Source organism: Aurantimonas sp. Leaf443 (assembly GCF_001425575.1).
Classification (GTDB): Bacteria; Pseudomonadota; Alphaproteobacteria; order Rhizobiales; family Rhizobiaceae; genus Leaf443.
Genome location: NZ_LMRD01000001.1, coordinates 228922 through 339980, shown reverse-complemented (window position 1 = coordinate 339980; position 111059 = coordinate 228922). Strand labels below are relative to the sequence as shown.

Genomic DNA, 111059 nt, shown 5'->3' with positions numbered 1-111059 from the left:
AGGCCCCGGCGACCGAGGCCTCCTCCGGCGCCAGCGTGGCGAGAACGGCCGGCGGCATGCGCATCGGCTTGCCCGCCGGCGAGATCACCGCCACCTTGACGCGGGCCTCCACCAGGACGTCCGCCTCGCCGCGCAGGATGCGCTGGTCGAGAACGACGCGGGCGCCGCCGAGAAGGGCCGTGCGCGTCTCGACCCGCAGGATGTCGTCGATCCGGGCGGGACGCAGGAACTCGATCTCCATGCGCCGCACGGCGAAGGCCATCGGCGCGCCGAAGGCGCCGTCCAGAAGCTCCCGGTGACCGATCCCCTTCAGCCGCAGGAAATCGGACCGTCCCCGCTCCAGAAACTGCAGATAGCGCGCGTGGTAGACGACGCCGGAAAAGTCCGTGTCCTCGAAATAGACGCGCACGAGAAGCTCGTGCCCTGTCTGCGTGAGCCGGCCGGCGATCGAATGATCCATGCCGGTCGCCTACAGCATCGCGCCGACCGACGGAATCGGTTTTCGCTCCGTGCCGCGAAACCAAGGGCTTGGCGCCGGACCTTGAGACGCCTGTCGGGCGCCGACCGTCCGCGGAGCGCGCACGGGCGCGGCAGAGCCTGCGGCGATTGTCACGCACGCGTCACGTCCGGTTCATCGCCCCGTCACCTGCCGCTGTTTGATGCCGGTCCATCCCGTCCGCATCAGGAGCCCCAGGACATGCGCTTGACCCCGATACTTCCCTTGGCCGCGGTTCTTCTGGCCTCCTCGACGCTCGTGAGCTTCGCCGAGCCGGTGTTCAACCGCATCGCGTCCTTCCCCGTCGCCTCGAACCTGCCCGAGGGCACCGACCCTGCCTCCGAGACATCCGCCGAGATCATCACGGCCTCGAAGGACGGCCGGACGCTGGTCTATTCCGACAGCCCGAACGGCGGCATCGGCTTCATCGACATTTCCGACGCGAGGGCGCCGAAGGCCGGCGGCTATCTCGCCATCGACGGCGAGCCGACCTCCGTGGCGGTGGCGGGCGACACCGTCCTCGTCGGCTTCCGCACGTCCGACTCCAAGACCGAGCCGGCCGGACAGCTCGGCGCCGTCAGCCTCGCCACGAAGACGATGGGAGCGACCTGCGACCTCGGCGGCCAGCCCGACTCCGTCGCCGTCTCGCCGGACGGCACCCTGGCGGCCGTCGCGATCGAGAACGAGCGCGACGAGGATCTGAACGACGGAGCGCTGCCGCAGATGCCGGCCGGCTTCGTGGTGATCCTGCCCTTGCAGGATGGAACGCCCGACTGCGCCGGCGCCAGGCGCGTCGAGATGACCGGCCTCGCGACCATCGCGCCGGAGGATCCGGAGCCCGAATTCGTCGCCTTCAACGCCCGCAACGAGCTCGCGGTGACGCTGCAGGAGAACAATCACATCGTCCTGATCGACGGCGCCAGCGCTGCGGTCACCGGCCATTTCAGCGCCGGCACGGTCGCGCTGGAGGGCGTCGACGCAAAGGACGACGGCAGGCTCGCCTTCGTCGATTCGATCGAGGCCCGCCCGCGCGAGCCCGATGCGATCAAGTGGCTCGGAACGGACCGCCTCGTGATCGCCAACGAAGGCGACTGGAAGGGCGGGACGCGCGGCTTCACCGTCTTCAACCGCGACGGCAGCGTCGCGTCCGAGTCGGGCCCGTCGCTGGAGATGCAGGCCGCCCTGGCCGGGCACTATCCCGACAAGCGCTCCGACGCCAAGGGCATCGAGCCGGAGGGGCTGGAGGTCGCCGCATTCGGCGGCGAGACGCTGATCTTCGTCCTCGCCGAGCGGGCCTCGCTGGTCGGCGTCTACAGGGACACGGGCGCGGAGCCGCAACTCCTGCAGATCCTGCCCTCGGGCATCTCGCCGGAGGGCGCGGTCGCGATTCCCGCGCGAAACCTCCTGGCCACCGCCAACGAGGCGGATCTGGTGGAGGACGGCGCGGCGCGCAGTCACGTCATGCTCTACGAACGGGCCGAAGGCGTCCCAGCCTATCCGCAGATCGTCTCGACGATGAAGGACGGCATGCCGATCGGCTTCGGCGCCCTGTCCGGCCTCGCCGCCGATCCGCAGACGCCCGGCCTGCTCTACGCCGTCAGCGACAGCGTCTACGGCGCGGCGCCCACCCTCTTCACCATCGACGCCACCACCAAGCCCGCGCGCATCGTCGCGGCGCGCCCCGTGACGGACAAGGGCGAAGCCGCCGCCCATCTCGATCTCGAGGGTCTGACGCCCGACGGCGCCGGCGGCGCCTGGCTGGCCAGCGAGGGCCGGACGGACAAGGACGTGCCGCACCAGCTCGTTCACGTCGACGCGACGGGCGCGGTGACCGAGACGGTCGCCTTCCCGCCCGCACTCCTGGAGGGCGAGACGCGGTTCGGGGCTGAAGGCATCGCGATGATCGGCGACCGGCTCTGGGTCGCGATCCAGCGCCCGTGGAAGAACGATCCCGCGAACCAGACCAAGCTCGTCTCCTACGATCCGAAGACGAAGGAGTGGGGCGCCGTGCTCTATCCCCTCGACGCGGCCGAGGGCGAGGGCGCCTGGACCGGACTGTCGGAAATCACGGTTCACGGCGACCACGCCTATTTCATCGAGCGCGACAACCAGATCGGCGCGGCGGCGCGGCTGAAGGCGATCACCCGAGTCGCCCTCGCCGAGCTGACGCCGGCGCCGCTCGGCGGCCCGCTCCCCGTCGTCGCCAAGGAAACGGTGCGCGATCTCCTGCCCGACCTGAAGGCCCAGACGCAGGGCTACGTCGTCGACAAGGTCGAGGGCTTCGCCATCGACGGGACCGGCACCGGCTATGTCGTCACCGACAATGACGGCGTCGACGATTCCTCGGGAGAGACGCTGTTCTTCTCGATCGGCCGCGTGGACGGGGCCGCCGCGTCTCTGACGAAGTGACCGCCTGACGCTGGGAACGCCGTGCGTCCGTCCGGGGCGCACGGCGTTCTCCTGCATCGGTCCCGACGATCGCGCTCGATGTTCGGACGGCTTGATGCGTAGACTCAATGGCTTGGAGCGTCCTTTGTGCGTCCGAAGGGACGCACGACGCTCTAATCCGCCTCGCCCGGCTCCTCGAAGAGGCCCGCCTGCACGCCCGACAGCGAGGACGGAACGGCGAGGCCGATATGGCGGAAGGCATGGGCCGTCAGAAGCCGGCCGCGCGGGGTGCGCTGCAGGAAGCCCTGCTGCAGCAGATAGGGCTCGACGATGTCCTCGATCGCGTCGCGCGGCTCGGAAAGCGCGGCCGCGATCGTCTCGATGCCCACCGGGCCGCCGCCGAAATTGACGGCGATGAGATCGAGATAGCGCCGGTCGAGCTGGTCGAGGCCGAGACTGTCGACCTCGAGCCGCGTCAGCGCCTCGTCGGCGATGCGCCGGTCCACGATCGCGGCATCGGCCATGGTGGCGAAGTCGCGCACGCGGCGCAGGAGGCGCCCGGCGATGCGCGGCGTGCCGCGCGCGCGCCGTGCGATCTCGCGCGCCCCGTCCTCGCCCATGGGCAGCGCCATCAGCCGGGCGCCGCGCTTCACGATGTGTTCCAGCTCGGGCACGGTGTAGAAGTTCAGCCGCACCGGAATGCCGAAACGGTCGCGCAGCGGCGTCGTCAGGAGGCCGAGCCGCGTGGTGGCGGCCACGAGGGTGAATCTCGACAGGTCGATCTTCACCGAGCGCGCCGCCGGCCCCTCGCCGATGATGAGGTCGAGCTGGAAGTCCTCCATGGCGGGATAGAGGATTTCCTCCACCGCCGGGCTGAGGCGGTGGATCTCGTCGATGAAGAGGACGTCGCGCTCCTCCAGATTGGTGAGAAGGGCCGCGAGGTCCCCCGCCTTGGCGATGACGGGACCGGAGGTGGAGCGGAAGTTGACGCCGAGCTCCTTGGCCATGATCTGCGCCAGCGTCGTCTTGCCGAGACCCGGCGGCCCGACAAAGAGGACGTGGTCCAGCGCCTCGCCGCGCGTCTTGGCCGCCTCGATGAAGATCTTGAGATTGGCGCGCGCCGCCGCTTGGCCGACGAACTCGTCGAGCCGCTGCGGCCGCAGGCTGGTGTCGGCGTCCTCGCCGCGTTTCTCCGGGGCGATGAGGCGGGTCGTGTTCATGGGAATGCTATGCCCCGCTCCTGGCCGTCGTCGCGTCCGTCGTGTTCGCGCGCATCGTCGCCGCGCCCCTCGTCGCCGCGACCGTCATCTCTCCGTCGCCGGCTCGCCGGGTGGCGGCAGGGGAGCCGCCGCYCCTGSCCGTCCGCGTCAGGCGCGGCTGAGCGCCTTCAGCCCGAGCCGGATCAGCGTCGTCGAGGGCGCGCCCTCCCCGCCCTCGCGCAGGGCGGTGGCGACCGCGCCGGCGGCCTGATCGCGCGAATAGCCCAGATTGACGAGCGCCGAAACCGCGTCCGCGACGGGCGCGGCCGCGACGCCCTCGCCGATCTCGCGCTTCAGGCCGAAACTCTCGCCGGAGGCCGGGCCGGAATAGGCGGGCGCGCGGTCCTTCAGCTCGGCGACGATGCGCGCGGCGACCTTCGGGCCGACGCCCGGCGCGCGCGCCACCATCGCCTTGTCCTGGAGGGCGACGGCGTCGGCGAGCTCGGCGACCGAGAGCGTGCCCACCACGGCGAGCGCCACCTTGGCGCCCACGCCCTGCACGCTCTGCAGGAGCCCGAACCACTCGCGCTCGGCGCGCGTGGCGAAGCCGTAGAGGCGGATCATGTCCTCGCGCACATAGGTCTCGACGAAGAGTGCCGCCGCCTCCCCCGGCGCCGGCAGCCCGGCCAGGGTGCGGGCCCCGCAATGGGCGACGTAGCCGACGCCGTGCACGTCGATCACGACGCTGTCCTCGTCGATCTCGTCGATCGTGCCCTTCAGCTTTCCGATCACGGATGGGTCTCCGGGCAGATGATCCGAAGATCGGGGAAGTAGTTGCGATAGCGGGCGCCGTCGCGCGTCAGAAGGCGGTGCCCGGCGACGAGCGCATGGGCGCCGATGAGGAAGTCGGGCAGGGTGCGCTCGCGCTGCCCGCCGCGCTCGCGATAGAGGCGATGGGCCTGCCCCGCCGGAAAGGCGGCTTCGAAGGGCAGCGGTTCCTCCTGCAAATCAAAAGGAGCGAACAGAGCGCGCAGGCGCCGCTCGCCCGCCTCCTTCTGCGTGATCTCCGCCCAGACGATCACGCTCGTCGCCACCGTCCCCTCGTCCAGGGCCGCCAGGAACTGCGCGCGAGACCAAGCGCGCTGAGCGGGATCGGCCTGCAGCGCGACGAGATCGATCAGGACGTCGGTGTCAACGAGCGTCGAAATCGTCACGCCCGCCTCGAAGCTCGGCCATGTAATCGTCGACCGAATTCGCCCCGATATCGACCTGATCCGCCAACTCGTCGATCCGAGCCGTCAGACGGCGACGGCGATCGGCGGGCGTCTCGTTGCCGAACTTGCGCACCAGGCGCACGATGTCGCCGTCGTCCACGAACTCCACCTCGCTGCCCGGACCGATGCCGAGCCGGTCGCGGATGAACTTCGGGATCGTCACCTGGCTCTTTTCCGTCAGACGCATGCGTCGCCCTCGCGTAATACCTTGCGGTATTACTTATCCGCCGAACCGGAACAAGTCAAGAACACAGCCCTCAGGCCGGCAGCGCGAAGGCGGCTCGGGCCTGGGCCGACTGGCGGTGATGGGTGTGGCAGATGGCGATGGCGATGGCGTCGGCCGCATCGTCCGTGTCGAAAGTGGCGCGTGGCAGAAGCACCTTCACCATCATGTGGATCTGCTTCTTCTCGCCATGCCCGACGCCGATGACCGCCTTCTTCACCGCGTTCGGCGCGTATTCGGCGACGGGCAGGCCGGCGAGCGCAGGCACCAGCATGGCGATGCCGCGGGCCTGCCCGAGCTTCAGCGTCGCCACCGCGTCCTTGTTGACGAAGGTCTGCTCCACCGCCGCCTCGTCGGGCCGATGGACATGCAGGACCTCCGTCAGACCGTCGTGCAGCTGACGCAGCCGGCTGGCGAGATCGAGCTTGTTGTCGGACGTGACCGTCCCGCTGCCGACGAAGCGCAGAGAATTGCCGAGCGTCTCCACGACGCCCCAGCCGGTGCGCCGCAGGCCCGGATCGATGCCGATGATGCGGATGACCGCCCCCTGCCCCATGATGCCGTTCCTTCCAGCCTATCGCGACGCTCGCTCGAATTAAAGACAAAACATGAACGGAAACGAAACGGAGCGCGGACGACGGCTTGCTCAGGGTCGGACCATGTCCGGTGCGGTGGGTCCGGCCGCGTTCACCTTGCGGTGACGGCCCTGTCGCCGCGGCCGGCGCGCTGCCATCTTGCGCCCATGTCGCACCGCACGAACGCCCTCCGCCTCGCCCTCTGCGCCCTTCTCCTGGCACCCGTCCTCCCGGCGGCCGCCCAGACCGCCGCCGGTCCCGCAGCCGTGACGTCAGGCGCAGGATCGTTGCAGACCGTCCTCGAGCGCGCCCGCGCCCTTCCCGCGCTGGAGACGATCCTCGTCTCCGTCGACGGGGCGACGGTGATCGACGAGGGGTTCGGCGGGCAGCGCACGGACCGGGCCGCCAACATCAAGTCGGCCTCCAAGTCCGTCGTCTCCGCTCTCGTCGGCATCGCCATCGACAAGGGTCTGATCGAAGGCCCGGACCAGACGATCGCCTCCTTCCTGCGGGCGGACTTTCCGGCCGATCCCGACCCGCGCCTGTTCGAGGTCACGATCGGCCATCTCCTCTCGATGCAGGCCGGGCTCGAGCGCACCTCGGGCGCCAATTACGGCGCCTGGATCTCCAGCCGAAACTGGGTGCGCGCGGCGCTCGCCAAGCCGTTCGTGGACGAGCCGGGCGGCTCGATGCTCTATTCCACGGGCTCGACCCATCTCCTCTCGGCCATCCTCACAAAGGCGAGCGGCCGCTCGACGCTGCAGCTCGCGCGCGACTGGCTGGGACCTGCGGGCGTGCGCATCGCCGACTGGGAGCGCGATCCGCAAGGCCTCTATCTCGGCGGCAACCAGATGGCGATGACGCCGCGCTCGCTCCTGGCCTTCGGCGAGCTCTATCGGCGCGGCGGGCTCACGGCATCGGGCGAGCGCGTCCTGTCGCAGGCCTGGATCGAGGCGTCCTTCACGCCGCGCACGACGTCCCGCTTCCATGCCGGGCGCTACGGCTACGGTTGGTTCGTCGAGAGCTTCGCCGGGCATCCCGGCTATTACGGCTGGGGCTATGGCGGACAGATGATCTATGTCGTGCCGGACCTCGCGCTCACCGTCGCCATCACCTCCGACGAGACGCAGCCCTCCGGGCGCAGCGGCTACGTGCAGGACCTCCACCGCCTCGTCTCGGAAACGATCGTGCCGGCCGCGATCGCCGGACGCACCGCCGCCGAAGCGCGGGGCCCCTCGTAGGGAGTTGCGGGCCGGCGGCACCGCCGTAGAATGCGGCGTCAGGCGGGAGACGACGATGAGCGAAGCGCGGACGCCGAAGCGCATGACGCCGGACGAGTTCTTCGTCTGGCAGGCCGAGCAGGACCGCAACTACGAACTGGTGGACGGGGTCCCGGTCGCGACGCCGAAGGCGATGACGGGCGCGTCGCGCCGGCACGATACCGTGACGGTGAACGTGCTGACGACCTTGCGCGAGAAACTGCGGGGCAAGCCTTGCCGCCCGCATACCGACGATATCGCCGTCCGCAATCCGAACGCGAACATCCGGCGGCCCGATCTCGTCGTCGATTGCCGCTCGCAGCCGGATCAGAGCATGGAGGCGGCGGTGCCGCGGGTTCTGATCGAGGTTCTGTCGCCCTCCACCATGCGGTTCGACCGATTCCAGAAGGTCGAGGAATACAAGCGGCACGAAGCGGTCGACGTCGTCCTGCTGATCGACACCCAGTCTCCGAACGTCATCGTCTGGCGGCGGGGGTCCGCCGGCTGGGCCTCCGAGACTTTCAAGGGTCTCGCCGCCGCGATCCCGCTCGGCGAGATCGAGGCGGACCTGGCGATGGCCGAGATCTACGAGGATCTCGGCTTCGATGGCCCCGCCGCGGAGACGGGCCCGGCTTAGGCCGCCGAGAGCTTCGCCATCACCTCTTCGTCGACCTCGAAATTGGCGTAGACGTTCTGCACGTCGTCGTCCTCGTCGAGATTGCCGATGAGCTTGAGCACGCTCTGCGCCTTCTCCTCGTCCACCGGGGTGCCGGTCTGCGGGCGCCAGATGGTCTTCACGCTCTCGGCTTCGCCCAGGCTCTTCTCGAGCGCGGCCGAAACCTCGCCGAGATCCTCGAAGGCGGTGATGATCGTGTGGCCGTTCTCGTCGGAGACGACGTCGTCGGCCCCCGCCTCGATGGCCGCTTCCATCACCTTGTCGGCGCTGCCGGCCTTGGCGGCATAGACGATCTCGCCGACATGGTCGAACATGAAGGAGACCGACCCCGTCTCGCCGAGCGCGCCGCCCGACTTGGTGAAGTAGGAGCGCACGTTGGAGGCGGTGCGGTTGCGGTTGTCGGTCAGCGCCTCGACGATGACGGCGACGCCGCCCGGCCCGTAGCCCTCGTAGCGCACTTCGTCGTAGTTCTCGCCGTCGGCGCCCGAGGCCTTCTTGATCGCGCGCTCGATATTGTCGCGCGGCATGGACTGGGCCTTGGCGTTGTTGATGGCCAGGCGCAGGCGCGCGTTCATGTCCGGGTCCGGCAGGCCGCCCTTGGCGGCCACCGTGATCTCGCGGGCAAGCTTGGAGAAGAGCTTGGAGCGGACCGCATCCTGGCGGCCCTTGCGATGCATGATGTTCTTGAACTGTGAATGGCCGGCCATGTGGCACCTGCTTGGACGAATTCGCGAAAGGGGTGTCTCTTAGTCAAAATCGCGGCGAGCGTCCAGAACGGCCGGGCCGGCGGGGCCGCTCACGCGATGATGAACGCGCGGGCGCGATCCGTTGGTCTAGTCTCCGGCCAGCGTCCCGAAACGCCAGGAGCCGCCCGTGCGCCAGCGCATCCTCGCAGCCGCCCTCTCGATCGGCCTCGGCACCCTTGCCGCGCCCGGCGCCGCCCTCGCCCAGCCGGTTCCGAGCCTGTGCCACGCCATCGCGCAAGGGCTTCCGAAGGCGCGTTTCGCGAGCTTCGACGGGCGGATGCCGGCGGCGATCCCGGCCGCCGCCCGCAGCGGCGAGGTGACGATCACCTATATCCACCACTCGACCTATCTCATCGAGACGCCGGAGGGCGTCCGGGCGGCGACGGACTATTCGGGTTACGCGGGCGAGGCGATGCCGACGATCGCGACCATGAACAAGGCCCATTCCTCCCACAACACGCCCTTCCCGGACCCCGGCATCCAGCATGTCCTGAAGGGCTGGAACCCGGAGGGCGGCGCGGCGCGCCACGACGTGACGGTGAAGGACCTGCACGTGCGCAACGTGCCGACCGACATCCGCGGCCAGGGCGGCATGGAGCCGGACGGCAACTCGATCTTCGTCTTCGAGACGCAGGGCCTGTGCATCGGCCATCTCGGCCATCTGCATCACGAACTCACCGACCAGGACTTCGCCGCGATCGGCCGGCTCGACATCGTCATGGTGCCGGTGGACGGGGGCATGACGATGAGCCAGGCCGGCATGGGCACGATCGTCGAGCGGCTGCAGTCGCGCCTCGTCCTGCCGATGCACCGCTTCGCCGGCCCGATCGAGCGCTTCCTGGAGAAACTGCCGGGCTTCGAGGTGGAGCGCCGGGCCGAGCGCAGCCTCACGGTCTCGGCGCGCACGCTGCCGCGGCGGCCGACCGTGGTGCTCCTCTCCGGCGTCTGAGCCGCTACCAGAAGTCCGGCATCGCCCCGTCGAGGCGCGGGCCGATCCGCACGGGCGCGATTCTCTCGGCAAGCCCCGTGCGGTCGGAGATCTCCACCGCCAGACCGCAGATCGTCGCCGGACCCTGCGCGGCCTCGAAGCGCCCGCGTGGCACCTTGGTGACGAAGCGGTTCAGCGGCTCCTCCTTCTCCATGCCGAGCGAGGAATCGTAGTCGCCGCACATGCCCGCATCCGACTGGTAGCCCGTGCCGCCGACGAGAATCTGGTGGTCGGCCGTCGGCACATGCGTGTGCGTGCCCACCACGAGGCTCACGCGCCCGTCGAGGAAATGGCCCATGCACTGCTTCTCGCTCGTCGCCTCGGCGTGGAAGTCGATGACGATCGCGTCGGCCTGTTCGCCGAGCGGACAGGCGGCGACCAGGGCGTCGGCGCAGGCGAACGGGTCGTCGAGATCGGGCGACATGAACACCCGGCCCATCACGTTGGCGACGAGGACGCGCGCCCCGTTGCGCGCCTCGAACAGGCCGCTGCCGACGCCCGGCGCGCCTTTCGGATAGTTCGCCGGCCGCAGGAAGCGCGGCTGGCGCGTGGCGAAGTCCAGCGCCTCGCGCTGGTCGAAGACGTGGTTGCCCGTCGTCATCACGTCGGCGCCGGCGGCGAGCGTCGCCTCCAGGATCTCCTCGGTCACGCCGAAGCCGCCGGCCGCGTTCTCCCCGTTCACCACCACGAAATCCAGCCGCCAGTCGGCGACGAGGCCCGGCAGGCGCTGGAATACGGCGCTGCGGCCGGAGCGGCCGACCATGTCGCCGAGAAAGAGGAAACGCATCAGGCCTTGTCCGACAGCGCGGCCTTGGCGGCCGACAACTTGGAGAGGCCCGCGACGATGGCGGGGCGGCTGCCGACCCGCTCCAGCCAGGCCCGAAGCGCCGGGAACTGGCCCTCCTCGGCCAGTTCGTCCACGCCCGCCTTGGCCCAGGAATAGTTGATGATGTCGGCGATCGAATAGGCGCCGGCGAGATGGTCGCGCGTCGAAAGCCGACCGTCGAGGACGCCCAGGAGCCGACGGCCCTCGGCGGCGTAGCGCTCGATCGCGTAGGGGATCGTCTCCTTCGCGTAGGTCGCGAAGTGGTGGTACTGGCCGATCATCGGCCCGGTGCCGCCCACCTGGAAGAAGGTCCAGGCGAAGGTCTCGGCGCGCTCGGCCGGCGCGGTGGGCAGAAATCGGCCCGATTGTTCGGCCAGATGCACGAGGATCGCGCCCGATTCGAAGACGCGCAGGTCCGCGCCGGAACGCCGGTCGACCAGGGCGGGGATACGGCCGTTCGGATTGAGGGCGAGGAAGTCGGGCTTCTTCTGCGCGCCGGTGGAGATGTCGACGAGATGCAGCGCGTAGTCGAGGCCGAGTTCCTCCAGCATCAGAACGGGCTTCTCGCCGTTGGGCGTCGTCCAGGTGTAGAGATCGATCATCGTGCTTTCCGCGCAAGGTTTTGCGGGCAAGCTAGTGCGCGTGGTCCGCGAGGGGAAGCGGCGGTTTGCCCGGCGGGCGGGACGAGGAACAGGAGTCAGGGCCGATGATGGTTGGACAGGACGCGCCCGCGGGCGCGGGTCGTTTCGTGCGCACGGGTCGCACCCTGCGCAGGCTGGCGCTGGCCGCGGGAGGGGCGGCCGCGCTCCTCGTCTCGGGCTGCACCGGCGGCGGGCTGAACAGCGTCGACGTCTCCTCGGCCAGCAGCTTCGCGGTCGATCGCGGGACGGCGCTCGGCTCGATCAACGCCTTCCGCGCCAGCAACGGCCTCTCCCCCGTCGCCTTCGACGCGGTGCTCGACAAGGCCGCCGAACGGCAGGCGCGCGCCATGGCGGCGCGGGGCAAGATGAGCCATTCGTTGGACGGCTCCCTGCCCGGCCGCGTCTCCGCCTACGGCTACAACTGGGCTGCGATCTCGGAGAATCTCGGCTGGAACTACGGGTCCGTGCCGGCCGTCATCCGTGGCTGGGAGGCCTCGCCGGGGCACCGGCGCAATCTCCTGAACCCGAACGTCACCGAGATCGGCCTCGCGGCCGCGCGCGGGCGCAGCGGCGAGCCCTACTGGGCGCTGATCCTCGGCCGCGAGAAGCGCCGCTGAGCTGAGGAGAAAGCCGCGGCGCGCCTAGAGGCCGAGCCGGCGGAGGCCCGTTTCGGTCGCGATCTCCGGCAGGCGCACGTCGTGGGCCTGCAGCGGGATCGCCTCCACCTCCTGCACCGAAAACCCCGCGCCGACGAGCCGGGGGTCTCGCCCGCGCTCGCGCAGCGCGGCGATGGCGCCGTCGTAATAGCCGCGGCCGTAGCCGATGCGTCCGCCCGCGCGGTCGAAGGCGGCGAGCGGCACCAGCATCAGGTCCGGTTCCAGGACCGCCGCGGCCTCGCCCGGCGCATAGGTGCCGAAGCCCTGCGGCTCCAGCGGCGCGCCGCGCAGGAGTTCGCGGAACACGAGCCGCCCCTCCACGATGGCGGGCACGCAGAGCCGCGCGCGCCGGTCGGCGAGCCGCATCATCAGAGGCCGCAGGTCGAGTTCGGAACGGATCGGCAGATAGCCCGAGACGATCGTGCCGGGCGCCACGTCGAGCGCCTCGCCTACGCGGTCGGCGAGTTCGAACGAGGCCTCGATGCGGCGTCCCATGTCCATGGCATCGCGCCGCGCGAGGGCCTCGCGGCGCAGATGCGCCTGCACGGCGCGCGCGTCGGTCTCGATAGAGTCCATCGGGTCCCCGGAACTTGGCCGGACACGGCCTCGGCGCCCTTGGTCGGGCGCGCCGCGAGGGCCATGGAAGGCGTTGGCGAGCCACCCGGCCGATGAGATAGTCGATCCCGGGAACCTACAGAGTAGGTGGGCGCCGTGTGCCCCAGCCCACGGGCCGAGGCAGGGACAGCTCCCTAGGGGATGCGTAAGGCCCCGGGGAATAAGTCATCCCTGTCGAACCGGCCAGCCCGCCAAACATCGATATAGGACAGGGCGCGATGCGCCGCCAGCACCGGCGGCAACGATTTCCGACCGCGGCGCCCGGACCGCGGGCGGCCTCAGCGGAAGTGCTTGGAGAGCTTGAGCCCCTGCGCCTGATAGTTGGAGGCGAGCTCGGTGCCGTAGAGCCGGTCGGGCCTTGCGCTCATGCGCTCGTAGATCAGGCGGCCGACGATCTGCCCGTCCTCCAGGATGAAGGGCACCTCGTGGCTGCGCACCTCCAGCACCGCGCGGCTGCCGGTGCCGCCCGCCGGCGAATGGCCGAAGCCCGGATCGAAGAAGCCGGCGTAATGAACGCGGAACTCGCCGACCAGCGGGTCGAAGGGCGTCATCTCCGCCGCGTGCGAGGGGGGCACGTGGACGCTCTCCTTGGAGACGAGGATGTAGAACTCGTCCGGGTCGAGGATGAGTTCGCCCTGTCCCTGCCGGTGGATCGGCTCCCAGAACTCCGCGGTCGCGTGGCCGGAGCGCCTGTCGACGTCGACGACCGCGCTGTGGCGCTTGCCGCGATAGCCGACGAGGCCCGACGCGTCGCCCGTGAGGTCGATCGAGAGCGCGATGCCGTTGCCCGAAATGTCGGCGCAGGCCGCGTCCGTCAGGCGCTCGCGCGCGTGGAGGGCGGCCAGTTCGTCGGCGTGGAGCGTCGGCGCGCCGCTGCGGAAGCGGATCTGCGACAGACGCGAGCCCTGCCGCACCAGGATCGGGAAGGTGCGCGGCGAGATCTCGATGTAGAGCGGGCCGTCGTAGCCCTCCGGCACCTTGTCGAACTCGCGCGTGCCGTCGACGATGACGCGCGTGAAGATGTCGAGCCGGCCGGTCGAGGATTTCGGGTTCGCCGTCGCGCGAAGGGCCTGCGGCAGCGTCAGGCGCTCCAGCAGCGGCACGACGTAGACGCAGCCGACCTCCAGCACCGCGCCGCGCGTCAGGTCCACCTCGTGCAGGCTGTAGCGGGCGAGCTTGTCCTCCACGGTGCGGCCCGGGCCCGGCAGGAAGCTCGCGCGCACGCGATAGGCGACGGCCCCCAGGCGCAGGTCGAGGCTCGCGGGCTGGATCTGGTCGGCGTCGCGCGGCAGATCGGCGCGGATCGCGCCGGCCTCGAACAGGGCGGCGATGCCGCGATCGGGCAGGATCCCCTCCTGTGCGTGCGGCGGGGCGATCTGGGCGTCTGGCATCTGGGGGGCTCGTGGCACGGGGCTGCGGCGGGAGTCGCGATTGACGCCTATCGCGTCCGCGCTGTAAAGCAAGTCCTCGCATCGTGGTGATTTGGCCGGCCGGCTTGCAGCCACGTTAAACAAGTCGCTAAAGGGCCGTCGACGACTTGACCGTTGGAGACCGGCTTTCGTGCGAGCGACGGCCGGTTTTTTGTTGGAGACGCGCCATGTCGAACGAGCCCCGCCGCCCCGTCCGCCCCGCCACCGCCATGGTCCATGGCGGCACGATGCGCTCCGGCTTCGGCGAGACGTCCGAGGCGCTGTTCCTGACGCAGGGCTTCGTCTATCCGAGCGCGGAAGCGGCCGAGGCGCGCTTCAAGGGCGAAGCGCCGGGCTTCATCTATTCGCGCTACGGCAACCCGACGACCCGCATGTTCGAGGAGCGCATGATGGCGCTGGAGGGGGCCGAGGACGCGCGCGCCACCGCCTCCGGCATGGCCGCCATCACCGCCGCACTGCAGTGCCAAGTGAAGGCGGGCGACCATATCGTCTCCTCGCGCGCCCTCTTCGGCTCGTGTCGCTACGTGGTGGAGACCGTGCTGGGGCGCGCGGGCGTTGCCTCGACCTTCGTCGACGGGCGCGATCTCTCGGCCTGGGAGGCCGCGATCCGGCCGGAGACGCGCGTCTTCTTCATGGAGACGCCGACCAACCCGACGCTGGAAGTGATCGACATCGCGGCCGTCGCCAGGCTCGCAAAGGGCTGCGGCGCGACGCTCGTCGTCGACAACGTCTTCGCCACGCCCATGCAGCAGAAGCCGCTCGAGCTCGGCGCCGACGTCGTCGTCTATTCCGCCACCAAGCATATAGACGGCCAGGGCCGGTGCCTGGGCGGCGTCATCCTCTCCTCGTCCGAGTGGATCGAGAAGACCCTCCAGGACTTCTTCCGCCACACCGGCCCCTCGCTCTCGCCCTTCAACGCCTGGACGCTCCTGAAGGGCCTCGAGACGCTGCCGCTGCGCGTGGCGCACCAGACGGCGAGCGCCGCGCGCCTCGCCGACAGCCTGGCCGCCGACGCGCGCATCTCGCGCGTGCTCTATCCCGGCCGCTCCGACCATCCGGACGCGGCCGTCATCGCCAGGCAGATGAGCGGCGGCTCCACCCTCATCGCCTTCGAGCTCGCCGGCGGCAAGAAGGCGGCCTTCCGCCTCTCCAACGCGCTGCAGGTGGTGAAGATCTCCAACAATCTCGGCGACGCCAAGAGCCTCGTCACCCATCCCGCCACCACGACGCACAAGAACCTCACGCCCGAGGCCCGCGCCGAACTCGGCATTTCCGACGGCCTCCTGCGCCTCTCGGTCGGGCTCGAGGACGTGGACGACCTCATCGAGGACTTCGCCGAGGCGCTGACGGCGGTCTGACCTCAGGCCGGATCGCGGAAGGTGAGGACAGCCAGGCGCACCCGCGAGACGCAGGTGATCGCCGTCAGCGCCGCGAAGGCGTAGGCGATGGCGGGGAACCAGGCCGGCACGAGGCAGGCGAGGCAGAAGGCGGCGAGGGTCTCGCCGGCTTCCGCGAGCCCGGTCGTGAAGTAGAGCGACTTCGGCCCCCGAGCCTCGTCGGACAGACCGCGCTTCTGCGCCATCACCGAGAAGGCGAGGAAACTGGCTCCGTTGGCGTAGAAGGCGAAGAGGAGGACCGCGGCCGGCACGGCATTGGCCGCCGGGTCGGCCAGCGCGAAGCCGAGCGGCACGGCCCCGTAGAAGACGAAGTCGAAGACGATGTCGAGATAGCCGCCGAGGTCGCTCGCCGTCGTGCGCTGGGCCACCGCGCCGTCGAGACCGTCGGCAAGGCGCGAGAGAAGGACGAGGACGAGGCCCGCGAGGAAGGCGCCGCCGGCGATCGCGGCAGCGGCCAGAAGGCCCGTGGCGAGGCCGGCGACGGTGACCTGGTCGGCGCGAACGCCTGCGCGCGCCAGACGCGCCGCCATGCGCCCGAGCGGGCGCTCGATCAGGCGGCGCAAGGCTCCATCCAGCATGTCCCGGCCTTTCCCTGAAATGATCGTCTCGAACGGCGATGCGCTCCCGCCCCGGCGGAGCGGCGCTTGCGCGAAGCGATAGCAGGCCGGCGCCGGTGTCGGCGCACAACCCGGCGTGATCCATCCGTTGCGCCGTTGACGCGCGGTCCGCACGGCTTAAGTCTTGCCCTCGACGAAGGACGGGACCCCGAAGGGACGAAGACCGCGATGTACCGGGCGACGACGCGCCATATCACGGTCACCGTGGTACCGAGCTACCTGGAGGAGCAGTCGAATCCCGAGGAGGGGCGCTGGGTCTTCGCCTACCGCGTCGAGATCGAGAACGGCAGCCGCGACACGGTTCAGCTGCGCACGCGCCACTGGGTCATCACCGACGCCACCGGCCATGTCGAGGAGGTGCACGGACCCGGCGTCGTCGGCGAGGAACCGATCCTGACGCCCGGCGACAGTTTCACCTACACGTCCGGCTGCCCTCTGCCGACGCCGTCCGGCATCATGCACGGCCATTACGAGATGCATCTGGCGGACGGGCGCACGTTTCTGGTCGCAATCCCCCCCTTCTCGCTCGACGTGCCGACGAAGGGGCGCGTTCTGAACTGAGGCGGGGGTCGCCCGACCGTCTTCAGGCCTACCCCTCCTGCCCGTCGAACTCCTTCGGGTCGAACGTGTAGTGCTCGCCGCAGAACTCGCAGGTCACCTTGATCGCGCCGTCCTCGATGGAATCGGCGATCTCCTCGGCCGTGAAGCTGGAGAGGACGCCCTTGATGCGCTCGCGCGAGCAGGAGCAGTCGTCCTCGACGGCGGTGGAGGGGAAGACGCGCACGCCGCGCTCGTGGAAGAGGCGGAACAGGAGGCGCTCGACGCCGACTTCGGGATCCGCGAGCTCGGAAGGCTCGATCGTCTCGACGAGGGCGCGCACCTCCGTCCAGGCGTCGTCGGGCTCGAAGGCCGCTTCCTCCACGCCTTCCGGCAGGTCGCCGCCCGGCAGGTCCGGCATGCGCATGCGCTCGGGCGCGGCGGGCAGGAACTGGGCGATGAGGCCGCCGGCGCGCCAGCCCTCCACGAAGCCGCCCTCGCCGCGCCGCGAGATGCGGGCGACGGCGAGCTTGACGGTGGTCGGGATCTGCTCGGACTGGCGGAAATAGCTCTCGGCCGCCGCCTCCAGCGTGTCGCCGGAGAGTTCGACGATGCCCTGATAGCGCTGCATATGCGCGCCCTGATCGACGGTGAGCGCCATCACGCCCTGGCCGAGAAGGGCCTCGGGCGAGGTCGCGCCACGCGCGATCGCCTCGTCGACGCGCGCGGCGTCGAACTTGGCGTAGGCGCGCAGCGCCGAGGGCGTCGTGAGATCGACGACGAGGAGTTCCACCGGCCCGTCCGTCTGGGTCTGGACGATGAACTTGCCGTCGAATTTCAGCGAGGTGCCGAGAAGAACGGCGATCACCACCATCTCGGCCAGGAGCCGCGCGACGGGTTCGGGATAGGCGTGCCGCTCCAGGAGCGCGTCCAGCATGGGCCCGAGCTGCACGGCGCGGCCGCGCGCGTCGAGCGCCTCGACCGCGAAGGGCACCACGGCGTCGTCCCCGGCGAAGTCGAACTCGCCGAGGGCCTTCTGCAGATCCGCCATCCTTAAGCTCGCGCTCCGTGCCCGGCTTGCGCGGGCTGAACCTCGCCGAACACCCAGGCGAGGATCGATTTCTGGGCATGGAGGCGGTTTTCCGCCTCGTCGAAGACGACCGACTGCGGCCCGTCGATCACCCCGTCCGTCACCTCCTCGCCGCGATGGGCCGGCAGGCAGTGCATGAACAGGGCCTCAGGATTCGCATGGGCCATCAGGCGCTCGTTGACCTGGTAGGGCATGAACACGTTGTGCCCGCGCGCCTGCGCCTCGCGGCCCATGGAGACCCATGTGTCGGTGACGACGCAGTCGGCCCCCGTCACCGCCTCGACGGGATCGCGGGTGAGGAGGATGGAGGCGCCCTCCCCGCGGGCGGCCTCGACATAGCGCATGTCGGGCTCGGACCCTTCGGGCGTGGCGATGCGCAGGTTGAAGCCGAAGCGGGGCGCGGCCTCCACGAAGGAGGACAGGACGTTGTTGCCGTCGCCCGACCAGGCGAAGGTGCGCCCCTTCACCGGCCCGCGCTTCTCCTCGAAGGTCAGGAGATCGGCCATGATCTGGCAGGGATGCGTGTCGTCCGTCAGCCCGTTGATGACGGGCACGGTGGCGCTCTCGGCCAGCTCGATGAGGCGGGCGTGCTCGGTCGTGCGGATCATGATCGCGTCGACATAGCGCGACAGGACGCGCGCGGTGTCGGCGATCGTCTCGGCGCGGCCGAGCTGCATTTCCGAGCCCGACAGGAACAGCGTCTCGCCGCCGAGCTGGCGCATGGCGACGTCGAAGGAGACGCGCGTGCGGGTGGAGGGCTTGTCGAAGATCATGGCGAGGACGCGGCCGGCGAGCGGGCGCGGGCCGGCGCGCCCCTGCGCCTTGCGCGCCACGGCGTCGGTCATGATGGCGCGCAGCTCGCCCGGCTCGACGGCGGCGATGTCGAGGAAATGCCTCGGGAACAAGGTGGTCACGACGCTCCCCTCAGGCGCTCTTGCGGGTCTGGCCGAAGGACAGGGCCGCGGCGGCGGCCTCGATGCGGCGCACGCCCTCGCGGATCTCCTCGGCCGTGACGACGAGCGGCGGCAGAAGGCGCACGACATTGTCCCCAGCCGGAACGCCCAGGATGCCCTCGGCCCGCATGGCGGCGACGAAGTCGGTGTTGGCGACGCGCATCTTCAGGCCGACGAGAAGGCCCTCGCCGCGCACGTCCTCGACGATGTCGGGATAGCGGTCGAGAAGGCCGCCGAGCGCCTGCTTGAACTGGAGCGCGCGCTCGCGCACGCCCTCCAGGAAGCCCTCGGCGAGAACGACGTCGAGCACGGCGTTGCCGACCGCCATGGCGAGCGGATTGCCGCCATAGGTCGTGCCGTGCGTGCCCGCCGTCATGCCCTTGGCCGCCTCCTCCGTGGCGAGGCAGGCGCCGAGCGGGAAGCCGCCGCCGAGCCCCTTGGCCGAGGCCAGGAGATCGGGCGCGGCGCCCGACTGCTCGTAGGCGTAGAACGTGCCCGTGCGCCCGACGCCGGTCTGCACCTCGTCGTAGATGAGGAGGAGGCCGTTGGCGTCGCAGAGTTCGCGAAGGCCCCGCAGGCACTGCGCGGGAACGGAGCGGATGCCGCCCTCGCCCTGGATCGGCTCGACCAGGATGGCGGCGACGTCGGCCTGGGCGGCCGCCGCCTTCAGCGCCTCGTGGTCGCCGAAGGGCAGCTGGTCGAAGCCTTCCACCTTGGGGCCGAAGCCCTCCAGATACTTCTTCTGGCCGCCGGCCGCGATCGTGGCGAGCGTGCGGCCGTGGAAGGCGCCCTCGAAGGTCAGGATGCGGAAGCGCTCGGGCGCGCCGTTGACGTGGTGGTAGCGCCGCGCGGTCTTGATCGCGCATTCCAGCGCCTCGGCGCCCGAATTGGTGAAGAAGACCCGGTCGGCGAAGCTCGCCTCGCACAGGCGCGCCGAGAGCTTCTCCTGGCCCGGCACCTGGAAGAGGTTGGAGACGTGCCACAGCGTCTCGGCCTGGCGCTTCAGCGCCTCGACGAGATGGGGATGGGCGTGGCCGAGCGCGTTCACGGCGATGCCCGCGGAGAAGTCCAGGAAGCGTCGGCCGTCGCGCGCCACGAGCCAGACGCCCTCGCCGCGCTCGACCTCGATGTCGTTGCGGGCATAGGTCTGATAGAGGTGCGAAGTCTCGGTCGCGTTGGCCATGGCTTGCGCTTCGTGCTGCGCCGTCGTGACGGCAGGTTCCTGAAACGTCAAAGCCTGCCGTTGGGGCAGGCTTGGATGGGTCGGCTCGGCTTGTGTCCGCTTCCGCTATACCATGGCGGGCACCCGCGCTGTCAATGAAACGGCGGGGAAACGGCGGGGAAACGGCGGTCGAACGCCGCCGGTCGGGCGCATGGGCGGGGCCGTCCGTCAAGCCCGGCGCGCGCGGCGCCGCGCCCCGAAGCTGGGGAAAAGCCGCGAAACGAATCGCAAGACGGACTGCGACTCTTGTTTCGCGCGAACCCACGTTCTAAATTTGCAGTGAATACTAGATTTCGTGCGGCGGACCTAGTTGCTTAATACATATGGTGGCTTGACCCCGGCAGCGCCAGCTCCGGGGCTTTGGAGCGTCCGTCGCACCCGCCTGAAGGAGTAGACTATGGGCTGGACTGACGAACGCGTCGAGCTGCTGAAGCGGCTCTGGACCGAGGGTCTCAGTGCGAGCCAGATCGCCGAACGTCTCGGCGGCGGCGTCAGCCGCAACGCGGTTATCGGCAAGGTCCATCGCCTGAAGCTGGAGTCGCGCATCAAGACGCCCTCCACCGCCGAGACGGCGGCCGAGGAGGTGGTCGAGGTCGTGGCGCAGGAAGATGTCGAGGTCGAAGTCGAGGTGGTCGTCGCCCAGCGCCTGGTGCCCCCGCCGCAGCCGACCCTCGTCCAGTCCCGGCCGATGCCCCGCCTCGTCGGCGCGACCGCTCTGAAGATGGAGCCGGAGGAAGAGGACGTGATGGAGATGGAGCCCGTGGTCGAGCGCCGTCCCGGCGGCTCCGTCGTGCCCATCGCGCGCCGCCTCAGCCTCACCCAGCTCAACGAGCGGACCTGCAAATGGCCGGTCGGCGACCCGCTGCGCTCGGACTTCCACTTCTGCGGCCACCGCTCGAAGGACACCTCGCCCTATTGCGACTACCACGCGCGCATCGCCTTCCAGCCGGTCTCCGAGCGCCGCCGCGTGCGCTGAGGCCCTCGGCCGTCCGTCCCCGAAAACGAAGAAGGCCGGCAGCGATGCCGGCCTTCTTCGCGTCCATGGCACCCGGTGCGGCCGGGCGGTGCGAGGTCCGCCCTGCCCGCAAGCGGCCTACAGCGTGCCGCTCACCCGTTCGATCGCGCGGGGCGCGGGCTTCTGGGGCGCGGTGAAGGTCTCGTCGAAGGCATAGCCCGCGCCGCGCACGGTGCGGATCGGATCGCGCTGGCGGCCGCGGTTGATGGCCTTGCGCAGGCGCCCGACATGGACGTCCACCGTGCGCTCGTCGACATAGATGTCGCGGCCCCAGACGCCGTCGAGCAGCTGCTCGCGCGAGAAGACGCGGCCGGGCGACTGCATGAAGAACTCCATCAGCCGGAACTCCGTCGGCCCGAGCTTGATCTCGCGGCCGGCCCGGCGCACGCGATGGGTCTCGCGGTCGAGATCGATGTCGCCGGCCGAAAGCTGGGTGGAGACCTTTTCCGGCTTGGCCCGGCGCAGCATCGCCTTGACGCGGGCGACGAGCTCGGGCGTGGAGAAGGGCTTCACCACGTAGTCGTCGGCCCCGACCGAGAGGCCGCGCACGCGCTCGCTTTCCTCGCCGCGCGCCGTCAGCATGATGATGGGAAGGCGCTCGGTCTCGGGCCGCGTGCGCAGGCGGCGGCAGAGTTCGACGCCCGAGAGGCCCGGCAGCATCCAGTCGAGCACGAGGAGGTCGGGCACGACCTCCTTCAGGCGCAGGTCCGCCTCGTCGCCCCGCGCGATCACGTCGACGACGTAGCCCTCGGCCTCCAGATTGTAGCGCAGGAGGATGCCGAGCGCCTCCTCGTCCTCCACCACCGCGATCCGCATCGCCATGGACGCCTCCCTCAGCGCAGGGGCGCCGCAGCGCCCTCGTCCGGCTGCGACACGGAGGTCGTACGGTCGTCCTTGGGACGCTCCAGCCCGAGCTGCTCGCCGGTGTTGATGTAGTAGACCGTCTCGGCGATGTTCGTCGCGTGGTCGCCGATCCGCTCGATGTTCTTGGCCGAGAACAGGAGATGCGTGCAGGCGGTGATGTTGCGCGGGTCCTCCATCATGTAGGTGAGGAGCTCGCGGAAGATCGAGGTGTACATGGCGTCGATGTCGTCGTCGCCCTCGCGCACGGCGATGGCGCGGTCGTGATCGCGCGCGGCATAGGCGTCGAGCACTTCCTTCAGCTGCGTCAGGGCGAGCTCCGACAGGTGCTCGATGCCGCGCACGAGCTGCAGCGGATGGGGATGGTCCTGCACGGCGAGGACGCGCTTGGCGATGTTCTTGGCCAGATCCCCGATGCGCTCCAGATCGTTGGAGATGCGGATGGCGCCGACGATCTCTCGAAGGTCGACGGCCATGGGCTGGCGCTTGGCGATGGTGAGGATCGCCCGCTCGTCCAGCTCGCGCTGCGAGGCGTCGAGGAGCACGTCCTCCGAGACGACGGTCTGGGCGAGCCCGGCATCGCCGCGCGTCAGCGCGGCCACGGCCTGCTCGACCATGCGCTCGGCCTGGCCGCCCATTTCAGAGATGCGGCGCACGATGAACTTCAGTTCGTCCTCGTAGGACGTGACGATGTGCTCGGACATGATTGCCTCCCTGTCCCCGGTCAGCCGAAGCGGCCGGTGATGTAGTCCTGCGTGCGCTTGTCGTCGGGGTTGGAGAACATCTTCTCCGTCGGCCCGACCTCCACGAGATGGCCGAGATGGAACATCGCGGTGCGCTGCGAGACGCGCGCGGCCTGCTGCATCGAGTGGGTGACGATGACGATCGTGTAGTTCTGCTTCAGCTCGTCGATCAGTTCCTCGACGCGCGCCGTGGCGATCGGGTCGAGCGCCGAACAGGGCTCGTCCATGAGGATCACCTCGGGGCTGACGGCGATGGCGCGGGCGATGCACAGGCGCTGCTGCTGGCCGCCCGAGAGGCCGGTGCCCGGTTCGTCCAGCCGGTCCTTGACCTCCTCGAAGAGGCCCGCCTTCTGCAGGCTGGTGACGACGATCTCCTCCAGTTGCGCCTTGCCGCGGGCGAGCCCGTGGATCTTCGGGCCGTAGGCGACGTTCTCGAAGATCGACTTGGGGAACGGATTCGGCTTCTGGAACACCATGCCGACGCGGGCGCGCAGTTCGACGACGTCGATGTCCGGATCGTGGATGTCCTCGCCGTCGAGCGTGATCTTGCCGCCGACGCGGGCGGTGTCGATCGTGTCGTTCATCCGGTTGAGGCAGCGCAGGAAGGTGGACTTGCCGCAGCCTGACGGGCCGATCAGCGCCGTCACCTGCCGCTCGGGCACGTCGAGGTCGACCTCGAAGAGCGCCTTTTTCTGACCGTAATGCACGGTCACCTTCTCGCCCTTCATCTTGGTGGAATGCTGCGGCTGCAAGGCCGGTCCTTTCGCTATTGTCACCTGCATGTTCTGCATCATCGTCGAACCCTTGCCTACCAGCGACGCTCGAAGCGGCGGCGCAGAAGAATTGCGGAGACGTTCATGGTCACCAGGAAGAGGAGGAGCACCATGATGGCGCCCGACGTGCGCTCCACGAAGGCGCGCTCCACCTCGTTCGCCCACATGTAGATCTGCACCGGCAGCGCCGTCGCGGCGTCGAGGGGCGTCGCGGGAATGTCGGCGACGAAGGCGACCATGCCGATGAGGAGGAGCGGCGCGGTCTCGCCGAGCGCGTGGGCGAGGCCGATGATCGTGCCCGTCAGGATGCCCGGCATGGCCAGCGGCAGGACGTGGTGGAAGACCATCTGCGTCTTGGAGGCGCCGAGGCCGAGGGCCGCGGCGCGGATCGAGGGCGGCACCGCCTTCAGCGCCGCGCGCGTGGCGATGATGATGGTCGGCAGCGTCATCAGCGTCAGGACGAGGCCGCCAACGAGGGCCGCCGAGCGCGGCATGCCGAACCAGTTGACGAAGACCGCGAGGCCGAGAAGGCCGTAGACGATGGAGGGCACGGCCGCCAGGTTGTTGATGTTCACCTCGATGAGGTCGGTGAAGCGGTTCTTGGGCGCGAATTCCTCGAGATAGATCGAGGCCGCGACGCCGATCGGCAGCGACAGGACGAGCACGATGCCCATCATGTAGAGCGAGCCGACGATGGCGACGCCGAGCCCCGCAGTCTCCGCGCGGCTGGAGCCGCCATTGGTGAACAGGCCCCAGTTGAAGCGCTGCTGCAGGTCGCCCGCCTCTTCCAGCTGACGGATCCAGCCGAGCTGGCGGTCGTTGATCGGGCGGCGCGACTCCTCGATCGAGAGGTCGAACTGGCCCTTCACGGCGCTGTCCACCTTGGAGTCGGCGTAGAGCCAGACGCTCTCGGTCTTGCCGATGAGCGTCAGGTCGGCCGAGACCATGTCGCGCAGTTCGAGACGCACGCCCGGCGAGACGAGCGCGGCCGCGTCGCGCACGGCGGCGCGGTCGTTCGGGTCGATGCCCAGGCGCTGGACGATCGCGTCCTGCGCGAGCTTGGGATAGTTCGCCAGCATCAGCGTGCGCGGGTTCTGCGCCGCGTCGCCGCGCGGGTCCACCACGCTCTGCGAGAAGGTGATCGGCAGGTTCAGCTCGGTCTGCCAGAAGGCCGTGTAGCCCTTGCTGACGACCGACCAGAGCAGCGCCACGAGGAACAGGAGGCCGAGCGCGATGGCCACGATCCCGTAGGCCTTGAACCGGCGCTCGGCGGCGTAGCGCCGCTTGAGGCCGATGTCGCGACGCTGCGGCCTGGCCGGGACGGAGCGGATGCCGTTGGCGGTCGCGTCGGTCATTCGTACTGCTCCCGGTATTTGCGCACGATGTAGAGCGCGAAGATGTTCAGGCAGAGCGTGATGAAGAAGAGCGTGATGCCGAGGGCGAAGGCCACGAGGCTCTGCGGAGAGGTGAAGTCGAGGTCGCCGGTCAGCTGGCTGACGATCTTGATCGTCACCGTCGTCATGGCCTCGAAGGGGTTCAGCGTGATGTTGGGCGCGATGCCGGCGGCCAGCACCACGATCATCGTCTCGCCGATGGCCCGCGAGGCCGTCAGAAGCAGCGCCGAGACGATGCCCGGCAGCGCCGCCGGCAGCACCACGCGCTTGACCGTCTCGGACTTGGTGGCGCCGAGGCCCAGCGAGCCGTCGCGCAGGATGCGCGGCACGGCGGTGATGATGTCGTCGGAGAGCGAGGAGACGAAGGGGATGAGCATGATGCCCATCACCAGCCCCGCCGTCAGCACCGACTGGGCCTGGATGAAGGCCGAGTAGTCGCCGGTGACGAGCCCGTTCAGCTGCGCCGAGACGTCGCGCAGGAAGGGGCCGACGGTGATGAGGGCGAAGAAGCCGTAGACGATGGTGGGAATGCCGGCCAGCACCTCGAGCAGCGGCTTGACCACCGAGCGCGTGGCGTTGCTGGCATATTCGGCCATGTAGATCGCCGCGAAGAGGCCGATGGGCACGGCGAAGAGCATGGCGATGAAGGCGATGTAGATCGTGCCGAAGAGGAGCGGCACGAGGCCGAACTGGCCGGACGCTTCCGAGCCCGCCGCCGCGAAGCGCGGTTCCCAGACCGTGCCGAAGAAGAAGTCGAGCGGCGAGACGCGGGAGAAGAAGTCGAGGGACTCGAAGAGCATCGAGGAGACGATGCCGACCGTCGTCAGGACCGCGATGGAGGAGGCCGCGATGAGGAAGACCTTGACGACCTGCTCCACCTGGTTGCGCGCCTTCAGGCGCAGGCGCAGCCGCGACAGGGCGAAGACGGTGCCGGCGATGGCGAGGAGGATGCTCGCCGCGCTCATCAGCAGGCGGCTGAGATCCTCGTGGCGCGCCTGGCGGTCGGCGACCGGCACCATCCAGTCCTCGGCGCCCGAGACGGTGGAGACGCCCCGGCGCTCCAGCAGCGGCACGAGCTGGTCGATCGTCATGGAGGCGACGTCGCGCCGCTCGTCCTCGGGCAGGACGCGGACGGCGTTGGAGAGCGAGCCGACGATGTTCAGAGAGAGGCTTGGCGGGACGGTGGAATCGGCCGGGACGCCGCCGCGCGTCTCCATCGCGATCAGGACCGGAGAGACGATCAGCCAGGCGGCGAGAAGGAGAAGCGCGGGGAGCGCGGCGAAGGCGAAGACGTAGGAGCCGTGGTAGACGGCGCGCGAATGCAGCTTGCCGGTCTGGCTGCGCGCGATCGCCTCGCCGCGGCGCTTGCCGAGGACGAAGCCGATGAGCGCGATAAGAAGGACGACCAGCACGATCGTGGATGTGGACACCGTCAGCTCCCTCGAGCGTCGAACGAAGGGGACGGGCCCCCGGCACCGTGCCGGGGGCCCGTCCGTTTCACGGTCCGGCGCTCAGCGCCGGCGACGGTTCTCAGCCCTTGACGGTGGTGCCGGCCTCGAAGGCCGTGCGGGCCTCCTCGCGCTGCGCGTCGGGCGCGGGCACGAGGCCGTACTGGGCGAGCGGACCCTCGCCGCCGATCATCTCCTCGGAGAGGAAGAACTCGACGAACTCCTTGAGGCCGGCGACCGTGCCGACATGGGCCTTCTTCACGTAGAAGAAGAGCGGGCGCGACACCGGATATTCGCCGGAGGCGACGGTCTCGACCGAGGGCGTGACGCCGGAGACGGTCGCGACCTGCAGCTTGTCCTGGTTCTGCTCGAAGAAGGCGAGGCCGAAGACGCCGACGCCCTGCGGATTGGCCTGGATGCGGGCGAGCGTCTCGGTGTAGTCGCCGGCGATGTCGGTGGCCACGCCGTCGTTGCGCACCTGCAGGCACTGCTCCTTGGCCGCCTTCTCGTCCATGCCGGACTTGGTGAAGGCCTCGAGCGCGCCGGAGGCCTTGCAGCCTTCGGCCATCAGCTTCTCCTCGAAGACCTCGCGCGTGCCGTGGTTCTCGGCCGGGATGAAGGCGGCGATCGGCTGGGCGGGCAGCGAGGCGTCGATCTCCGACCAGGACTTGGCGGCGTTGTCGACGACATTGCCGTCCTTGGCCACCTTGGCGCCGAGGGCCATGAAGACCTTGGCGGGATCGAGCGCGAACTTGGCGCCGGAGGCGGCGGAGGCGAAGACGATGCCGTCGTAGCCGAAGCGCACTTCCTGGATGTCGGTGACGCCGGCCGTCTTGCAGGTCTCGATCTCCTTGGCGGAGATGGGACGCGAGGCGTTGGCGATGTCGATCGTCTCGGGCCCGACGCCCTGGCAGAACTGGCGGAAGCCGCCGCCCGTGCCGCCCGATTCCACGACCGGGGTCGCGAAGTCCGGATAGACCTCGCCGAAATTCTCCGCGACGATCTGCGCATAGGGCAGGACGGTGGAGGAGCCGGCGATCTGGATCGGGTCGCCGCTCTGGGCGAAGGCGGGGGCGGTCGCGACGAGAGTGGTCAGGGCAAGGCCGGCGAGAAGCTTGGCGGTCACGGAAGGGTCTCCTTTCGGGAGTTTCTCAACGATCCGGGCCGCCCGCCCGCGTCATGCGTTGCGGCGGCTCTGGTTCGGCGACACCTCTAGTGGCGCCTCGCGACCTGTATATGACAGTCCGATCTCACGATTGTGACAGACTATGCCTTTGTTTTCCCTTCTCTTTCACCGTTCGCCGCCATGTCGTCGCGAACGAGCGGAAAACGGGCGGAGAAAGTCGAGCCGATTCCCAGCGTCGAACGCACGACGAGACGGCTGCGATGGCGCAGGAGAATGTTGCGCACGATGGAGAGCCCGAGGCCGGTGCCGCGCATGGCGCGCGAGGAGCCGACGTCGACGCGGTAGAAGCGTTCGGTGAGGCGCGGCACGTGCTCGGGCGCGATTCCCGGCCCGAAATCCTGCACGCCCGCCTCCACGCTCGACACCTGCCGCCCGCCGACCGCCTCCAGCTTCAGGACGATCCGCTTGCCGTCCGCCCCGTATTTGCAGGCGTTCTCGACGAGATTGGCGAAGACCTGCAGGAGCTCGTCCTCGTCGCCGACGATCCGCAGCGGTCGCTCGGGCCGCTCGTATTCGAGGCTCACCCCGTGTTCCTCGGCCAGCGGACGCATCTGGTCGGCGACCTTGTCGAAGACGCGCACGAGATCGGCGCGCGCCGTGTCCGGCAGGTGGCGCTTCATCTCGATGCGCGACAGTGAGAGGAGGTCGTCGATGAGGCGCGACATGCGCGAGGCCTGTTCGCGCATGATGGCGAGAAAGCGCTCGCGGGCGACCTCGTCGTCGCGCGCCGGCCCCTGCAGCGTCTCGATGAAGCCGGAAAGCGAGGCGAGCGGCGTGCGCAGCTCGTGGCTGGCATTGGCCACGAAATCGGTGCGCATGCGCTCCACCCGCGTCTCGGCCGTGCGGTCGCGGAACTTCAGGAGGAAGAAGCGGGGCCTCTCTCCGCGCGGGGCCCGCACGGGCGCGATCGTGACGAGCCAGGTTCGGTCCGTCGGCCGGCGCTCGTCCAGCACCACCTCGCCCGCCTCGCCGCTGCGCTGGCACAGTTCCATGGCGGCGATGAGCTCGGGCGAGCGCAGGCGCAGCGATACGGGATCGCCGAGCGCCATGTTGCCGAAGGCCTCGAGCGCGGACGCGTTGCGATAGCGGAGCATGAAGTCGCGGTCGACGAGGAAGACAGGCTCGCCGAGCGCGTCGATCACGGTCTTCATGCCCTGGTCCGGCCACAGCCGCGGCGCTTCCGGGCCGGCGCCCCGGAGCGCCGTGCGCCGGCGCGCCCGCGGCCAGTGGACGACGACCATCAGCGCCGCGAAGGCGGCGAGGCTGGCCGCGCCCGCCTGCGGATAGGCCAGGGCGAGGCCCCCGAAAGCGGCGGCCGAGCCGAGCGTTGCGCGCAGGGCGACGGCGCGGGACCTCGCGGACGGGGAAGAGGCGGGCGCCTCCGCGCTGGCGGGCGCCGCAGATGATTCGGGATCGTGCATCCCGCCAGTGTCCGTCATTCGCACAACGCTTTCGCGACGCAGCGACGGTTTTCCCGTGCGCGCGTCAGAGCACCTTCACGCGCAGGCCGTAGATGTCGAGCGTCGAGGCGGTGCCGCCGATCGAGGGGTCGATCGCGATACTGCCCGAGCCGACGGCGCCGCGCGGCACGTCCATGTCGAAGACGAAGGATTCCTCGGCGGCGCCCGTGGAGAAGCGCTGGCGCCCGCAGGCGGTCTCGCCCGCGAAGACGCAGCGCACCGAGAATTCGCGCGGCTGCCCGTCCGGCGAGCCGACCGTCAGCTCGCCGCGCACGCGCCGGCCCGCGATGCCGCCGAGAACGCCCGGCTCCAGCCCGACCAGCGTCTCCGCCCCGCCGCCCGACGGCGACTCGACGCGGATCGCGACTTCGCCGCCGGCCTGGTCGATCGAGAAGACGCGCCCGCCGCTCGGCGCCGTCACCCGGTCGATATTGGTGCCGGAAAAGGCGTTGATCCAAGGGCCGCCGCCTTCGATCGAGCCGGTCGTCACGTTCGTGTCGGGCGCGCTCGCGCCGCCCGGCGCCAGGACATAGGCGAGGAGGAGGCCGACGAGGAGGGCAAGCGCCGCGGCCAGGGCGAGCCGGGCCTTGCGCGAGGCGAGAAGCGAGCCGGTCTCGCGCGTTCCGCCGGGCGTCCAGTCGGCGTCGACGGGCGCCGGGCCCGCCGGTGCGCCCTCGCGCGCGAACATGGCGCGCAGCCGCTCGGCCGGCGTGGCGGGCGCGTCCGGCGACGTGGGCTCGGCCTGCGCTTCGTCGACGGAATAGGCCTCCTGCGGCGCGGGCGCGGGCTCGGGGGCGCCGTCGTCCTCGCGCACGAGCCCTGTGTCGCCCTCGTGCTCCTGCTCGTCCTCGGCGAGCGGCGGATAGTCCCGCTCGATCGCCTCGATCGCCGCGATCAGCTGCTGGCGCTGCTGCAGTTCGGCGGCCGCCCCGAGCGCCTTTTCGCCGGCCAGCCGGTCCATCGCGCGCTCGGCGGCCTCGTAGACCGAGGTGCGGAAATAGGGATCGGACGCGTCTCCCTTCTCCAGCGCGCGCCGGAGGCTCAGTTCGATCGCGCTCGCCAAGGGGTGCAACTCCACGCTTCGGCCACCTGCGGCCACGATCCCTCTTATAGGTCACGGCGGCAAAGCCGTTCAATCCCGCGGGCGTAGCCAGGACCGCCCCTCCCCCTCTTGCGCCAGTTCAGGACAAGTTCCGGCGCCGCTGCATTCGGCCGCACAGGCTTGCCGACCGTTGGCCGCGACCAATCTTGCCGCTCACTCCAGTTGCAGAAAGCGTCGCGATGTCGCCGAACCACCCGCATGCCGTGCCGAATCTCATCTCCCAGCACGGCGTCATCGGCGACATGCGAACGCTCGCCCTCGTCGCGCAGGACGGGACGATCGACTTCTTCTGCCATCCCGACATCGATTCGCCGACGCTGTTCGGCGACCTCCTGCACCCGTCCGGCGGCGGCAGCTTCAAGCTGTGCGCCGACGAGAGCGCCGGGGCGCTGAAGCACCGGCAGATCTACCTGCCCGACACGAACATCCTCGTCACCCGCTTCCTCGGGCAGAACGGCATCGGCGAGGTCTGCGATTTCATGCCGCTCGACGGGTCGGGCCGCATCGTGCGGCGGGCCAAGGCCATCATGGGCACCGTCACCTTCCAGCTCGAGGTCTCGCCGCGCCCGGACTACGCGCGGCGCGAGGTGACGCTCGAACCGGTCGAGGACGGAGGCGTGCGGGTGGAATGGGAGAGCGACGACGGGCCGCAGAGCGTCTATTTCTACGCCTCGATGGAGCTGCGCCTCGAAGGGGACCGGATCCTGGCCACCGCCGCGCTGCCCGAAGGCGAGACGTGCCACGTCGTCCTGTGCCCCGGCCGCAAGGACAGCCCGTCGATCGACGACGCCTATGTCGCCGACGCCTTCTCGCGCACCCGCGACTACTGGCACAAATGGGTCAATGCCGGCCGCTATCCGGTGTTCTGGCGCGAGCTGGTGGTGCGCTCGGCGCTCACCCTCAAGCTCCTGACATCGGCCGAATTCGGCTCCATCGCGGCGGCCGCCACCTTCGGCCTGCCGGAAGTCGTGGGCGGCGAGCGCAACTGGGACTACCGCTTCTGCTGGGTGCGCGACGCGGCCTTCACGCTGCATTCGCTGACCCGTCTCGGCTACCACGACGAGGCGGAGGCCTTCGTGCATTTCCTGATGGAGCGCGCGGTGGAGACGGGCGAGTCCGGCCTCCAGATCATGTACGCGATGGACGGGGCGACGAGCCCCGAGGAGGTCACGCTCGACCATTTCGACGGCTATGGCGGCTCCAAGCCCGTGCGCATCGGCAACGCCGCGCACGAACAGCGCCAGATGGACATCTACGGCGAGTTCATGGACGCGGTCTACATCTCGTCCAAGGCGCGCGGGAAGCCGGCCTACTCGGTTTGGATCAAGATGGCGCGCATCCTCGACTGGCTGTGCGACAACTGGCGCCTGAAGGACAAGGGCATCTGGGAAAGCCGCGGCGAGCCGCGCGAATATCTCTCCTCGCGCCTCATGTCCTGGGTGGCGCTCGACCGGGGCTTGCGGCTCGCCTACGACGAATCCCTGCCCGCCGACGTCAACCGCTGGCGCTCCGAACGCGACCGCATCCAGATGTCGATCCTGGAGGAATTCTGGAACGCGGAGATCGGCGCCTTCACCCAGTACAAGGGCGGCACCAGCCTCGACGCGGTCGTGCTGCTCATGCCGATGGTGAAGTTCATCAATCCGCGCGACCAGATGTGGACCTCGACGCTGAAGGCGGTGCGCGAGACCCTCGTCCACGACTGCCTGGTCCGGCGCTACAACAACACCGACGCCAATTCCGACGGGCTGAACGGGGAGGAAGGGGCCTTCACCATCTGCTCCTTCTGGTACGTGGAGGCGCTGGCGCGCACCGGCTACGTGGCCGAGGCGCGGCTCCTCTTCGAGAAGCTGCATTCCTACGCCAACCATCTCGGCCTCTATTCGGAGGAGCTTTCCTCCGCCGGCGACCATCTCGGCAACTTCCCGCAGGGGCTCACGCACCTATCCTTGATCTCGGCCGCGATCTGGCTGGACCGGGCGCTGAACGGCGACCGGAAGGATCCGCACCATTTCGAGTTCCACATGCTGGAGGACCCCGATGGCATCTTCTGACCCCGCAAGCCTTTCCGGACAGGCGGCGATCGTCACCGGCGCCTCGACGGGCATCGGCGCGGCCTGCGCCGTGGAGCTCGCGCGGGCGGGCGCGGACGTCGTGGTGAACTATCGCGGCTCGCCGCAGGAGGCCGAGGAGACCGTGACGGCCATCGAGGCGCTCGGCCGGCGCGCCGTCGCGGTGAAGGCGGACGTCTCGATGGAGGACGACATTCTACGCCTCTTCGACGAGGCCGAAGCCCGGCTCGGGCCGATCGACATCGTCGTTTCCAATGCCGGCATCCAGAAGGACGCCCCGCTCGCCGAGATGAGCCTCGATGACTGGAACGCCGTGATCGCGGTGAACCTCACGGGCGGCTTCCTCGTCGCGCGCGAGGCCGTGCGTCGCTTCCGGCGCAAGGGCCTGCGCGAGAGCGTGAGCCCGGCGCTCGGCAAGATCGTCTTCGACAGTTCGGTGCACCAGGTGATCCCCTGGGCCTTCCGCGCCAACTACGCAGCCTCCAAGGGGGGGCTGAAGCTCCTGATGGAGACCGTGGCCCAGGAGGTCGCCTCCGAGAAGATCCGCGTCAACGCCGTCGGACCCGGGGCGATCGCGACCGCGATCAACGCCGCCGAGCGCGAGAACGGCCTCGACGAGATGCTCAAGCTCATCCCCTACGGACGCGTCGGCGAACCCGCCGATATCGGCCGCGCCGTCGCCTGGCTCGTCTCGGACGCCGCCGACTACATCACCGGCCAGACGCTGTTCATCGACGGCGGCATGACGCTGCATCCCTCGTTCAAGGGCAACGGATAGGCCCGGAGTCCGGGCGGGATCCGCGTCCGCCGCCAGAAAGGGCGCGCCTTCTCCCGCTCGCGGGAGAAGGCCGTGGCGGCGCGACGAGGGCGGCGCCGCGCAGGCGGCGCCCCGACGATCCGATCGCCGGCCTCAGTAGCGCGCTTCGTCCTCGTCCTCGGTCTCGCTCTCCTTGCGGCGCATGGAGGTGAGCTTGGCAAAGACGGCGGCGGCGTCGAGCTCGCCGTCCTCGGAGGGCTCCTTCTGGCGCCAGCTCTGGGTCTGCGAGGCGGAGAGGAGGCGTTCCTCCTCGGCGATCTCCTCGGGACGCGGCATGCCGCGCGAGGCCTTCTCGACCTCGAGGTCGAGATCGATCTGCGAGCAGAGGCCGAGCGTCACGGGGTCCATCGGCTGCAGGCTCGCCGAGTTCCAGTGGGTGCGCTCGCGGATCTGCTCGATCGTGTTCTTGGTCGTGCCGACGAGGCGCGAGATCGCCGCGTCCTTCAGTTCGGGGTGGTTGCGCACCAGCCAGAGAATGGCGTTCGGCCGGTCCTGGCGCTTGGAGACGGGCGTGTAGCGCGGCCCCTTGCGCTTGGCCTCGGGCACGCGGACTTTCGGGGGCGCGAGCTTCAGGCGGTAACCCTCGTCCTTCTCGGCGCGGGCGATCTCCTCGCGCGTCAGCTGGCCGGTGATCACCGGGTCGAGGCCCTTGATCCCCTGCGCCGACTCGCCGTCCGCGATCGCCTTCACCTCGAGCGGGTGCAGCGTGCACAGTTCGGCGATCTGCTCGAAGGAGAGCGAGGTGTTGTCGACGAGCCAGACGGCCGTCGCCTTTGGCATCAGAAGCTGCTGAGCCATGGATACAATCCTCCTTATGGCCCGCCCCGGAGAGGCAGGCTGTGGAATCTCACCACATGTCCGGAAATCACGACACTTATAGGTTCTGGACGCGCCCCGTGCAAGCAAGGCGGCGCGCCGCGGCCGTGCGTTCGGATTTTTTCCGGCGCCGCCAATCGCGGCTTAGCCGGCCTTGTCGGTCCGCAGCACGATCTTGCCGATATGGTCCTCGTCCATGTGCGCATGCGCGCGTGCCGCCTCCTCCAGCGGATAGACCGTGTCGATGAGCGGCTTCACGGCGCCCGACTGCAGAAGCGGGCGCACCGTCTCGTCGAGTTCGCGCGCGATCGAGGCCTTGAAGGCGACGGAGCGGGCGCGCAGTGTCGAGCCCGTGACATGGAGACGCTTGCGCATGATGTCGTTGAGGTCGATCTCGACCTTGTTGCCCTTCAGGAACGCGATCTGCACGAGGCGCCCGTCCTCGGCGGCGAGTTTCAGGTTGCGCGGCGTGTAGTCGCCGCCCACCATGTCGAGGATGAGGTCGATGCCGCGCCCGCCCGTCTCCGCCTTCAGGCGCTCGCAGAAGTCCTCCGTCCGGTAGTTCACGCAGAGCTCGGCCCCCAGCCGTTCCGCGGCGGCGCATTTGTCGGCGCTGCCGGCGGTGGCGAAGACGCGCGCGCCGAAGGCCTTGGCGAGCTGGATCGCCGTCGTGCCGATGCCGGACGTGCCGCCGTGGACGAGAAAGGTCTCGCCCGCCTTCAGCCCGCCGCGCTGGAAGACGTTGTGCCAGACGGTGAAGAAGGTCTCGGGGATCGCGGCGGCCTCCACCATCGACAGGCCCTCGGGCACGGCGATGGCGTTCTCGTCGGCGACCGCCGCGTATTGCGCGTAGCCGCCGCCCGGCAGGAGCGCGGCCACGGCATCGCCCAGCTTGTGGACCCGCGCCCCCTCGCCCAGCGCCACGACGCGCCCGGCGATCTCGAGGCCCGGCCAGTCCGGCGCGCCGGCGGGCGGCGGATAGGCGCCCATGCGCTGCAGGACGTCCGGCCGGTTCACGCCCGCCGCATGCACCTCCACCAGGATCTCGCCGGCCTTGACCTGCGGCACCGGGCGGCGGCCGGGCTTGAGCACGTCCGGCCCGCCGAACCCGTCGAGGAGAATGGCGGTCATGTCCGTCGGCAGCGTCATCGGGTCGGGCTCCTGTTTCGGCGGTCCGCACGGGGCGAACCTGTCTGAAGGCCGGGAGATAGGCGCGGCCGACGCGAAGCGAAGCCGTTAACCCCGCATTAGCCATTCCCGCGTTTAATCCCGGTCATTCCATTCATCATGGATGGGCGGCACGCGCCGCCCGACGCCTCCCTGTTGACTTCGGAGCCGCCTTCGCGCGGCTCCTTTTTTGTTGTCCGTCAGGGCGTTAACCATCTCTTCACCGCGTGCCTTGTCTTGACGGTCGGCCCGCCGCACTGTGGGGCACGGGCACGTCTCCTGCGGAACTTTCGCAGGCGGCGCGCCTTTCGCTTTCAAAGAGTTGGTGTGCATCGCGATGACAGGTCAGTCTTCAGACAGCAGTCGGGACGACGACGGGACGATCCGCATCGCGGATCATCTCGCCTATTCCCGCTCGTTCCAGGCCCTGTTCAACGAAGGCATGGCGCTGGTCGACGAGACCGCGTCCTATCTCGACGGCGAGGGGCGCGATGCTGCCAAGAGCCTGACGAGAACCGCCGCCACGCTCTACGCCGCCGAATCGATGCGCCTCACCACGCGCCTGATGCAGGTGGCCTCCTGGCTTTTGCTCCAGCGCGCCGCCAACCAGGGCGACATGTCGCGCTCGCAGGTCGAGGCCGAAAAGGTGAAGGTGCGGCTCGACGGCCATGGCACGGCCACGGGGTCGCCGAGCTACGGCGAATTGCCGCCGGCCTTCCGTTCCCTCACCGAACGCGCCCTGCAGCTCGAGCGGCGCATCGCCATCATCGACCGCGAGATCTACGGCACGCCGATGCAGCGCCTGCAGCCGGTCGCCAACCCCGTCGCCCAGCAGATCGACCTCCTGCGCACGGCCTTCCACAGCTGAGATCGGCGGGGCGAACCGTCCTGCGAACCCGCCGTTCAAGGCGCCGCTCGCCGGCGCCCGACGGAGCCGCCGGCTGACAACCCGCCGCCAGGGGCGCCCGATGGGCGCGATTCCTTCGCGCCCGAACGCCGTCCGGACCACGCGCGAACGCGCCGTTCCGGCCCGCGGCGCCGCTCTTCCCTGCCTTCGACGACCCTCGCGGGCGCCGCCGATGGCGGCCCAGGCCGACGCCCGCCCGCACCCTTCGCATCCACATCGCGAAACGAAAAGACCCGGCGCGCTCGTGGCGGCCGGGTCTTTCGTCATGCGGGACGCGAGCGTCCGAACGTCGAGTCGGCTCAGATGCCGAGGCCTTCGTAGCGCTTCTTGAAGCGCGAGACGCGGCCGCCGCGGTCGAGCATCTGCTGGTTGCCGCCGGTCCAGGCCGGGTGGCTCAGCGGGTCGATGTCGAGATTCAGCTTGTCGCCCTGCGAGCCCCAGGTCGAGCGGGTCTCGTATTCGGTGCCGTTCGTCATCACGACCGTGATCGTGTGGTAGGCCGGATGGATTTCTTTGCGCATCGTCTTCGATCCCAGGTGCCTTCGCGCCTCCGGAAGCGATGGGGAAAGGCTGCGGCCAAGGCGCGCGGCACCAACTCGATCGCTGGGTGGGAGAGACGCATTCGCTTTCAAATTCAGGGGCGAGCCTATACATGAGCCCCGGGTACCGGGCAAGAGCCGAGAGTGGTGGAGACGCGAGTGCGAAACGGACGGACGGACGCGCGCCGCGCGACGGGCGGCAAGCGCAACCTGCGGCCCCTCGCGCGCCTGATGCCCTACATGCGACGGCATGCCGGGCTCGTGGCGGGCGCGCTTCTCTTCCTGACGCTGGCCGCCGCCACGACGCTGTCTCTGCCGCTCGCGGTGCGGCGCGTCATCGACAAGGGATTCGAGTCGGCCGACACGGCCTTCGTCGACACCTATTTCGCCATGCTCGTCGTGCTCGCCGCCGTTCTCGCGCTCGCCAGCGCCGGGCGCTACTATTTCGTCATCACGCTCGGCGAGAAGGTGGTGGCGGAGCTGCGCAAGGACGTGTTCCGGCATGTCGTGCGCCTGTCGCCCGGCTTCTACGACCGCTCGCTCTCGGGCGAGATCGTCTCGCGCCTCACCGCCGACACGACGCAGGTGAAGTCCGCCGTCGGCTCCACCGCCTCGGTCGCGCTGCGCAACCTGATCCTCGGCATCGGCGCCGTCGCCATGATGGCCTTTACGAGCCCCGGCCTGTCGCTGATCGTCATCGGCGCGATCCCGCTCGTCGTCGTGCCGCTCGTCGCCTTCGGCCGCTCCGTGCGCCGGCGCTCGCGCCTCGCGCAGGACACGCTGGCCGAAGCCTCCGCCTATGCCGGCGAGGCGATCGGCGCCGTGCGCGCCGTGCAGGCCTTCACGGCCGAGCCGATCGTGGGGGCGCGGTTCGCGCGGGCCGTGGACGCCGCCTTCGAGGCCGCGCGCTCCTCGGTCGTGGCGCGCGCCTTCCTCACCGCCCTCGCCATCTTCCTCATCTTCGGCTCGATCGTCGCCGTGCTCTGGGTCGGGGCGCAGCGCGTCATCTCCGGCGAGATGACGCCGGGCACGCTCGGCCAGTTCCTGCTCTACTCCGTCTTCGCCGCCGGCGCCCTCGGGCAGCTGTCGGAGGTCTGGGGCGAACTCGCGCAGGCCGCGGGCGCCGCCGAGCGGCTGACCGAGCTCCTGGCCGAGGAGCCCGAGATCGCCGCTCCCACGGCGCCCCTGCCGCTGCCGCAGCGCGCGCTCGGCGCGCTCGCCTTCGAAGGCGTGAGCTTCGCCTATCCGACGCGCCCCGGCGTCTCGGCGCTGCGCGAGCTCAGCTTCAGCGTGCGGCCGGGCGAGACGGTGGCGATCGTCGGGCCGTCGGGCGCGGGCAAGTCCACCATCTTCGCCCTCGTCGAGCGCTATTACGATCCCGCGGCGGGGCGGGTCCTCATCGACGGCGTCGACATTTCCCGGGCCGATCCGCAGGCCGTGCGCGAGCGCCTCGCGCTCGTGCCGCAGGACGTGTCGATCTTCGCCGCCACGATCGCCGAGAACATCGCCTTCGGCGCGCCCGGCGCCTCGCGCGCGGCGGTGGAGGCGGCGGCGCGCTCGGCCAACGCGGCCGGCTTCGTGGAGAAGCTGGAAGCGGGCTACGACACGCCCGTGGGCGAGCGCGGCGTGACGCTGTCGGGCGGCCAGCGCCAGCGCATCGCCATCGCCCGCGCCATCCTGCGCGACGCGCCGATCCTCCTTCTCGACGAGGCGACCTCGGCGCTCGACGCCGAGAGCGAGGGCCTCGTCCAGACCGCGCTCGAAGGCCTGATGACGCAGCGCACGACGATCGTCATCGCGCACCGCCTCGCGACCGTCCTGAAGGCCGACCGCATCCTCGTCCTCGACGAGGGCCGTATCGTGGAGGAAGGCACCCATGCGACGCTCAGCGCCCGCGGCGGCCTCTATGCGAGGCTTGCCCGGATGCAGTTCGACGCCGCCGGCACGGACTGGCGCGGCGCCGCCGAATAGGCGAGCTCCGACGCGACGTCCAACTGCCGCGCGCCTCAGCGCTCGGTGCGCCTCAGCGCTCGGTCAGCTTGAACTCGATGCGGCGGTTGCGGGCGCGCGCCTCGGCGCCGTCGCCGGGCTCGATGGGCTGGAACTCGCCGAAGCCGGTCGCCGCCAGCCGGTCGGCGGGCACGCCCTGCTCCACGAGGAAGCGCACGACGGCGGCGGCGCGCTCGGAGGAGAGTTCCCAATTGTCGGTGAAGCGCCCGCCGGTGATGGGCACGTTGTCGGTGTGGCCGTCGACGCGGATGATCCAGTTGATGTCGGAGGGGATCTCGCGGGCGAGATCCTTGATGGCCTCGGCGAGCTTGGTCATCTCGTCGAGGCCGGCCGGCTGCAGCACGTCCGAGCCCGAGCCGAAGAGGACTTCGGACTGGAAGACGAAGCGGTCGCCGACGATGCGCACGTTCTCGCGGTCCGACAGGATCTCGCGCAGGCGGCCGAAGAAGTCCGACCGGTAGCGCGACAGTTCCTGCACGCGCTGGGCGAGCGCGACATTGAGGCGCTTGCCGAGGTCGGCGATCTGGGTGCGGCTCTCGGCGTCGCGCGTCTCGGAAGCGTCGAGCGCGTTTTCCAGGGCGGCGATCTGCTGGCGCAGCGCCTGGAGCTGCTGGTTGAGGAGTTCGATCTGGCTGCGGGCGCGGTTCGAGACCTCCTGCTCCTGCCGCAGCTCGCCCTCCAGCGACCCGGCGCGCGCGGCCGCGCCGGCCGCGCTCCCCTCGCCCGAGGCCAGCGCCCGCGAGAGGCGCGAGCGCTCGGTCTCGGCGGCCGAGAGCGAGGCGCGCAGGTCCGCGATCTGGTCGAGACTGTCCTGCGCGCTGGAACGCTCCAGCGCCAGGAGCTGCGTCAGCTCGTTGACCTGGCTGTTCAGCCGGTCGAGCACCGTGTCGCGTCCCGACAGTTCGCGCCCGAGCAGGAACTGCGCGATCACGAAGACCGAGAGCAGGAACATGATGGCGAGGAGGAGCGTCGACAGCGCGTCGACGAAGCCCGGCCAGTAGTCGACGGAGCGCTCGGACCGGCGGTTGCGCGAGAGGGCCACGGCCTAGCGCCCGTCGCGGCGCGCGTCGCCGATCTGGTGGGAGAGGCGGTCGAGCACGCCGCGCAGCTCGCGCTGCTCGCTGGCCTGCGCCTCCACGAAATCGCGCAGGATCTGCTGCTCCGAGCGCATATGCGTGACGAGGCCCTGGATGCTCTCGGCGAGGCTGGCCATGGCCGCGCTCGTGCGCGGGCTGGAGCCCTGGTCCTGCACCAGCCGGCCGAGACGCTCGGAGATCAGCCGCATCTCCTCGCCCGGCAGATTCGCGACGCCGCCATGCGAGCCGGCCGGCGGCATGACCATGTCGGAGCCGACGTCGGTGACCGAGGACAGCCAGTTCTCGAGCTCGGTGTAGAAACGGTTCTGCGCGCGGCCGAGCTGCAGGTCGAGGAAGCCGAGGATCAGGGAGCCGGACAGGCCGAAGAGCGAGGAGGAGAAGGCCGTGCCCATGCCCGAGAGCGGGGCGGAAAGGCCGGCCTTGAGCGAGTCGAGGACGCTCGCCGCGTCCCCCGTGCCCGGATCGAGCGTCTGGATCGTGGTGCTGATCGAGCCGATGGTGCCGAGCAGACCCCAGAACGTGCCGAGAAGCCCGAGGAAGACGAGAAGGCCGATGAGGTAGCGCGAGATGTCGCGCGTCTCGTCGAGGCGCGTGGCGATCGAATCGAGGATCGAGCGCATGGAGAGGGTGGAGAGCGAGATCGAGCGGCGGCGGCCGATGAGGGCGCGCATGGGCGCGAGCAGGATGGGCGGGCGCATGCGCTCGAAATCGGCCGAGCCGTCGCGATAGGCGTTCACCCAGCGCACCTCGCGCGACAGGCGCACGACCTGGATGACGGCAAGCAGGATGCCGATGCCGAGCACCCCGGCGATCAGCCCGTTCAGACCGGGATTGGTGGTGAAGGCGGCGCTGACCTGGCGCCCCAGAATGGCCGCCACGAAACCGGTGAGCGCCAGGAAGACCAGCATGGACCAGAGAAAGACCAGCGGGCTCGACAGGCGGTTCGGATCGAACGCCTCGGGACGCTGCATCTTGTCGTCGGGCGATGTGAAGACCTGCATCGCGTCCACTCACTCGTACTCGGGGAAGCCGACAGGCGAGAGGCGGGTTCCGGCTTCTCGTCGCCGGACGTCGAACGCCCCCGCGCGAAGAGCGTGCTCCCGGACCCCTCGCGCCGCCACGATAGAGAGGCGGCGCTGCGTAATCAAAGGCTTTCGGCCGAAGGCCCCGGGCGCATCCGTGACGAGGCGGGCGGCGCGGCGCGGCTCAACCGGCCCGCAGCGCCTCGCGAGAGCGGCGCGCGCCCTCGAGCTCGCCCACGAGCGCCTTGTGGATCGCCTCGTTGCCGCAGGCCAGATGTCCCGCCGCGTGGTCGAACTTCGAGCCGTCGACGCCCGACAGGAAGCCGCCGGCCTCGCGCACGAGGATGGCGCCGGCCGCGATGTCCCAGGGCTGGATGTGGCGCTCCCAGTAGCCGTCGAACCGACCGGCGGCGACATAGGCGAGGTCGAGCGAGGCCGCGCCCATGCGGCGCAGGCCCGCCACCTCGCCCATCATGCCGCGCAGCTCATGCAGGAACTGCGGATGGTCGCCATGGCCGAGGAAGGGCACGCCGCAGGCGATGACGGCCTCGGGCAGGGTCTTGCGCGCGGCGACGCGCAGGCGGCGGTCGTTGACGAAGGCGCCGCCGCCCTTCTCGGCGACGAAGAGCTCGTCCATCGCCGGGTTCAGGACCACGCCGGCCACGATCTGCCCCTCGCGCTCCAGCGCGATGGAGACCGAGAACATCGGGATGCCGTGAAGGAAGTTGGTGGTGCCGTCGAGCGGGTCGACGATCCAGCGGTGCTGCGGATCCTTGCCCTCGACGACGCCGCGCTCCTCCATCAGGAAGCCCCAGTCGGGCCGGGCGCGCGACAGTTCCTGGAAGACGATCTCCTCGGCGCGGCGGTCGGCATTGGAGACGAAGTCGGCCGGTCCCTTCATCGAGACCTGGAGGTTCTGCACCTCGCCGAAGTCGCGCACGAGGGAGCGGCCGGCCTTCATGGCGGCCTGCGTCATCACATGCAGCAGGGCGGAACGTGCCATGGTGTTGATCCCAGCTCTCTGGAGCGTGGCGCACCCGCTCGGGCGCGCGGCTCTCTAACGGACGGCGGACCGCCCGGCGTCGTCCGGAACGGTCCGCGTAAGATGAAGGCGTTGCCTCGCGCGGTCAGTCGGCGCGGCGCAGGTAGGTGATCTCGTTCGTATCGACGAGGATGCGCTCGCCCGACTCGATGAAGGGCGGCACCATCACGCGCACGCCGTTCTCCATCATCGCCGGCTTGTAGGAGGAGGCCGCCGTCTGGCCCTTCACCACCGGGTCGGCCTCGGTGATGGTGAGCACGACCTGGTCGGGCAGCTTGATGCCGATCGGGCGCTCCTCGTGGCTCTCCACCGTCACCATCATGCCGTCCTGCAGGAAGGCGGCGCGGTCGCCGACGAAGTCCTTCTGCAGCTCGAGCTGCTCGTAGGTCTCGGTGTCCATGAAGACCAGCTTCTCGCCCTCGATATAGAGGAACTGGTAGTCCTTCTGCTCGAGGCGGATGCGCTCGACGGTCTCGGAGGCGCGGAAGCGCTCGTTGAGCTTGGTGCCGTTGATGAGGTTCTTCAGCTCGACCTGCGCGAAGGCGCCGCCCTTGCCGGGCTTGACATGCGCGGTCTTGACCGCGACCCAGATGCCGCCGTCGTGCTCGATGACGTTGCCGGGACGGATTTCGTTGCCGTTGATCTTCATGCTCGTCTTCTCAAATCTGCGCCGGCACAGCGGACACGGTGGGGCAAAACCGCATCGCCCTCCCCTTGCGGGGTGGGGCTCCGGCGCGCACGGCCGTCGGCGGCATCTGTCGAATTCCTGGGCTTATCACCATAAAGACGCGCCCCGTTCAAGCCTGACGGGCGCCCGCCCCGCCTCACGTCTCGCCGCGAGACGCGCCAGTCAGCTCGATCGGAAGCGGTTGGCGGCCTCGAGCGCGGCCTTCTGGGCGGCCGGGTCGAGCCCGCGGAAGAAGTCGTCGAGCGTCGGGTCGGTGTTCTCCACGCGCTTGGCGAGGACCGCCCATTTGGCGGCGGCCACCGCGTCCGGCGCGGTGCCGATGCCGTCCTTGTAGAGATGGGCGATGCGGTTGATGGCGATCGGATTGCCGAGTTCGGCCGCCCGGCGCAGGAACAGGAACCCGTCCTTCGGGCGCGCCTCGCCGCCCTTGCCGTTGATGAGCCAGATCCCGTACTCGATCTGCGCGGTCTCGTGACCGTTGATGGAGGCCGCGCGCAGCCAGCCGCGCGCCTTGGCAAGGTCCGCCGCGCCCCCGCGCCCGTAGATGAAGAGCTGGGCCATGGCGTATTGCGCGTCCGAGACGCCCGCCTCGGCGGCGCGCTGGAAATAGGTCCGCGCCTCCTCGAAGCCGCTGGCCGGGGACGCCTGGATGAGCATCTGCGCGAAATTGTACTCGGCGAGCGGCAGGCCGGCATCGGCCGCCGCCTTCATCAGGTCGCGCGCCTTGGCCACGTCCTGGCCGACGGCCGTGCCGTCGAGGAGCATCATGGCGTAGCGGAACTGCCCCTCGGCGCTGCCCGAGGCGGCCGCCGCCTCGTACCAGTGCGCCGCCTTCGACAGGTCCTGCGGCATGCCGAGGCCGCGCGAATAGATCTCGCCCAGAAGCGTCTGCGCGGCGGGGTCGCCGAGATTGGCGAGCGGCTCGGCGAGGCGCTCGGCGGTGATGTAGAAGCCGCGCTGGAAGGCCCCGTAGGCGAGATCGCTCCCCGTCGGCGCCTTGGCGGGCGCCTTGGCCGCGTCTTCGGCGGCGGCCGAGGGCACCGGCAGGACCGGACCCTTGACGCCGTCCTTCAGGACCTCGGCGGGCAGATCGGCGCTTGGCCCTGCGGCGAGGGCCGGGAGGGCCGAGAGGAGACCGAGGGCGGCCGCAAGGGCGGCGCCCGCGCGGGCCGCCCGGCTCACGCCGCGGTCCTCGCCGCGTCCGCGTCGAAGGCGGCGTTGGCGGCGGCGACGCGCTCGGCCGGGTCGGCGCCCTCCTCGAAGACGGCGGCCGAGAGCGCGATGAACTCGGCGCCCGTCTCGATGGCCAGGGGCAGGCTCTCCAGAGAGCGCCCGCCGAGCACGATGCAGGGAATCTCCACGATGGTCGCCCACCATTGCGCCATGGCCAGATCCTTGCGGTGCGGCTCGTCGGCGACGTCGGCGGCGAGGCGGCCGAAGAGGATGTAGTCGGGCAGCTTCTCGCCCGCCTCCAGCGCGTCGTGGCGCGTCTCGAAGCCCGAACCGCCGACGATGAGCTTGGGCGCATAGCGCTCGACGCTCTCGGCGAGCGCCTCGATGTCGCCGCCCGTCAGATGCAGCCCGTCGGCCCGGACGCGGCCGGCGCAGCGGGAATCGTCGACGACGATCGCCGCCGCCCCCGCCTCCTGCACGATCGGCACGAGCGTCTCGGCCAGATCCTGGAAGGCGGCGTCCTCGCGGCCGGCGCGGTCGATGAGGACCGAGGCGACGTCGCCGCCCGACAGCGCCGCGCGCAGCCGCTCGGCGGCGTCCCCGTCGGCGAGCGGCGTCGTCACGAGCACGAGCCGGGGGCGGATGTAGTCTTCGGGAATGGGGGCCATTGCGGCGGGGGCCTTGATCGTTCGGGGCGGCGACGTGCCGGCGTTTCGAACCTGCATAGCCCATCGCGCGGGCGCTGTGGAACAGGCGTCGGCGCGCCGGGCGTCGGCGATGCGGGGTAGCGGTGCTTTGCGGCGGGTTTCGGACCGCTCGCCCCTTCCCCGTCCGCGCTCTGGCAGAGGCTTTCGCGATCGCTTATGGGACGAGCGGACGGCCGGCACCGGGGAGGGCAGCATGGGCATCTACGACGAGCATCTCGACCGCAACGCGGCGAACTACCAGCCGCTGACGCCGCTGACGCATCTGGAGCGCGCCGCCGCCGTCTTCCCCGACCATGTCGCGGTGATCCACGGCGCGCAGCGCCTGACCTATGCCGCCTTCTACCGCCGCTCGCGGGCGCTCGCCTCGGCGCTTTCGGCGCACGGCGTGGCGCGCGGCGAGACGGTGGCGGTCATGCTGTCCAACACGCCCGCCATGCTGGAGGCCCATCACGGCGTGCCGATGCTGGGCGCGGTGCTCCTCTCGATCAACACCCGGCTCGACGCGGAGATCATCGCCTTCCAGCTGCGCCACTCGGAGGCGAAGGTCGTCATCGTCGACCGCGAGTTCTCCGCCGTGATGGCACAGGCGCTGGACAAGCTCGGCGCGCGCCTCCTCGTCGTCGATTACGACGACCCGGAATTTCCGCTGGACGCGCCGGCCGCCAAGGGTGCGCGCATCGGCACGCTCGACTACGAGGCGCTCGTTTCCTCCGGCGATCCCGACTTCGCCTGGACCATGCCGCGGGACGAGTGGGACGCGATCTCGCTGAACTACACGTCGGGCACGACGGGCAACCCGAAGGGCGTCGTCTACCACCATCGCGGCGCCGCGCTGATGGGATACGCCAATGTCGTCGCCGCGCAGATGGGCCGCCACCCGGTCTATCTCTGGACGCTGCCGATGTTCCACTGCAACGGCTGGTGCTTCCCCTGGACGCTCTCGGTGCAGGCGGGCACGCATGTGTGCCTGCGCTGGGTGCGCGCCAAGGCCATGTACGACGCGATCGCCGACCACGGGGTGACGCATCTGTGCGGCGCGCCGATCGTGATGGCCACGCTCGTCAACGCGCCGGAGGCCGAGAAGCGCCCCTTCACGCAGACCGTCACCTTCAACACCGCCGCCGCCCCGCCGCCGCAGTCCGTGCTCGCCGGCATGCGCGAGGCCGGCTTCGAGGTGACCCATCTCTACGGGCTGACGGAGACCTACGGTCCGGCCGTCGTCAACGAGTGGAAGGCGGCGTGGAACGCGCTGGAGCCGGCCGCGCGCGCCGCCCAGACGGCGCGCCAGGGCGTGCGCTACACCGCGCTCGAGGCCCTTTCGGTGCGCGATCCCAAGACGATGGAGAGCGTGCCGGCCGACGGCGAGACGATCGGCGAGGTGATGTTCCGCGGCAATATCGTGATGCGCGGCTATCTGAAGAACCCGGAGGCGAGCGCGGAGGCCTTCGCCGGCGGCTGGTTCCACTCCGGCGATCTCGGCGTGCTGCACGAGGACGGCTATATCGAGCTGAAGGACCGCGCCAAGGACATCATCATCTCCGGCGGCGAGAACATCTCGTCCATCGAGGTGGAGAACGCGCTCTACGAGCACCCGGCCGTGGCCTCGGCCGCCGTCGTCGCCAAGCCGGACGAGAAATGGGGCGAGACGCCGCTCGCCTTCGTGGAGCTGAAGCCCGGCCGCACGGCGAGCGAGGCGGAGCTGATGGAGCATTGCCGCACGAAGCTGGCGCGCTTCAAATGCCCCAAGGAGATCCGCTTCTCGGAGATCCCGAAGACCTCGACGGGCAAGATCCAGAAATACGTCCTGCGCAAGATGGCGGGCTGAAGCGAAGCGGGGCCGGCCGTTCGCGGCCGGGCGGGGCGCTGCGGCGGGCGGGTCGGCGAGACGGCCATCCCGGCCCCCTCGGCTCGGCCCGGCGCGACGCGCGGGGCCTGCGGTCTCGAACCGGACGCGGCGGTACACCGCGCCCGGGCATGCCAGTCTACGCCACGATTAGTTACGCGATGTTCTCAGACGCTCGATCTCTTCCTTCAGATGCAGCTTCTTCAGCTTCATCTCCTTCAGCTCGATGTCGGACATGGCCGGCTTAGACGCCAGCGCAGCCGAAATCTCCTGATCCAGCACCGTGTGACGCTGCTCCAGGACGGCGAGATGGTTATCCAAGGACATGGCTTCTCCCTTCATGGTTTCGTCACGGAAGCCTCACGGAAACCGTGACATGGGCCCGTCGAGCGTGTCACAAAACCGTCGGACTGTCGAACGGCAAAAGCTTGGCGTATCGCCGGACGGGCGGCTTTGCTAAGCTTCGCGCGCGACGTGCGGCCGGCCCTGCGGCGGACGCGATTCGCCGATCCAGTCCGATGCGCGGGAGACAGTGCGACACGATGCGAATGGCGGATCAGGAACAGGCGGAGCTTCGCCTCCAGCTCGCGCGGCTCAGGCAGGAACATGCCGATTTCGACATGGCCGTGAACGCGATGGAGGCGACCGGCTGCGATCGGCTCGCGGTGCAGCGCATGAAGAAGAAGAAGCTCGCCATCAAGGACCGCCTCCAGGACGTGGAGGACAAGCTCATCCCGGACATCATCGCGTGAGCGCGGCGAAGACCCGCCCGCCCGTCGCCATCATCATGGGCAGCCAGTCGGACTGGCCGGTGATGCGCCATGCGGCCGAGACGCTCGACAGGCTCGCCATCGCCCACGAGGCGCGCATCGTCTCGGCCCATCGCACGCCCGAGCGCCTGTTCGACTTCGCCCGCGGCGCCAAGGCCGAAGGGTTCAAGATCGTGATCGCGGGCGCGGGCGGCGCGGCCCATCTGCCGGGCATGGCCGCCTCCCTCACCCCGCTTCCCGTCTTCGGCGTGCCGGTGGAATCGAAGGCCCTGTCGGGCAAGGACAGCCTCCTGTCCATCGTGCAGATGCCCGCCGGCATTCCCGTCGGCACGCTGGCGATCGGGCGCGCCGGCGCCGTCAACGCCGCGCTCCTGGCGGCGGCTGTGCTCGCGCTCGGCGACGAGGCGCTCGCCGAACGGCTCGACGCCTATCGCGCCGCGCAGACCGACAGCGTCGCCCTCACCCCGGTCGACGAGGCCTGAGCCGCCCCATGCTCGCATCCGATTCGACGATCGGCATCCTGGGCGGCGGCCAGCTCGCGCGCATGCTCGCCATGGCCGCCGCGCGCCTCGGCTATCGCACCATCGTGCTCGATCCCGACGCCGCCTGCCCGGCCGCGCAGGTCGCCAACGACTGCATCGTCGCCGCCTATGACGACGCGGCCGCGCTCGCCGCGCTCTTCGCCCGGGCCGATGTCGTGACCTACGAGTTCGAGAACGTGCCGGTCGAGCCCGTGCGCGCCGCGGCCAGGGCCGACGCCCCGCTCTACCCACCTGCCGAGGCGCTGGAGGTCGCGCAGGACCGCGTGGTGGAGAAGGCCTTCCTCAACGGGATCGGGGTCGAGACCGCGCTCTGGCGCGCGGTGGACCGCGTGGAGGAGATCGGCCACGCGCTCGTCGATCTCGACGGCGACTGCATCCTGAAGACGCGCCGTTTCGGCTACGACGGCAAGGGTCAGGCGACGATCCGGCGCGAGGGCCCGTTCGAGGGCGCCTTCGAGAGCCTCGGCTCCGTGCCCTCCATCCTCGAGAAGAAGGTGCCCTTCGCCTTCGAATGTTCGGTGGTGGCCGCGCGCGGCACCGACGGCACGGTGCGCTGCTTCGACCCGGCGGAGAACATGCACTCGCTCGGCATCCTGCGCCGCTCCTGCGTGCCCGGCCGGATCGACGCCGACACGCGCCGGCAGGTCTTTTCGGTGACGACGACCATCCTCGAACGCCTCGCCTATGTCGGCGTCGTCGGGGTCGAGTTCTTCGTGCTGGAGACGGGCGCCGTCATCGTCAACGAGATCGCGCCGCGCGTGCACAATTCCGGCCACTGGACCGAGGCGGCCTGCGCCGTCTCGCAGTTCGAGCAGCATGTGCGCGCCGTCGTCGGAGCCCCGCTCGGCGATCCGCGCCGCCACAGCGACGCCTCGATGGAGAACCTCATCGGCTCGGAGATCTCGCGGGTCCAGGCGCTCCTGTCCGAACCCGAGACCGTCCTCCACCTCTACGGCAAGGCCGAGGCCCGGCCGGGCCGCAAGATGGGCCATTTCACCCGCCTCTCCAGGCACGGCTGACATCGGCGCGCGCGAGACGTCAGCGCAGGAGCGACCGCCCGGCGGCGGCGATGACGGCGGCCGTCACCGACCGCAGCGCCGGCTCCACGATCCGCGACACGTGCCAGTGGAGCGCGACGTCGAGCGGGCGGCCGGGCACGAGCTCGACGAGGCGCCCGCGCGCCAGATCCTCCGCCACGAGGCAGTGCGGATTCATCCCCCAGCCGAGGCCGGCCCGCGCGCCATCCAGAAAGGCGCGGCTCGAGGGCAGGCGATGGCAGGGCACCGGCGGCGCGGCGCCGACGATCGTCTCCATCCAGCGCGCCTGCAATTCGTCCTTGGCATCGAAGCGCAGCGAGGGCGCGCGGCCGAGCGTCTGGGCGCTCACGCCATCGGCGAACCAGCGGGCGAGGAAGGCGGGGCTCGCGGTGGCGCGGTAGCGCAGGGCCCCGAGCGGCCGGCTGGAGCAGCCCTGCACGCCGCCGGCGAGCGCGGAGACGGCCGCGCAGACCTCGCCGCGCCGCAGCCTCTCGGCGCTGTGGTCCTGGTCGTCCAGCACGAGTTCGAACAGAAAGCCCTCGCAGCGCGCCATCGCGTCCACGAACCACGTCGCAAGACTGTCGGCGTTCACCGCGATGCGCAGCATCGCCGCGCTGTCGCCCGGACCGGACAGGCCGAGATCGGCGCCGAGGTCGCGCTCCAGAAGCCCCACGGCCTCGACATGGCGCGCCAGGCGCAGCCCCGCCTCGGTGGCCCGGCAGGGCACGCCGCGCACGATGAGGACGGTGCCGAGCCGCTCCTCCAGAAGCTTGACGCGCTGGGAGACCGCCGAGGGCGTGATGCCGAGGGCGGCCGCCGCCCTCTCGAAACTGCCGGCCGAGAGCACGGCGGCGACCGCCGCCAGATGGGCGTAGTCCAGCATGGATCAGTTTTTCTTAATCGAGCTCAAGATTATGAATTTCACTAAGGCCGCCTCCCTCCGCTAGTCAACGACGCCCGACGAACCGGAGATCGCCCCATGACCGACGCCGCCCTGTCCGGCTTTCTCCTCGGCCTCGGCCTTATCGTCGCCATCGGCGCGCAGAACGCCTTCGTCCTGCGGCAGGGTCTGGCGGGGCGGCACGTCTTCGCCGTCTGCCTCACCTGCGCGGTCTGCGACGCGGTGCTGATCGCCTTCGGCGTGGCCGGCCTCGGCGTGGCGACCGCCGCCCTGCCGGCGCTCGAACCCGTCTTGCGCTACGGCGGCGCGGCCTTTCTCGTCGCCTATGCGCTGCGCAGCGCGCGCGCGGCCTGGCGCGGCGGCGCCAGCCTCGCCGCGACGGGGGCGACGCCGCCAAGCCTTCGCGCCACGCTCCTGTCCTGTCTCGCCTTCACCCTTCTCAACCCGCATGTCTATCTCGACACGGTGCTCCTCGTCGGGTCCGTCGCGCGCCAGTATCCGGGGCGCGAGACGGCCTTCGCCCTCGGCGCGATGGCGGCGTCCTTCGCCTTCTTCTTCTCGCTCGGCTACGGCGCGCGCTTCCTGCGCCCGCTCTTCGGAAGGCCTGCCGCCTGGCGCGTGCTCGACGGCGCGATCGCGCTCGTGATGGCGGCGATCGCGCTGCGGCTCCTCACCGGCGGATGAAATTTGCTGCACTGCACAAGAAACCTCTGGCGGCGGGCGCGATCGGCGCTAGACTGATCGCATGCTCGACCTTGAGACGCCCTCCCCCGCCCCGGAAACGACCGCCGAACCGGGTGCTTCCGCGCCCGCCGACCGCCGCTACCGGACCCTGCGCCAGGCCTTCCGCTGGGACCTGCCGGAGCGCTACAACATCGCGGCGGCCTGCGCCGACGCCTATGCGGCGGTGCAGCCCGAACGCCTCTGCCTCATCGAGGACCGGGGCGCCGAGCCATCGCTCTCCATGACCTACGGCACGCTGGCGCAGCGCTCGCGCGATCTGGCGGCGGGTCTGGCGCGGCGCGGCGCGACGCGCGGCAGCCGCGTGGCGATCGTGCTTCCGCAGAGCTTCGAGGCGGCCATCGCCCATCTCGCGGTCTATCGTCTGGGCGCCGTCGCCGTGCCGCTCGCGCTGCGCTTCGGCCCCGACGCGCTCGGCTTCCGCCTCGCCCGCTCGGGCGCCGCCCTCGTCGTCACCGACGCGGAGGGCCTTGCCACTCTCTCGGCCGTCTCGACCCCGCTGCCGGCGCTGACGGGCATCGTCGCGGTGGACGGGGCGGGTGCGGGCATCGAGGCCTTCGAGGCGGTGGAGCGCGACGGCCGCGGCCGCGAGGCGCCCATGGCCGAGACCTCGCCCGACGATCCGGCCCTCCTCATCTTCACCTCCGGCACGACTGGCCCGCCGAAGGGCGCGCTGCACGGGCACCGGGTCCTCCTCGGCCACCTGCCGGGCCTGCGCTTCCACCACGAGGACTTTCCGCAGGCGCGCGACCGGCTGTGGACGCCGTCCGACTGGGCCTGGGCCGGCGGCCTCCTCAACGCGCTCCTGCCCTCGCTGGCGCTCGGCGTGCCCGTGGTCTTCACGCGGGCCCGCTTCGAGGCGGGCGCGGCCTTCGAGCTGATGGCGCGGCAGAAGGTGCGCAACGCCTTCCTGCCGGCGACGGCGCTGCGCATGCTGAAGGGCGCGGCGAATCCGGAGGCGCTCGCCGCGATCGACCTGCGCACCGTCGGCTCGGCCGGCGAGACGCTGCCGGCGGCCACGCAGACCTGGGCGAGCGAGGCGCTGCGCGCCAGCGTCAACGAGTTCTACGGCCAGACCGAATGCAACATGGTGCTCGGCTCCTCGGCCGCCTATGGCGTGTCGCGGCCCGGCTGGACGGGGCGGGCTGTGCCCGGCCACGAGGTCGCCATCGTCTCGCCGGACGGGGACGTGCTGCCCCCTGGCGAGACCGGCACGATCGCGATCCGGCGCCCCGACCCCGTGATGTTCCTCGGCTATCTCGACGATCCGCAGGCCAGCGCCGACAAGTTCCGCGGCGACTGGCTGATGACCGGCGACCAGGCCGTGATGAACGCCGAGGGCGACGTGCGGTTCGTCGGGCGCGATGACGATCTCATCACCTCCGCCGGCTACCGCATCGGCCCCGGCGAGGTGGAAGACTGCCTGATGGCCCACCCGGCCGTGCAGCTCGCCGCCGTCGTCGGCAAGCCCGACCCGGTGCGCACCGAGATCGTGAAGGCCTATGTCGTCCCCATGGAGGGCACGATTGCCGACGCGGCGCTGGCGGAAAACCTCAAGCGCTTCGTGCGCGAGCGGCTCTCGGCGCACGAATATCCGCGCGAGATCGCGTTCCTGGACGCCCTGCCCTTGACGACCTCGGGCAAGATCGTGCGGCGGACGTTGCGCGAAGAGGCCCGGCGCGAGGCCGAGGACGCGGCGCTCCGCTAGAGAGGAAGCAGCGCCCGAAGGCGCTTGCGGGCGAGGCGCCAGAGATTGGCGCGCCGCCGGCGGCGCACCAGCAGCCGGCCGATCGCCTCGACATCGGCCTCGCGGCCCGGCCGCAGGCCGACGACGACGGTGGCGATGCGCACCCGGTCCTTCCAGAAGCGGTTCATGACGAAATGGTCGGGCGCCGCGCAGGAATCCACCCGCTGGATCGAGGGATCGGCGAGGAAGACGCGCGTCGCCTCCGCCATGACCTGCTGTCCGGGCGAGGCGAAGGCGAAGTCCTCGTCGTAGGCCGTCTTCCAGGCGAAGGCCTCGCAGCCCTCGATGAAGGTGACGAGGCTGGCGGCGGGCCTCGTGCCGACGCGCAAGGTGAAGATGCGCACGCCGCCGCGCTCGGCGAGCCCGTGCACGGCCTCGCGCGCGAAGGCGGCGCGGTAGCGGTCGTCGGTCAGGGCCGAGCGCTGGCGCCCCTTCCAGCCGCTCGCCTCCAGCATCAGGAAGTCTTCCAGCGCGAGGCGCACGGCGGCGGGCTCGCGCGCCACCTCCACCGACACCGCGCCGAAGGCCGAGAGGCGGCGCCACTGACGCCGCAGCTCGCGGCGCCGGCGCGACGAGAGCGCGCCCTTCACGGCCTCCCCGCCGGCATCGGCGATGAGCGCGGCGCGGTCGAAGGCGTTGACGACCGCCACCGGCAGGCCGGCCTCGCGTGCGACCGTCAGCAGCGTCTGCGCCATCGGCCCGTCGATGCGAAGGTCCGGCAGGACGAGATGGGGGGCGAGCGAGAGGTCGGGGTCGGCGAGCGTCGCCAGGAAGTCCTTCAGCGTCCCCGCCGGATCGTCGCCGTCGATGGGCAGCGTGCCGAGGGGCCCGAACGGATGCGACCAGGCCCGCAGCATGGAGAGGCGGCCGAACGGGCCGGCGCCCTCCACCGAATAGGGCATGAGAAGGCGCAGCCGGCTGCGGCCCCGCGCCTCGTCGCGCAGGACGAGAAGGCGCACGCGCCGTTCGTCGAGCCGGGGCATGGCCGGCACCAGGAATTGCGGGGCGAAGAAGACGTTGCGGTCGATCGAGCGCGCGGAGAGATGCGTCAGCTCCTCGACGAGGTCGAAGGCCGCCATGGGCGCGTAGACGGAGAAGCGCCGCGCCTGCGCGCCATGCGTCGTGCTGACCTCCAGCTCGGCGCTGTCGACGGAGCGGCGCAGCGTTTCGGCGAGGATCGACGGCGCGACCAGCGCGCCCGCCTCGATCGTCTCGTCCCTGCTGCGCCAAGCCGTCATCGTCGCTCTTTCCGGAGCGGCTCCGCGAGTGCCGGACGGCAGCCCCGAAAGATCCGCGCTTCGGGACGAAGGATTAGCAAGGGACCCTTTAAGAAGCGGCGAAGGCAGGGGGGCGACGGACGCGCGAGGCGTTCACCTCGGCGCGAGCGCCCTCGACTTCCGTCGACAGCGTCAACGAAGCGTCATGGCGTGGCGGTGAATTGGCGCCGTCTCAGCCGGAAAAGCCGCCCTCGGCGAGGAAGGCGGCTTCCTCCGGCGTCGTCTCGCGCCCGAGCACCGCGTTGCGATGGGGAAAGCGGCCGAACCTTGCGACGATGTCGCGATGCTCCTCCGCGAAGGACAGGTTCTCCTCGCCGATCTCGCGCATCCAGGCGACGCAGGACTCCTGGTCGACCGCGTCCTCCGAATGCATGAGCGGCATGGCCAGGAACTGGTTCACGTCCTCGCCGACCGTCGTGGCATCCCCCCGCTCCAGCGCCGCCTTGGCGATGGACAGGGCCTTCCCGTCCGTCGCGAAGGCCTGCGGACTGCCGCGGAAGAGATTGCGCGGGAACTGGTCGAGCAGGAGGACGAGCGCCAGCGCGCCGGTCGGCTCCTCGGCCCAGTCGTCGAGGTCCCCGGCGGCGGCGCGCTCGTAGAGGTCCCCGAAGCGCTGGCGGATCGTCTCGTCGAACTCCGAGTCCTTCACGAACCAGCGCTCCGGCCCGGCTTCGCGCCAGAAGTCGACGATGGTCTGCGGGTCGATGGAGAAGGGGCTCATGGACGGTCCGATACGCTCTCGATGAAACCGGCCGCGATGTCGCGGGCCGCGTGCGTTGCAGCACAGGCAGGTCCCAAGATAGGAAGGACCGGCCCGGACCGGAAGCGTAGCCAGTGAACGAAATCGACCTTCGCGGGCTGAAATGCCCCCTGCCCGCCCTGAAGACGCGCAAGCGGCTCCTGGGGCTCGCGCCGGGCGAGCAGCTGGTCGTCCTCGCCGACGATCCGCTCGCCGGTCTCGACATCCCCCATCTGTGTGCGAGCGAGGGCCACCGCCTTCTCTCCAGCGAGAGGACGGGCGCGGCCTTTCGCTTCGCCATCGAGCGCGGCGATCAGCCGAAGGAGTAGCCGGGCACCGCGAGCGGGTTGTCGGAAAGCGCGCGCCGGTCCGGCGCGTCCGGCGCGATGCCGCCGGTGAAGGCGGCGAAGAGGTCGCGCACCACGCGCTCGTCGAGCCCCTCGCCGATGAGGACGAGGCGCGTTCGGCGGGCGCTGCCGGCCGGCCAGGCCGGCAGGCGCACGGGCGGATGCAGGTAGCCGCGCACGCCGTGCAGGGCGAGCGGGCGCTCGGGCGCCTCGCGGCAATGGACGATCGCCTTCATGCGCAGGATGCGCGCGCCGTGCAGGGCGCCCAGAAGATCGAGAAAGGCGGCGATGTCACCGGCCTCGACCGGCTCGTCGCGCACCAGCGCCATCGAGGCGACGTCGCCATGGGCGTGGGGGTGATGGTCGTGATCGTGATGGTCGTGGCCGGCCTCGGCGCAGGCGTCGCAGCCCTTCGCGGTATCCTCGCCCATCCAGCGGGCGATGTCGGCCGTCCGGCTGCGGCGGTCGACGAGGCCGCAATCGAGGATCTGCGGGGCGAGCGGCGCCGCGCCGGGCTCGAGAAGCGCGGCGGCCGGGTTCAGCGCCGCCACGGCCCGGCGCAGGGCCCGCGCGGCCTGCGGCGACGCGAGGTCCGTCTTGGTGAGGAGGATGCGATCGGCCACCGCCACCTGCCGGCGCGCCTCGACGCGCTGGTCGAGATTGTCGGCGCCCGCCAGCGCGTCCACCACCGTCAAGACCCCGTCGAGCGCATAGGCGTCGCGCAGCGCCGGATGGGCCATCAGCGCGGCGAGGATCGGGGCGGGATCGGCAAGGCCCGTCGTCTCGACCACGACGCGCGCCAGCGGCCGGCTCCCGGCGGCCTCGGCGAGCTCGAGCAGCGTGTCCACGAGTTCGCCGCGCACCGTGCAGCAGAGGCAGCCGTCGGAAAGCTCCACGACGCCCTCGCGGGCCTGCGCCTCCACCAGGAGATGGTCGATGCCGACCGCGCCGAACTCGTTGACGACGACGGCGGTGTCGGTGAGCCCCGGCTCGCGCAGGAGGCGGTTGAGGACCGTCGTCTTGCCGGCGCCGAGGAAGCCCGTCAGCAGCGTCAGCGCGATGGGGCCGCGAGCCGCGCCGCTCATCGCACCGCCTCGTCCGCGGCGCCCTCGCGCGCGGCGATGTCGGCCAGGGCGTCGCGCGCCGCCCCGTCTCCCGTCGCCTCCTCCGGCGTGAAGCCGAGCCGGGCGGACTTCTGCGCCGTGCGGGGCGAGCCGTCCCGGGCCGGGCGCGGGGGGACGTTCTGCGCGCCCTCGCCGAGCGCGCGCCGGGCGGCGGGCGTCGCCGGCGCGTCGACGGCCGGCGGAGCGGTCTCGGGCGATTCCCCGTTCGAAGCGCCCGGCGCGGTCGCCACCGGCCCGGTCGGCACCGGATCGCCTTCCAGCGGCGCGCCCTCGACGGCGGCCGTCTCGGGCACGGCCGGGGCCGGCAGGCCGAGATCGGCGGGGCGGGGCGTCGGGATCGGAATGCCGTAGGCGGCGATCACGGTCACGCCGGGCTCCACCAGCGCGTTGCCGGCCGCGCCCCCGAGCGCCACGGGCACGGCGACGGGCGGGCGCTTGAGATCGTGCAGGAAGGGCGAGCCGAAGGTCTCCTCGCGGGCCGTCTCCTCCTGCCGCTCGTTGGCGCGGGCCGTGCGCCCCTGCGAGGAGCAGATCGTCTCGGAAATGTCGATCGGCGCCCCGGCCGAGCGCGGCAGGGCGGTGACGAGCGTGGAGACGGTGGCGGGATCGGTCTTGAAACCGGCCTCCAGGATGGCGGCCGATTCGCGCTCGCGGGTGATCGGCCCGTCGGCGCCCAGCACCACGGCGACGATCGTGCGCCCGCCCCGCGTGGCCGAGGAGACGAGGTTGAAGCCGGAGGCGCAGATATAGCCGGTCTTCATGCCGTCCGCGCCGTCGTAGCGGCCGAGGAGCTTGTTGCCGTTCTCCATCGTGGCCGCGCCGGTGCGGATCGCCTCGGTGCCGAAATAGTCGGTGAAGGCGGGATGGTCGCGGCGGATGGCGAGGCCGAGGATGGCCAGATCCTTGGCGCTCGAATACTGGCCCTCGCCCGGCAGGCCGTTGGCGTTGACGAAATGCGTGTCGGCCATGCCGAGCGAGGCGGCGGTGGCGTTCATCTCGGCGACGAAGGCCTCGATCGAACCGTTGCCGAGCGTCTGGCCGATGGCGAAGGCGATGTCGTTGGCGCTCTTGACGAGCATCATGCGCAGCGCGACGTCGAGCCGCACGACCGAGCCCGGCTTGAAGCCCATCTTGCTCGGCGGCTCGGCGGCGGCCCTTCGCGTGACGATCACCGGCGTGTCGAGCGCGGCGCGGCCGTCCTTCAGCGCCTTCAGCGCGACATAGGCGGTCATCAGCTTGGTGGTGGAGGCGGGGTAGCGGCGCTCCGTCGCGTTGTCCTGCGCGAGCACCTTGCCGGTCGCGACATCCACCGCGATGGAGCTTTCCGCGCGGGCCGCACCGTTCAGGCACAGCACGAGGCCGAGCCCGAAGGCGGCAAGGCGCGGACAAGTGAAAACGGACGTCTTCACGCTGGATTCCTTCGTCGAATACGTTCAGGCTCGCGGCGCCCGGGCGGGCGCGGGACATTAAGGTCTGAGGCCGATATAGGGCGGCTGTGTCGTCAGGATGGCACGCCGCGGGCGCCAGGCAACCGTAGGCCCGCGTTTTGGCGATCAGCGTCACCAGAAGATGAGTCCGGAAGGATCAGCATGCCCCTGAACAACCGCATCGCCGACGCGCAGGACGAGATCGCCGGCTGGCGTCGCCATCTCCACGCCAACCCGGAGATCCTCTACGAGGTGCACGACACGGCCGCCTTCGTGGCGGCCAAGCTTCGGGACTTCGGCTGCGATGCGGTGACGACGGGGATCGGGCGCACCGGCGTCGTCGGCCTCGTGCACGGGCGCACGGGCGCGGGCGGACGGGTCGTCGGGTTCCGCGCCGACATGGACGCGCTGCCGATCGTGGAGGAGACGGGCGCGCCCCACGCCTCGACGCGGGCCGGCGCCATGCATGCCTGCGGCCATGACGGGCACACGGCCATGCTGCTGGGCGCCGCGCGCGCGCTCTGCGAGACGCGCGCCTTCGAGGGCACGGTGGCGCTGATCTTCCAGCCCGCCGAGGAAGGCGGGGCCGGGGCCAAGGCCATGCTCGACGACGGGCTCCTCTCCATCGCCCCGCTCTCGTCGGTCTACGGCATGCACAATCTGCCGGGCCTGCCGGTCGGCCGTTTCGCCATGAAACACGGGCCCATCATGGCCTCGACGGACGAGTTCGCGCTGACCATCGGCGGGCGCGGCGGCCATGCCGCCCTGCCCCACCAGACGGTGGACCCGATCGTGACGGGCGCCGCGCTGGTCTCCGCCCTGCAGGGCATCGTTTCCCGCAGCGCCGACCCGCTCCTCTCGCTGGTCGTCTCGGTGACGCAGTTCCATGCGGGCTTCGCCCACAACATCATTCCCGACACAGCCATCGTCTCGGGCACGGTCCGCTCGCTCTCGGCCGAGATGCGGGAACTTGCCGAGCGCCGCATCCGCGAGATCGCCGCGGGCATCGGCGCCGCGCACGGCGCGCGCATCGCGGTGGACTACGACCGCAACTATCCCGTCACCTTCAATCACGGGCGCGAGACGGACATCTGCGCGGATGTCGCCGCCGAGATCGTCGGCGAGGCCGCGGTCAACCGGGCGGCCGCGCCGCTGATGGCGGGCGAGGACTTCTCCTACATGCTGGAGGCGGTGCCCGGCGCCTACATCTTCGTCGGCAACGGGGCGACCGCGAACCTCCACTCGCCGACCTACGATTTCAGCGACGAGGCGATCGCCTACGGCTCGTCCTTCTGGCTGCGCCTCGCCGAGCGCGCGCTCGCGGCCTGACGGGCACGCCCTTCCCGTTCCCGCTAGGCACCCGCCGGCGCCAGCGCCTCGCCGCGTTCGACGGGCGCGCTGATGCGCCGGTGGGCGCCGGCCTCCGCGACATGCTCCAGGCCCGCGCCCGTCCAGCGCAGGAGTTCCAGCCGCCCGTCATGGCGTTCGACGACGGCGGTGGCGTTCTCGATCCAGTCGCCGCAATTGATGTAGTCGACGCCGTCCTCGTCCTGGATGCCGGCGACGTGGAGATGGCCGCAGACGACGCCGTCGCAGCCCTTCTCCCGCGCCGCGCGGGCGAGCGCCGCCGGAAAGCCCTCGTGCTGGCCGGCCAGGCGCCGCACGACCTGCGCGGCCGCCGCCGCCAGCGAGAAGCGCGGCGGCCTGTCGCCGCGCCGCCGCCGCGCCGCCCGGCCGAGATAGAGCGCCAGATCGTAGAGGCGGTCGCCGACATGGGCGAGCATCGGCGCGCGCGTCACGATCCAGTCGAAGGCGTCGCCGTGCAGCACGAGGAGGCGCCGGCCGTCCGCGGTCTCGTGCACCGCCTCGTTCCGCACCTCGACGGAACCGAGGCGATGGGGCAGCGGCAGCGCCCGCAGGAAACTGTCGTGATTGCCCGGCAAATAGACGACCCGGCGCCCGGACAAGGCGCGCGCGAGAAGCCGCTCGGTCACGCCGTGATGCTCGTCCGGCCAGTGCCAGCGGCGGCGCAGGCGCCATTCGTCCACCACGTCCCCGACGAGGTAGATCGTCTCCGCCTCGCAGGCGTCGAGAAAGGCGCATAAGCGGCCCGCCTGAGCGGCCCGCGATCCCAGATGCAGGTCCGAGAGGAAGAGCGTGCGCACGCGCAGCGTTGCGGTTTCGTCCGCGCGAGGCTGGGAGAGGGAGCGATTCACGGGGGCGACGATACACGCGGGGCGAGCCGCCAGCCAGAGCGGCGCCAAGATCCGCGGCCCCCGTCGGCCGCCCCGCCGCCCCCGGCACAGCTCTTGAACCGGCACGGATTAACCGCTAGGCAAACCCCGTCCGGCCGCGCGCCGGGCGCACGACATGGCATGTCCACGTAGCTCAGCAGGATAGAGCACAGGATTCCTAGGAAATTGGGCGCTGCGAGGGGAAACCGCGCAGCGGATTCGCTCAAAGTCGGGGAAAGCTTCGCCGGATCGACCGGCATGCCGATCCCGAGCCAAGCCGGCCCTTCGGCCGGAAGGTGTAGAGACTGGACGGGCGACGCCTAAGGGTCTTCGGACCGATGGCGAAGGGACAGTCCAGACCACGAACGCTCGAGGGCGGCGGCGAAAGCCGAAGTGGTATGAATCCTGGGGTCGGGGGTTCGAATCCCTCCGTGGACACCATTTCACTCGTAATTCAAACGGCTTATGGGCGGGCCGGCCGCGCGCTCGGGCGCCTCGCCGGCCTTGGCGCGAGGCGGGCCTTCGGCGATCGGCGGACGCCGCCGCTCAGGCGCTGCCTTCGGCCGGGGACCTGGCGAAGGAGAGGTCGTCGCGGATGCGGGTGAGGACGCCGACGAAGGCCCTGGCGAAGCCGTAGAAGCGCTCGCCGACCTCCTGGCGCTCGGGCACCCGGATCGTGACGCCCTCGGCGTCGAGAACGGCGAAGACGATACGCTCGCGCGCGCCGCCGGGGATGCGGATCGCGGCGATGCGCGAGGCGTCCTCGATGGAGCCGTCGGCCGGCATGTCGAAGAGGATCTCGCCGCCGATCACGCTCGCCGCCTGGCGCACGCAGTCCTCGAAACCCTGCTCCTGCGGGTCGTGCAGGTCGAGCGCGAGTTCGAACTCCACCGCTTCCAAGGCGCCGCCGGCATGGTGCGCCGCGCCGTTCCGTTCCTCGATCCGCATGCCCGTCCCCCGAAAATCCGTCGCAAAGGCCAGCATTCCCGGCTCAAGAGGCCGAACTGTGGCAAGTTCTACACAAGGTGTCGCGAAAACGCCCGGCGCGCCGCCCGCGCTCTTGCTGGACAAAGCGGTCGCAGACCCCGACATTGCGGCCGACGCGCAGGGAGACGCGGCAGGACAGGCAGACCATTCGGGAGGACGTGCATGCAAGGACTGATGCAGGACTGGCCGCTTCTGTGCTCGAAGGTCATCGACCATGCGAGCGCCTACCATCCCCGGCGCGAGGTCGTCTCGCGCTCGGTCGAGGGGCCGATCCACCGCACCAACTACCGGGAGGTCCGCGGGCGCGCGCTGCGCATCGCCAAGCGCCTGGAGGCGGAGGGCATCGTGCTCGGCGACCGCGTGGCGACCATGGCCTGGAACACCTGGCGACACCTGGAATGCTGGTACGGCATCACCGGCATCGGCGCGATCTACCACACGCTGAACCCGCGGCTCTTTCCCGAACAGATCGCCTGGATCATGAACGACGCGGAGGACCGCCTCCTCTTTGTCGATCTCACCTTCCTGCCGCTGGTCGAGAAGCTCGCGACGCAGGTGCCGAGCCTGAAGCGGATCGTCGTCCTGACCGATGCCGCCCACATGCCGCAGACCAGCCTTGCCGGCGCCGTGCCCTACGAGGAATGGCTGGCGGAGGCCGACGAGGACTTCGCCTGGAAGAGCTTCGAGGAAACGACGGCGGCGGGAATCTGCTACACGTCGGGCACGACGGGCAACCCGAAGGGCGTCCTCTACAGCCACCGTTCCAACCTCCTTCATTCGATGATGGCGCTGCAGGCCGACGCGATGGGCGTCTCCTCGCGCGACCGCATCCTGCCCATCGTGCCGCTCTTCCACGCCAATGGCTGGGGCCTCGCCTTCACCGCGCCGATGATCGGGGCCGGGCTCGTGATGCCGGGCGCGCGGATGGACGGGGCCTCGGTCTACGAGCTCCTGCGCAGCGAGAAGGTGACCTTCTCGGCCGCCGTCCCCACCGTCTGGCTGATGCTGCTGCAGCATCTGGAAAAGGAGGGCGGCGACCTGCCGGACCTCGAAAAGGTCGTGATCGGCGGGGCGGCCTGCCCGCGCGTCGTCACCCAGAAGTTCCAGGACAATTACGGCGTGAAGGTCATCCACGCCTGGGGCATGACCGAGATGAGCCCGCTCGGCACGCTCTGCACCATCAAGCCCGAATATGCCGACCTCACCGGCGAGGCGCTGCTCGACATCGAGGAGACGCAGGGCCACCCGCCCTTCGGCGTGGAGATGAAGGTGACGGACGACGAGGGCGTGGAGCGCCCGTGGGACGGGGCGACCTTCGGGCGCCTGAAGGTGCGCGGGCCGTCCGTGGCGAAATCCTACTACAAGGGCATCGGCGCGGAGATGTTCGACGCCGAGGGCTGGTTCGACACGGGCGACGTCGCCCATATCGACCCGCACGGCTACCTGCAGATCACCGACCGCTCCAAGGACGTCATCAAGTCGGGCGGCGAGTGGATCTCCTCCATCGATCTCGAGAACATCGCGGTCGGCCATCCCGACGTCGCGGAGGCGGCCGTGATCGGGCTCGCCCATCCCAAATGGGACGAGCGCCCGCTGCTCGTCGTGGTGCCCAAGGAGGGCCGCTCGCCGACCAAGGCGGAGATCCTCGCCTTCATGGAGGGCAAGGTCGCCAAATGGTGGATGCCCGACGACGTGGCCTTCGTGGAGGAAATCCCCCATACGGCGACCGGCAAGATCAAGAAGACGACGCTGCGCGAGCAGTTCGCCGACTTCCGCCTGCCGACGGCCTGACGGGTCGGGCGCCCGACGGGAGCCTTCGCGCGGCGCGGCGGTGGAGCGACGGGCGCCGCCGCGCTATGAAGGGCGGAGCACTCTCGTCAGGTTCCCCATGAAACCCGCCTCCCTCAGACTTCCCGGCACCGGCCACTACCTGCGCGGCCGCCTCGGCCTCGCGCGGCCGGCGCGGGCGGGGGCGGTCTTCGCCCTTCTCCTCATCCTCGTCGCCATCCTCTCCTTCCGGCTCGGCATCCTGGAGGCGCGGCCTCTGGTCTGGGCGCTGGTGCTGGCGGGAGGCATCGCCGCGCTCGCCGCGCTGGTCGCGCTCGGCGGTCTCGTTCGCGCCTGGTTCACCGGCGCGCTCGGCGCGGGCGCGGCGCTCGGCGCCCTCGTCCTGTCGCTTCTCGCCCTCCTGCCCTTCGGCCTCGCCGGCTGGCTCGCCAGCGTCAACCCGCCGGTGGCGAGCGCGCAGACTGAGGGCTTCGCCGCCGCGCCGTCCGACGCAGCGCTCGTCTCCGGCCGCCGCTTCAGCGCGGCGGCGCCGGACGTCTACGCGGCCGCCCGCGTCGCCCTGAAGGGCACGGGCTGGGCCGTCGAGGAGGTGGCGACGCGCGAGAGCGAGGCACCCGACGCGCTCGCTGGCGGCGATCTCGGCGTGAGCGGCACGGTGGCGATCCCGCTGCCGACGCCGCGCGCGGCGATCGACGCGCGCGCCGGCGCCGACCCGCTGGAGCGCCCCGATTCCACAGCCTACCGCATCGAAGCCGTGGCGCGCGACCTGCTCTTCGCGCTGCCGAGCGACGTGACGATCCGCATCCTGCAGGAGGGCGGCGAGACCTTCGTGGATCTCTCCTCCGCCTCGCGTGGCCTCGATCTCGACTTCGGCCAGAACCGCCGCTTCATCGAGGGCTTTCTCGCCCGGCTGGACGAGGCGGTGACGACGCTGGAGACAGTGCCGACCGGCGACTGAGACCCGCTCCGTCAGGCCGGCTCGAACGAGAGCGGCCCGCCCGGCGGATCGCGCCGCAGGACGCGGCCGCGCGCCTCGAGGTCGCTGAGATGGGCGAGGACTGAAAGGCCCGCCGCGCCGACGAGATTGGGGTCGAGCCCGCGATAGATGGCCGCGACGATCTGCGCGAGCGTCCGGTCGCCGGCCGACAGCCGCTCCAGGATCGCCGCCTCGCGCATGCGCCGATGGGCCCGCAGCCCCCGCACGAAGGCCGAGGGCCGCCTCACCGGCCCGCCATGGCCGGGCAGATAGAGGCTGTCGGACCGTGCCAGAAGCGTGTCGAGCGATGCCATATAGGCCTGCATCGACCCGTCGGGCGGCGCCACGACCGAGGTCGACCAGGCCATGACGTGGTCGCCCGAGAGGAGGACGCCCTCCCCGCCCACGGCGAAGGCCACGTGGTCGGCGGCATGGCCGGGCGTGGCGATGGCGCAGATGTCGAGGCCGCCGAAGCGCGCCGTCCACCCGTCGGAGAGTTCGGCGTCGAAGACGAGGCCGCGGTCGAGCGCGGCGTCGAGCGAGGGCGCGCCGTCGACGATCTCGCCCTGCGGCGCGTGGAAGGCTCGCGCTCCGAGGACGGGCGCGCCCGTCGCCGCGCGCAGCCGCGGCACCAGCGCGGTGTGGTCGCGATGGGTGTGGGTGAGAAGGATCGCCTCGACGCGCCGCCCGCCCACGGCCGAAAGCAGCGCCTCGAGATGGGCGGCGTCCTCCGGGCCGGGATCGACGATCGCCACCGCGTCCTCGCCCACGACGTAGGAATTGGTGCCGTGGAAGGTGAAGGGCCCGCCATTGGCGGCGGTGACGCGCAGGATACCGGGCGCTGCGCAAACGCTCCGCCCGTGGGCGGGCTCGAAATGGCGGTCGAGATCGAGGCTCATCGGTCTGGCCTACACGGCGCGGCGCGGCTTGGCGAGCGCGCGGCCGAGCCCTTTGCCCGCGACCGAGCTTCGCGTTGCAGGCCGGATCGCGACCGGCTATAGGCATCGGCGTCGAAGCCGGCGCTGATGGGGCGTAGCCAAGCGGTAAGGCAGCGGTTTTTGGTACCGCCATTCGCAGGTTCGATCCCTGCCGCCCCAGCCATGCCGCATCGCCCAGCCGACGACGCGGCGCGGGCCGTTCCTCAACGCGACCTCCGCCCTCCCGAACTCCGGGCCGGCGCCGCGAAGGCTGGCTAGCGCGAGGACGGCGCGCGGGAAGGCTTACCCGTCACGATTGGTCAAGTTTTAAACGCTACATCTCGTCAGAGACCCTTACGTCATGGGAGATCCGCGTGCGCCTTACCGTATCCCGCAAGCTCGCGCTCTACATCGCGTCCGCCCTCGTCGTCGCCGTGGTCGCGCTGAGCGCCCAGGTCTGGACGCAGCGCCAGCAGCTCTGGATCGACCGGCAGGAGATGCTGAAGTCGCAGGTCGACGCGGTCGTGGCGCTCCTCGCCGATCTCGACGGCCGCGTGAAGAGCGGCGCGCTGACGCTCCAGGCCGCGCAGGACGTCGCCCGCGCCTCGATCCGCCCCATGCGCTTCGGCAACAACGAGTATTTCTTCGGCTACGACGCGGCGGGCAACCGCATGATCTTCCCCGACCAGAAGGAGGAGGGGAAGAACGTCATGGAGAAGAAGGACCCGAACGGCGTCTACATGGTCCGCGAGATGATCGAGAACGGGCGCAACGGCGGGGCCTATACCCATTACGCGACCGTGAAGCTGAACGAGACCGTGCCGTCTCCGAAGATGGCCTTCTCGCGCACCTTCGAGCCTTGGGGCTGGACGATCGGCACCGGCATCTACACGGACGGCATGCAGGCGGTGCTGCTGCGCCGTTCGATCGATGCGGGCCTCTGGGGTTCGGCGCTCGTGGTGATCCTGGCCGCCGGCGGCTGGTATCTCGGGCGCGCCATCACGCGTCCGCTGAAGGACGCCTCGCGCTTCGCCGAGGCCATCGGCTCGGGCGATCTCACGCACCGCGTCGAGGCCAGGGGCACGGACGAGATCGCCGATCTCCTTCGCTCGATGAACGCCATGACCGCCAAGCTCTCGGGCATCGTGACGAATGTCATCGGCTCGGCCAACGAAGTGTCCTCGGGCTCGCAGCAGTCGGCGGCGACCGCCGACCAGCTGTCCTCGGGCTCGACCGAGCAGGCGGCGGCCTCCGAGCAGGCCTCGGCCGCGATCGAGGAGATGACGGCGAACGTGCGCCAGAACGCCGACAACGCGACCCAGACCGAGAAGATCGCCGCGCAGGCCTCGACCAGTGCTGCGGGCAGCGGCGAAGCCGTCTCGCGTTCCGTCGAGGCCATCCGCACGATCGCCGACAAGATCCGCGTCATCCAGGAGATCGCTCGCCAGACCGACCTCCTGGCGCTGAATGCGGCCATCGAGGCGGCGCGCGCGGGGTCGCACGGCAAGGGCTTCGCGGTGGTCGCATCGGAAGTGCGCAAGCTCGCCGAGCGCTCGCAGCAGGCGGCGATGGAAATCAGCACCCTGTCGAGCGAGACCCTGCAGACATCCGAGCAGGCGGGCGAGATGCTCACGCGCCTCGTGCCGGAGATCCAGCGCACGGCCGAGCTCGTCTCGGAGATTTCCGCCGCGTGCCGCGAACAGTCGATCGGCATCGAGCAGATCAACCAGGCGATCAACCAGCTCGACCAGGTCACGCAGGCCAATGCCGGCGCCTCCAACCAGATGGCGGCGACCGCCGGCCAGCTGTCGGAGGAAGCGGTGCGGCTGAAGGAGAGCGCGGCCTTCTTCAAGGTCGGGACGGGCGCCGTCCACGTCCCGCACGCCCCCGCCCCCGCGCAGGTCCCCGCCGCGGCGCCCGCGCGCGCGCAGGACATCGCGGGCCTTCAGGCGCGCGTCCAGGCCTTCGGCCGCTCGCGCTCGGCGCCGGCGGACGATGCGGAGTTCGAGCGCATCAGCGCCTGACGACGGGCGCAGGCTCCGGCAGACGCGAGGCGAAAGACCGGGCCCGGCGCCGAGTGGCCGCCGGGCTTTCCCGTCCGCGGGCCTCTCAGCTGTCCTGGCGCCGCGAGCGGCCCTTGAGGGCGCGGTTGGCGCGGATCGCCGACTGCGCGGCGGCAAGGCGCGCGATCGGCACGCGGAAGGGCGAGCAGGAAACGTAGTCGAGGCCGGTCTGCTCGAAGAAGGCGATGGAGGCGGGATCGCCCCCCTGCTCGCCGCAGACGCCGAGCGAGATGTCCGGCTTGGTGCGCCGCGCCTTCTCCACCGCGATGGCGATCAGTTCGCCGACGCCGTCGACATCGACCGTCGTGAACGGGTCGCGCTCCACGATGCCCTGGCGCATGTAGGTGGAGAGGAAGTTCGCCGCGTCGTCGCGCGAGATGCCGAAGACCATCTGCGTGAGATCGTTGGTGCCGAAGGAGAAGAAGTCGGCGACCTCGGCGATCGTGTCGGCGCGCACCACGGCCCGCGGCAGCTCGATCATCGTGCCGACGAGATAGTCGACGCTGCGCCCCCGCTCGGCGGTGACGAGGCGGTGGACGTGGTCGATGCGCGCCTTGACGAAGTCGAGCTCCTTTCGAAGCCCGACGAGCGGCACCATGATCTCGGGCACGACGGCCTTGCCCGTCGCGTCGCCCGCCTCGATCGCCGCCTCGAAGATGGCGCGGGCCTGCACCTCCACGATCTCGGGATAGGAGATGGCGAGGCGGCAGCCGCGATGGCCGAGCATCGGGTTGAATTCCGACAGGGCCGCAACGCGCTGGGCGACGAGTTCGGCGCCGATCTCCAGCATGGCGGCCGTCTCGGCGATCTCGCTCTCGCCCTTGGGCAGGAACTCGTGCAACGGCGGGTCGAGAAGGCGGATCATGACGGGAAGGCCCGCCATGATCTCGAAGAGCTCGACGAAGTCGGAGCGCTGGTAGGGCAGGAGCTTGGCCAGCGCCTCGCGCCGGCCCGCCTCGTCGGGCGCCAGGATCATCTCGCGCATGGCGCGGATGCGCTCGCCCTCGAAGAACATATGCTCGGTGCGGCACAGGCCGATGCCCTCGGCGCCGAAGGCGCGGGCCGACCGCGCCTCGTGCGGCGTCTCGGCATTGGTGCGCACGCCCATGCGCCGGGCCCGGTCGGCGAACTCCATCAGCGTCGCGAAGTCGCCCGTCAGCGCCGGGCGCATCAGCTTCACGGCGCCGTCGATCACCTCGCCGGAGGAGCCGTCGATGGTGATGCGGTCGCCCGCCTTCAGGACGCGCGCGCCCGCATGCAGCGTCTGCGTCTCGGTGTTGAGGCGCAGCGAGCCGACGCCGGTCACGCAGGGCTTGCCGATGCCGCGCGCCACCACCGCCGCGTGGCTCGTGGTGCCGCCGCGGATGGTCAGGACGCCCTCGGCCACATGCATGCCGTGGATGTCCTCGGGCGTCGTCTCGCTGCGCACCAGGATCACCGCCCGCCCCTCGGCGGAGACGGCCTGCGCGCGCTCGGCGGAGAAGACGATCTCGCCGCTCGCGGCCCCCGGCGAGGCCGGCATGCCGCGGCCCAGCACCACGAGGTCGGGCCCGCGCTCGATGGTGGGATGCAGCAGTTCGTCGAGCGAGGCGGGGTCGATGCGCAGGATCGCCTCCTCCTCGCCGATCATCCCCTCGCCCACCAGCTCGACCGCGATGCGCACCGCCTCGCCGGCGCTGCGCCGCGCCACGCGCGACTGCATGAGGAAGAGTTCGCCGTCGCCGACCATGAAGTCGACCTCGACCGCGTCGCCGACATGGGCCTCGAGCCGGCGCACATGGGCGGTCAGCTCCGCGAGGTCGGCGGGAAACTCGCCCGCGCGCCCGTTGGCGAGATCGGCGAGATCGAGGCGGCGCGGCATGACGCCGATGGCCGCGCCCGCGCCCGTGCCGAGGCCGAACTCGCCGGTGACGCGGCTGATGCCGCTGCGAAGGTCGCGCGAGAAGGCGCGGCCCGTGCCGGACTTGGCATTGCGCTCGTTGAAGATCATCGCATGGGCGGTGACCGCGAGCCCGGCGCTTTCGGGAATGCCGTGGAGATGGCGATGGGCCATGGCGACGGGGTTGCGCCAGGAGCGGAAGCTCGCCTCCACGACGTCCATGAACTGCTCGAGCGGGGTCTGCGGCACGACGGAGCCGAGCTCCTCCTCCACGAAGGCGTGGAAGCGGCCGATCAGCGCGCGCCAGCCGGCGACGTCGCCGGGCTCGGTCTCCCAGCCCTTCTCCTCCTGCTCGCGGTCGGCGATCTCCTCGAAATCGCTGGGATCGGCGCCGAGGACGAGGCCGGCATAGCTTTCGATGAAGCGGCGGTAGCTGCGATAGGCGAAGGCGGCGTCGCTGAGCTCGGCGGCGAGCACGTCGACCGTGCGGTCGTTGAGGCCGAGATCGAGGACGGTCTCGGCGACGCCCGGCATCTGCGCCCGCGCGCTGGTGCGCACGGCGAGCAGAAGCGGGCGCTCGTCGCCGTCGAAGCGCCGGCCGGTCACGCCCTCGAGCCATTCGATGCCGTCGCGGATGTCGCCGCGCAGGGTCGGCGGCAGGCCCTCGCCCTTGGCGCCCGCCTCGCGCCAGGCGGAGGTGGCGATGGTGAAGCCGGGCGGCACCGGCAGGTCGAGCGAAGCCAGGAGCGCGAGATTGGCGCCCTTCAGTCCCAGCGCCTCGGCGGCGTCGGCCGTGCGGTCGGCGGCGCCGCGCCGGAACGTGAAGATGCGCTTGGGCATGGGACGGCCGGGTTCCTCTCGAAGGCGCGGCCCGGCCGGGCGGCCGGGCTCCCTCGTCCTAGAAGAAATCCCGCCCGCCGCCAATTGTTGCATTGCGAAGAAACGGCGGGGCGGCCCGCCCTTCCCCAGCCCGTTCCGGACCGAAGGCTCAGCGCGCCTTGTCGATGATGGCGCCCATCTGGGCGGCCGACATCTCGCCGGCGAACTTCTGGCCGTTGATGAAGAAGGTCGGGGTCGCGTCGACGCCGAACTCGCTCTGACCCTTTTCCTGCACCGCGACGACCTTGGACTGCAGGTCCTTGTCGTTCAGGCAGGCGGCGAACTGCTCCTGGTTCATGCCGGCGAGCTTGGCGATGTTGAGCAGGGCGACGGAAGCGTTCTCGGCCCGGGCCCAGGTGTCCTGCTGGTCGAAGAGGACGTCCACCATGGCGGTGCGCTTGGCGTCGTCGCCGGTGCAGCGGGCCAGCATGAAGGCGGCCAGCGCGCGCGGGTCGAAGGGGAATTCGCGCAGGATCAGCTTGGCCTTGCCCGTGTCGAGATAGTCCTTCTTCAGCGTCGGATAGGTCTCCTCGTGGAAGGTGGCGCAGTGGCTGCAGGTCATCGAGGCGTATTCGACGATGGTCACCGGCGCGTCGGGATTGCCGATGACGACGTCCTTCAGCGGCTGCTCGGCCATCAGCTTGGCGACGTCGACGGTGGCGCTCGGCTCGGGCACGGTCACGTCCGCCGCCGGGGCGGCCGCCGGGGCGCTTGTCGTCGCGCTCGTCGCCGGGGCGCCGGTCGCGGGCGTCTCGGCCTGCGCGAAGGCGGGCGCCGACAGGGCCAGGAGGCTCGCGCCGGCAAGGGCGGCCAGCGTCAGGCGGAACGAGGCGCGGGGCGTCGCGGCGATGGCATTCTGGCGCATGGATGGACCTTCTGGCGAAACGACATTCGGGTTGCCGCCCAGCGAATAGGCCAAGATTGTGTCGAATCCAACGCCTCGCGGGCGGCGCACGCGATGGTGAGGGGTCGGAGCTCAGCCCTTGGCGCGGCGGATCGTCGCCTCCGCGAAGGCGCTCAGCGCGGCGCGGAGCTTCGGATCCTCGACATTGGCCACCATGGCGGCGATGCGGGCGACGTCGCCCTTGTCGAGCGTGCCGAGCGCGGGCTTGCGGCTCGGGCGGATCTCGGCGACCGGCTTCTGCACGATCTTGATGCGCTCGACCGCGCGATAGCCGAAGAAGGCGTTGACGCGCGCCACAAGCTCGGACGTCTCGTGCGACAGGCGCAGCGCCGAGGCGCCTTCGCAGGCGACGACGAGCGTGGCCGGCTGGAACCGCTCCTCCTCGCCCGCCCGCACCGGGGGCCAGACGAGCTTTTCGGGCCGCGTCACCCCTTCGAGCCGCGCGCCGGCCACTTCCGCCCAGGCCGCGATCAGCCCGACCGTCATCCCCGCCTTGCGCCGCAGGATGGGGTCGAGGATCGTGCCGGCGAGATCGGCGACCGGGCTCGGGGCGCGCGGGGGCCGGGCCATCAGGGCGTGCCCGTCCGGGCGCCGGCGGGGAAGGCGGCGGCGAGCGTCGCGATCGACAGGACGAACACGGTGTCGAGAATGTCGTGGAACAGCATGATGTTGCTGAGGCCCGGCAGGACGAAGGCGATCAGGAGAATGAGGGCGAAGGCCAGCCTGTCGGCGCCGCCCGGCCGGCGACGGCCGTAGAGCGCGACGACGAGCGGGGCGCACAGGAGCGCGAAGAGCGCGAGGAGACCGGCCAGACCGCCGGCCACCGCCACGGTGAGCACGATATTGTGGAGATGGCTGAAGGAGAAGCCGGTGAAGACGCCGGGCTCCAGAAAGGGCGCGACGCCCGTCCACAGGCCGCTCATGCCGTAGCCGAGCAAGGGAGCGGCCAGGAAGGCGCGGATCGAGGCCTCGTACATCGTCCAGCGCAGGCTGAGCGAGGTGGAGACCTGGTTGTCGGCCATCAGAAGCTCGAACTCGCTGCGGAACAGCGCGATGCGGCCGAAGACGGGCGGCAGGGCGAGCGTGACGACGGCGGCCAGGAGCGCGGCCAGCCCGAGCGCCAGGGCGATGCGGCGGCGCGACGAAAGGCCGCCCAGGAGCGAGACGAGCACCCGGCGCCGGCGATAGGCGGCGACGAGCAGGACGAGCGGCAGCGCCGGCCAGGCGCCGCGCATGCCCGTGAGCACCACGGCGAAGGACGCCCCGGCCGCGCCCGCGACGGCCAGAAGCGTGCGCGGCGACAGCGCCCGCTCGCCGATGCCCAGAAGCGCCAGACCGGCCGTCAGCAGCGCCACGATCGACAGCGGCCCCGGATTGCCGGACAGGGCCTGGACGCGGGGGGCGCCCGAGAGAAGCTCGGCGAGGACGACGGGCCCCAGCAGCGTGCCGCCGATCCCGGCGCCCAGGAACACCGCGGGCATGATGTCGGCGGGGGCCGTGACGCGCATGCGCGGCACGAGGAAGAGCGGCATGACGTAGGGCAGGAGCGCCAGGACGTTCCAGACCGCGTCGCGGGCGGGGTTCAGCGCGAGGTCGATGGCGGAGAGGACGGCGAAGAAGGCGAGGCTCGAAAGGACGATCGGGCCGCCGTAGCGCCCGAAGGACAGGGGAAAGCGGCGCAGGACGAGAGAGATGAGCGCCCAGGAGGCGAGAAGGATCATCGTCACCGACAGAGCCGAGCCGGCGAGCGGCACCATGGCGAAGAGGAGCACGAATGCGACGCGATTGCGCCTCGCAATGTCCTCGAGCGGCGGATAGAGGAGCGCGTATCCGGCGCCTCCCGCCGGCGCCGCGATGCGGCCGCCGTCCTTTGCCTCGACCTCGTCAAGCCCGCTCATGAACGCCCCTCGCCCATTCTCGCAAGGCCTCCTGGCCTGGTACGACGCCCATGCCAGGCCCCTGCCGTGGCGCGTGCCGCCGGCCGGTATCCGGGCGGGCGAGCGCCCCGATCCCTACCGCGTCTGGCTGTCGGAGATCATGCTCCAGCAGACCACCGTGGCGGCGGTGAAATCCTACTTCGAACGCTTCGTCAATCGCTGGCCGCGGGTCGAGGATCTGGCCGGGGCCCCGGTCGAGGCGGTGATGGGGGAATGGGCGGGCCTTGGCTACTACGCAAGAGCCCGCAATCTCCACGCCTGCGCCAAGGCGGTGACGGAGCGCCACGGCGGGCGCTTTCCGCGGACGGCCGAGGCGCTGCGCGCGCTTCCGGGAATCGGCGAATACACGTCGGCCGCCATCGCCTCCATCGCCTTCGGCGAGGCCGCGGCCGTCGTCGACGGCAATGTCGAGCGCGTCGTCACCCGCCGCTTCGCCATCGAGACGCCGGTGCTCAAGGCCCGCCCGCTCATCCGCGCGCAGGTGGCCGCGCTGACGCCGGCGGACCGGCCGGGCGACTTCGCGCAGGGCATGATGGATCTCGGCGCCACGATCTGCACGCCGCGCTCGCCCGCCTGCATCCTGTGCCCGGTGCGCGAGGGCTGCGCGGCGGGCGCGGCGGGCACGGCCGAGCGCTATCCGGTGAAAGCCCCGAAGGCGGCCAAGCCCGCGCGGCGCGGGGCGGCCTTCGTCGCCGTGCGCCCGGCCGACGGCGCCGTGTGGCTCGCCCGGCGCCCGGACGAGGGCATGCTCGGCGGCATGTGCGGCCCGCCGACCAGCGCCTGGAGCGCGAGGGCCGACGGCGCGACGGACGCGGCCGCCGCCCCCTTTCCCGCCGCCTGGCGGCCGGCCGGCAGCGTCGCCCACGGCTTCACGCATTTCGACCTGACGCTGAAGGTCTGGCGCGCCGATCTCGACGAGACGCCCCCCGGCGAGGGCTGGTGGTCCTCGCCGAACGCCATCACGCAGGAGGCGCTGCCGACCTTGATGAGGAAGGCCATCGCGACAGGTCTGGGGACGGGCGCGGCGCCAAGTGCACCGCGCGGGCGGCGGAGAGGGCCATGATCGAGCATGTCGTCTTCGACATCGGGCGCGTCCTGATCGCGTGGGATCCGCATCTCGCCTATCGCGATTCCCTGCCGGACCCGTCGGAGCGCACCGCGTTCCTCACCGAGATCTGCTCGCCCGCCTGGAACCACGAACAGGATCGCGGCCGGCCCTGGAAGGCGGCGGAGGCCGAGCTGGTGGCGCGCCATCCCGACCGCGAGGCGCTGATCCGGCTCTACCGCGCCAATTGGCTGGCGATGGTGCCGCACGCCTTCGAGGAGAGCGTCGCCATCCTGCGCGCGCTCGCGGCGGGCGGGACGGACGTGACGCTCCTCACCAATTTCGCGCCCGACACGTTCGCGGAGGCCGAGCGTCGCTTTCCCGTGCTGCGCGAGACGCGCGGCGTCACCGTCTCGGGCCGCGTCGGCCTCGTGAAGCCGGACCGGGCGATCTTCGACCTCCACGCGGCACGCTTCGGCCTCGACCCGGCCGCCACGCTCTTCGTCGACGACAGTCCCGCCAATGTCGCGGGAGCCATCGCGGCGGGCTGGCAGGCCGTGCCCTTCACCGACGCGGCAAGCCTTCGCCGGGATCTCGAGGCCCGCGGGCTCGATCCCGGCGGGCCGGCCTGAAGCGTCAGGCGCCGGCGACGGCGAGGCGGTTGCGGATTTCCTGGCGCAGCTCGTCGATCGGGCGAAGGCCGCCCTTGTTGCCGGGCACGTGCCAGAAGGTCCAGCCGTTGCAGGCGTCGAGCCCCTGCACCTTGGCGCCGATGCGGTGGATCGAGGCGATCTCGCCGCCGCCGTAGATCGTGCCGTCGGCGCGAACCTCGGCCGTGTAGCGCCGGCGCGCGTCGGTGAGCTCGGTGCCCGGCTTCACGAGGCCGGCGTCGAGGAGGCTGGCGAAGGGCACGCGCGGCTCGGCGCGCTTGGTGGTCGGCACGGTCAGGACGTCGTCGGGAAGGGTCTGCACGGCGTCGATGCGCGCCTGCGCCACCGCGATATAGTCGCTCTCGCGCTCCATGCCGACGAAGTGCCGGCCGAGGCGCTTGGCGACGGCCCCGGTCGTGCCGGTGCCGAAGAACGGGTCGAGCACCACGTCGCCGGGCTTGGTCGAGGAGAGGATGACGCGGGCGAGCAGCGCCTCGGGCTTCTGCGTCGGATGCGCCTTCTTGCCGTCCTCGCCCTTCAGCCGCTCGCCGCCCGAGCAGATCGGGAAGAGCCAGTCGGAGCGCATCTGCAGGTCGTCGTTGGCCGCCTTCAGCGTGTCGTAGTTGAACGTGTAGCCCTTGGCGTCCTTGTCGCGCGAGGCCCAGATCATCGTCTCGTGCGCGTTCTGGAACCGCCGGCCGCGGAAGTTCGGCATCGGGTTGGTCTTGCGCCAGACGACGTCGTTGAGCAGCCAGAAGCCCAGATCCTGCATCTTGGCGCCGACGCGGAAGATGTTGTGATAGGAGCCGATGACCCAGATCGTGCCGTTGGGCTTGAGCACGCGGCGCGCGGCGAGCAGCCAGGCGCGGGTGAAGGCGTCGTAGGCCTCGAAACTGTCGAACTGGTCCCAGGCGTCGTCGACGGCGTCGACCTTGGACTGGTCGGGCCGCATCAGGTCGCCGCCGAGCTGGAGGTTGTAGGGCGGGTCGGCGAAGATCGCGTCGACCGAGTTCGCCGGCATCATCGACATCTTGGCCACGCAGTCGCCCTTGTGGATCCTGTCGAGCCAGGGGGCCAGCCCGCCGACCGCCTCGCTGCGCAAACCCGAAACCCGCGAACTCGCCATGACACCACCATCAACGCTGCTACCCATGGGCGTCATGGTTACCGAACAGGGTAAACAAGTGATGAAATCGCCGCTTTATCCGGCGCGCCGCTTCGTGATACCGCCCGGCCGGGCCCCGGCCGTCCCGCCGCCGCCGCCCTGGAAGACAAGCCCGGAGCCTTCATGAACGCGCCCCTTCTCGCCATCTTCGACTGCGACGGCGTCCTCGTCGATTCCGAGATCATCGCGGCCGAGGTCCAGGCCGAGCTCCTGGCCGCCGAGGGGATCGAGATGGAGGCCGCCGAGATCGGCGCGCGCTTCGCGGGCCTGACCTGGCCGACGATCCTCGCCCGCCTCTCGGAGGAGAACGAGCACGTCTTCCCGAAGGACTTCCAGGCGCGCGTCGACAAGCGGCTGGACGAGCGCCTGTCTTCCGAGGTCGAGGAGATCGCGGGCGTCCACGAGATGCTGGACGAGCTCGACCTGCCGCGCTGCATCTGTTCCAACTCGACCTCGGCGCGCCTGGAGATGGTGCTCGACCGCACCGGCCTGTGGGACCGCTTCCGGCCCTATGTGATGAGCGCGGTGGAGATCGGCACGAAGAAGGGCAAGCCGGCGCCCGACGTCTTCCTGCACGCCTGCGGCGAGTTCGGTGTGGAGCCGGGCCGTGCCGTCGTGATCGAGGATTCGGTGCACGGGGTCGCCGGCGCCGTCGCCGCCGGCTGCCGGGTCGTCGGCTTCACCGGCGGGCGCCACACCTATCCGGGCCACGCCGAGGCGCTGTCGGAGGCGGGCGCCGTGACGGTCATCAAGCGCCTGCGCGACTATCCCGCCACGATCGCGGCGCTCGCCGAATGGGAAGACGCCTGAGGCGTCTTCCCGGCCGGTCCCCGAGGGCGGAGCGGAACCGTCAGCGCGCGTCCGAGCGCAGCTGCGCGCCGGCCGGCGCCGGCCCCTCGTCGAAGCCCGCGAAGATGGTGACATTGCGCTGGGTCGGCTGCGGCAGCGAGATGGCGCGGTCGACATAGAGGAAGGTGCCGGGCGCGGCGCCCTTCGTCACGGTCACCGAGACCGAGCCGAGCTTGGAATAGACGACGTCCTGCCCGACGAGGATGGCGACGCGGATCGGCAGCTTCACCGCGCCGTTGCGCGCGGCGACCCCCGGCACGACCTGGCCCTTTATGCCGACCTCGAGCCGCAGCTGGCCGTCGACGACGCGGCAGTCGCGCGTCGCGTCGGTGACGGAGGCGACATAGGCCTGGCGCTCGCCCTCCATCTTGGTGAGGATCGCGGTGCCCTCGCGCAGCGTCACGGTCGGGCAGTAGGCGGCTTCCTGCACGGTGGCGGGCTGGGGCGCGGGGGCCGAGCCCAGCGAATCGGGCGCCGGGCCGGTGTTGGAACTCGTGCAGGCGGCGAGAAAGAGGGCGCTTCCGGCGAAGGCGGCAATGCGCGGGGCTGTCACCATAGGCATGGGGTGCGTCTTCCTTTATGGTCGCGCCGGGCTGTATATCAGTCTCTTGGCGGGAACGCGACGGAGCGATGTCACCGGGGAGGCCGGCCCGCCGCCAGAGCGTAAGGTGGACGTGACGTGAGATATGTGAGTTCGCGTGGAGAGGCTCCGGTCCTCAGCTTCGCCGATGCGCTTCTGGCCGGCCTTGCCAGCGACGGCGGCCTCTACCTGCCGCAGTCCTGGCCGCAGATCTCGCAGGAGACGATGCGCGGCTTTCGCGGCGCGCCCTATGCGAGCGTGGCCTTCGAGATCCTGTCGCCCTTCGTCGGCGACGACATCCCGGCCGAGCGCCTGAAGGCGATGATCGGGGAGGCCTACGCCACCTTCCCCCATCCCGCCGTCGCCCCGCTCGTGCAGATCGGGCCGAACCACTACCTCATGGAACTCTTCCACGGGCCGACGCTCGCCTTCAAGGACGTGGCGATGCAGCTCATCGCGCGGCTGATGGACCATGTCCTGGCCGAGCGCGGGCGCCGCGCGACGATCGTGGGCGCCACCTCCGGCGACACGGGGGGCGCGGCCATCGCCGCCTTCTCCGCCTCCCGGCGCACCGACATGGTCATCCTCTTTCCGCATGGCCGCGTCTCGCCGGTGCAGCAGCGCCAGATGACGACCTCGGGCGCGCACAATGTCCATGCCGTCGCCCTCGACGGCACGTTCGACGACTGCCAGGCGCTGGTGAAGGGCATGTTCAACGACCGCGCCTTCCGCGAGGCGACGGCGCTGTCGGGCGTGAACTCGATCAACTGGGGCCGGATCATGGCCCAGATCGTCTACTATTTCACCGCCGCCGCCAGCCTCGGCGCGCCGGAGCGCCAGGTTTCCTTCACCGTGCCGACCGGCAATTTCGGCGACGTGTTCGCCGGCTACGCCGCCAAGCGCATGGGCCTGCCGATCGACCGGCTGGTGATCGCCACCAACGAGAACGACATCCTCGTTCGCACCCTGAACGAGGGCCGCTACGAGACGCTCGGCGTCTCGGCGACCATGTCGCCCTCGATGGACATCCAGGTCTCGTCCAATTTCGAGCGCCTCCTCTTCGAGGGCAACGGGCGCGACGGGGCCGCCATCCGGCGCCTGATGCAGCAGCTCGGCCAGGGCGGCGGGTTCACGCTCGAGGCCGCGATGCTCGACACGATCCGGGCCGAGTTCGACGCGGGCGCCTGCGACGAGGCGGAGACGGCGGCGACCATCGCACGCGTCCTCGACACGACCTCCTACCTTCTCGATCCGCACACGGCGGTGGGCGTGGCGGTCGCCGAGCGCCATCTGGGCGCCTCGCCCATGGTCACGCTCGCCACCGCCCATCCCGCCAAGTTCCCCGCGGCCGTCGAGAAGGCGAGCGGCCATTCGCCCGCCCTCCCCGCCTCGCACGAGGGGCTGATGGAGAGGGCGGAGGTCTTCGACCGCCTTCCGAACGACCTGAAAGCGGTCGAGACCTACATCATGGAGCGCTCCCAGGCGGTCCGTCTGGGAGCCACGGCATGAGCGTCGAGATCACCCGGCTGTCCAACGGCATGACCATCGCCACCGAGTCGATGCCGCATCTGGAGAGCGCGGCGCTCGGCGTCTGGGTGAAGGCGGGGGCGCGCGACGAGACGGCGCAGGAGCACGGCATCGCCCATCTCCTGGAGCATATGGCCTTCAAGGGCACGGCCAGCCGCGACGCGCGCCAGATCGCCGAGGCGATCGAGGACGTGGGCGGCGAGCTGAACGCGGCGACGAGCGTGGAGACGACCTCCTACTACGCCCGCGTGATGAAGGACGACGTGCCGCTGGCGCTCGACATCCTGACCGACATCCTCACCGATTCGCTCTTCGACGCCGAGGAACTGGAGCGCGAGAGCCACGTCATCCTGCAGGAGATCGGCGCGGCCGAGGACACGCCGGACGACATCGTCTTCGACCATTTCCAGGAAGCGGCCTTCCGCGACCAGATCATCGGCCGCCCCATCCTCGGCACGCGCGAGAGCGTGAAGGGCTTCACGCCCGGCCAGCTGCGCGGCTATCTGGCGCGCACCTACACGCCCGAGCGCATGTTCGTCTCGGCGGCCGGCAACGTCTCCCACCAGGCGATCGTCGACCAGGTGAGCGCGGTCTTCGGCTGCCAGGCGGGCGGCATGCCGCTCGTCGGCGCGCAGGGGCGCCAGCCGGCGACCTATAGCGGCGGCGAGTTCCGCCAGGACCGCGACCTGATGGACGCGCAGATGGTGCTCGGCTTCGAGGGCCGGGCCCATTACGCGCGCGACTTCTACGCCAGCCAGGTCCTGTCGCTGATCCTGGGCGGGGGCATGTCCTCGCGCCTCTTCCAGGAGATCCGCGAGAAGCGCGGCCTGTGCTATTCGATCTACTCCTTCCACTGGAGCTTCGCCGATACCGGGATCTTCGGCATCCATGCCGCGACCGGCGAGGAGGAGCTCGCCGAGCTCGCCCCCGTCATCGTCGACGAGCTGATGCGGGTGACGCAGGAGATCGGCGAGGGGGAGGTGACGCGGGCCCGCGCCCAGATGCGCGCCAGCCTCCTGATGAGCCAGGAGAGCCCCGCCTCGCGCGCCGGCCAGATCGCCCGCCAGCTGATGTTCAACGGCGCCACGATCTCCAACGAGGAGCTGATGGACCGCCTCTCGGCGATCACCCCGCAGCGCCTGTCGGAGCTTGCCGGCCGCATCTTCCTCGGCGGCAGGCCGACGCTCGCGGCCATCGGCCCGCTCGGCCACCTGCCCGCCCTCGACCATCTGGGCGCCCGCTTCGGCCTGACGGAGCGGACGGCCGAGGGCGGACCGGACGGCGCGCACAGGGTCGCCGCGCATCGCTGACGGGCGCCATGGGCTTCCTCGACCGTCTCTCCGGCGCGAGCCTTCCGGCCCTCTCCGGGGAGGGCATTCTCCTGCGCATGCCACGCTCCTCCGACTTCCCGTCCTGGGCGGCGCTGCGCCGCGAGAGCCGCGAGTTCCTGCGCCCCTGGGAGCCGGCCTGGACGACGGACGAGCTGACGCGCGAGGCCTATGCGCTGCGCCTGCGCCGCTACCGGCTCGATGCGCGCGAGCGCACCGGCTACACGTTCTTCCTCTTCGACCCGGACGGCACGCTTTTGGGCGGGACAACCGTCGGCCAGATCCGGCGCGGGGTCGCGCAGAGCTGCACGCTCGGCTACTGGATGGGAGAACGCTTCGCGGGCCGGGGTTTCATGACGAGAGCCGTCGAGACGCTGAAACCCTTCGTCTTCGACGTGGAGGGCCTGCACCGCGTCGAAGCGGCCTGCCTGCCCTCCAACGCGCGCTCGATCGCGCTCCTCGAGAAGTCCGGTTTCACCCGCGAGGGACATTTGCGGCAATATCTGAAGATCGCCGGGCGCTGGGAGGACCACTACCTCTACGCCCTGCTCGCCGAAGAATGGTCGCGTTCGCGGCCCAGTGAACGCCTCGCGGCGAAGGCCGCCCGATGATGCCGCGCGCCCTGGCCGCGAGCGAAGGGTCCACCTCTTCATGACGTTCCTCCCGCCCTTTCCCCGGCGCGCCCTGCCGCCCCTTCCGCGCCTTGCAGCGGCTTGGCTCCTCGCGCTCCTCCTCCTCCTGCCGCTGGCCCTCACCGGCCTTGCGACGCCCGCCCGCGCGCTCTCGCCCGTCGACATCTCGCGCGCGGAAGGGGCGATCAACCTGCGGCCGGCCATGGAGGTCCATGGCCGGCGCGGACGCAGCTTCCAGGTCTCCACGGTGCCGGGCGCCGACGGGATCGTGCGGCGCATCGAGGTGGAGTCGGCGGCGACCAACCCGACCGGCAACTGGGCGACCTTCGCGCTCGCCAACAATACCGACGAGCAGCTCGACCGGCTGATCGTGGCGCCGCATTTCCGGCTGGTGGGCTCGGGCGTCATGTGGCCGGACCTCGGCTCGCAGCGCATCGCCGCCATCACGCCCTCCGAAGGCTTCGCGCTGGAGCGCCAGCCCTCCACCGATGCCGACGTCTTCCTCGTCACGCTCGATCCGGGAACGGTCGTCACCTTCGTGGCGGAGCTCGCCTCCGACCGCCTGCCGGACGTGCGCATCTGGGAGCCGAACGCCTACAAGGACACGATCAACGCCTTCACCCTCTATCGCGGCATCGTGCTCGGCATCGCCGGCCTTCTCGCGGTGTTCCTGACGATCCTCTTCGTGGTGAAGGGCTCGCCGATGTTTCCGGCGACCGCCGCGCTCGCCTGGGCTGTGCTCGCCTATATCTGCATCGACTTCGACTTCTGGCAGAAGCTGATGCCGACGCAGCCGGGCCAGGAGACGATCTGGCGCGCCGGCACCGAGGTCGCGCTCGCCTTCACGCTCGTCCTCTTCCTCTACACCTATCTCAACCTCCACCGCTGGCACGGCGTGCTCTCGGCCTTCACCGTCCTGTGGCTCGCAGGCCTCGGCGGACTCGGCGTCCTGGCCGCCTTCGATCCGAGCTACGCCTCCGGCCTCGCCCGCTTCTCCATGGTCGGCACGGCCGGCGTCGGGCTCCTCCTCATCGCCGTCTTCGCCGCCCAGCGCTTCGACCGGGCGATCATGCTCGTGCCCACCTGGTGCCTCATCGCGCTCTGGCTTCTGGCCGGCTGGATGACGGTCACGGGCCGCATCACCAACGACATCATCCAGCCGGCCCTCGGCGGCGGCCTCGTCCTCATCGTCCTCCTCATCGGCTTCACGGTGATGCAGCACGCCTTCGCGGGCGGGGGCTTCGCCCATGGCGCGCTCTCGGACATGGAGCGCCGCGCGCTGGCGCTGGCCGGCAGCGGCGACGCGATCTTCGACTGGGACGTCTCGCGCGACCGGATCGTGACGGGCGCCGACGGCGACGCGCTGGCCGGCATGCCGATCGGAACGATGAACGGCCCGGCGCGCGACTGGCTGCCGATCCTGCATCCGGACGACCGCGACCGCTTCAAGCTGACGCTCGACACGATCCTCGAGCATCGGCGCGGGCGCATCGCGGAGGAGTTCCGCATGCGCGACGAGGAGGGCCACTATCACTGGATGCAGCTGCGCGCCCGCCCCGTGCTCGGCACGGACGGCGAGGTGGTGCGCTGCGTCGGCACGCTGAAGGACGTGACGGACGTCAAGAAGAGCGAGGAGCGCCTCCTCCACGACGCGCTGCACGACCAGCTGACCGGCCTGCCGAACCGCGAACTCTTCATGGACCGGCTGCACTCGATCGGCATCCTCTCGGAAAGCCGCGCCGACGTGACGCCGACCGTCTTCGTCATCGACATCGACCGGTTCAAGCAGGTGAACGACGATCTGGGCATCGCCACCGGCGACACGATCCTCCTCACGCTCGGGCGGCGCCTGAAGCGCGTGCTGAAGCCGCAGGATTCGCTCGCCCGGCTCGGCGGCGACCAGTTCGGCCTCATCCTCATGTCCGAGACGACCGTGCCCTCGGTCGCCGCCTTCGCCGAGACGCTGCGCAAGGCGATCAAGGCGCCGATCGCCTTCGGCGGCCGCGAGATCGTCCTCACCGGCTCGCTCGGCCTCACCGGCTGGTCGGATTCTTCGACGGCCGAGGAGGTGCTGAAGGAGGCCGAGCTCGCCATGTATCAGGCCAAGCGCTTCGGGGGCGACCGGATCGAGCCCTTCCGGCCGGCCTTCAAGTCCACCGGGTCGAGCCGCCTGCAGCTGGAATCCGACCTTCGCCGCGCCTTCGAGCGCAACGAGCTGTCGCTTGCCTTCCAGCCCATCGTGAAGCTGGAGAACGAGGAGATCGCCGGTTTCGAGGCGCTCCTGCGCTGGGAGCATCCCAAGCGCGGCGCCATCTCGCCGGCCGAGTTCATCCCGATCGCGGAGAATACCGGGCTCATCGTGCCGCTCGGCCAGTTCGCGCTGGAAGAGGCGGCCAAGCGCCTTTCGGACTGGCAGCGCCTCCTGAACTCGACCGAGCTGACCATGTCGGTCAACATCTCCTCGCGCCAGCTCATCCGCCAGGATCTCATCGCGGACGTGCGCACCGTCGTCGAGCGCTATCGCCTGCCGCCGCAGACGCTGAAGCTCGAAGTCACCGAATCGCTGGTGATGGACAATCCCGAGCGCTCCGCGCAGCTCCTCGTGCGCCTGCGCGAGATGGGCGTCGGCCTCTCGCTCGACGATTTCGGCACGGGCTACTCGTCCCTCGCCTATCTCATGCGCTTCCCCTTCGACACGCTGAAGATCGACCAGTCCTTCCTGCGCAACAACACGCTGCCGCAGCGCCCCATCATCGTGCATTCCATCGTCACGATGGCGCACGATCTCGGGCTGAAAGTGGTGGCGGAGGGCGTGGAGAGCGACGCGGACGTCGTGCAGTTGCGCCAGCTCAACTGCGAGTTCGCCCAGAGCTTCCGCTACTCGCCGCCGCTCACCGTCGAGCAGGCGCGCAAGCTCCTGCAGGACCGGGCGATGGGGCTGAAACGCGTCGGCTGAGGCGGGAAGGCCCGGGGCGGGACATGTCCTGCGAGGCTGCGGCGCGCCGGGCGCGCCGCGCCGTCAGGCGTGTCCGGCCTCGCTGGCGAGGAAGGCGGGATCGACGCCGAGGAGCCCGAGCGCCCGGTCGTATTTGCGGTCGAGCTCGGGGTCGAAGACGATGCCGGTGTCGGCCTTGCAGGTCAGCCAGCCATTGGCGGCGATCTCGGTGTCGAGCTGGCCGGCGCTCCAGCCGGAATAGCCGAGCGCCATGATCGCCGTGCGCGGACCGATCCCCTGCGAGATCGCCTTGAGGATGTCGAGCGTGGGCGTCAGCGAGATCTCGTCGGCGACGGGCACGGTCGATTCCGAATCGTAGTCCGACGAATGCAGCACGAAGCCGCGGCCGCGCTCCACCGGCCCGCCCATGCAGACGGAGACCTCGCGGCCCTTCTCGGGCAGGCGGATGTCGTCCTCGCCGGTGACGATGCCGAGCTGGGTGAGGAGCGAGGCGAAGCTCAGCGGCTGCGCCTTGTTGATGATGAAACCCATCGCGCCCTGCGGCGAGTGGGCGCAGACATAGATGACGGTGCGCGAGAAGCGCTCGTCCTGCATTCCCGGCATGGCGATCAGGAAATGCCCCTCGAGCGAGGCCTCTTCCTCAACGCCGCCTTTCCTGATCTCGTGCATGATATCCATATCCCACACATGGTCTGCGAGAGGCCGTCCGTCAAACTTTGCACCGCACGCGCCGCTTGACCAGCCCCGGCCGGGACGCTTCGTCACAGTGCGGCCGCTCTCTCGCGTTTTTCAGTCCCGGCCGGTCGCGAGCGGGCGATGGGCATGGCCTTCCATCCTCGCGCCGGCCGCCGCCGCCGCACCATTCCGCCGCGAAAGATCCGATGCCAAGACGCCTGCCCGCATTCCTCGCCCTCAGCCTCGCCCTCCTGCCGCTCGCGGCGCCGGGCGCGCGGGCGGCGACGAGCATTCCCCTCGACGGGGCCGTGCTGACGCTGGCCGCGCTCCCGCCCGAGGCGGACGGCACGATCCGCGGCGCCATCCGCATCGAGCTTCGGCCGGGCTGGAAGACCTACTGGATCGATCCCGGCCAGTCCGGCATCCCCGCGAGCTACAGTTTCACGCAGGGCGCGGCGACGTTGCGCTATCCCGCGCCCCACCGGTTCGGCGAGGGGATCGAGCGGGCCAACGGCTATTCCGGCCCCTTCGCCATCGCCTTCGAGCTGAAGGGCGCGGGACCGGGACCGGTCGCGGTCTCGGCCATGCTCGGCCTGTGCCGCGACATCTGCGTTCCCGCGAGCGGCACGGTCGCGACGGCGCCGGACGAGGGCGATCGCGCGCTGGTCGAGGCGGCCTTCGCCGCCCTCCCCGCGCCGGCACCGGACGGCGCGATCCCGGGCGCCGCGCTCTCGGCGGACGGCAAGGTGCTGACGCTCGCCCTCTCGTCGGCCTCGGCTGCGAGGCCTCAGGACGTCTTCGTCTCGGGGCCGGAGGGCTGGTATTTCGGCGAGGCGCCGGCGGGCACCGCGACGCGGGACGGGCTCGCCTTCGCCGTGCCCGTTCTCGGCCGGCCCCGCAAGGGCCCGCCGCTCGGCGCGGTCGACATCGTGCTCGGCGGAACGGGGGGCGGCACCGAGCGGCGCGCCGTGCCGGTGGAAAGCGCGCGCTAGGCGCTCTACAACGCGGGTCGCGGCCCCTGCCGTGCGCCCGCGTCCCGCGAGGCGCCGCGCCGCCTTCGAGGATCCGAGCCCCATGACCATTGAGATCGGCGAGAAACTGCCAAACGCCACGTTCAAGACCCGGACGGCGGACGGTCCCGCCAACATCACGGCGGACGAGATCTTCTCGGGCAAGACGGTCGTGCTCTTCGCCGTGCCCGGCGCCTTCACGCCGACCTGCTCGATGAACCACCTGCCGGGCTTCCTCACCCATAACGAGGCGATCCGCGCCAAGGGCGTCGACACGATCGCGGTCGTCTCGGTGAACGACGTCTTCGTGATGAGCGCCTGGGCGAAGTCGGCGGATGCCGGCGAGCGGATCCTGTTCCTCGCCGACGGCAATGCCGAGTTCACCAAGGCCGTCGGCCTCGACGCGGACCTGTCGGTCGGCGGTCTCGGCGTGCGCTCCAAGCGCTATTCGATGATCGTGAAGGACGGCACGGTGACGAGCCTCAATATCGAGGACTCGCCGGGCAAGGCCGAGGCGTCGACGGCCGAGGTGATCCTCGAACAGCTCTGATTCGATCAGGTCGCGGCGGGGTCGGTCGATCGGCTCGGCCAGCCCCTATCGCCCTGCCGCAACCCTGGGCGAGCCACAGGTCCCGCCCGGACTTCGCACCCCGAAGGGTCGAAGACTGCAGCTCGAGCGTCGCGGCGACGCTTCCCCTTCTCCCGTCTCGGGAGAAGGGGGCAGCCGAGACGGCCCTCTTTCCGACCGTCCGTGATAGACGCAGCCTCACCCGCCGCTTCTCTTCGGCGGTCAGCCCGGCCGGCGTCCAGACGAAGCCCCACGGCTCGCCTTGAAGGGCTCCATGCCGAAACGGGCGAGCTCGTCGGCGCGCTCGTTCATCTCGTGGCCGGCATGGCCCTTCACCCAGTGGAACGCCACTTCGTGGCGCTGGCGCTCGGCGTCGAGCCGCTGCCAGAGTTCGGCGTTCTTCACCGGCTTCTTGTCGGCCGTCTTCCAGCCATTGCGCTTCCAGCCGTGGATCCACTTGGTGATCCCGTCGCGCAGATATTGCGAGTCGGAATGGAGATCGACGGCGCAGGGGCGCTTTAGCGCCGTCAGCGCCTCGATGGCGGCCAGAAGCTCCATGCGGTTGTTGGTCGTCACCGGCTCGCCGCCGGAGAGTTCCTTCTGCGCCCCGTTGAAGCGCAGGATCGCGCCCCAGCCGCCGGGGCCCGGATTTCCCGAACAGGCCCCGTCCGTATAGACCTCGACGCGCGCCTCCTCGCTCATGCCGGCAGCCTTTCCGCATCCACCCCGTAATCGGCGACGCTCCGCACCTGACGGTGAAAGCGCAGTTTGCGCAGGTATTCGCGCGGGTCCTTCTTGGTGACGAGCGAGCCGTCGGGAATGGTCAGCCAGTCGTAGAGGCGCGTCAGCAGGAAGCGCAGGGCCGCGCCCCGGCACAGGAGCGGCAGCGCGTCGAGTTCGGCCGGCGTCAGCGCCCGAACGCCCGCATAGCCCTCGATCAGCGCCCGGCCCTTGGTGACGTTGAAGGCACCGTCCTGCTCGAAGCACCAGGCGCAGAGGCAGATGGCGAGATCGTAGGCGAGGAGATCGTTGCAGGCGAAGTAGAAGTCGATGAGGCCCGACAGTTCGCCGCCGAGGAAGAAGACGTTGTCGGGAAAGAGATCGGCATGGATGACGCCGGACGGCAGGCCCGCCGGCCAGTCCCGCTCCAGGGCGGCGAGTTCCTCCTCGATCTCGGCGGCCAGGCCCGGCACCACCTCGTCGGCGCGCGCCCCGCAGCCCTCCGCCAGCGGACGCCAGCCGGAGACCGAGAGCGCGTTGCCGCGCCTCAGGTCGAAGCTCGCCGCGCTCGCATGCATGGCGGCGAGCGCGGCGCCCACCTGCCCGCATTGCGCGGCCGAGGGACGGCGCGTCCACATGCCCTCGAGAAAGGTGAAGATCGCCGCCGGGCGCCCCGAAAGCTCGCCGAGCAGCGCGCCGGCGCGGGCATGGACGGGCAGCGGGCAGGACAGGCCGTCCTTCGCCAGATGCTGCATCAGCCCGACGAAGAAGGGCAGGTCGTCGCGATTCACCCGCCGCTCGTAGAGCGTCAGGATGAAGGTGCCCGCCGTGGTGCGCAGGAGGAAGTTGGAATTCTCCACCCCTTCCGCGATCCCCTTGTAGCTGAGGAGATCGCCGAGATCGTAGTCCTTCAGGAAGGCGGAGAGTTCGGGCTCGGAGACGTCGGTATAGACGGCCATGGGTCAGGCTCCGCCGTTCACGAAGGCCATGTCGGCCGGAAGGAGCGGCGTCTCGCGCAGCGATCGCATGACCGGGAAGTTCTCGTTCTCCTCGGCCGTGCGCACGAGGTCGATGGAGATGGCGAAGCGCGCGCGGAAGGCGTCGACGATGGCGTCGACCAGGACCTCCGGCGCCGAGGCGCCGGCCGAGAGCGCGACGGTGCCGCCGGCGGGCACGAGGCTCCAGTCGATGCCGCCGGGCCCTTCCACGAGGACGGCGGCCCCGGCGCCCGCCCGCAGGGCGACCTCGACGAGGCGCTTGGAATTGGACGAGTTCGGCGCGCCGACGATCAGGAAGAGGTCGGCGCCGGGGGCCGCGGCCTTCACCGCCTCCTGCCGGTTGGTCGTGGCGTAGCAGATCGAGTCGGAGGACGGCGCCTCCATCTGCGGGAAGCGGCGCGACAGCGCGGCGACGATGCCGGCGGTGTCGTCGACGGACAGCGTCGTCTGCGTGACGAAGCCGAGCGCGGCCTCCGCGCCGAAGCCGAGCGTGGCGACATCCTCCTCCGTCTCCACCAGCGTGACGGCGCCCTCCGGCAGCTGGCCCATCGTGCCGATCACTTCCGGGTGGCCCTTGTGGCCGACGAGGAGAACGTGCCGCCCGCGCTTGACGTGCAGCATCGCCTGCTTGTGGACCTTGGAGACGAGCGGGCAGGTCGCGTCGAGATAGAGGAGCTCGCGCGCCTCGGCCGCCGCCGGCACGCTCTTGGGCACGCCATGCGCGGAGAAGACGACGGGCTGGCCGTCGTCCGGCACGCCGTCGAGCTCGCGCACGAAGACGGCGCCCATCGTCTTCAGCCCTTCCACGACATAGCGGTTGTGGACGATCTCGTGGCGCACATAGACCGGCGCGCCGTATTTCTTCAGCGCCAGGACGACGATCTGGATCGCACGGTCCACGCCCGCGCAGAAGCCGCGCGGCTCGCACATGCGCAGCGTCAGGGACGGGCGGTCGGGGCTCTCGGACAAGGGGAAACGGCTCCGGTCATGGGGCGGTCCATCGCGGACGCGGGGCGAATGAAGGGACGCGGCGGCGCCCTGTCAAGGTTCGGGCGGCCGGCGGCCCTTCACGACGGTGACGATCGTCATGACCGCGAGGACGGCGGCGAGCCCGTACCAGGTGATGGCGTATTGCAGGTGGTTGTTGGGAATGTCGATCACGGTCGTGCCGCCGACCGGCCAGCCGCCCGGCGCGCGCCCTGCCCCGGTATCGAGCGTGAAGGGCAGGAGCGTGGCCTTGTCCGGCAGCGCCAGGCCGGCGGCCATGGCCGGGACCTCGCGCCAGAAGAAGGTGTTCTTGGCAGGGTCGTTGTCGGGCGTGAAGCCGCCCGGCGCCTCCTTCGGCGCGGATCGGGCAAGGCCGGTCACCGCCACCTCGCCCTCGATCTGACCGGCGGCGCGACGGGAAGGGTCGCGCAGGTCGTAGGGCACGAAGCCGCGATTGACGAAGAGGACCTCGTTCCGGGCCGTGACGAGCGGCGTGTAGACGTTCCAGCCCGCCTGACCCTCGAAGGTGGAGAGGAAGAAGCGCTCCCCCTGGTGCAGGAACCGGCCGGTGACGGCGAGCGGCACGTAGTCGACGTCCTCGCCGCGGGCGGCCATGGCCGTCACCGTGCCGAGATCGACGGGCGCGGCGTGGATGCGCGACGCGATGCGCTCGATCAGCCCCTGCTTCCAGGTGAGCCGCTCGACCTGCCAGGTGCCGAGCACGAGGAGCACGAGCGTGCCGATCGCGCAGGCGGCGAGCGCGATCGCGACCTTGGCGCGCGAGAGCCTGGGCGCGGGCGAGAGGCGCGAGGAAGACTCAGTCACGGATTTCGAGCCGACCCTCGGCGGCCTTGTGGGCGTATTGCTGGCCGATCATCCAGCCCTTCAGCAGCCGCAGCAGCGGCAGGCAGACGACGAGCGTCAGCGGCACCCAGAGGATGAAATGCACCCAGAGCGGCGGGTTCAGCGAGACCTCCATCCACAGCGCCAGCCCGCAGACGATGAAGCCGGCGATGAGGATGACGAAGACCGCGGGCCCGTCGCCCGAATCGGCGAAGGCGAGGTCGAGGCCGCAATAGGAACAAGTCTTCGCCGGCGTGAGGAAGCCCTGGAAGAGACGTCCCTCGCCGCAGCGCGGGCAGCGGCCGGCCATGGCGGTCCGGGCCGGGTCTGCCACGACCGGGTGGTCGCGATGGTCGCTCAACGGCGTCTCCTCCAAAAAGCGAAAGGCGGCGCACCGTGCGCCGCCTTCGCGGATGTCGTGCCGGACGTCTCGTCCCGCGCCTATTCGGCGTGGATCACGCCGCCCCAGCTTCCCCAGACATAGATGGCGAAGAAGAGGAAGAGCCAGACGACGTCGACGAAGTGCCAGTACCAGGCGGCGGCCTCGAAGCCGAAATGCTTCTGCGGCGTGAACTGCCCCTTCAATGCGCGGATGAGGCACACGGCGAGGAAGATCGTGCCGACGAGCACGTGGAAGCCGTGGAAGCCCGTCGCCATGAAGAAGGTCGAGCCGTAGATCGAGCCCGAGAAGGCGAAGGGGGCGTGGGCGTACTCGTAATATTGCACGTAGGAGAAGATGGCGCCGAGAAGGACGGTGAGCGCGAGGCCGGTGATGAGGCCCTTGCGGTCGCCCTTGAGGAGCGCGTGATGCGCCCAGGTGACCGTGGTGCCCGACAGGAGCAGTGTCACCGTGTTGAACAGAGGCAGATGCAGCGGATCCAGCACCTCGATGCCCTTGGGGGGCCAGACGCCGCCGAGCACCTCGGTGCGCGCGGCCTGGATCGCCTCGTTCGGGAAGAGGCTGGCATCGAAGAAGGCCCAGAACCAGGCGACGAAGAACATCACCTCGGAGGCGATGAACATGATCATGCCGTAGCGCAGATGCAGCGAGACGACGCGGGTGTGGCGGCCTTCGAGGCTCTCCTTCACCGTGTCCGCCCACCAGGCGTACATGACGTAGAGCACGACCGCGAGGCCGAGGAAGAACAGCCAGGGCGTGGCGAAATCGATGCCGAAGAGGACGAACTGCTGCTCGGCGAGCGCGCGCATCCAGCCGACGGCGCCGAACAGCATGATGAACGAGCCGACGGCGGCGACGGCCGGCCAGGGGCTCGGATCGACCATATGATAGTCGTGGTTCTTGACGTGCGTGTCTGCCATGGCCTCGGTCCCGCTTCTTCCCTCTCCGGTCAGTGTCGCTAACGCAAACCGCCCGTCAACTCCAGTGTCGCTTCGGCGCCGGGCGCTTTGCCCGCCGCCGCCTCTCGCGCCCCTCCAGCGCGTCTCCGCCCGCCCCGCCCAATTCGGGCGGCGTTCGGCGTCAGAGCTTGTTCGTCCCCGTCGCGGCGCCCGGCGCCGCGGGCGCCCCTTGCGCCTCCGGCACGGAAGCCACCGTCCCGCCCTCGCTCTCCGAGGAGAAGAACGTATAGGACAGCGTGATCGCCGGCAGGCCCTTCAGCTCCTCCGTCTCCTCGATATCGGGATCGACGAAGAAGAGGACGGGCATGTCCACCGACTGGCCCGGCTCCAGCGTCTGGTCGTTGAAGCAGAAGCAGGCGATCTTGTTGAAATAGACGCCGGCCGAATCGGGCGTGACGTTGAAGGTCGCGCGCGCCGTCACCCGGCGGTCGGAATCGTTGCGCACGTGATAGGAGATCTGCCGCGTCTCGCCGAGGCGGACAGCGACCTCGCGCTCGTTCGGCGCGAAGGTCCAGGGCACGTCGCGCGAGGCGTTCGCGTCGAAGCGCACCACGATCTCTCGCTCGCCGATCCTGCCGCTATTGGCTTCGGCGCGCTGCGTCGTGCCGCCATAGCCCGTCATCTGGCAGAAGAGTTCGTAGAGCGGCACGGACGCGTAGGCCGCGCCCACCATGCCGAGGGCGAAGGCGCCGCAGGCGACCGGAACGACCCAGCGGCGCGCGCCCGAGTTCTTGTTCGCGGCCATCGGTCAGGTCGCCATCTTGGCGATGGAGACGAAATAGAAGATCACGACGAGCGCCACGAGCACCACCGCGATGGCGATGGAGCGGTGGCGCCGCGCCCGCTGCTCGGCTTCGGTGAGGCGGATGCCGCTCATAGGAGGCTCCCGAGGGTCAGTGCCGTTCCGCCGAAGGCGCCCTCGCCGATGAGGAGCACGAACAGCGCGAAGAGGTAGAGGATCGAGAAGGCGAAGAGACGCTTGGCCGGCTTCATCGCCACGTCGCCGTCGGCCATGCGGAAGACGCCCCAGGCGAGGCGCAGGAAGTTGGCGCCGAGGATCACCGAGGCGATGCCGTAGACGGGACCGGCGAAGCCGAGCGCCCAGGGCGCGACGCCGACGGGCACCAGCAGCAGCGAATAGACGAGGATCTGGAGGCGCGTCGCCTTCTCGCCGGCGACGTTCGGCAGCATCGGCACGCCGACCATCTCGTAGTCGCGCATCTTGAAGAGGGCCAGCGCCCAGAAATGCGGCGGCGTCCACAGGAAGATGATGAGGAAGAGCGTGATGCTCTCGATGCCGATCGAGCCGGTGACGCAGGCCCAGCCGATCATCGGCGGGAAGGCGCCGGCCGAGCCGCCGATCACGATGTTCTGCGGCGTCGAGCGCTTCAGGCCCATCGTGTAGACGACGGCGTAGAAGAAGATGGTGAAGGCCAGGATGGCGGCCGCCAGCCAGTTGGCGGCGAGGCCGAGCATCGAGACCGAGAGGATCGACAGGCCGATGCCGAGCGAGAGCGCGGCGTCCTCGGTGACGCGGCCGGACGGGACCGGGCGCTTGGCCGTGCGCGTCATGATGCGGTCGATATCGGCGTCGTACCACATATTGAGGGAGCCGGACGCCCCGGCACCGAGCGCGATGGCGAGGATCGAGATGACGGCGAGCGTCGGATCCATGTGGCCGGGCGCCAACATCATGCCGGTGATGGCGGTGAGCACCACCAGCGACATCACGCGCGGCTTGAGGAGGGCGAAGAAATCGCGCGGTTCGGCAAGGCTGGCGCGGACCGGCTCGAACCCGGCATCGCTCGTCTCGACAATGGTCATCTGGCACTCCGCGTGGATCGGCCTCGATCCTGTCCTGCAGGCCCATTCAAATCGGTGGGCGCCTGCTCGATGATCGGGAAGCCGCCGGACCGGTCCGGCAGGTCGTCTGGGGCTCGTCGCCCCGGGCAGGAGACATGCTCCTCACCGATGTGGATCCGGGGGCGCTCGGGCGCCCCCGGACCGTTCGTTCTAGAGACCGGGGGAAGGAGCCGGGCGCCTCAGCGGACGCGCGGCAGTTCTTCCCACTGGTGGAACGGCGGCGGCGAGGAGAGCTGCCATTCGAGCGTCGTGGCACCCTCGCCCCAGGGATTGGCACCGGCGACGCGCTTCATCTTGAAGGCCTCGTAGATGCCGTAGAGGAACACCAGCACCGCGAAGCCCGAGATGTAGGAGCCGATCGAGGAGACGAAGTTCCAGCCCGCGAAGGCGTCCGGATAGTCGGCGTAGCGGCGCGGCATGCCGGCGGCGCCCAGGAAGTGCTGCGGGAAGAACACGAGGTTCACGCCCACGAACGTCATCCAGAAATGCACCTTGCCGATGGCCTCGTTGACCATGTAGCCGCTCATCTTCGGGAACCAGTAGTACCAGCCCGAGAAGAGCGCGAAGACGGCGCCGAGCGACAGCACGTAGTGGAAATGCGCCACGACATAGTAGGTGTCGTGCAGCACGCGGTCCATGCCGGCATTGGCGAGCTTGACGCCCGTGACGCCGCCGACGGTGAAGAGGAAGATGAAGCCGATCGCCCAGAGCATCGGCGTCTTGAACGAGATCGAGCCGCCCCACATCGTCGCGATCCAGGAGAAGATCTTGATGCCCGTGGGCACCGCGATCACCATCGTGGCGAAGACGAAGTAGCGCTGCGTGTTGAGCGAGATGCCCGTCGTGTACATGTGGTGGGCCCACACGACGAAGCCGACCACGCCGATGGCGACCATGGCGTAGGCCATGCCGAGATAGCCGAAGACCGGCTTCTTGGAGAAGGTGGCGATGACGTGGCTGACGATGCCGAAGGCCGGCAGGATCAGGATGTACACTTCCGGGTGGCCGAAGAACCAGAACAGGTGCTGGAACAGGATCGGGTCGCCGCCGCCGGCCGGCGAGAAGAAGGTCGTGCCGAAATTGCGGTCGGTGAGGAGCATGGTGATCGCGCCGGCGAGGACCGGAAGCGACAGCAGGAGCAGGAAGGCGGTGACGAGCTGCGACCAGACGAAGAGCGGCATCTTGTGCAGCGTCATGCCGGGGGCGCGCATGTTGAGGATCGTCGTGATCAGGTTGATCGCGCCGAGGATGGAGGAAGCGCCCGACAGATGCAGCGCGAAGATCGCCAGATCGACCGCCGGGCCGGGATGGCCAGCGGAGGTCGAGAGCGGCGGATACATGGTCCAGCCGGTGCCGGCGCCGTTCGCGCCCGGCGCACCCTCGACGAACATCGACAGGATGAGGAGCAGGAAGGAGGGGATCAGCAGCCAGAAGGCGATGTTGTTCACGCGCGGGAAGGCGGTGTCGGGCGCGCCGATCATGACGGGCACGAAATAGTTGCCGAAGCCGCCGATCAGCGCGGGCATCACCATGAAGAAGATCATGATGAGGCCGTGGCCGGTGGTGAAGACGTTGAAGACCTGCGGATTGCCGAAGATCTGGAGCCCGGGCTGCTGCAGCTCGGCGCGGATGGCCACCGAGAGCGCGCCACCGATGATCCCCGCGCAGATCGCGAAGATCAGGTACATGATCCCGATGTCCTTGTTGTTGGTCGAATAGACCCAGCGACGCCAGCCCTTGGGCGTGTGGTCGTCATGGGCGTCGTGAACGGCACCGTAGGCCATGTCGAGCTCCTCTACCCTTCTTCTACTCGATCAACGCCCGGCGACCTTCGGAGCCGAAGCGGCTTCGATGGCGGCGGTAAGCTGTGCGTTCGCGTTCGTCAGATCCTCGCCGGCCGCGGCGTACCAGGTGGCGAACTGCTCCTTGGACACGACGCGCACGGCGATCGGCATGTTGTAATGGGCCTGCCCGCAAAGCTCCGAGCACTGGCCGTAGAAGATGCCCTCGCGCAGGGGCTCGAAGAAATACTCGTTCACCCGGCCCGGCACAGCGTCCACCTTCACGCCCATCGAGGGCATGGCGAAGGAATGGATCACGTCGGCGGAGGTGGAGAGGACGCGCACGACCGTGTTGACCGGCACGACCATCTCGTTGTCCACCGCCAGGAGGCGCGGATAGGCGGCCTTGTCGCCCTTGCCGGCGCTCTCGCGATCCTCTTCCGTCAGCGGATAGGACTCGAAGGAGACGGGGCTGGCGGCCGCTTCCGGCGAGGCGCCGGCCGGCTGGTACTCGTAGCCCCAGTACCACTGGTAGCCGGTGGCCTTCACCGTCAGCTCGGGCTCGCGCGAGGGATTGTACTGCGCGGTGAGGAGCTGGAAGGACGGGATCGCCAGGAAGAGCAGGATGATGACCGGGGCCAGCGTCCAGATCACCTCGATCGTCGTGTTGTGGCTGGTGCGCGAGGGCACCGGGTTCCGCTTGGCGCTGAAGCGATACATGCACCAGCCGAGCAGACCCGCCACGAGGATCGTGATCGGGATGATGAAGGCCAGCGTGTAGTTCGAGAACCAGTGGATCTGCGCCTCGATCGGCGACAGAGCCTCCTGCAGATTGATCTGCCAGGGATGGGGCTGGCCCGGATGGAGCTCAGTGTCCTGCGCGGCCGCGACGCCGACCGTCGACAGAAGGGCCATCGAGGCGAAAAGCGATCGTCTCACCGATATTCTCTCCTAAGCGATCCGGGCGCGGGCCCGAAGTTTTGGAACGAATACAGTCTGGGTGCGGCCGACGCCAGCGCCCCAACGCACATATTCGCATGCCATTTTCCGGTGCTCGCGGTCACAGAACACGAAATGCGGGGCGGGGCAACGGGCCATGCCGGCGGCGCCCTTGCGACAAATTCGCGGCGCGCGCCAAGGCCCGGCGGGCCATGCCGCGCGCGGCCGCGGCATGGCGCCCCGCCCTCGCGCCGGCCCCGTCCCGCGCCGGCCGCGCCCGGCCCCGCCGTGCCCCGCCGTGCGGGCGGTAACCATTTGTTTGCCATGTTCGCCGCACAGTCCTGCCCCGGATGCAATTGGAACCGACGATGAAAACCCTGACGTCCCTCGCCCTTCGCAGCCTCGCGGGCGCGCTGATTCTCGCGTTCGGCGCTCCGGCCTTCGCGCAGTCGGGCGCCACGACCGGCACGGTCAAGTCCCAGCACGGCGCCTGGGCCATCGTCTGCGACCAGCCGGCGGGGGCGAGCGCGGACCAGTGCGCCCTCCTGCAGAACGTCGTGGCCGAGGACCGGCCGGAGATCGGCCTGTCGATCGTGGCGCTGAAGACGGCCGACCAGAAGGCCCGCATCCTGCGCGTGCTCGCGCCGCTCGGCATTCTCCTGCCCAACGGCCTCGGCCTCTATGTGGACGGCAAGGACATCGGCCGCGCCCAGTTCGTGCGCTGCTTCTCGGACGGCTGCTATGCGGAGGTGATCCTGGAGGAGCCGCTGCTCGAGACCCTGTCGGGTGGCAAGATGGCGACCTTCATCGTCTTCCAGACGCCCGAGCAGGGCATCGGCATCCCGGTCGATCTCAACGGCTTCGCCGACGGGTTCAAGGCGCTCCCGTAAGCCCCGCGCGCCGCGGGCGCATTGGCAGTCCCGGCGCGAAGGCTTATCTGACGGGACGCGTTTGTCCGTCAGCCGGGAGTTTTCGATGGCCGCATCCCTCATCGAGCGTTTCGACATCTCCCGCGCGGAGATCGACGCGATCCTGAACGAGACGCTGCATGGCGCCGACGACGGCGAGCTGTTTCTCGAATATCGCGAGTCCGAATCGCTCATCTTCGACAACGGGCGCCTGAAGGCGGGCAACTTCTCCACCGACCAGGGCTTCGGATTGCGGGCCGTGGCGGGCGAGGCGGTGGGCTTCGCCCATGCCGGCGACTTCTCGCAAGGGGCGCTGCGGCGCGCGGCGGATGCGGTGAGCGCGGTGAAGACCGGCCATTCCGGCCGCATGGCCGAGGCGCCGCAGGGCACCAACCAGAAGCTCTACGGCGACGAGAATCCGATCCCCTCCCCCGGCTTCGAGGCGAAGGTGAAGCTCCTGCAGGAGATCGACGCCTATCTGCGCGCCAAGGGGCCGGACGTGCGCCAGGTCTCGGTGACGCTCGGCGCCTCCTGGCAGAATGTCGAGATCCTGCGGGCCGACGGCGCGCTGGTGAAGGACGTGCGCCCGCTGGTGCGCATCAACGTCTCGGTCGTCTGCGGCGAGGGCGACCGGCAGGAGACCGGCTCCTTCGGCGCCGGCGGGCGCTCGGGCTTCGGCGAGTTCCTGAAGCCCGAGACCTGGCGCTCCATCGCCGACACGGCGCTGCAGCAGGCGCGCGTGAACCTCACCGCCGTGCCCGCGCCCGCCGGCACGTTCGACATCGTCCTCTCGGCCGGCTGGCCGGGCGTCATGCTGCACGAGGCGGTCGGCCACGGGCTCGAGGGCGACTTCAACCGCAAGAAGACCTCGGCCTTCAGCGGCCTGATGGGCCAGCAGGTCGCCGCCCGCGGCGTCACGGTCGTCGACGACGGCACGATCGCCGAGAAGCGCGGCTCGCTGACGATCGACGACGAGGGCACGGCCACGAACCGCAACGTCCTCATCGAGGACGGCAGGCTCGTCGGCTACATGCAGGACCGCCAGAACGCCCGCCTCATGGGCGTCTCGCCCACCGGCAACGGCCGGCGCCAGTCCTATGCCCATGCGCCCATGCCGCGCATGACCAACACGATCATGCTCGGCGGCGCCTACGAGCCGGCCGAGATCCTCGCTTCCGTGAAGGACGGCATCTACGCCGTCTCCTTCGGCGGCGGCCAGGTGGACATCACCTCCGGCAAGTTCGTCTTCGCCTGCACCGAAGCCTACCGCATCCGGAACGGGCGCGTGGAAGAGCCGCTGAAGGGCGCCATGCTCATCGGCAACGGCCCGGACTCCATGCATCGCGTCTCCATGGTCGGCAACGACATGGAGCTCGACACCGGAATCGGCATGTGCGGCAAGGCCGGCCAGGGCGTTCCAGTCGGCGTCGGCCAGCCGCACCTGCGCATGGACGCGGTGACGGTCGGCGGCACGGAGGCTTGACGGACGGGAGCAGTCGCGCTCCCGCACCGCCGAGCGCGGCTCCCTTACGGATAGAGCCGCGTCACCGTCCAGTCGCCGTCCCGGTGCCGGCGTTCGAAGACGATGCGGTCGTGGAGGCGGTACTGGCCGTCGTGCCAGAACTCGATGGAGGAGGGCACGATGCGAAAGCCAGACCAGTGTGCGGGGCGCGGGATGGCTTCGTCGGGAAACTTCGCCTCGAACTCGGCCACGCGCGCCTCGAGCGTGGCGCGTGCGTCGAGCGGGCGCGACTGGTGCGAGGCCCAGGCGCCGAGGCGGCTGCCGCGCGGGCGCGAGACGAAATAGGCGTCGGCCTCCTCCTTCGAGACGACCTCCACCGGGCCGCGCAGACGCACCTGCCGGCGCAGCGACTTCCAGTGGAAGCACATGGCCGCCTTGCGGCTCGAGAGGATCTGCGCTCCCTTGGCGCTCTCGAAATTGGTGTAGAAGACGAAGCCGCGTGGATCGACGCCCTTGAGAAGCACCATGCGCACGTCGGGAAGCCCGGCCTCGTCGACGGTGGCCAGCGCCACGGCGCCGGGATCGTTCGGCTCGGTTTTCTCGGCCTCGCCGAGCCAGGTGGCGAAGAGCGCGAACGGGTCGCCGCCGGCGTCGTTTTCACCAAGGGTTAAGCGTTCTGTCGACATGATGGGGATCGCTTCCGTTGGGATGGCGGGTGCGGCCCGCAAGGGCCGTCCGGCGCACACATAAGAGATCGATGGCCCGCCTCAAACCGATTTCCGTGCTGCTTCTCGTCGCCCTCGGCCTCCTGCAGGGCTGCGTCGTCGCGGGCCCCTCGCTGGAGGACGCGGTGGACACGGGCCTCGTCACCGGCTCGATCCGGCCCGTCCCGGCGGCGGGCGAAGCGTCGAACCCGGAGGTCGAATCGGACGAGCGCACCGTGCGCAACGCCATCTCGGCGGCCGACATCGCCCGCCTCGGCGAAGCGGACGTGCCCTGGGCCAATTCGGCCACCGGCACCAGCGGCGTCATCACCGCCATCCAGGAAGTGCAGGAGGGCGGCAATCTGTGCCGCAACTTCAAGACCTCGCGCCAGCGCTTCGACGGGATCGCGCTCTACGAGGGCAAGGCCTGCACGCGGGGCGACGGCGAATGGACGCTCGTGCGCTTCCAGGAGAACGGCTGAGCGCGGCACGGCCGCCCATCCCCTCCCGCTGCAGGCACAGGCCTTCAATTCGCACGATTGCCTTGCCATATAGCCGTGTGGCCGGGGCCCGCCCCCGCGCCGCCCCCTTTTCCGTGCCCGAAGGACACCGTAGCCCCATGCGCGACCCCTACAGCGTGCTCGGCGTCGCCAAGACCGCCAGCGAGAAGGAGATCAAGTCCGCCTTTCGCAAGCTCGCCAAGTCCTACCACCCGGACGCCAATTCCTCCGATCCGAAGGCCGCCGCGCGTTTCAACGAGGCCAATCAGGCCTACGAGATCCTCGGCGACAAGGACAAGCGCGCGCAATACGACCGGGGCGAGATCGACGGCGAGGGCAAGCCGAAGTTCCAGGGCTTCTCGGGCGGCGGCAACCCGTTCGGCGCGGGCGGCTCGCCCTTCGGCGGGGGCGCCGGCCGGGGCGGTTTCGACTTTCGCGGCCCGCGCGGCGGGCCGGCCGACGCCGCGCCGGAATCGATGTTCTCCGACTTCTTCGAGCAGGCCTTCGGCGGCCGGCGCGCCGGCCCGCAGCCGGGCGCGGGCGGAGGTTTCGCGGGCGCGCGCAGCGCCGCCTCCAAGGGCGAGGACCTGAAGGCGACGCTGAAGGTGCGGCTGGAGGACGTGATCTCCGACGAGAAGGTCGAGGCGGTCTTCCCGAGCGGCAAGCGGCTCGCCATCGCCCTGCCCGCCGGGGTGGAGGACGGGCAGGTGATCCGCCTGAAGGGCCAGGGCCAGCCCTCCCCCTTCGACGGCGGCCCCGCGGGCGACGCGCTGGTGACGATCGTCTTCGTGCCGCATGCGCGGTTCCGCGTCGAAGGCCGCGACCTCCTGGTGGACGCGCCGGTGCCGCTGCGCGAGGCGGTGCTCGGCGGCAAGGTGACGGTGGAGACGCTCGACGGGCGCATCGCCCTGTCGATCCCGCCCTGGACCAATTCCGGCAAGACCTTCCGCCTGAAGGGCAAGGGCCTGACGAAGAAGGGCGGCGCGCGCGGCGACATCCTCGTCTCCACGCGCATCATGCTGCCCGAGGAGGATCGCGACCTCGAGGCCTTCCTGCGCGAGCGCGCCGAGCGCGAACCGGCCGCCGGCTAAGCAACGGGCGGACCGGCCTCTGCGCCCCGTCGCGGCGGGCTCGCGCGGGGCCTCGCCTCCGGTTCGCCCGTCCGGCTCGGCTTGAAGGGCCGCTGGCCCTATGCCATACCGCCGCGACACGACGAGCAGTATCGCAGCGGTAGAGGTAACAGCGCCATGGCCCCAACGACCGGTCTCTTGCAGGGCAAGCGCGGGCTCGTGATGGGAGTGGCCAACAACCGATCCATCGCCTACGGCATCGCCAAGGCCGCCCGCGACGCCGGCGCCGAACTCGCCTTCACCTATCAGGGCGAGGCCCTGAAGAAGCGCGTGGAGCCGCTCGCCAGGGAGCTCGGCGCCATCGTCGTCGGCCATTGCGACGTGGCGGATGCGGCGACCATCGACGCCTGCTTCGCGGAGGTGGAGCGCCAGTGGGGCAAGCTCGATTTCCTCGTCCACGCCATCGGCTTCTCCGACAAGGACGAGCTGACCGGTCGCTATGTCGACACGAGCGAATCGAACTTCACCAAGACGATGCTGATCTCGGTCTATTCCTTCACGGCGGTCGCCCAGCGCGCCGAGAAGCTGATGACCGACGGCGGCTCGATGCTGACCATGACGTATTACGGCGCCGAGAAGGTGATGCCGAACTACAACGTCATGGGCGTCGCCAAGGCCGCGCTCGAGGCGAGCGTGAAGTATCTGGCCGTCGATCTCGGCCCCAAGGCCATCCGCGTCAACGCCATCTCCGCCGGTCCGATCAAGACGCTCGCCGCGTCCGGCATCGGCGACTTCCGCTACATTCTGAAATGGAACGAGTACAACGCGCCGCTGCGCCGTACCGTGACGATCGAGGAGGTCGGCGATGTCGGCCTCTACTTCCTCTCCGACCTGTCGCGCTCGGTGACGGGCGAGGTGCACCATGCCGACAGCGGCTATCACGTCGTCGGCATGAAGGCCGTGGACGCGCCCGACATCTCGGTCGTGAAGGACCTGCCCTGACCGCCGACGCCGCATCGCGGCCGGTGCTTTCCCCAGGTCTCCTCCTCTGCCGCCACGGCGAGACGGACTGGAACGCCGAGGGGCGCATCCAGGGCCAGCGCGACGTGCCGCTGAACGACCGCGGCCGCGCGCAGGCGCGCCGCAACGGCACAGTGCTGCGCGACCTCCTCGGCGAGCGGGCCGGCGCCTATCGCTATCTCGCCAGCCCCCTCGGGCGCACGCGCGAGACGATGGAGATCATCCGCCGCGAGATCGGGCTCGATCCGGCGGGCTACGAGACCGACACGCGGCTGGTGGAGCTGCATTTCGGCGCCTGGCAGGGCTACACGCTCGCCGAGATCCGCGACCGCCATCCCGAGCAGATCCGCGCCCGCAAGGCCGACAAGTGGAACTACGTGCCGCCCGGCGCCGAGGCCGAGAGCTACGCCACGCTCGAGACGCGCATCGCGCCGGTCTTCGAAGCGCTGGAAGGGCCGGTCCTCGTCGTCGCCCATGGCGGCGTGGTGCGCACCGTCCTGCACCGCTTCGCAGGCCATCCGAGCCTCGAGGCCGCCCATATGGGCGTGCCGCAGGACCGGTTCCTCTCCTTCTCCGAGGGGAACCCGCGCTGGCTGTAGAGGCCGGGCCGGCGCCCTTCGGGACGCTCTGCCGCCCCGGCGCCTCGCCTCAGGCCTGGCGCACCACCCGCAGCGCGGCGGGCTCCAGCGCCACGCGCGCCGCGCGCGGTTCGCAGATCAGCACCACGGGCATGCCGGGGCCGACGGCGCCGTAGTTGAAGTCGGTGGGGAGCCGGTAGGTGGAGCCGTCGGCGAGCGTCAGCGTCTCGCTCTCCTCGTCGATCGCCGCGATCAGGCCGTCGACTTCCTCGGCCCAGGAAGGGATCGACATCGAGACGGTCAGGAAGGAACTGGCGAAGAAGGCGAGAATGGTTCTGGTCATGGCTGTCACCCTGGGTCGTCGGCATCGCAGTGAACGGGAGCGCGGGCGATCCCCGTCGCCGCGCCTGCCCCTCCCGGCTCCGCGCATCGTCGCAGCCGTGGGTCGAAAGGTCGCCCCGGAATGTGGTTTTTTACCGATCCGTTCCATTTCGAAGCGTTGCGCGTCTTCGATTTGACGGGCTTGGTAAACCTGCCGTAAACCGCCTTCGCACGCGGCCGCGCGCCTTTCACTCGGGCCAAAGGCCGGCCTTCCCCTCTCCAGCAGGCCTTCGCCAGAAGGGCCGGCCCGGCCGGCACGGACCCATGTCGCACAACAGCTTCGGCCATCTCTTCCGCGTCACGACCTTCGGGGAGAGCCACGGCGTGGCCATCGGCTGCATCGTAGACGGCACGCCGCCGGGGCTGACCTTCTCACAGCGCTACATCCAGGACTTCCTCGACAAGCGCCGCCCCGGCCAGTCGCGCTACACGACGCAGCGCCAGGAGCCCGACGCGGTGAGCGTCCTGTCCGGCGTGGTCGATGGCCCGCGCGAGGGCGAGCTCGTCTCCACGGGCACGCCCATCGCGCTGGAGATCCGCAATGTCGACCAGCGCTCCAAGGACTATTCCAACATCGCCACGCGCTACCGGCCGGGCCATGCCGACATCGCCTACGACGTGAAATACGGCCTGCGCGACCATCGCGGCGGCGGGCGCTCCTCGGCGCGCGAGACGGCGACCCGCGTGGCGGCCGGCGCCATCGCGCGGCTCGTCGTCCCGGGGCTGACCGTGCGCGCCGCGCTCGTGCAGATCGGCGACGTCGCGGTGGACCGCGCGCGCTGGGACTGGGACGAGGTGGAACGCAACCCGTTCTTCTGCCCGGACGCCTTGACCGCGACCCGCTGGGCCGAACTCCTCGACCGCGTGCGCAAGGCCGGCTCCTCGGTCGGCGCCGTCGTGGAAGTCGAGGCGACCGGCGTGCCCGCCGGTATCGGCGCCCCCGTCTACGGCAAGCTCGACGCCGACATCGCCGCCAACCTCATGTCGATCAACGCCGTGAAGGGCGTCGAGATCGGCGACGGGTTCGAGGCCGCGCGCCTGTCGGGCGAGGAGAATGCCGACGAGATCCGCATGGGCGCGGACGGACGGCCCGTCTTCCTCTCCAACCATGCCGGCGGCATTCTCGGCGGCATCGCCACGGGCCAGCCTGTCGTGGCGCGATTCGCGGTGAAGCCGACCTCCTCCATCCTGACGCCGCGCCGCTCCATCGATGCGGACGGCCAGGAGGTCGACGTCTCCACCAAGGGCCGGCACGACCCCTGCGTCGGCATCCGCGCCGTGCCGATCGGCGAGGCGATGGTCGCCTGCGCGATCGCCGACCATTTCCTGCGCCATCGCGGGCAGACGGGCCGCGTCTGAGGCGCCCCTCCCCGCCTTCGAAGGGTTTGATGCGCGGCCTGCCCCGCGCTACCTGTTCGTCGGGACGCCGGCGCGCAGGAGGCCGGCCGCGGGAGGGAGCGCGTGAGATGACAGGTCGCCGGACGGCCAGCGGGCGCGCGCGATGAGGACGCGCCTCTACCATCACCCGATCTTCGCCGAGCATCTGACGGGCGCCGGCCATCCCGAGCGGCCCGAGCGCATGCGCGCGGTCGAGGCCGCCCTCGAGGACGAGTGCTTCCAGCATCTCGACCGCGCGGAGGCGCCGGAGGGCTCGCTGGAGGCGGTGCTGCGCTGCCATCCCGAGCCGCATGTGCGCAGGATCGCCAAGGCCGTGCCCGACGAGGGTCTGGCGCGCGTCGACGGCGACACGGTGCTGAGCCCGCGCAGCTTCGCCGCCGCCTTCCACGCCGTGGGCGCGGCGACCGCGGCCGTGGACGACGTGGCGAGCGGGGCCATGGCCAATGTCTTCGTCTGCGCCCGCCCGCCCGGCCACCATGCCGAGACCGCGACGGCCATGGGCTTCTGCCTCTTCAACACCGCCGCCATCGCCGCGCGCCACGCGCAGGCCGTGCACGGGCTCGAACGGGTGGCGATCGTCGACTGGGACGTCCATCACGGCAACGGCACGCAGGAAATCTTCTGGGCCGATCCGTCCGTCCTCTACGCCTCCACGCATCAGATGCCGCTCTATCCGGGCACTGGCGCCAAGGGCGAGACGGGCGCCGGCAACATCGTCAACGCGCCGCTGCGCGCCGGCGACGGGCGCATCGCCTTCCAGGAGGCGTTCGAGACGCGCGTCCTGCCGGCGCTGGAGGCCTTCCGGCCCGACCTCGTCATCGTCTCGGCGGGATTCGATGCCCATTACCGCGATCCGCTCGGCAGCCTGCAACTGAGCGAGGCCGAGTTCGACTGGGCGACGGGCAAGCTCCTCGATCTCGCCGACCGCCATGCCGGGGGGCGGCTCGTCAGCCTTCTCGAGGGCGGCTACGACCTGCAGGGCCTCGGCGCCTCGGCCGCCGCCCACGTCAAGCGGATGATGACGGGCTGATGGCCCGGCCCGCCCGCCGGCGCTCGCGCCGCGCGGGGACCTGTCGCCGAGCCCGCGCCGGGCTGCTATGACCCGCCCTTCCAGAGCCCGTCCGCGACGGGCCCAACGCGCGCCGCCTCGACGAGGCCGGCGCCGCACGGAGACCGACCATGTCCGACGCCCTCGACACGAGCGACCTTCCGGCCGACGATTCGGATATCCGCCGCCTCACCTTCGAGGAGGCGCTGGCGGCGCTCGAGCGCATCGTCTCGGACCTCGAGCGCGGCGATGTGCCGCTCGACCGCTCCATCCGCATCTACGAGCGCGGCGAGAAGCTGAAGAACCACTGCGACCGGCTGCTCTCGGCCGCCGAGGACAAGGTGGAGAAGATCAAGCTGAACCGGGCCGGCAAGGTGTCCGGCACCGAGCCGCTCGATCCGGCCTGAGACGCCTCCCGCTGCGCCACGCCGCCTTGAAGCTTGAAGCTTGGAACCGATTTAAGGCAAAGGGAGAAATCGGCTCGCCTCGCGGCGGGCCGGTCGATGACGCGGACGCTCGAGTCCTGCGCCGCCACTGCGAAAAGTCCGGGAAGGTCTGAGCTCTTTGAACGAACCGTCGAAAACGCCGCTGCTCGACCAGATCTCGACGCCCGCCGATCTTCGGCAGTTCAAGGAAAGCGATCTGACGCAGATCGCCGCCGAGCTTCGCACCGACCTCGTGGATGCCGTCTCGCGCACGGGCGGGCATCTGGGCGCCGGCCTCGGCGTGGTGGAACTCACCGTCGCGCTCCACTACGTGTTCGACACGCCGGCCGACCGCCTGATCTGGGACGTCGGCCACCAGGCCTATCCGCACAAGATCCTGACCGGGCGCCGCAAGGCCATGCGCACCGTGCGCCAGGAGAACGGGCTTTCGGGCTTCGCCAAGCGCACCGAGAGCGAATACGACCCGTTCGGCGCCGGCCATTCCTCCACCTCGATCTCCGCCGGGCTCGGCATGGCCGTGGCGCGCGACCTCTCGGGCGCGAAGAACAACGTCATCGCGGTGATCGGCGACGGCGCGATGAGCGCCGGCATGGCCTACGAGGCGATGAACAATGCCGGCGCGCTCGACGCGCGCCTCGTCGTCATCCTCAACGACAACGATATGTCGATCGCCCCGCCGACGGGGGCGATGAGCGCCTATCTGGCGCGCCTCGTCTCGGGCAAGACCTATCGGGGCCTGCGCGACCGCGCCAAGCAGCTGACCCAGCACCTGCCCGGCTTCATGCGCGAGGGCGCCCGCAAGACCGAGGAATATGCCCGCGGCTTCCTCTCCGGCGGCACGATGTTCGAGGAGCTCGGCTTCTACTATGTCGGCCCGATCGACGGGCACGATCTCGACCATCTGGTGCCGGTCCTGAAGAACGTGCGCGACGCCAAGATGGGGCCGATCCTCGTCCATGTCGTCACCAAGAAGGGCAAGGGCTACGGCCCGGCCGAAAGCTCGGCCGACAAGTATCACGGCGTCTCCACCTTCGACGTCGTCACCGGCGCGCAGGCCAAGGCCAAGGCGAACGCGCCGAGCTACACGAGCATCTTCGCCAAGAGCCTGATTCAGGAGGCCGAGGCCGACGATCGCATCGTCGCCGTCAACGCCGCCATGCCCAACGGCACCGGGCTCGACCTCTTCGGCGAGATCTTCCCGACGCGCAGCTTCGACGTCGGCATCGCCGAGCAGCATGCCGTCACCTTCTGCGCGGGGCTCGCCTCGGAGGGCTACAAGCCCTTCTGCGCCATCTACTCGACCTTCCTGCAGCGCGCCTACGACCAGATCGTCCACGACGTGGCGATCCAGCACCTGCCGGTGCGCTTCGCCATCGACCGCGCCGGCTTCGTGGGCGCGGACGGGCCGACCCATGCCGGCTCCTTCGATACCGGCTTCCTCGTGCCGCTGCCGGGCATGGTGGTGATGGCCGCCGCCGACGAGGCGGAACTGCGCCACATGGTGCGCACGGCCGCCGCCTACGACGAGGGCCCGATCTCCTTCCGCTACCCGCGCGGCAACGGCACGGGCGTCGATCTGCCCGAGCGCGGGCAGGTGCTGGAGATCGGCCGCGGCCGCATCCTGCGCGAGGGCACCAAGGTCGCCCTCCTCTCCTTCGGCACGCGCCTCGCCGACGCGATGGCCGCCGCCGAGGAACTGGAGACCTTCGGCCTCTCCACGACGGTCGCCGACGCACGCTTCGCCAAGCCGCTCGACACCGATCTCGTCGCGCGGCTCGCCCGCGAGCACGAGGTGCTGGTGACGATCGAGGAAGGGGCGGTCGGCGGCTTCGGCAGCCAGGTGCTGCAGTTCCTGGCGACGCAGGGCCTCACCGACCACGGGCTGAAGGTGCGCCCCATCGTCATGCCCGACCGTTTCGTCGAGCATGCCGCGCCCGACAAGATGATCGCGACCTCCGGCCTCGACCGGACCGGCATCCTCGACACGGTGTTCAGGGCGCTCGGCACGGAGGCCGGACGCCTGCGCAAGGCCTGAGGATCCTCCGCCGTCCGGCGGGCGGGCCGACCGCCCGCGCGGTGTTTACGGCCCGAAACGCCCGGGACAGGCCTCGAATCGGCGATCCGGGCCGCTTTGGCGGTTGCGCCTCGCGCGGCCCGGCGTCACAAGGTCGGCGATGACCAGATCCGATATCGATGCCCCGCGCCTGCGCCTCGACGCGCTCGTTCTCGAACGCGGCCTCGCCGAGAGCCGCTCGCGCGCCCGCGACGCCATCCTGCGCGGCCATGTGACGGTGGACGGGCAGACCGTCTCCAAGCCCTCCGCCAACGTGCGCGAGGATGCCGAGATTTCCGTCAGCGACCCGGCCGCGGCCTATGTCTCGCGCGCCGCTCTGAAGCTCGTCGCCGGGCTCGACCATTTCGGCATCGACCCGGCGGGCCGCTCGGCCATCGACGTCGGCGCCTCCACCGGCGGCTTCACGCAGGTTCTCCTGAAGCGCGGCGCCGCGCATGTCCTGGCGGTCGATGTCGGCCACGACCAGATGCATCCCGCGATCTCCGGCGATCCGCGCGTCACCTGCCGCGAGGGGCTGAACGCGCGCGCCCTGGAGGAGGACGACCTCGGCGGGCACGAGATCGACCTCGTCGTGTGCGACGTCAGCTTCATCTCCATCCGCCTCGCCCTGCCGCCGGTGCTGGAGCTCGCGCTGCCCGGCGCGCGGGCGCTCATCCTCGTCAAGCCGCAATTCGAGGCGGGGCGCGACTTCGTCGGCAAGAACGGCCTCCTGAAGGACCCCGAAAGCGCCGAACAGGTGGCCCGGGACGTCGCCGACTGGTTCGCCACGCAGCCGGGCTGGCGGGTGGACGGGCTCGTCCCCTCGCCGATCGCGGGCGGCGACGGCAATGCCGAGTTCCTGATGGGCGGCACCAAGGCATGAGCGAGATCGTCACCATCGAGCGCCTCGCCACCAAGGGCGACGGGGTCGCGGCGGGCTCCGGCCTGTTCGTGCCCTTCACGCTGCCGGGCGAGCGCGTCTCGGTGGAGCGCGAGGCGCGGCGCGCGCGGCTCCTTTCGGTGATCGAGGCCTCGCCCGAGCGCGTGGAGCCGCCCTGCCCGCATTTCGGGGCCTGCGGCGGCTGCGATCTGCAGCACGCCTCGGACGATCTCTACCGCGCCTTCAAGCGCGGCCTCGTCGCCGACGCTTTGGCGCGCGAAGGCGTGTCCGCAGAGGTCGCGCCGCTCGTGCCCTGCGCGCCTGCCTCGCGCCGGCGCGTGACGCTGACAGCGGTGCGCGCCGGCGGGCGGGTGCTTCTGGGCTACAATGCCGCGCTCACCAACACGGTCGTCGCCATCGAGACCTGTCCGATCTCGCTGCCCGCCATCGTCGCCGCCCTGCCGGCGCTGCGCCGGATCGCCGCCCTTCTCGTCGACCGCAAGCGGCCGCTGCGCCTCACCGTCACGCACACCGCCTCCGGGCTCGACGTGTCCGCCGAAGACGCGCGCAAGCTCGACGACAAGGTGCGTCAGGATGCGATCTCGCAGACGCTCGCGGACGGACTCGCGCGGCTTTCGGTGGCCGGCGAGATCCTCGTCGAGCAGCGCCCGGTGCTCGTGTCCGTCGGCCCGCATCTCGTTCCCCTGCCGCCCGGCGCCTTCGTGCAGGCGGTGGCGGCGACGGAGGCTGCGATGGCCGACCTCGTGACGGCCCATCTCTCCGGCGCCCGGCGCGTCGCCGATCTCTTCGCGGGCTTCGGCGCCTTCGGCCTGCGGCTGGCCCACCACGCCGCCGTGCACGCCGTTGAAGGCGAGGCCAAGCCGCTGGAGGCGCTGACGGCGACCGTGCGCCAGACGCCGGGCCTGAAGCCGGTGACGACCGAGAAGCGCGACCTCTTCCGCCGGCCGGTGACGGCCAAGGAGCTGAACCGCTTCGACGCGCTGGTCTTCGATCCGCCGCGGGCGGGCGCGGAGGCGCAGGCGCGCGAGATCGCCGCCTCCAACCTCTCTCGCGTCGCCGCCGTCTCCTGCAATCCGGTGACGCTGGCCCGCGATCTGTCCATCCTGACGCAGGCGGGTTTCGCGGTGACGTCGGCGACGCCCTTCGACCAGTTCCTCTGGTCGCACCATGTGGAAGCGGTGGCGCTTCTCGAGCGGCGGGGCTGACGGGATCGGTGACGGCGTTCCTCGTCCAGTACGGCTACGGGTTCCTCGCCCTCGTCGTCCTCCTGGAATCGACCGGCCTGCCGCTGCCGGGCGAGAGCCTCGTCGTCGCCGCGGGCATGCTGTCGGGCGACGGCACGCTGAACATCTGGCTCGTGCTCGCCGCCGCCTTTCTCGGCTCGGTCGCCGGGGACAATCTCGGCTATCTCGTCGGCCGGCGCTACGGGCGGCGCATGGTGGTGAAGTGGGGCTCGAAGGTCGGGCTCGGGCCGGAGAAGCTCGCCATCGTCGAGGCGCGGTTCCGGACCTACGGCCTCGCCATCGTGCTCGTGGCCCGCTTCGTCATCATCCTGCGCCAGCTGAACGGGTTCGTGGCGGGCATGATGCACATGCCCTGGCCGCGATTCCTCGCCTATAACTGCATCAGCGCCGCGCTCTGGTCGGCCGCCTACGGGCTCGGCGCCTTCCTCTTCGGCAAGGCGCTCAGCCATTTCCTGGAGGAGCAGTCGACGCTCGCCATCGTCGGCGTCGCGCTCGGCATCTGCCTCGTGGGCAGCGTCGGCACCTACAAGGTCCTCTTCGCCCGGGACAAGGCGCCCGCGCAGGCCGACGGGGACGCGCCGACCTGCGAACGCCCGGCCCGCGAGGACGCCGCGCGCTGAACCGTCAGCGCGCGAGGAAGGCCTTGAACGCGGCCTGCGCCTCGGGCGAGCGCAGCCGGCGCGCGAAATGGGTCAGTTCCTCCTCGATCCGCGCCGTGATCTCCTCGCGCGGGCCGCGGACGAGGCCGCGGGCGATGGCGAGCGCCTCGGGCGCGCGCTGGCTAAGCTTTCGCGCCGCCGCCATGGCCGCCTCGGTCACGCCCCCGTCGACCACGCGGTGCACGAGACCGGCCTCGCGCGCCTCCTCGGCCGTGAAGGCCTCGCCGAGGACCAGAAGCGCGAAGGCGCGCTGGTGGCCCATGATGCGCGGCGCGATGAGGCTGGAAGCGGCCTCCGGCACGAGGCCGAGATCGAGGAAGGGCGTGCGGAACTGCGAGGCCGGCGAGGCATAGGCGAGGTCGCAATGGAGGAGCAGCGTCGTGCCGATGCCGATGGCGAGCCCGTCCACCGCCGCGATCAGCGGCTTCTCGGCGCCCGCCAGCGCATGCAGGAAGAGCGGCACCTCCGCCGGCAGGTCGCCGCCGGCCGCGATGGCGGCGAAGTCGCCGATGTCGTTGCCCGAGGAGAAGGCGCCGGGAACGCCGGTGAAGACCACGGCGCGGATGGCGGCGTCGGCATCGGCGCGCTGCAGCGCCTGCGTCATCGCCGCGTACATCTCGCGCGTCAGCGCGTTCTTCTTCTGCGGCCGCTCCATGGCGATGGTGAGGATGCCGGCCTCGGCCTCGACGCGCACATGCTCGCTCATCGCGCCGCCCCCTCGCGCAGGAAGGGCGCGGCGGCGGCAAGGCTCGACGCGCCGGAAACGACGCGGCGCTTCAGGGCGCCCGTCTCGGCCAGGAGATCCTCGGCCATGAAGCGGGCGAGCGTCACGCGCTGCTCCGCCTCGCCGGCGAGCGCCCCCTTGGCGAGATAGACCGCGCCGGCCGCCAGCCCGAAGAGCCTCAGGTAGGGCGTCGCGCCGCCGAGCGCGGTTCCCGTGTCCTTGCGCGACAGGGCGTCCTGGAGGAAGGCGGTCGCCTCGCGCAGATCGGCAAGCGCGCGCGCGAGCTCGCCCGCCGTCTCGCCGAAGGCCGGGCGGTTGGAGCCGCGCACCGCCTCCACGGTCTCGTCGAGCTCGGCGAAATAGGCGGCGACGGCCGCCCCGCCCGACTGGCCGATCTTGCGCGTGACGAGGTCGATCGCCTGGATGCCGTTGGTGCCCTCGTAGATCGGCAGGATGCGCGCGTCGCGCAGGTAGCGGGCGGCGCCCGTCTCCTCCACATAGCCCATGCCGCCATGGACCTGGATGCCGAGCGAGGCCACCTCGACGCCGACATCGGTGGCGAAGGCCTTGGCGACGGGCGTCAGGAGGTTGGCGCGCTCTCGCGCCGCCTGGGCTCCCTCGCCCTGCCGCGCCCGGTCGGTGGCGTAGGCGCAGGCATAGGTGATGGCGCGGGCCGCCCCGGTGAGGGCCTGCATGGTGAGGAGCATGCGCGAGACGTCGGGATGCTCGACGATCGGGCTCATCGCGGCGGAGGGCTCGGGGGACGGCGCCAGCAGCGTCGAGCGGCCCTGGCGGCGCTCCTGCGCATAGGCATGGGCCTTCTGCAGCGCCGCTTCCGCGACGCCGACGCCCTGCATGCCGACGAGAAGTCGGGCATTGTTCATCATCGTGAACATGCAGGCCAGACCCCGGTTCTCCTCGCCGATCAGCCAGCCGATGGCGCCCGGCTCGGCCGCCTCGCCCTTGCCGTCGCCGTAGATCATCGTGCAGGTGGGCGAGCCGTGGATGCCGAGCTTGTGCTCGACCGAATGGCAGGTCACGTCGTTGCGCGCGCCGTTCGACCCGTCCTCGTTCGGCAGGAACTTCGGCACGAGGAAGAGCGAGATGCCCTTCACGCCCGCCGGCGCGTCCGGCAGGCGCGCCAGAACGAGATGCACGATATTGTCGGTGAAGTCGTGCTCGCCATAGGTGATGTAGATCTTGGTGCCGAAGATCCGGTAGGTGCCGTCGCCGGCGCGCTCGGCGCGGGTGCGAAGAGCCGAGAGGTCCGAGCCCGCCTGCGGCTCGGTGAGGTTCATCGTGCCCATCCAGCGGCCCGAGACGAGATTTTCGAGGTAGCGCGCCTTCAGCTCCTCGGAGCCATGCGCCTCCAGCGCCTCGACCGCGCCCACCGTCAGCGTCGGACCGATGGCGAAGCCCATGGAGGCCGAGTTCCAGATCTCGAAGACGGCCGCCGACAGCGCCGTCGGCAGGCCTTGCCCGCCGTAGTCCGCGGGGCCGGTCAGCGCGTTCCAGCCGCCGTCGGCCCAGCTGCGATAGAGGTCGCGCCAGCCCGGCGGCGTGGTGACGACGCCGTCGGCGACGCGCGCGGGATGGCTGTCGCCGGCGCCGGCGAGCGGCACGATCTCCTCGGCCGAGAAGCGGGCCGCCTCCTCCAGGATCGCGTCCAGGAGATCGCCGGTCAGCTCGCCGAGCGCGCCGCTCTGCAGGGCCGGTCCGAGCCCGGCGACGTGGCGCAGCGTATGGGCGATTTCCGACACCGGGGCTCGATACATGCTATCCGTCCTCCTGAAGATTCGCCGGCGCCTGACACGCTCTTACGGCCCTTCTCAACCTAGGCGGCTCTTACGTTTACGTCAAACGGAGAAGCCGGAACGAACGGTCCTTCGAGCCGTTTGCCAGTGCAGTTCGAAGGGCAGGGAGCAGAGCATGCGGATGGTGAGGTTCGGCGAGCGCAACAGCGAAAAGCCAGGCCTGGTCGACACGGACGGCCGCATCCGGGACCTCTCCTCCCACCTTCCCGCCCTCGAGGGCGCCCATCTCGACCCCGAGGCGCTCGGTGCCCTGCGCGCCGTCGATCCCGCCACCCTGCCGCTCGCGCCGGAGGGGGCGCGCCTGTGCATGCCGGTCGGGCGGATCGGCAAGATCGTGGGCGTCGGCCCGAACTTTTCCGACAGCGCGCGCCTTGCCGGCTTCAAGGTCAATCCCGAACCCACGATCTTCAGCAAGGCGACGACGGCCGCGAGCGGTCCGTCCGATCCGATCGAGATCCCGCGCCTCGCCACCCGCGTCGACTGGGGCGTAGAACTGGCGGTCGTCATCGGCCGCACGGCGAAATACGTCTCGCTCGAACAGGCGATGGACCATGTCGCCGGTTTCTGCCTCTCCAACGACGTGACCGAGCGCAGCTTCCAGCTGCAGCGCGGCGGGCAGTGGTTCAAGGGCAAGAGCCACGACACGTTCGCCCCGCTCGGGCCCTGGCTGGTGACGCCGGACGACCTGCCGAACTACGACCGGCTCGACCTGTGGCTCGAGGTCAACGGCGTGCGCCAGCAGAGCGGCAACACGAGCGAGATGATCTT

The 111059-nt window shown here is 70.4% G+C and carries 109 protein-coding genes, 1 tRNA gene, 1 other RNA gene and 1 riboswitch (2 of these 112 only partly in view); of the genes, 47 read left to right on the top strand and 64 right to left on the bottom strand.

Annotation, left to right across the window (positions count from 1 at the left end):
* Positions 1-460 carry the 5' portion of a YbgC/FadM family acyl-CoA thioesterase gene (locus tag ASG48_RS01475; RefSeq protein ID WP_055844135.1) on the bottom strand. Its footprint begins 2 nt before the window's first position, so 460 of the gene's 462 nt are visible here — the first part of the coding sequence; it begins with the start codon at positions 458-460; only part of the stop codon is in view: it crosses the left edge, with 1 base visible at position 1.
* Positions 461-703: 243 nt separating this feature from the next.
* On the opposite strand from ASG48_RS01475, the gene ASG48_RS01470 reads away from it, so the two are divergent.
* Complete coding sequence (locus ASG48_RS01470) at positions 704-2905, top strand: esterase-like activity of phytase family protein (protein ID WP_244486682.1); 2202 nt, start codon at positions 704-706, stop codon at positions 2903-2905.
* A 152-nt stretch (positions 2906-3057) separates the two neighbouring features.
* Here ASG48_RS01470 and ruvB read toward each other — a convergent pair whose 3' ends face one another.
* From ruvB to ruvC, 5 genes are all read right to left on the bottom strand, one after another.
* Positions 3058-4104 carry a Holliday junction branch migration DNA helicase RuvB gene (gene ruvB, locus ASG48_RS01465; protein WP_055844130.1) on the bottom strand — a complete coding sequence of 349 codons (1047 nt, stop codon included), beginning with the start codon at positions 4102-4104 and terminating at the stop codon, positions 3058-3060.
* 147 nt (positions 4105-4251) lie between these two features.
* Positions 4252-4875, bottom strand: coding sequence for a Holliday junction branch migration protein RuvA (gene ruvA, locus ASG48_RS01460; protein WP_055844129.1), 624 nt, complete (start codon positions 4873-4875; stop codon positions 4252-4254).
* Positions 4872-5297 (bottom strand): type II toxin-antitoxin system VapC family toxin, encoded by a 426-nt coding sequence (locus ASG48_RS01455; protein ID WP_055844127.1) that lies wholly within the window; start codon positions 5295-5297, stop codon positions 4872-4874. Before ASG48_RS01455 ends, ruvA begins: the two co-directional genes overlap by 4 nt.
* Complete coding sequence (locus ASG48_RS01450; RefSeq protein ID WP_055844125.1) at positions 5275-5544, bottom strand: AbrB/MazE/SpoVT family DNA-binding domain-containing protein; 270 nt, start codon at positions 5542-5544, stop codon at positions 5275-5277. Before ASG48_RS01450 ends, ASG48_RS01455 begins: the two co-directional genes overlap by 23 nt.
* Positions 5545-5614: 70 nt before the next feature.
* Positions 5615-6136: a crossover junction endodeoxyribonuclease RuvC gene (gene ruvC / locus ASG48_RS01445; protein WP_055844124.1), complete on the bottom strand. Its 522-nt coding sequence runs from the start codon at positions 6134-6136 to the stop codon at positions 5615-5617.
* Between the two features lie 186 nt (positions 6137-6322).
* Between ruvC and ASG48_RS01440 the strand changes: the two genes are divergently transcribed.
* Together ASG48_RS01440 and ASG48_RS01435 are read left to right on the top strand one after the other, a co-directional pair.
* Positions 6323-7396, top strand: coding sequence for a serine hydrolase (locus tag ASG48_RS01440; protein WP_082529204.1), 1074 nt, complete (start codon positions 6323-6325; stop codon positions 7394-7396).
* Positions 7397-7451: 55 nt separating this feature from the next.
* Positions 7452-8051: a Uma2 family endonuclease gene (locus tag ASG48_RS01435; protein ID WP_055844122.1), complete on the top strand. Its 600-nt coding sequence runs from the start codon at positions 7452-7454 to the stop codon at positions 8049-8051.
* Here the strand turns inward: ASG48_RS01435 and ASG48_RS01430 are convergent.
* Positions 8048-8797: a YebC/PmpR family DNA-binding transcriptional regulator gene (locus ASG48_RS01430; RefSeq protein WP_055844120.1), complete on the bottom strand. Its 750-nt coding sequence runs from the start codon at positions 8795-8797 to the stop codon at positions 8048-8050. The two genes, ASG48_RS01435 and ASG48_RS01430, sit on opposite strands and share 4 nt — an antisense overlap.
* Before the next feature lie 166 nt (positions 8798-8963).
* Here ASG48_RS01430 and ASG48_RS01425 point away from each other — a divergent pair, with 166 nt between their 5' ends.
* The gene (locus ASG48_RS01425) at positions 8964-9785 is read left to right on the top strand and encodes an MBL fold metallo-hydrolase (RefSeq protein WP_055844119.1); all 822 of its coding nucleotides are present in this window, start codon (positions 8964-8966) and stop codon (positions 9783-9785) included.
* A 4-nt stretch (positions 9786-9789) separates the two neighbouring features.
* Here ASG48_RS01425 and ASG48_RS01420 read toward each other — a convergent pair whose 3' ends face one another.
* Together ASG48_RS01420 and ASG48_RS01415 are read right to left on the bottom strand one after the other, a co-directional pair.
* Positions 9790-10611 (bottom strand): YmdB family metallophosphoesterase, encoded by an 822-nt coding sequence (locus tag ASG48_RS01420; RefSeq protein ID WP_055844117.1) that lies wholly within the window; start codon positions 10609-10611, stop codon positions 9790-9792.
* Positions 10611-11252, bottom strand: a complete 642-nt coding sequence (locus ASG48_RS01415) for a glutathione S-transferase N-terminal domain-containing protein (RefSeq protein WP_055844115.1) — start codon at positions 11250-11252, stop codon at positions 10611-10613. Before ASG48_RS01415 ends, ASG48_RS01420 begins: the two co-directional genes overlap by 1 nt.
* Positions 11253-11356: 104 nt before the next feature.
* Here ASG48_RS01415 and ASG48_RS01410 point away from each other — a divergent pair, with 104 nt between their 5' ends.
* The gene (locus tag ASG48_RS01410) at positions 11357-11908 is read left to right on the top strand and encodes a CAP domain-containing protein (protein WP_082529159.1); all 552 of its coding nucleotides are present in this window, start codon (positions 11357-11359) and stop codon (positions 11906-11908) included.
* A 24-nt stretch (positions 11909-11932) separates the two neighbouring features.
* On the opposite strand, the gene ASG48_RS01405 is transcribed toward ASG48_RS01410, so the two are convergent.
* From ASG48_RS01405 to ASG48_RS01400, 3 genes are all read right to left on the bottom strand, one after another.
* Complete coding sequence (locus ASG48_RS01405) at positions 11933-12523, bottom strand: 5-formyltetrahydrofolate cyclo-ligase (protein ID WP_055844113.1); 591 nt, start codon at positions 12521-12523, stop codon at positions 11933-11935.
* Positions 12524-12597: 74 nt separating this feature from the next.
* Positions 12598-12755: non-coding RNA, 6S RNA (gene ssrS / locus ASG48_RS17780), on the bottom strand.
* Between the two features lie 85 nt (positions 12756-12840).
* On the bottom strand, positions 12841-13953 hold the full coding sequence (locus tag ASG48_RS01400; RefSeq protein ID WP_055844111.1) for a 2'-deoxycytidine 5'-triphosphate deaminase: 1113 nt from the start codon (positions 13951-13953) through the stop codon (positions 12841-12843).
* A 73-nt stretch (positions 13954-14026) separates the two neighbouring features.
* A riboswitch (SAM riboswitch) is annotated at positions 14027-14104 on the top strand.
* 55 nt (positions 14105-14159) lie between these two features.
* On the opposite strand from ASG48_RS01400, the gene ASG48_RS01395 reads away from it, so the two are divergent.
* Complete coding sequence (locus ASG48_RS01395; protein WP_055844109.1) at positions 14160-15350, top strand: O-succinylhomoserine sulfhydrylase; 1191 nt, start codon at positions 14160-14162, stop codon at positions 15348-15350.
* Between the two features lie 2 nt (positions 15351-15352).
* Here the strand turns inward: ASG48_RS01395 and ASG48_RS01390 are convergent, their stop codons facing one another.
* Positions 15353-15967 (bottom strand): CDP-alcohol phosphatidyltransferase family protein, encoded by a 615-nt coding sequence (locus ASG48_RS01390; RefSeq protein WP_055844107.1) that lies wholly within the window; start codon positions 15965-15967, stop codon positions 15353-15355.
* A 207-nt stretch (positions 15968-16174) separates the two neighbouring features.
* Here ASG48_RS01390 and apaG point away from each other — a divergent pair, with 207 nt between their 5' ends.
* Positions 16175-16567 (top strand): Co2+/Mg2+ efflux protein ApaG, encoded by a 393-nt coding sequence (gene apaG, locus ASG48_RS01385; protein ID WP_055844105.1) that lies wholly within the window; start codon positions 16175-16177, stop codon positions 16565-16567.
* A 28-nt stretch (positions 16568-16595) separates the two neighbouring features.
* Here the strand turns inward: apaG and ASG48_RS01380 are convergent, their stop codons facing one another.
* Genes ASG48_RS01380 through ASG48_RS01370 form a run of 3 tightly spaced genes read right to left on the bottom strand, consistent with a single transcriptional unit; the run spans position 16596 to position 19769 of the window.
* Positions 16596-17594, bottom strand: coding sequence for an Hsp33 family molecular chaperone (locus ASG48_RS01380; protein ID WP_055844104.1), 999 nt, complete (start codon positions 17592-17594; stop codon positions 16596-16598).
* Positions 17595-17596: 2 nt separating this feature from the next.
* Positions 17597-18538 (bottom strand): ornithine carbamoyltransferase, encoded by a 942-nt coding sequence (gene argF / locus ASG48_RS01375; RefSeq protein ID WP_055844102.1) that lies wholly within the window; start codon positions 18536-18538, stop codon positions 17597-17599.
* Between the two features lie 19 nt (positions 18539-18557).
* Entirely contained in the window at positions 18558-19769 is a 1212-nt protein-coding gene (locus tag ASG48_RS01370; RefSeq protein ID WP_055844100.1) for an aspartate aminotransferase family protein, read from the bottom strand.
* A gap of 436 nt (positions 19770-20205) precedes the next feature.
* Between ASG48_RS01370 and ASG48_RS01365 the strand changes: the two genes are divergently transcribed.
* Complete coding sequence (locus tag ASG48_RS01365; protein WP_055844098.1) at positions 20206-20784, top strand: GcrA family cell cycle regulator; 579 nt, start codon at positions 20206-20208, stop codon at positions 20782-20784.
* Positions 20785-20901: 117 nt separating this feature from the next.
* Here ASG48_RS01365 and phoB read toward each other — a convergent pair whose 3' ends face one another.
* The 8 genes from phoB to ASG48_RS01325 all read right to left on the bottom strand — a co-directional run bounded on the left by phoB (position 20902) and on the right by ASG48_RS01325 (position 29751).
* Positions 20902-21645 (bottom strand): phosphate regulon transcriptional regulator PhoB, encoded by a 744-nt coding sequence (phoB, locus tag ASG48_RS01360; protein WP_055844096.1) that lies wholly within the window; start codon positions 21643-21645, stop codon positions 20902-20904.
* Between the two features lie 11 nt (positions 21646-21656).
* A complete protein-coding gene (gene phoU, locus ASG48_RS01355) occupies positions 21657-22391 on the bottom strand; it encodes a phosphate signaling complex protein PhoU (RefSeq protein WP_055845335.1) in 735 nt (244 codons plus the stop codon).
* Positions 22392-22408: 17 nt separating this feature from the next.
* A complete protein-coding gene (pstB, locus tag ASG48_RS01350) occupies positions 22409-23218 on the bottom strand; it encodes a phosphate ABC transporter ATP-binding protein PstB (protein WP_055845332.1) in 810 nt (269 codons plus the stop codon).
* Positions 23219-23235: 17 nt separating this feature from the next.
* Positions 23236-24555 (bottom strand): phosphate ABC transporter permease PstA, encoded by a 1320-nt coding sequence (pstA, locus tag ASG48_RS01345; RefSeq protein WP_055844094.1) that lies wholly within the window; start codon positions 24553-24555, stop codon positions 23236-23238.
* Complete coding sequence (pstC, locus tag ASG48_RS01340) at positions 24552-26024, bottom strand: phosphate ABC transporter permease subunit PstC (protein ID WP_055844093.1); 1473 nt, start codon at positions 26022-26024, stop codon at positions 24552-24554. The genes pstA and pstC overlap by 4 nt, the downstream gene beginning before the upstream one ends.
* Before the next feature lie 100 nt (positions 26025-26124).
* On the bottom strand, positions 26125-27168 hold the full coding sequence (locus tag ASG48_RS01335) for a substrate-binding domain-containing protein (protein WP_055844091.1): 1044 nt from the start codon (positions 27166-27168) through the stop codon (positions 26125-26127).
* Positions 27169-27308: 140 nt separating this feature from the next.
* A complete protein-coding gene (locus ASG48_RS01330) occupies positions 27309-28667 on the bottom strand; it encodes an ATP-binding protein (protein WP_082529157.1) in 1359 nt (452 codons plus the stop codon).
* Between the two features lie 46 nt (positions 28668-28713).
* Entirely contained in the window at positions 28714-29751 is a 1038-nt protein-coding gene (locus tag ASG48_RS01325) for a hypothetical protein (RefSeq protein ID WP_055844089.1), read from the bottom strand.
* A 218-nt stretch (positions 29752-29969) separates the two neighbouring features.
* Here ASG48_RS01325 and ASG48_RS01320 point away from each other — a divergent pair, with 218 nt between their 5' ends.
* Entirely contained in the window at positions 29970-31844 is a 1875-nt protein-coding gene (locus ASG48_RS01320) for a glycoside hydrolase family 15 protein (RefSeq protein ID WP_244486681.1), read from the top strand.
* The gene (locus tag ASG48_RS01315) at positions 31831-32640 is read left to right on the top strand and encodes a glucose 1-dehydrogenase (RefSeq protein WP_055844087.1); all 810 of its coding nucleotides are present in this window, start codon (positions 31831-31833) and stop codon (positions 32638-32640) included. The genes ASG48_RS01320 and ASG48_RS01315 overlap by 14 nt, the downstream gene beginning before the upstream one ends.
* Positions 32641-32772: 132 nt before the next feature.
* Here the strand turns inward: ASG48_RS01315 and ASG48_RS01310 are convergent, their stop codons facing one another.
* Both ASG48_RS01310 and ASG48_RS01305 read right to left on the bottom strand, forming a co-directional pair.
* The gene (locus ASG48_RS01310; protein WP_055844085.1) at positions 32773-33477 is read right to left on the bottom strand and encodes a DUF1013 domain-containing protein; all 705 of its coding nucleotides are present in this window, start codon (positions 33475-33477) and stop codon (positions 32773-32775) included.
* A 162-nt stretch (positions 33478-33639) separates the two neighbouring features.
* Positions 33640-34644 (bottom strand): NAD(P)H-quinone oxidoreductase, encoded by a 1005-nt coding sequence (locus tag ASG48_RS01305; protein ID WP_055844084.1) that lies wholly within the window; start codon positions 34642-34644, stop codon positions 33640-33642.
* A gap of 355 nt (positions 34645-34999) precedes the next feature.
* Here ASG48_RS01305 and ASG48_RS01300 point away from each other — a divergent pair, with 355 nt between their 5' ends.
* Positions 35000-35530 carry a DUF1465 family protein gene (locus ASG48_RS01300; RefSeq protein WP_055845323.1) on the top strand — a complete coding sequence of 177 codons (531 nt, stop codon included), beginning with the start codon at positions 35000-35002 and terminating at the stop codon, positions 35528-35530.
* Positions 35531-35868: 338 nt separating this feature from the next.
* On the opposite strand, the gene rpmE is transcribed toward ASG48_RS01300, so the two are convergent.
* On the bottom strand, positions 35869-36090 hold the full coding sequence (gene rpmE, locus ASG48_RS01295; RefSeq protein ID WP_055844077.1) for a 50S ribosomal protein L31: 222 nt from the start codon (positions 36088-36090) through the stop codon (positions 35869-35871).
* 162 nt (positions 36091-36252) lie between these two features.
* Here rpmE and ASG48_RS01290 point away from each other — a divergent pair, with 162 nt between their 5' ends.
* Positions 36253-38079, top strand: a complete 1827-nt coding sequence (locus ASG48_RS01290) for an ABC transporter transmembrane domain-containing protein (RefSeq protein ID WP_280137987.1) — start codon at positions 36253-36255, stop codon at positions 38077-38079.
* Positions 38080-38131: 52 nt separating this feature from the next.
* Here the strand turns inward: ASG48_RS01290 and ASG48_RS01285 are convergent, their stop codons facing one another.
* The 6 genes from ASG48_RS01285 to ASG48_RS01260 form a co-directional block, all read right to left on the bottom strand.
* A complete protein-coding gene (locus ASG48_RS01285) occupies positions 38132-39160 on the bottom strand; it encodes a peptidoglycan -binding protein (protein WP_055844075.1) in 1029 nt (342 codons plus the stop codon).
* Between the two features lie 3 nt (positions 39161-39163).
* Complete coding sequence (locus ASG48_RS01280; protein ID WP_055844072.1) at positions 39164-40216, bottom strand: MotA/TolQ/ExbB proton channel family protein; 1053 nt, start codon at positions 40214-40216, stop codon at positions 39164-39166.
* A 205-nt stretch (positions 40217-40421) separates the two neighbouring features.
* Complete coding sequence (locus tag ASG48_RS01275) at positions 40422-41240, bottom strand: inositol monophosphatase family protein (RefSeq protein ID WP_055844069.1); 819 nt, start codon at positions 41238-41240, stop codon at positions 40422-40424.
* Positions 41241-41364: 124 nt separating this feature from the next.
* Entirely contained in the window at positions 41365-41928 is a 564-nt protein-coding gene (gene efp / locus ASG48_RS01270; RefSeq protein WP_055844063.1) for an elongation factor P, read from the bottom strand.
* A 201-nt stretch (positions 41929-42129) separates the two neighbouring features.
* Positions 42130-43149 (bottom strand): tetratricopeptide repeat protein, encoded by a 1020-nt coding sequence (locus ASG48_RS01265; RefSeq protein WP_055844061.1) that lies wholly within the window; start codon positions 43147-43149, stop codon positions 42130-42132.
* A complete protein-coding gene (locus tag ASG48_RS01260) occupies positions 43146-43808 on the bottom strand; it encodes a thiamine phosphate synthase (RefSeq protein WP_055844059.1) in 663 nt (220 codons plus the stop codon). Before ASG48_RS01260 ends, ASG48_RS01265 begins: the two co-directional genes overlap by 4 nt.
* A 232-nt stretch (positions 43809-44040) precedes the next feature.
* On the opposite strand from ASG48_RS01260, the gene ASG48_RS01255 reads away from it, so the two are divergent.
* Positions 44041-45672: an acyl-CoA synthetase gene (locus ASG48_RS01255; RefSeq protein ID WP_055844057.1), complete on the top strand. Its 1632-nt coding sequence runs from the start codon at positions 44041-44043 to the stop codon at positions 45670-45672.
* Between the two features lie 168 nt (positions 45673-45840).
* Here the strand turns inward: ASG48_RS01255 and ASG48_RS17775 are convergent, their stop codons facing one another.
* On the bottom strand, positions 45841-46017 hold the full coding sequence (locus ASG48_RS17775) for a YdcH family protein (protein ID WP_082529156.1): 177 nt from the start codon (positions 46015-46017) through the stop codon (positions 45841-45843).
* A gap of 221 nt (positions 46018-46238) precedes the next feature.
* Here ASG48_RS17775 and ASG48_RS01250 point away from each other — a divergent pair, with 221 nt between their 5' ends.
* The 3 genes from ASG48_RS01250 to ASG48_RS01240 are packed head-to-tail and all read left to right on the top strand — an operon-like array spanning position 46239 to position 48021.
* A complete protein-coding gene (locus ASG48_RS01250; RefSeq protein ID WP_055844055.1) occupies positions 46239-46442 on the top strand; it encodes a YdcH family protein in 204 nt (67 codons plus the stop codon).
* 35 nt (positions 46443-46477) lie between these two features.
* Positions 46478-46942: a 5-(carboxyamino)imidazole ribonucleotide mutase gene (gene purE / locus ASG48_RS01245; protein ID WP_055845317.1), complete on the top strand. Its 465-nt coding sequence runs from the start codon at positions 46478-46480 to the stop codon at positions 46940-46942.
* Between the two features lie 8 nt (positions 46943-46950).
* Positions 46951-48021, top strand: a complete 1071-nt coding sequence (locus tag ASG48_RS01240) for a 5-(carboxyamino)imidazole ribonucleotide synthase (RefSeq protein WP_055844054.1) — start codon at positions 46951-46953, stop codon at positions 48019-48021.
* 19 nt (positions 48022-48040) lie between these two features.
* On the opposite strand, the gene ASG48_RS01235 is transcribed toward ASG48_RS01240, so the two are convergent.
* Positions 48041-48922: a LysR family transcriptional regulator ArgP gene (locus ASG48_RS01235; RefSeq protein WP_055844052.1), complete on the bottom strand. Its 882-nt coding sequence runs from the start codon at positions 48920-48922 to the stop codon at positions 48041-48043.
* Between the two features lie 96 nt (positions 48923-49018).
* Here ASG48_RS01235 and ASG48_RS01230 point away from each other — a divergent pair, with 96 nt between their 5' ends.
* Positions 49019-49624: a LysE/ArgO family amino acid transporter gene (locus ASG48_RS01230; protein ID WP_055844050.1), complete on the top strand. Its 606-nt coding sequence runs from the start codon at positions 49019-49021 to the stop codon at positions 49622-49624.
* Between the two features lie 61 nt (positions 49625-49685).
* Entirely contained in the window at positions 49686-51389 is a 1704-nt protein-coding gene (locus ASG48_RS01225; protein WP_082529155.1) for an AMP-binding protein, read from the top strand.
* Here ASG48_RS01225 and ASG48_RS01220 read toward each other — a convergent pair.
* Positions 51386-52666, bottom strand: coding sequence for a GNAT family N-acetyltransferase (locus tag ASG48_RS01220; RefSeq protein WP_055844048.1), 1281 nt, complete (start codon positions 52664-52666; stop codon positions 51386-51388). The genes ASG48_RS01225 and ASG48_RS01220 overlap by 4 nt on opposite strands.
* Before the next feature lie 211 nt (positions 52667-52877).
* Positions 52878-53426 (bottom strand): DUF924 family protein, encoded by a 549-nt coding sequence (locus ASG48_RS01215; RefSeq protein WP_055844047.1) that lies wholly within the window; start codon positions 53424-53426, stop codon positions 52878-52880.
* A 113-nt stretch (positions 53427-53539) separates the two neighbouring features.
* Here ASG48_RS01215 and ASG48_RS01210 point away from each other — a divergent pair, with 113 nt between their 5' ends.
* Positions 53540-53773, top strand: a complete 234-nt coding sequence (locus ASG48_RS01210; protein ID WP_055844045.1) for a sulfurtransferase TusA family protein — start codon at positions 53540-53542, stop codon at positions 53771-53773.
* Here ASG48_RS01210 and ASG48_RS01205 read toward each other — a convergent pair.
* Together ASG48_RS01205 and ASG48_RS01200 are read right to left on the bottom strand one after the other, a co-directional pair.
* Positions 53758-54876 carry a GTP-binding protein gene (locus ASG48_RS01205; protein ID WP_055844042.1) on the bottom strand — a complete coding sequence of 373 codons (1119 nt, stop codon included), beginning with the start codon at positions 54874-54876 and terminating at the stop codon, positions 53758-53760. The two genes, ASG48_RS01210 and ASG48_RS01205, sit on opposite strands and share 16 nt — an antisense overlap.
* A complete protein-coding gene (locus tag ASG48_RS01200) occupies positions 54873-56324 on the bottom strand; it encodes a serine hydrolase (RefSeq protein WP_244486680.1) in 1452 nt (483 codons plus the stop codon). The genes ASG48_RS01205 and ASG48_RS01200 overlap by 4 nt, the downstream gene beginning before the upstream one ends.
* A gap of 180 nt (positions 56325-56504) precedes the next feature.
* Between ASG48_RS01200 and ASG48_RS01195 the strand changes: the two genes are divergently transcribed.
* Positions 56505-57671 carry a M20 aminoacylase family protein gene (locus ASG48_RS01195; RefSeq protein WP_055844040.1) on the top strand — a complete coding sequence of 389 codons (1167 nt, stop codon included), beginning with the start codon at positions 56505-56507 and terminating at the stop codon, positions 57669-57671.
* 23 nt (positions 57672-57694) lie between these two features.
* Here the strand turns inward: ASG48_RS01195 and ASG48_RS01190 are convergent, their stop codons facing one another.
* Entirely contained in the window at positions 57695-58507 is an 813-nt protein-coding gene (locus ASG48_RS01190) for a UDP-2,3-diacylglucosamine diphosphatase (RefSeq protein ID WP_244486679.1), read from the bottom strand.
* 615 nt (positions 58508-59122) lie between these two features.
* The gene (locus tag ASG48_RS01185) at positions 59123-59524 is read right to left on the bottom strand and encodes a hypothetical protein (RefSeq protein WP_055844038.1); all 402 of its coding nucleotides are present in this window, start codon (positions 59522-59524) and stop codon (positions 59123-59125) included.
* A 201-nt stretch (positions 59525-59725) separates the two neighbouring features.
* Here ASG48_RS01185 and ASG48_RS01180 point away from each other — a divergent pair, with 201 nt between their 5' ends.
* Together ASG48_RS01180 and ASG48_RS01175 are read left to right on the top strand one after the other, a co-directional pair.
* Positions 59726-61354, top strand: a complete 1629-nt coding sequence (locus ASG48_RS01180) for a long-chain-fatty-acid--CoA ligase (RefSeq protein ID WP_055844036.1) — start codon at positions 59726-59728, stop codon at positions 61352-61354.
* A gap of 97 nt (positions 61355-61451) precedes the next feature.
* On the top strand, positions 61452-62309 hold the full coding sequence (locus tag ASG48_RS01175) for a DUF1499 domain-containing protein (protein ID WP_055844034.1): 858 nt from the start codon (positions 61452-61454) through the stop codon (positions 62307-62309).
* Between the two features lie 11 nt (positions 62310-62320).
* Here ASG48_RS01175 and ASG48_RS01170 read toward each other — a convergent pair whose 3' ends face one another.
* On the bottom strand, positions 62321-63226 hold the full coding sequence (locus ASG48_RS01170) for an MBL fold metallo-hydrolase (protein ID WP_055844032.1): 906 nt from the start codon (positions 63224-63226) through the stop codon (positions 62321-62323).
* Positions 63227-63353: 127 nt separating this feature from the next.
* Between ASG48_RS01170 and ASG48_RS01165 the strand changes: the two genes are divergently transcribed.
* Positions 63354-63428 (top strand) — tRNA-Gln (locus tag ASG48_RS01165).
* A gap of 190 nt (positions 63429-63618) precedes the next feature.
* Positions 63619-65268, top strand: a complete 1650-nt coding sequence (locus tag ASG48_RS01160) for a methyl-accepting chemotaxis protein (protein WP_055844030.1) — start codon at positions 63619-63621, stop codon at positions 65266-65268.
* A gap of 85 nt (positions 65269-65353) precedes the next feature.
* Here ASG48_RS01160 and ppdK read toward each other — a convergent pair whose 3' ends face one another.
* From ppdK to ASG48_RS01140, 4 genes are all read right to left on the bottom strand, one after another.
* Positions 65354-68026 carry a pyruvate, phosphate dikinase gene (gene ppdK, locus ASG48_RS01155; RefSeq protein WP_055844023.1) on the bottom strand — a complete coding sequence of 891 codons (2673 nt, stop codon included), beginning with the start codon at positions 68024-68026 and terminating at the stop codon, positions 65354-65356.
* A gap of 148 nt (positions 68027-68174) precedes the next feature.
* On the bottom strand, positions 68175-68930 hold the full coding sequence (locus tag ASG48_RS01150; protein ID WP_055844021.1) for a DsbA family protein: 756 nt from the start codon (positions 68928-68930) through the stop codon (positions 68175-68177).
* A gap of 111 nt (positions 68931-69041) precedes the next feature.
* Positions 69042-69539 (bottom strand): DciA family protein, encoded by a 498-nt coding sequence (locus tag ASG48_RS01145; protein WP_055844019.1) that lies wholly within the window; start codon positions 69537-69539, stop codon positions 69042-69044.
* A complete protein-coding gene (locus ASG48_RS01140; protein ID WP_055844018.1) occupies positions 69539-70867 on the bottom strand; it encodes an O-antigen ligase family protein in 1329 nt (442 codons plus the stop codon). Before ASG48_RS01140 ends, ASG48_RS01145 begins: the two co-directional genes overlap by 1 nt.
* On the opposite strand from ASG48_RS01140, the gene mutY reads away from it, so the two are divergent.
* Positions 70866-71969: an A/G-specific adenine glycosylase gene (gene mutY, locus ASG48_RS01135; RefSeq protein WP_055844016.1), complete on the top strand. Its 1104-nt coding sequence runs from the start codon at positions 70866-70868 to the stop codon at positions 71967-71969. The two genes, ASG48_RS01140 and mutY, sit on opposite strands and share 2 nt — an antisense overlap.
* The gene (locus tag ASG48_RS01130; protein WP_055844014.1) at positions 71966-72583 is read left to right on the top strand and encodes an HAD family phosphatase; all 618 of its coding nucleotides are present in this window, start codon (positions 71966-71968) and stop codon (positions 72581-72583) included. The genes mutY and ASG48_RS01130 overlap by 4 nt, the downstream gene beginning before the upstream one ends.
* 4 nt (positions 72584-72587) lie before the next feature.
* Here the strand turns inward: ASG48_RS01130 and ASG48_RS01125 are convergent, their stop codons facing one another.
* Positions 72588-73727 carry a site-specific DNA-methyltransferase gene (locus tag ASG48_RS01125; protein ID WP_055844013.1) on the bottom strand — a complete coding sequence of 380 codons (1140 nt, stop codon included), beginning with the start codon at positions 73725-73727 and terminating at the stop codon, positions 72588-72590.
* A 162-nt stretch (positions 73728-73889) separates the two neighbouring features.
* On the opposite strand from ASG48_RS01125, the gene ASG48_RS01120 reads away from it, so the two are divergent.
* Complete coding sequence (locus ASG48_RS01120) at positions 73890-74576, top strand: HAD family phosphatase (RefSeq protein WP_055844011.1); 687 nt, start codon at positions 73890-73892, stop codon at positions 74574-74576.
* Between the two features lie 40 nt (positions 74577-74616).
* Here the strand turns inward: ASG48_RS01120 and ASG48_RS01115 are convergent, their stop codons facing one another.
* On the bottom strand, positions 74617-75177 hold the full coding sequence (locus ASG48_RS01115; RefSeq protein WP_156381391.1) for a hypothetical protein: 561 nt from the start codon (positions 75175-75177) through the stop codon (positions 74617-74619).
* A gap of 117 nt (positions 75178-75294) precedes the next feature.
* Here ASG48_RS01115 and thrC point away from each other — a divergent pair, with 117 nt between their 5' ends.
* The 4 genes from thrC to ASG48_RS01095 are packed head-to-tail and all read left to right on the top strand — an operon-like array spanning position 75295 to position 81638.
* Complete coding sequence (thrC, locus tag ASG48_RS01110; protein WP_055844007.1) at positions 75295-76704, top strand: threonine synthase; 1410 nt, start codon at positions 75295-75297, stop codon at positions 76702-76704.
* Positions 76701-78032 (top strand): pitrilysin family protein, encoded by a 1332-nt coding sequence (locus tag ASG48_RS01105; RefSeq protein WP_055844005.1) that lies wholly within the window; start codon positions 76701-76703, stop codon positions 78030-78032. The genes thrC and ASG48_RS01105 overlap by 4 nt, the downstream gene beginning before the upstream one ends.
* A gap of 8 nt (positions 78033-78040) precedes the next feature.
* Complete coding sequence (locus tag ASG48_RS01100; RefSeq protein ID WP_055843999.1) at positions 78041-78661, top strand: GNAT family protein; 621 nt, start codon at positions 78041-78043, stop codon at positions 78659-78661.
* 40 nt (positions 78662-78701) lie between these two features.
* Entirely contained in the window at positions 78702-81638 is a 2937-nt protein-coding gene (locus tag ASG48_RS01095) for an EAL domain-containing protein (protein ID WP_082529154.1), read from the top strand.
* Positions 81639-81701: 63 nt separating this feature from the next.
* On the opposite strand, the gene ASG48_RS01090 is transcribed toward ASG48_RS01095, so the two are convergent.
* Complete coding sequence (locus ASG48_RS01090) at positions 81702-82307, bottom strand: YqgE/AlgH family protein (RefSeq protein WP_055845309.1); 606 nt, start codon at positions 82305-82307, stop codon at positions 81702-81704.
* A gap of 212 nt (positions 82308-82519) precedes the next feature.
* Here ASG48_RS01090 and ASG48_RS01085 point away from each other — a divergent pair, with 212 nt between their 5' ends.
* Together ASG48_RS01085 and ASG48_RS01080 are read left to right on the top strand one after the other, a co-directional pair.
* Positions 82520-83305 (top strand): protein-disulfide reductase DsbD domain-containing protein, encoded by a 786-nt coding sequence (locus ASG48_RS01085; RefSeq protein WP_055843998.1) that lies wholly within the window; start codon positions 82520-82522, stop codon positions 83303-83305.
* Positions 83306-83387: 82 nt separating this feature from the next.
* Positions 83388-83873 carry a peroxiredoxin gene (locus ASG48_RS01080; protein ID WP_055843996.1) on the top strand — a complete coding sequence of 162 codons (486 nt, stop codon included), beginning with the start codon at positions 83388-83390 and terminating at the stop codon, positions 83871-83873.
* A gap of 240 nt (positions 83874-84113) precedes the next feature.
* On the opposite strand, the gene rnhA is transcribed toward ASG48_RS01080, so the two are convergent.
* From rnhA to coxB, 11 genes are all read right to left on the bottom strand, one after another.
* Positions 84114-84593 (bottom strand): ribonuclease HI, encoded by a 480-nt coding sequence (gene rnhA, locus ASG48_RS01075; protein ID WP_055843994.1) that lies wholly within the window; start codon positions 84591-84593, stop codon positions 84114-84116.
* On the bottom strand, positions 84590-85570 hold the full coding sequence (locus ASG48_RS01070; protein WP_055843993.1) for a homoserine kinase: 981 nt from the start codon (positions 85568-85570) through the stop codon (positions 84590-84592). The genes rnhA and ASG48_RS01070 overlap by 4 nt, the downstream gene beginning before the upstream one ends.
* A 3-nt stretch (positions 85571-85573) precedes the next feature.
* Positions 85574-86578 carry a 4-hydroxy-3-methylbut-2-enyl diphosphate reductase gene (ispH, locus tag ASG48_RS01065; protein WP_055843991.1) on the bottom strand — a complete coding sequence of 335 codons (1005 nt, stop codon included), beginning with the start codon at positions 86576-86578 and terminating at the stop codon, positions 85574-85576.
* Between the two features lie 72 nt (positions 86579-86650).
* Positions 86651-87421 (bottom strand): SURF1 family protein, encoded by a 771-nt coding sequence (locus tag ASG48_RS01060; RefSeq protein WP_055843988.1) that lies wholly within the window; start codon positions 87419-87421, stop codon positions 86651-86653.
* Complete coding sequence (locus ASG48_RS01055) at positions 87414-87800, bottom strand: DUF983 domain-containing protein (RefSeq protein WP_055843986.1); 387 nt, start codon at positions 87798-87800, stop codon at positions 87414-87416. Before ASG48_RS01055 ends, ASG48_RS01060 begins: the two co-directional genes overlap by 8 nt.
* Positions 87801-87880: 80 nt before the next feature.
* Complete coding sequence (locus ASG48_RS01050) at positions 87881-88759, bottom strand: cytochrome c oxidase subunit 3 (RefSeq protein ID WP_055843985.1); 879 nt, start codon at positions 88757-88759, stop codon at positions 87881-87883.
* 160 nt (positions 88760-88919) lie between these two features.
* Positions 88920-89543, bottom strand: a complete 624-nt coding sequence (locus ASG48_RS01045) for a cytochrome c oxidase assembly protein (RefSeq protein ID WP_055843982.1) — start codon at positions 89541-89543, stop codon at positions 88920-88922.
* Between the two features lie 3 nt (positions 89544-89546).
* Positions 89547-89675 carry a hypothetical protein gene (locus ASG48_RS01040; RefSeq protein ID WP_055843980.1) on the bottom strand — a complete coding sequence of 43 codons (129 nt, stop codon included), beginning with the start codon at positions 89673-89675 and terminating at the stop codon, positions 89547-89549.
* Positions 89672-90622 carry a heme o synthase gene (locus ASG48_RS01035; protein ID WP_055843978.1) on the bottom strand — a complete coding sequence of 317 codons (951 nt, stop codon included), beginning with the start codon at positions 90620-90622 and terminating at the stop codon, positions 89672-89674. The genes ASG48_RS01040 and ASG48_RS01035 overlap by 4 nt, the downstream gene beginning before the upstream one ends.
* A 218-nt stretch (positions 90623-90840) precedes the next feature.
* Positions 90841-92445: a cytochrome c oxidase subunit I gene (gene ctaD / locus ASG48_RS01030; protein ID WP_055843976.1), complete on the bottom strand. Its 1605-nt coding sequence runs from the start codon at positions 92443-92445 to the stop codon at positions 90841-90843.
* 30 nt (positions 92446-92475) lie between these two features.
* A complete protein-coding gene (gene coxB, locus ASG48_RS01025; RefSeq protein WP_055843974.1) occupies positions 92476-93357 on the bottom strand; it encodes a cytochrome c oxidase subunit II in 882 nt (293 codons plus the stop codon).
* Positions 93358-93749: 392 nt separating this feature from the next.
* On the opposite strand from coxB, the gene ASG48_RS01020 reads away from it, so the two are divergent.
* Positions 93750-94271, top strand: coding sequence for an invasion associated locus B family protein (locus ASG48_RS01020; protein WP_055843972.1), 522 nt, complete (start codon positions 93750-93752; stop codon positions 94269-94271).
* A gap of 85 nt (positions 94272-94356) precedes the next feature.
* Positions 94357-95772, top strand: coding sequence for a metalloprotease TldD (gene tldD / locus ASG48_RS01015; protein WP_055843970.1), 1416 nt, complete (start codon positions 94357-94359; stop codon positions 95770-95772).
* 44 nt (positions 95773-95816) lie between these two features.
* Here the strand turns inward: tldD and pdxH are convergent, their stop codons facing one another.
* Positions 95817-96437 (bottom strand): pyridoxamine 5'-phosphate oxidase, encoded by a 621-nt coding sequence (gene pdxH, locus ASG48_RS01010; RefSeq protein ID WP_055843968.1) that lies wholly within the window; start codon positions 96435-96437, stop codon positions 95817-95819.
* Positions 96438-96508: 71 nt separating this feature from the next.
* On the opposite strand from pdxH, the gene ASG48_RS01005 reads away from it, so the two are divergent.
* The 4 genes from ASG48_RS01005 (at position 96509) to ASG48_RS00990 (ending at position 99644) form a co-directional block, all read left to right on the top strand.
* Positions 96509-96937, top strand: a complete 429-nt coding sequence (locus ASG48_RS01005; RefSeq protein WP_055843966.1) for an RT0821/Lpp0805 family surface protein — start codon at positions 96509-96511, stop codon at positions 96935-96937.
* A 137-nt stretch (positions 96938-97074) separates the two neighbouring features.
* On the top strand, positions 97075-98046 hold the full coding sequence (locus tag ASG48_RS01000) for a DnaJ C-terminal domain-containing protein (RefSeq protein WP_055843964.1): 972 nt from the start codon (positions 97075-97077) through the stop codon (positions 98044-98046).
* A 156-nt stretch (positions 98047-98202) separates the two neighbouring features.
* Positions 98203-99027 carry an enoyl-ACP reductase FabI gene (gene fabI, locus ASG48_RS00995; protein ID WP_055843962.1) on the top strand — a complete coding sequence of 275 codons (825 nt, stop codon included), beginning with the start codon at positions 98203-98205 and terminating at the stop codon, positions 99025-99027.
* Between the two features lie 23 nt (positions 99028-99050).
* Positions 99051-99644, top strand: coding sequence for a histidine phosphatase family protein (locus ASG48_RS00990; protein WP_055843960.1), 594 nt, complete (start codon positions 99051-99053; stop codon positions 99642-99644).
* Positions 99645-99693: 49 nt separating this feature from the next.
* On the opposite strand, the gene ASG48_RS00985 is transcribed toward ASG48_RS00990, so the two are convergent.
* On the bottom strand, positions 99694-99966 hold the full coding sequence (locus tag ASG48_RS00985; protein ID WP_082529153.1) for a DUF1344 domain-containing protein: 273 nt from the start codon (positions 99964-99966) through the stop codon (positions 99694-99696).
* Positions 99967-100268: 302 nt separating this feature from the next.
* Between ASG48_RS00985 and aroC the strand changes: the two genes are divergently transcribed.
* The 7 genes from aroC (at position 100269) to ASG48_RS00950 (ending at position 107714) form a co-directional block, all read left to right on the top strand.
* Positions 100269-101363, top strand: coding sequence for a chorismate synthase (gene aroC, locus ASG48_RS00980; RefSeq protein ID WP_055843958.1), 1095 nt, complete (start codon positions 100269-100271; stop codon positions 101361-101363).
* Positions 101364-101505: 142 nt separating this feature from the next.
* A complete protein-coding gene (locus ASG48_RS00975) occupies positions 101506-102432 on the top strand; it encodes a histone deacetylase family protein (RefSeq protein WP_055843955.1) in 927 nt (308 codons plus the stop codon).
* Between the two features lie 149 nt (positions 102433-102581).
* A complete protein-coding gene (locus tag ASG48_RS00970; protein ID WP_055843953.1) occupies positions 102582-102857 on the top strand; it encodes an exodeoxyribonuclease VII small subunit in 276 nt (91 codons plus the stop codon).
* Positions 102858-103014: 157 nt separating this feature from the next.
* Positions 103015-104931, top strand: coding sequence for a 1-deoxy-D-xylulose-5-phosphate synthase (gene dxs, locus ASG48_RS00965; RefSeq protein ID WP_055843950.1), 1917 nt, complete (start codon positions 103015-103017; stop codon positions 104929-104931).
* 139 nt (positions 104932-105070) lie between these two features.
* Positions 105071-105832: a TlyA family RNA methyltransferase gene (locus ASG48_RS00960; protein WP_055843949.1), complete on the top strand. Its 762-nt coding sequence runs from the start codon at positions 105071-105073 to the stop codon at positions 105830-105832.
* Positions 105829-107055 (top strand): class I SAM-dependent RNA methyltransferase, encoded by a 1227-nt coding sequence (locus ASG48_RS00955; protein WP_055843946.1) that lies wholly within the window; start codon positions 105829-105831, stop codon positions 107053-107055. The genes ASG48_RS00960 and ASG48_RS00955 overlap by 4 nt, the downstream gene beginning before the upstream one ends.
* An 8-nt stretch (positions 107056-107063) precedes the next feature.
* On the top strand, positions 107064-107714 hold the full coding sequence (locus tag ASG48_RS00950; RefSeq protein ID WP_055843944.1) for a DedA family protein: 651 nt from the start codon (positions 107064-107066) through the stop codon (positions 107712-107714).
* A 4-nt stretch (positions 107715-107718) separates the two neighbouring features.
* Here the strand turns inward: ASG48_RS00950 and ASG48_RS00945 are convergent, their stop codons facing one another.
* Entirely contained in the window at positions 107719-108459 is a 741-nt protein-coding gene (locus ASG48_RS00945) for a crotonase/enoyl-CoA hydratase family protein (protein WP_055843943.1), read from the bottom strand.
* On the bottom strand, positions 108456-110252 hold the full coding sequence (locus ASG48_RS00940; protein WP_055843941.1) for an acyl-CoA dehydrogenase: 1797 nt from the start codon (positions 110250-110252) through the stop codon (positions 108456-108458). Before ASG48_RS00940 ends, ASG48_RS00945 begins: the two co-directional genes overlap by 4 nt.
* A gap of 154 nt (positions 110253-110406) precedes the next feature.
* Here ASG48_RS00940 and ASG48_RS00935 point away from each other — a divergent pair, with 154 nt between their 5' ends.
* On the top strand, positions 110407-111059 hold the 5' portion of the coding sequence (locus tag ASG48_RS00935) for a fumarylacetoacetate hydrolase family protein (RefSeq protein WP_055843938.1). Its footprint extends 190 nt past the window's final position; the window shows 653 of its 843 coding nt (coding positions 1-653); its start codon is at positions 110407-110409; its stop codon lies beyond the right edge, outside the window.

Bases quoted from the DNA above. Each gene is read 5' to 3' on its own strand.
- ruvB (WP_055844130.1), bottom strand. From the start codon at position 4,104: ATGAACACGACCCGCCTCATCGCCCCGGAGAAACGCGGCGAGGACGCC.
- ASG48_RS01450 (WP_055844125.1), bottom strand. From the start codon at position 5,544: ATGCGTCTGACGGAAAAGAGCCAGGTGACGATCCCGAAGTTCATCCGC.
- ruvC (WP_055844124.1), bottom strand. From the start codon at position 6,136: ATGGGGCAGGGGGCGGTCATCCGCATCATCGGCATCGATCCGGGCCTG.
- ASG48_RS01440 (WP_082529204.1), top strand. From the start codon at position 6,323: ATGTCGCACCGCACGAACGCCCTCCGCCTCGCCCTCTGCGCCCTTCTC.
- ASG48_RS01435 (WP_055844122.1), top strand. From the start codon at position 7,452: ATGAGCGAAGCGCGGACGCCGAAGCGCATGACGCCGGACGAGTTCTTC.
- ASG48_RS01430 (WP_055844120.1), bottom strand. From the start codon at position 8,797: ATGGCCGGCCATTCACAGTTCAAGAACATCATGCATCGCAAGGGCCGC.
- ASG48_RS01420 (WP_055844117.1), bottom strand. From the start codon at position 10,611: ATGCGTTTCCTCTTTCTCGGCGACATGGTCGGCCGCTCCGGCCGCAGC.
- ASG48_RS01415 (WP_055844115.1), bottom strand. From the start codon at position 11,252: ATGATCGATCTCTACACCTGGACGACGCCCAACGGCGAGAAGCCCGTT.
- ASG48_RS01410 (WP_082529159.1), top strand. From the start codon at position 11,357: ATGATGGTTGGACAGGACGCGCCCGCGGGCGCGGGTCGTTTCGTGCGC.
- ASG48_RS01405 (WP_055844113.1), bottom strand. From the start codon at position 12,523: ATGGACTCTATCGAGACCGACGCGCGCGCCGTGCAGGCGCATCTGCGC.
- ASG48_RS01400 (WP_055844111.1), bottom strand. From the start codon at position 13,953: ATGCCAGACGCCCAGATCGCCCCGCCGCACGCACAGGAGGGGATCCTG.
- ASG48_RS01395 (WP_055844109.1), top strand. From the start codon at position 14,160: ATGTCGAACGAGCCCCGCCGCCCCGTCCGCCCCGCCACCGCCATGGTC.
- ASG48_RS01390 (WP_055844107.1), bottom strand. From the start codon at position 15,967: ATGCTGGATGGAGCCTTGCGCCGCCTGATCGAGCGCCCGCTCGGGCGC.
- apaG (WP_055844105.1), top strand. From the start codon at position 16,175: ATGTACCGGGCGACGACGCGCCATATCACGGTCACCGTGGTACCGAGC.
- ASG48_RS01380 (WP_055844104.1), bottom strand. From the start codon at position 17,594: ATGGCGGATCTGCAGAAGGCCCTCGGCGAGTTCGACTTCGCCGGGGAC.
- ASG48_RS01370 (WP_055844100.1), bottom strand. From the start codon at position 19,769: ATGGCCAACGCGACCGAGACTTCGCACCTCTATCAGACCTATGCCCGC.
- ASG48_RS01365 (WP_055844098.1), top strand. From the start codon at position 20,206: ATGGGCTGGACTGACGAACGCGTCGAGCTGCTGAAGCGGCTCTGGACC.
- phoB (WP_055844096.1), bottom strand. From the start codon at position 21,645: ATGGCGATGCGGATCGCGGTGGTGGAGGACGAGGAGGCGCTCGGCATC.
- pstB (WP_055845332.1), bottom strand. From the start codon at position 23,218: ATGCAGAACATGCAGGTGACAATAGCGAAAGGACCGGCCTTGCAGCCG.
- pstA (WP_055844094.1), bottom strand. From the start codon at position 24,555: ATGACCGACGCGACCGCCAACGGCATCCGCTCCGTCCCGGCCAGGCCG.
- ASG48_RS01330 (WP_082529157.1), bottom strand. From the start codon at position 28,667: ATGACGGACACTGGCGGGATGCACGATCCCGAATCATCTGCGGCGCCC.
- ASG48_RS01320 (WP_244486681.1), top strand. From the start codon at position 29,970: ATGTCGCCGAACCACCCGCATGCCGTGCCGAATCTCATCTCCCAGCAC.
- ASG48_RS01315 (WP_055844087.1), top strand. From the start codon at position 31,831: ATGGCATCTTCTGACCCCGCAAGCCTTTCCGGACAGGCGGCGATCGTC.
- ASG48_RS01310 (WP_055844085.1), bottom strand. From the start codon at position 33,477: ATGGCTCAGCAGCTTCTGATGCCAAAGGCGACGGCCGTCTGGCTCGTC.
- ASG48_RS01305 (WP_055844084.1), bottom strand. From the start codon at position 34,644: ATGACGCTGCCGACGGACATGACCGCCATTCTCCTCGACGGGTTCGGC.
- ASG48_RS01300 (WP_055845323.1), top strand. From the start codon at position 35,000: ATGACAGGTCAGTCTTCAGACAGCAGTCGGGACGACGACGGGACGATC.
- rpmE (WP_055844077.1), bottom strand. From the start codon at position 36,090: ATGCGCAAAGAAATCCATCCGGCCTACCACACGATCACGGTCGTGATG.
- ASG48_RS01280 (WP_055844072.1), bottom strand. From the start codon at position 40,216: ATGCAGGTCTTCACATCGCCCGACGACAAGATGCAGCGTCCCGAGGCG.
- ASG48_RS01275 (WP_055844069.1), bottom strand. From the start codon at position 41,240: ATGGCACGTTCCGCCCTGCTGCATGTGATGACGCAGGCCGCCATGAAG.
- efp (WP_055844063.1), bottom strand. From the start codon at position 41,928: ATGAAGATCAACGGCAACGAAATCCGTCCCGGCAACGTCATCGAGCAC.
- ASG48_RS01260 (WP_055844059.1), bottom strand. From the start codon at position 43,808: ATGGCCCCCATTCCCGAAGACTACATCCGCCCCCGGCTCGTGCTCGTG.
- ASG48_RS01255 (WP_055844057.1), top strand. From the start codon at position 44,041: ATGGGCATCTACGACGAGCATCTCGACCGCAACGCGGCGAACTACCAG.
- ASG48_RS17775 (WP_082529156.1), bottom strand. From the start codon at position 46,017: ATGTCCTTGGATAACCATCTCGCCGTCCTGGAGCAGCGTCACACGGTG.
- ASG48_RS01250 (WP_055844055.1), top strand. From the start codon at position 46,239: ATGGCGGATCAGGAACAGGCGGAGCTTCGCCTCCAGCTCGCGCGGCTC.
- purE (WP_055845317.1), top strand. From the start codon at position 46,478: ATGGGCAGCCAGTCGGACTGGCCGGTGATGCGCCATGCGGCCGAGACG.
- ASG48_RS01240 (WP_055844054.1), top strand. From the start codon at position 46,951: ATGCTCGCATCCGATTCGACGATCGGCATCCTGGGCGGCGGCCAGCTC.
- ASG48_RS01235 (WP_055844052.1), bottom strand. From the start codon at position 48,922: ATGCTGGACTACGCCCATCTGGCGGCGGTCGCCGCCGTGCTCTCGGCC.
- ASG48_RS01230 (WP_055844050.1), top strand. From the start codon at position 49,019: ATGACCGACGCCGCCCTGTCCGGCTTTCTCCTCGGCCTCGGCCTTATC.
- ASG48_RS01225 (WP_082529155.1), top strand. From the start codon at position 49,686: ATGCTCGACCTTGAGACGCCCTCCCCCGCCCCGGAAACGACCGCCGAA.
- ASG48_RS01220 (WP_055844048.1), bottom strand. From the start codon at position 52,666: ATGACGGCTTGGCGCAGCAGGGACGAGACGATCGAGGCGGGCGCGCTG.
- ASG48_RS01215 (WP_055844047.1), bottom strand. From the start codon at position 53,426: ATGAGCCCCTTCTCCATCGACCCGCAGACCATCGTCGACTTCTGGCGC.
- ASG48_RS01205 (WP_055844042.1), bottom strand. From the start codon at position 54,876: ATGAGCGGCGCGGCTCGCGGCCCCATCGCGCTGACGCTGCTGACGGGC.
- ASG48_RS01195 (WP_055844040.1), top strand. From the start codon at position 56,505: ATGCCCCTGAACAACCGCATCGCCGACGCGCAGGACGAGATCGCCGGC.
- ASG48_RS01185 (WP_055844038.1), bottom strand. From the start codon at position 59,524: ATGCGGATCGAGGAACGGAACGGCGCGGCGCACCATGCCGGCGGCGCC.
- ASG48_RS01180 (WP_055844036.1), top strand. From the start codon at position 59,726: ATGCAAGGACTGATGCAGGACTGGCCGCTTCTGTGCTCGAAGGTCATC.
- ASG48_RS01175 (WP_055844034.1), top strand. From the start codon at position 61,452: ATGAAACCCGCCTCCCTCAGACTTCCCGGCACCGGCCACTACCTGCGC.
- ASG48_RS01170 (WP_055844032.1), bottom strand. From the start codon at position 63,226: ATGAGCCTCGATCTCGACCGCCATTTCGAGCCCGCCCACGGGCGGAGC.
- ppdK (WP_055844023.1), bottom strand. From the start codon at position 68,026: ATGCCCAAGCGCATCTTCACGTTCCGGCGCGGCGCCGCCGACCGCACG.
- ASG48_RS01150 (WP_055844021.1), bottom strand. From the start codon at position 68,930: ATGCGCCAGAATGCCATCGCCGCGACGCCCCGCGCCTCGTTCCGCCTG.
- ASG48_RS01145 (WP_055844019.1), bottom strand. From the start codon at position 69,539: ATGGCCCGGCCCCCGCGCGCCCCGAGCCCGGTCGCCGATCTCGCCGGC.
- mutY (WP_055844016.1), top strand. From the start codon at position 70,866: ATGAACGCCCCTCGCCCATTCTCGCAAGGCCTCCTGGCCTGGTACGAC.
- ASG48_RS01140 (WP_055844018.1), bottom strand. From the start codon at position 70,867: ATGAGCGGGCTTGACGAGGTCGAGGCAAAGGACGGCGGCCGCATCGCG.
- ASG48_RS01130 (WP_055844014.1), top strand. From the start codon at position 71,966: ATGATCGAGCATGTCGTCTTCGACATCGGGCGCGTCCTGATCGCGTGG.
- ASG48_RS01125 (WP_055844013.1), bottom strand. From the start codon at position 73,727: ATGGCGAGTTCGCGGGTTTCGGGTTTGCGCAGCGAGGCGGTCGGCGGG.
- ASG48_RS01120 (WP_055844011.1), top strand. From the start codon at position 73,890: ATGAACGCGCCCCTTCTCGCCATCTTCGACTGCGACGGCGTCCTCGTC.
- ASG48_RS01115 (WP_156381391.1), bottom strand. From the start codon at position 75,177: ATGCCTATGGTGACAGCCCCGCGCATTGCCGCCTTCGCCGGAAGCGCC.
- ASG48_RS01105 (WP_055844005.1), top strand. From the start codon at position 76,701: ATGAGCGTCGAGATCACCCGGCTGTCCAACGGCATGACCATCGCCACC.
- ASG48_RS01100 (WP_055843999.1), top strand. From the start codon at position 78,041: ATGGGCTTCCTCGACCGTCTCTCCGGCGCGAGCCTTCCGGCCCTCTCC.
- ASG48_RS01095 (WP_082529154.1), top strand. From the start codon at position 78,702: ATGACGTTCCTCCCGCCCTTTCCCCGGCGCGCCCTGCCGCCCCTTCCG.
- ASG48_RS01090 (WP_055845309.1), bottom strand. From the start codon at position 82,307: ATGCACGAGATCAGGAAAGGCGGCGTTGAGGAAGAGGCCTCGCTCGAG.
- ASG48_RS01085 (WP_055843998.1), top strand. From the start codon at position 82,520: ATGCCAAGACGCCTGCCCGCATTCCTCGCCCTCAGCCTCGCCCTCCTG.
- ASG48_RS01080 (WP_055843996.1), top strand. From the start codon at position 83,388: ATGACCATTGAGATCGGCGAGAAACTGCCAAACGCCACGTTCAAGACC.
- rnhA (WP_055843994.1), bottom strand. From the start codon at position 84,593: ATGAGCGAGGAGGCGCGCGTCGAGGTCTATACGGACGGGGCCTGTTCG.
- ASG48_RS01070 (WP_055843993.1), bottom strand. From the start codon at position 85,570: ATGGCCGTCTATACCGACGTCTCCGAGCCCGAACTCTCCGCCTTCCTG.
- ASG48_RS01050 (WP_055843985.1), bottom strand. From the start codon at position 88,759: ATGGCAGACACGCACGTCAAGAACCACGACTATCATATGGTCGATCCG.
- ASG48_RS01045 (WP_055843982.1), bottom strand. From the start codon at position 89,543: ATGGCCGCGAACAAGAACTCGGGCGCGCGCCGCTGGGTCGTTCCGGTC.
- ASG48_RS01040 (WP_055843980.1), bottom strand. From the start codon at position 89,675: ATGAGCGGCATCCGCCTCACCGAAGCCGAGCAGCGGGCGCGGCGCCAC.
- ASG48_RS01035 (WP_055843978.1), bottom strand. From the start codon at position 90,622: ATGACCATTGTCGAGACGAGCGATGCCGGGTTCGAGCCGGTCCGCGCC.
- ctaD (WP_055843976.1), bottom strand. From the start codon at position 92,445: ATGGCCTACGGTGCCGTTCACGACGCCCATGACGACCACACGCCCAAG.
- coxB (WP_055843974.1), bottom strand. From the start codon at position 93,357: ATGGCCCTTCTGTCGACGGTCGGCGTCGCGGCCGCGCAGGACACTGAG.
- ASG48_RS01020 (WP_055843972.1), top strand. From the start codon at position 93,750: ATGAAAACCCTGACGTCCCTCGCCCTTCGCAGCCTCGCGGGCGCGCTG.
- tldD (WP_055843970.1), top strand. From the start codon at position 94,357: ATGGCCGCATCCCTCATCGAGCGTTTCGACATCTCCCGCGCGGAGATC.
- pdxH (WP_055843968.1), bottom strand. From the start codon at position 96,437: ATGTCGACAGAACGCTTAACCCTTGGTGAAAACGACGCCGGCGGCGAC.
- ASG48_RS01005 (WP_055843966.1), top strand. From the start codon at position 96,509: ATGGCCCGCCTCAAACCGATTTCCGTGCTGCTTCTCGTCGCCCTCGGC.
- ASG48_RS01000 (WP_055843964.1), top strand. From the start codon at position 97,075: ATGCGCGACCCCTACAGCGTGCTCGGCGTCGCCAAGACCGCCAGCGAG.
- fabI (WP_055843962.1), top strand. From the start codon at position 98,203: ATGGCCCCAACGACCGGTCTCTTGCAGGGCAAGCGCGGGCTCGTGATG.
- ASG48_RS00985 (WP_082529153.1), bottom strand. From the start codon at position 99,966: ATGACCAGAACCATTCTCGCCTTCTTCGCCAGTTCCTTCCTGACCGTC.
- aroC (WP_055843958.1), top strand. From the start codon at position 100,269: ATGTCGCACAACAGCTTCGGCCATCTCTTCCGCGTCACGACCTTCGGG.
- ASG48_RS00975 (WP_055843955.1), top strand. From the start codon at position 101,506: ATGAGGACGCGCCTCTACCATCACCCGATCTTCGCCGAGCATCTGACG.
- ASG48_RS00970 (WP_055843953.1), top strand. From the start codon at position 102,582: ATGTCCGACGCCCTCGACACGAGCGACCTTCCGGCCGACGATTCGGAT.
- ASG48_RS00960 (WP_055843949.1), top strand. From the start codon at position 105,071: ATGACCAGATCCGATATCGATGCCCCGCGCCTGCGCCTCGACGCGCTC.
- ASG48_RS00955 (WP_055843946.1), top strand. From the start codon at position 105,829: ATGAGCGAGATCGTCACCATCGAGCGCCTCGCCACCAAGGGCGACGGG.
- ASG48_RS00945 (WP_055843943.1), bottom strand. From the start codon at position 108,459: ATGAGCGAGCATGTGCGCGTCGAGGCCGAGGCCGGCATCCTCACCATC.
- ASG48_RS00940 (WP_055843941.1), bottom strand. From the start codon at position 110,252: ATGTATCGAGCCCCGGTGTCGGAAATCGCCCATACGCTGCGCCACGTC.